Origin of the sequence: Paraburkholderia saeva (assembly GCF_907164555.1) — a bacterium.
Lineage (GTDB): Bacteria > Pseudomonadota > Gammaproteobacteria > Burkholderiales > Burkholderiaceae > Paraburkholderia > Paraburkholderia saeva.
In genome coordinates this window covers 566574-679712 of the sequence record NZ_CAJQZC010000002.1, presented here as the reverse complement: position 1 = coordinate 679712, position 113139 = coordinate 566574, and the positions used below count along the sequence as shown (strand labels likewise).

Sequence of the window (113139 nt, the reverse complement as noted above, 5' to 3'; positions counted from 1 at the left end):
GAGGTTCGCGCGCGCAGTCAGCGGCGCCACGGTGGCGCGGCGGCGAGCGTGGGGTGGCAAAAGAAGCGGCGTATCGTGCACGCGGCGCAGCACTATCTGGCAACGCGCACGTCAGGTACTGCAGCGTGCCGTTTCGACGTGGTTGCGTTCGAGGCAGGGCGGCTCGTGTGGCTGCGCGACGCGTTTCGCGCCGACGAAGTGTGAGTGAACGTTCTGTTCGCGCGCCTGAGTACGCTAAACTTGCGAACGCGTGCGGGCCGGCATCGTTTTGCGCGATGTCGTGCGTGTGATTGTTGTGCACATCGTACGTGCTGGACAGGTGGCCGGAAGCGTGTGACATGCGCATCCATGCGTGCCTCGATGCAGGCTAAATTTGCAGTACAAGATAGAGACTCGATGTCAGTCGAACGCATTCAACAACACTTCCGCGACAGCGCGGCGGTCAAGCTCGAAGCACTCGAAACACTGTCGATGCCGATCGCCGCGGCAGTCGACACGATGTTCACCGCGCTTGCCAACGGCAACCGCATTCTTGCGTGTGGCAACGGCGGCTCGGCGGCGGACGCCCAGCACTTCGCGGCGGAACTCATCGGCCGTTTCGAACGCGAGCGGCCGGGCTTGCCGGCAATCGCGCTGAGTACGGATTCGTCGGTGATTACCGCGATCGCCAACGACTATTCGTTCGACCAGATTTTCTCGAAGCAGGTCCGCGCGCTGGGTCAGCCCGGCGACGTGCTGCTCGCGATCACCACGTCGGGCAATTCGGCGAACGTGCTTGCTGCCATCGACGATGCGCACGAGCGCGAAATGATCGTCGTCGCGCTCACCGGGAAAGGCGGCGGGCGCATGAACGAAGCGCTGTCCGATACCGACATTCATATCTGCGTGCCGTCCGACAGAACAGCACGCGTTCAGGAAGTGCATTTGCTGACTATCCATTGTCTGTGCGACGGCATCGATGCCATGTTGCTGGGCGAAGACTAATTTAAGGGGAACGGGTTGATGAGCGCATTCCGCGTCAAGAAAACACTGGTGAGAACTGTCCTCGTGGTCGGTTTCGCGGCGGGGCTTTCCGCGACCCTGCAGGGCTGCTTCCTGGCCGTGGCGGGCGCGGCGGGCGGTGGCGCGCTGGTGGCCACGGATCGCCGTACGCTGGGTGCGCAGACTGAAGATCGCGAAATTCAGGTGAAGGCGCTCTCGCAGATCAATGACAACGTGCCGGACTCGTCGCATGTCAACGTGACCGTGTTCAATCGCCGCGTGCTGATCACCGGTGAAGTGCCGGACGACGCATCGAAGCAGAAGGCCGAAGCTGTCGTGCGCAACATCAACAACGTGAACGCGATCATCAACGAACTCGCGGTTGCACCGGCAAGCTCGTACACATCGCGCACGAACGACACGTATCTGGAAGGCCGTGTGAAGACCGCGCTGATCGCAGAGAAGGACATCTCGGCGAACAACTATAAGGTCGTCTGCGAGCGGGGCAATATCTATCTGATGGGCCTTGTTACCGTGGACGAAGGCAACCATGGCGCGGACGTCGCGAGCCGTGTTTCGGGTGTCACGCAGGTCGTGAAGGTATTCCAGTACATCCAGCCGCAGGAAGCCGCGGCGGCGACTGCCGCAGCGGCGGCTGCAGCGAGCGGTTCGGGCGCGGCGCAGGCGCCGGCCAACGATCCGACTGTCGGTGCGGTGCCGGATTCGTCGGTCAGTTCGCGTCCGCTCGACACGCAGCCCCCGGCGCCCGTGACGAACTCGAACTCCGTGCATCCGGGTAACCCGAAGGCAACCACGCCGTGAAGCGGGTTGATCGTCCGGTGCGCGGCCGGCTTAATGTGATCGCCGCGTGCGCGGGCTTCAGCTTTGCCGGATCGCTTTTCGTGCCGGCATCGGCGTTTGCGGCAGAGACGCTGCGCGGTTTGACTGTCGCGCAGGGGAACGCGTGCATGGGGTGTCACGCTGTCGACCGCAAACTCGTCGGGCCGTCGTTCCAGCAGATCGCGGGCAGGTACAAGGGTGATCCGCTGGCGGCCACGAAACTCGTGAAGAAGGTGAAAGACGGCGGCTCCGGCGTCTGGGGTGCGATTCCGATGCCCTCCCATCCGTCGATGAGCGATGCGGATATCCGCTCAGTCGTTGACTGGGTGCTGGCGGGTGCGCCTTCGCCGAAATGACGGTGGGAAAGGGTCGTTAAGGCGCCGCAAAACGAAAAAACCTTATGCTAGAATCGACGCGTCGTTGGGGCGGTAGCTCAGCTGGGAGAGCGTCGCGTTCGCAATGCGAAGGTCGGGAGTTCGATCCTCCTCCGCTCCACCACACAGAATTCCCTCATCAGCACCGCATTACAAAAAACCCCGACAGCCCATGGCTGTCGGGGTTTTTTCATTCCATCGCCGAATCAAGGTAGCCCCTGCAAGATAGTCCCTGCGACATTCGCACGCACGCCAGAAATTAGAGTAGAGCCTCAAACTGCGTCAGCGCACCACGCATTACATCCGCCCCTAGCCTCTATCCTTAAAAACGCAATGACTTCAATCAGTTAAAGAGAGGAAAACACATCTCTCTGCGAGAGAAATATCATGGAAACCCGCCTGCAATATCAACCGGCCTGTCAGCAACAGGCACCCCGCGCCCGCGCTGTAGCGGCGGGCGCAGTGAATTCATCGTGGCTCGCCGTAACCGCAAGCCCCGGCTTCACGATTTCGCTCATCGCGCCTGCGGCGATAAGCCGCATGGCCGCGGCCGGTCATGAAACCGTCGATACCGCGCCATGCACTTTGCGTAAAGCCGCGTCGTCGCAACGTCTGGTCAACCAGATCCTGCGAAACAGGAGGGATGTGTCATGAACACCGTGAATGACGAACGTCTGGAACTCCTGCAGTCGATCGCATGCGAAACGCTGGGGATCTCTTCGCTGGAAGCAACGGGCAAGCCAACCGCGGATTTCCGCGTGATCAGTATCGAAAATCTCGCGCGCGCGCTTGAAGCCGCCTATGACGCGGGGTTGCTTGTCGGCGCACGGACCATGTGCGAGACGGGCGAAGCGCGCTGCAACTAGCAGCGAACAGGCGGCCTGTAACCGGGGCCGCTTTTTCAGCAAACGCGTTTCGGGCCGTCGGCCCGGCACTTCGAAAAGGGCCGGCCCGTAACAAACCGGAAAAGCGCCCCACGCCAGCCACGCGTTCAACGCACCCGAGCGATAGCCGCACCACCGAAATCAGCCGAAACCCAGGCCCGTCGCGCGTCGCAAAGCTCAGCTCCACCCAACCCCGCTAAACCCCCGAGTTACCGCACAAAACCCCTCTTTTCCGGCGGATCGAAGTCTCGCCGTCGTCGATATCCTTTCAAGTCGCAGCACTGCACGCGTTGCCTCCGGAATTCTCTTCCCGGATGCCGCCGCTTTTTCGTCGGCGTCGTAATCGATGCCCTTTTAACGCGTCCGGCGTTTCGCGCCTGATTAACCACGCCTGATCGAATGCCATGAACATCGTGACGCGCAGGCCGAACGCCGTGATTGCCATCAGTCTCGGGCTCGCGACCGTTATCTTCGCGCTCTCGCTCTGGGTGCTCGTCGAAATGCGCAAGGACGCGCTGCGTCGCGCGCAGGAATCGGCGTTCAACGTGTCGCTGCTGGTGGAGCGCGACACGGCGCGCAATCTCGAGGTCTACGACCTGTCGCTTCGCTCCGTCATCGAAGGGCTGCAGCAACCCGGCATCATGCAACTGCCGCCGGCCATCCGGCGTATGGTGCTGTTCGACGGCTCGGCGAGCGCGAAGGATCTGGGCTCGATGATCGTCATCGACGAGACGGGCAAGGTCATCCTCGATTCGCAGGCGTCGCCACCGCGCGACATGAACCTTGCCGATCGTGACTACTTCCGCGTGCATCGCGATTCACCGGATGTCGGCCTGTACATCAGTCACCCGTACTCCCCCCGCTATTCGCACGATACCCAGAGCATCGCCCTCAGCCGCCGTATCTCGAAGCCTGACGGCAGCTTCGCAGGCGTGGTGGCGGGCACGATGCGCCTCAGCTACTTCCGGCGCCTGTTCGAGGGGATGAATCTGGGCGCAGGTGGCTCAATGGCGCTGATGCTCGCCGATGGCACGATGCTGATGCGCCGTCCGTTCGACGAAAAGATCATCGGCCGCAACCTGCAGGGCACATCGAACTACACGCGCTTCACGCAAGGCGCGAGCGGCGATTTCTTCGGCACGGCTGCAATCGACGGCGTGCCCCGCTGGTACGCGTTCCGTCACATCGCGAGCTATCCGATGATTCTTGACGTCGCGATCGCGACGCACGACATCTATGCCGAATGGCGGCATCGCGCGTGGATCATCGGCTCGCTGATGGCGGCGGTCGATGTCGCGCTGGTTGCACTCGCCGTGCTGTTCTCGCAGCAGCTGCGGCGCCGCATGGCGGTCGAGGAGGAGCTGCGCATGCTCGCGCGCACCGACGGCCTGACGGGGCTGCACAACCGCCGCGCGTTCGAGGAGCTTGTCGATGCGGAATGGCGGCGCGCGCAGCGTAGCGGACGGCCGCTGTCGATGCTGATGCTCGACGTCGACAACTTCAAGGGCTTCAATGATCTGTACGGACACTCGGCCGGCGACGACGCGCTCGTCGCCGTGGCGCGCTGTATCGGCGGCAAGGCGCGGCGCCCGGGCGACAGCGCGGTGCGCTACGGCGGCGAGGAATTCATCGTGCTGCTGCCGAACACCGCGGAAGCGGGCGCCGCGCGCATTGCGGAGAGCATCCGCGCGGCGGTGCAGGCCCTGCAGGTACGGCACATCGCCAGTTCGCATCATGTATTGACGATCAGCATTGGCGTCGCGAGCACGGAAAAGCAGCGTTTCGGCACCTGCCGCGCAATGATCAACGCGGCCGACACCGCGCTCTACGAGGCAAAAGACACGGGCCGCAATCGCGTCAGCGCGTGGCCGGTCGATGCGCGGATGGAAGAGCGCGCCATGGCAGCGGAACCCTCGGCTAGCCAGGAATAAATTTACCCGGATAATATTTATTCGTCTGTTTTAACCCGGGTATAATTCGCCGAATTCATCCATCGAAGGGAGTTCGGCATGACAGGTTCCGCCCAATGCATTGCTTTTGAAGGCGTGCGCTGCATCGCGTCAGGCTCGCTGAAAGACGTGGCGATTGCCGTGAAGTCTGTCGTCGCGCGGGGCGAAAGCGCGCCCGTGCTGGTCTTTGACAGCGTGACGAGTCAGCCCGTCGAGTTCGATCTGCGCGGCTCGGTCGATGAAGTCGTTGCCCGGCTTGCAGACGCCGAAATAGCGCCGCAGCCGGCGGACGAAGAAGCGCCGCGCGGACGCGGACGCCCGAAGCTGGGCGTCGTCGCGCGTGAGGTGACCTTGCTGCCGCGTCATTGGGAGTGGCTGAACGGCCAGCCAGGCGGCGCGTCGGTGGCGCTGCGCAAGCTGGTTGAGGCGGCGCGGGCGGCAGGCGAAGACGATGGCCGCGTGCGTCGGGCGCAGGAATCGGCGTACCGCTTCATGACGGCGCTGGGCGGCAACCTGCCGGGGTACGAAGAAGCAACGCGGGCGCTGTTTGCAAACGACGGCGCGCGTTTCGGCGATCTGACCGCGCAGTGGCCGGCCGACGTTCGCGATCACGTGCGCGGTCTGTCGGCGCTGGCGTTCGGCGCTTCGAGCTGAAACACGCCGCGGGGCGCTGAGCGGCGGAAGGAAACGAAAGGGCAAAAAAAAACCGTTCACGCTGGGGTGCGTGAACGGGAAGTCGGAGAGTTACAACAGTGCTGGCGCTACACATGGAATCACGCAGCCGTTGCAGTGTAGACACGCGTGGATCGCGCAAACATCAGATGAATCCCAATCCAGCAAACGCCTGTTCTGAACGTGGCAGCCTGCTTTCGCGGGCCTTTCATGGTTCATCAGCCGGCCGGAATGTCGGCTATTCGTGCGTCAAGTCGGCTGCGCCTTCGGCCGTAAACGGGGAGTACGAACGTGGTATCCGTGCCGCGTAACAAGGGGCGCGGCAGATTTTCTCCAGATCCGGATCTATAAAAACAGGCGAATGACATGAAGTGGTTTGATCGATTGACCGTGTTGAGGAAATTGCTGCTGGCGTTTGCGCTCGTCACGGGTTTTGGCGTTGTGACCGGCGTTGCGGGCATTACGGCGCTGTCGGCGATGCACGGGCTGACGGAGGCCATCGGCGGCCGTCACATGAATGGCCTCTACTGGATGGAAGAGGCAAACCGTCACAAGGTCGATACGGATCTCGCGGCGGCGAATCTCGGCTACGCATCCGACGACGCGGGCCGTCAGCGTCTGAAGGATGAAATCGTCGGCTCGCTGAAGGAGATGCACTCGGCGTTCGACAGCTACGCGGTGACCATCACGACGCCCACGGGGCAAACGCTGCTGGACGACGTGATGAAAGCAAACACGGTCTGGGAAGGAATCGTGCGCCAGCAGATCGGGCTCGACGCCATCCCGGCAGGTGTCGACAACGCGGAGCTCGTGCGCCGCGCGATCGCCGCGAGCGTCGCGATGCGCGAGCGTATTGCCGTCGTCATCGAGTACCGCCGCCAGCGTGCAACCGAGGCACAGGCGGAAGCCACTTCGCGCTACGAGCGCATGCGTCTGATCATGATTGCGCTCGTGCTCGCTTCGATGATCACCGGCATGGTGCTCGCATGGCTGATCGCGCGGCGTCTGTCGCGGCAACTCGGCGGCGAGCCGGATTACGCGACCGAAATCGCGAACCGCATTGCCGCCGGCGATCTCGCCGTGCGCGTCGATACCCGTGCGGGCGATAACGACAGCCTGCTCTTCGCGCTGGGCCACATGCGCGAGCGGCTGGCTGGCATCGTGGGTGGCATCAGCACGTCGAGCGAATCGATCCTGATTGCGTCAGGTGAGATTGCGCAGGGCAACGCCGATCTGTCGCAGCGCACGGAAGAGCAGGCAGCGTCGCTTGAAGAAACGGCGTCGAGCATGGAGCAGCTCACCGCGACCGTGCGTCAGAACGCCGACAACGCCCAGCAGGCGAGCGGCGTCGCGAACGGCGCGGCGGAAGTGGCGGCGCGCGGCAGCGTGCTCGTCAACGATGTCGTCGATACGATGCGCGATCTCGCCGCCGGCTCGAAGCGGATGACGGACATCATCGCGGTGATCGAAGGCATCGCGTTCCAGACCAACATTCTCGCGCTGAATGCGGCGGTCGAAGCGGCGCGTGCAGGCGAACAGGGCCGTGGTTTTGCGGTGGTTGCGGGCGAAGTGCGTTCGCTGGCGCAGCGCAGCGCGCTCTCGGCGAAGGAAATCAAGGAGCTGATCGAGAACTCGACGACGCGAGTCGACAGCGGCGCGGAACTCGCCGAGCGCGCGGGCCAGACCATGTCGGAGGTGACCCACGCGGTCAAACGTGTGACCGACATCATGGGCGAGATTTCGGCGGCTTCGAGCGAGCAGAGCACCGGCATCGAGCAGGTCAATCGGGCAGTCGCGCAGATGGACCAGGTGACCCAGCAGAATGCGGCGCTCGTCGAACAGGCGGCCGCGGCTGCGGGTTCGATGGCGGATCAGGCGCAGCAGTTGAAGTCGGCGGTTTCGGTGTTCACGGTCAAGCGGCGCGCGTCGTGATTCAGCAATCGCCGCGCGCGAGAGCGACGAAGCCCGAATGCTCCGTCGCTCTCGCTACGTGGCGTTATGCTGCGTATGACGCCGCAGGTCAGGCCGCGGCTTTCTCGCGCGCCTGTTCTTCGAGATACAGCGCCATCTCTTCCGCGAATGCCTTCGCGACCGCAGGGCGCTGCGCCATCCGCCTGAAATAGGCATCCACTGCGGGCCATTCGGCGAGGCTCAACCCCGAGTATTGCGCCCAGTTCAGCACGGTTGCGAGATAAGCGTCGGCAACCGTAAACCGGTCGACCAGAAACGCATTCGCAGCGAAATGCGTGTCCAGCACCCCGAGACGCAACGGCACGCGCCTGCGCGAGTAATTCAGCACCTCTTCGGAAGCCGCCGGATCGAGCAGCGGCACGAACACGGCCTTGTGCAATTCAGTGCTGATAAAGCCGAGCCACTGCTGCACTTTCGCGCGTTCCACCGTACCCGCGGGCGCGATCAGGTGCGCGTGCGGAAACTGGTCCGCGACATACGGCAGGATCGCGGTGTTTTCGGTGAGCAGCCAGCCATCGTTCGTACGCAGCACCGGCACCTGCCCGAGCGGGCTGACCTGATAGAAATCCGTGCCGTCGGCCACGCGCTTCTTCTTCGTATTGACCTGAATGAAGCCCGCGTCCGCGTTCGCTTCGTAGAGCGTGATGCGGGTCGCGAGCGAACAGGCCATGGGCGAAAAATACAGATCCATTCCGGTGCCTCCAGTCGTTGGGTTAAGTTTTGTACTATAGTGAACAAAATTCGACGGCGCCAGATATTTTTATGCACAATGGTACAAAAACAGAGAAACGTCCGCGTGGGCGACCACGCGCCTATGACGCAGGTGAGGCAGTGGCCAATGCCACGGAGGCGTTCTGGCAAGGCGGCTACTCGGGCACGTCGCTGGACGATCTGAGCGTCGCGACGGGCATGAACCGGCCCAGTCTCTACGGGGCGTTCGGCGACAAGCACGCGCTCTATCTGGACACGCTCGATGGATACATCGACGCCGGGTTCAAGGGCATGGAAGCGGCGCTCGGCGGCGACCTGCCGCTCGCGCAGGGGTTGATGCGCGTCTACGATGCGGCGCTCGCGATCTATCTGCCGGCTGGCAGCGAGCCGCGCGGATGCTTTCTGATCGGCACCGCCGTGGTCGAAGCAAAGCGCGACGCGGACGTTCGCGCGAAGCTCGCCACTGGTCTCAAGACTTTCGATCGCGCTTTCGAGCAGCGTTTGCTGCGTGCGCAGTCGCAAGGTGAACTCGATCCCGCCGCCGATGCTGCGGTGCTCGCCAGAGTCGCATCCGCGATCCTGCACAGTCTTGCGTTGCGTTCGCGCGCGGGCGACACGCGCGCCACGCTGCGCGCGACCGCGGCGGCGGGCGTTGCGCTGATCTGCGCTGCGAGCGCAGCACCTTCGGCCGAACCGGCAAAACCGCGCCGCAAGGCAAAATGAGCGACGCCGCACCGCATGCCCTGGTGCAGGTGCAGCAAAAGGCAAAACGCTGACAGCTTGTCATCGGCAGGTCCGCTCCGTACACTCGCGCGTAATTCCAGAACAGTGCCGCTTCTGCGTCCGCTTTAGCGTCCGCATTGGCGTCACTTCCCGCTGACTACACGCCGATTAGAGGAGACATCCCGCCATGGCCGATTCCTACTTCCCCCGCTGGCGCGTCCAGTCGCAAGCTATCGAGGGCCGCGTCGTCGGACCCGACGAGCGGCTCGCGTGGCCTCAGATGTTCGCGATGGGCATCCAGCACGTCGTCGCGATGTTCGGCTCGACCGTGCTCGCCCCGCTGCTGATGGGCTTCGATCCGAATCTCTGCATCTTCATGTCGGGCGTCGGCACGCTGCTGTTCTTCGTGCTCGTGGGCGGCCGCGTGCCGAGCTATCTCGGCTCGAGCTTCGCGTTCATCGGCCTCGTGATCGCGGTGACGGGTTACAGCGGACACGGTCCGAACCTGAACATTCCGGTCGCGCTTGGCGGGATCATCGCGTGCGGCGTCGTGTACGCGATCATCGGTTTCATCGTGTCGGCGATCGGTACGAAATGGATCGAGACGCTGATGCCGCCCGTCGTGACGGGCGCGATCGTCGCGGTCATCGGGTTGAACCTCGCGCCGATTGCGGTAAAAGGCGTGAGCGCGAACGCGTTCGATGCGTGGATGGCGCTCGTGACGGTGCTGTGCGTCGGCGCGGTCGCGGTATTTGCGCGCGGCATGCTGCAGCGTCTGCTGATTCTCGTTGGCCTGCTGATTGCGTATGTGATTTACGCGATCGTCACTAACGGTCTGGGCATGGGCAAGCCGATCGACTTCGCCGTCGTCGCCAATGCGGCGTGGTTCGGCATGCCGCACTTCACGGCGCCCGTTTTCAGCCTGCAGGCGATGACGCTCCTCGCACCAGTTGCCGTGATTCTCGTCGCGGAAAACCTCGGCCACATCAAGGCGGTGAGCGCGATGACCGGCCAGAACCTCGACGGTTATGTCGGACGCGCGTTTGTCGGCGACGGCCTCGCCACCATCGTGTCGGGTTTCGCGGGCGGCACGGGTGTCACGACATACGCCGAAAACATCGGTGTGATGGCGGTCACGAAAATCTATTCGACGCTCGTGTTCGTCATCGCTGCGTTGATCGCGCTCGTGCTGGGTTTCTCGCCGAAGTTCGGCGCAGTCATCCAGACGATTCCGGGGCCGGTGCTGGGCGGTGTGTCGATCGTCGTGTTCGGTCTGATCGCGGTGACGGGCGCGCGCATCTGGGTCGTCAACAAGGTCGACTTTTCCGACAACCGCAATCTGATCGTCGCAGCCGTCACGCTCGTGCTGGGTGCCGGCGATTTCACGCTGAAGCTTGGCGGATTCGGGCTGGGCGGTATCGGCACGGCGACGTTCGGCGCGATCATCCTGTACGCGCTGCTGCGTCGCAAGCCGGCACAGCAGCCGGTCGTCTAGGCGAACGCAACGAGCGCCGCGCGCGTCACGTCATTCAGCCGTCGACGCGCGCGGCTTTCTGCTGTTCCGGCGTTGCGTTATCCGCGTGCGCGTCCGCGCGTCGTCAGCGCGGTTTCCGACAGATCGACCTCGCGCATCAGCCGCGTCAGGGTCTCGTCGTTGATCTTCTGGTCGTGGCGCAATGCAACCAGCGTCGCGCGTTCCGCATGAATCGCGGCGATCCGCATCTTCAATTCCAGCGCTTCCGCCTGCCGCGCCATTTCGCGCGGCGTGTCTTCCTCGCCGAGCGTCGCGAGTCTTCGCCGGTAAATGTCCATCACGCGGGCCGTCACGTCCGCAGCCCAGGCCGACTCCGACTCGTCGAGGCCGGCGCTCACGGTGTCGTGCATGTCGTCGACGGCGCGGATCGCCGCCTGCGCTGCCTGTACCCGCGCGTGCTTCTCTTCGGCTTCGTGCGGATCGCGCCGGACGCCGTGCGTGATGAACGGCAGCACGATCACCGCCACCAGCAACGACGCGAGTATCACGCCCGATGCGATGAAAATCGCCAGCTCGCGGCCCGCCAGCGAGACCGGCAGCGACAGCACGCCTGCTAGCGTGACGGCGCCGCGCACACCCGCGATCGTCGTAACCGCGACCATCCGGACGCCCGGCACGGCGTTCGCGACGCCCTTGCGTTTGGCGCTGCGGCTGGCGACGAGACGCAGCACCCACACCCAGACGTAGCGCAGCGCATACAGCACGAGCAGGACGGCGGCGACATAGCCGATGAGCCGCAACGCCTGCGCGTCGCTCGTGTGATGCGCGTCGAGCAGCGCGTCGCCGAGGATGTGCGGGAACTGCAGTCCGAGCAGAATGAACACCATGCCATTGAAGATGAACTCGATCATCGTCCACGTGCTTGCCGCACGCATGCGCGACGAGACGGGCCCGACGTGCGTGATGCTCGTGTAGTTCATCATCATCCCGGCCGCGACGGCCGCGAGAATGCCCGAGCATTCGAAGTGCTCGGCGAAGAGGTATGAAGCGAACGGAATCAGCAGCGTCATCACGACGCCCGGCGCCGGATCGCCTTCTTCGGTCATGTTCAGAAAGCGCGACGAGACAAAGCTGAAGAGCCATCCGACCGCCGCGCCGGTCGCGAGGCCGCCGGCCGCGATGATCACGAAACTGACCGACGCCGCGCGCAGCGAAAACACGCCCGTGAGCGCCGCCGCGATCGCGAACTTCAGTGCAACGAGGCCCGACGCATCGTTCATCAGCGCCTCGCCTTCCAGGATATGCATCAACTGCGGCGCGATCCTTCCCTTGCCGACGATGCCGGTCAGCGCGACGGCGTCGGTTGGCGACAGCACCGCGGCGAGCGCGAATGCGACGGGCAGCGGGATCGCCGGCACGAGCGCATGCACGAAGTAGCCGACCGCGACCACCGTCATGAACACGAGCCCGAGCGCGAGCATCAGGATCGAGCGGCGTTGCATGAAAAACTCGCGCTTCGGTATCCGCCAGCCGTCCGCGAAGAGCAGCGGCGGAATGAAGAGCACCATGAAGATGTCGGGATCGAACGTAACGTGCAGGCCGAACGTCGGCCACGCGAGCAGTGCGCCGATCGCGATCTGGATCAGCGGCAGTGGCAGCCTGACCGGCAGCATACGGATCACGAGACCCGAAACAGCCACGGCGAGGAGCAGAATCAGAACGGTAAAAACGATTTCCATCAGACCCGGAGAGCGAAGACAAGAAGGTTTTTTTCAACGCGCGCGAGCAACTTTGCCCGGCGCGCGAACATTAGCCCGGAGTGTAGCTGGTCAATCGTGAACCTGTCGTCTGGCGCATGTTTCACCTGCGTCCGACCGACGCTGATGCACCGCCGCGGTGCGAGGCGCGCCCCTGCCCGACGCACGTCGCCTGGGATCGCTGCAAGCTGGCGCGCGAATTGGCGCCATACGTGCGCCAGCGTGCGCACGGAGCTTGCTTATGAGGTCGTCATGACGCACATTTTGAGTATGGGGCTCGCCCGGTCGTTCCTCGACAGGATCGTTCCACTCGCGCGTGAGAGGATTGCATGAGCATTGCGCAGCAGGACACAACAGCGGTTGCGCCGCACGGTTTCGAGGTGAGTTTTACTTCGGGGCTTCAGCGGTATTCGACGCGCCATGGGGACCTGGAACTGACGAGCGTCTTCCAGCCCGTTTTCAGTCTGTCGCACATGCGCGCGGTCGGCTATGAGGGACTGCTGCGCGCGCACGACTCGCTCGACCGGCCCGTGTCGCCACTCGACGTCTTCGGCCAGGCCGCCCGTATCGGCGACGTGCTGCAGGTCGACCGGCTTGCGCAGTCGCTGCATCTGGAGAATTTCAAGGCGCTCGGCGCCGAGCGCGAATGGCTGTTTCTGAACGTGCATCCCGGCGCGCTGACCGATCCATACCTCGCCGCCGCGCTGCTCGCGAACCTGCGGCGTCTCGGTCTGCCGCCGCGTCGTATCGTGCTCGAAGTGCTCGAGCAGCGCGCCGACGATCTCGAACGTCTCGCGGATGCCGTGCGCCACTTCCGCGAGCGCGGTTTCCTGATCGCGCTCGACGATTTTGGCGCGGGTCATTCGAACGTCGAACGCGTCTGGCAACTGAATCCCGATATCGTCAAGCTCGACCGCTCGTTGCTGGCGCCGGGCGCGATCCGGCCGCAAGGGTCGTCGATACTGCCAGGTCTCGTGTCGCTGCTGCACGAAGCGGGCAAGCTCGTGCTGATCGAAGGCATCGAAACCGAAAGCGAAGCGTTGCTGGCGCTCGCCTGCGACGCCGACTTCGTTCAGGGCTTTTACTTCGGCAGACCGAGCGCGCTCGTCACCGATGCGGGCGCGAGTACCGCGGTGATCGCTGGATTGACGGAGCGCAACCGCGCGCTCACCGAAATGCGGGAGAAGCGCGACGCATCGCGACTCGCGCCGTATGTGCGCGCGTTCGAGCGTGCCGCCGAACGCCTTGCCGCGGGCGAACCGCTCGATGAAGTCTGCTGGAATTTCCTGTCGCTCGACGATGCGGCGCGCTGCTTCCTGCTCGACGACAACGGACGCCAGTCGGAGCGTAACGTCGTGCTGCGCGCGGACCGCGCGGTGCAGATGTCGCGATTTTTGCCGCTCTCGGATGCGAAGGGTGCGAGCTGGTTGCGCAGGCCGTATTTCCGCGCTGCGATTCGTGAACCGCAGCGCGTGCAGGTGACGCGGCCGTATCTGTCGATCAATGAAGCAACGCTGTGCGTCACGCTTTCGATTGCCACGCGTATCGGCGAACGCATCGCGGTGTTGTGCGGCGATATCGACTGGCATCACGAAAGCGAAGAGTCAACCTCTCCGCACGCGATGATCTAGAACCGGTACGCCGCATCGCCACGCGGCGTACCGCACTTCACCTACTTTGCCACCACCACCGGTATGCCGCTCAGCGCGCTGCCGCCGCGCACGCTGGCAAGCGCTTCCTGTACGACGGCGGAGGTCGCCGGCTCGATGTTCAGCGCCCGTGCCAGCGAACGCTCACGCGCCTTCGCGCCGACGAGGCTGTTCAGCTTCACCGGACCGTAGCCGCGCACGCGCTGCATGACCTGCGCGAACTCGATTGCGCTTTCCTTCTTTTCGGCTGTGAGCACATCCAGTAATCGGCCGATTGTCGTTTCGTAGTCGTCGGCGAGGGCGCGTTCCATGCGGCGCTCCAGCGAGCGGCCGAACGGATCGAGCACCGTACCGCGCAACCCGCGGATCTTCGCGAGACCGCTGAGCACAGGCCACATCCACTGACCGAACTTCACCTTCTTTGGACGCGCGCCATGTTCCGCGTGCGTGACGGTCGGCGGCGCCATGTTGAAGCCGATCCGGAAGTCGCGGCCCGCAGTGCCTTCGAATTGCGCTTCGATGGCACGGCGGAAGCTGTCGTCCGCATAGAGACGCGCCACTTCGTATTCGTCCTTCACGGCGAGCAGCTTGTAGAACGTCGTCGCGACCACGCGCGTGAGCGGCTCGCCTGCTCCGCCTGTGCGTGTGCGCTGCCGTTCGGCCTCGCGAACCCGGTCGACCAGCGTGCGAAAACGCTTCACGTAAGCCGCACCACCGTATGCTGCGAGACGTGTTTCGCGATCGGCGATCACGGCATCGACGTCGAACGCGGCATCGTTGGCGACCGCGAACGGCAGCGCGGCTGCATCGGCACGCGTTTGCAGCAGCGTATCGAGTGCGGCCGGATCTTCGGCGGCGACGCGGCCGATCGCGAACGCCAGCTTGTTCGCTTCGATCGCGACGTTGTTCAGCTCGATCGCGCGCATCAGCGCCGCGAATGAGACCGGCACGAGACCGAGCTGCCACGCGAAGCCGAGCATCAGGATATTCGCGCCAATCGTGTCGCCAAGGAAACGCGCCGCCAGCGACTGCGCATCGCACATCGACAGGCATCCATCTTCGCCCACCGCGTGACGCATCTTGTCGATGAGCGCATCGGCGTGCAGGTTCGCGTCCGGGTTCTGCACGAACGTGGCGTTCGGAATCGCGTGCGTGTTCACGACGATGCGCGTGCGGCCGTGACGCACCGTCTGCAACGCATCGCTGCTTGCGCCGACGACCATGTCGCACGCGAGCAGCATATCGGCCTGCTGCGTATCGATACGCACCTGGTTCAGGAGCGCGTCGGTCGCGGCGAAGCGCACGAACGACAGCACCGAGCCGCCCTTCTGCGCGAAGCCCATGAAGTCGAGCACGGAGGCGCTCTTGCCTTCCAGATGCGCGGCCATGCTGATGAGCGCGCCAACCGTCACGACGCCCGTGCCGCCGACGCCCGTCACGAGGATGTCGTACGGCGCGGCATCGAGGTGCGTCGCGGGGACCGATAGCGCGTCGACGCGTTTGGCGAGCGCGACCGGATCGAACGCGTTGCCCGCGGCTTTTTTCAGCTTGCCGCCAACAACGGTGACAAAGCTCGGGCAGAAGCCGTTCACGCACGAATAGTCCTTGTTGCACGACGACTGGTCGATGCGGCGCTTGCGGCCGAGTGTGGTTTCGAGCGGCTCGACCGAAAGACAGTTCGACTGCACGCCGCAATCGCCGCAACCTTCGCAGACGGCTTCGTTGATGAAAAGACGCTTGTCCGGATCGGGAAACTCACCTTTTTTCCGGCGACGACGTTTCTCGGCGGCACACGTCTGGTCGTAGATCAGCACGGTCACGCCGTCGATGTCGCGCAACATGCGCTGCACGGTGTCGAGTTCGCTGCGGTGATGGAACGTCGTGCCGACCGGAAAGAGGTTGTGCTGGCCGTCGTATTTCTCCGGCTCGTCGCTGACCACGACGAAGCGCGACACGCCTTCCGCTTCCACCTGACGCGCGATCTGCGGCACGGAGATGCTGCCGTCCACCGGCTGGCCGCCCGTCATCGCGACGGCGTCGTTGTAGAGGATCTTGTACGTGATGTTGGTCTTCGCCGCGACGGCCTGGCGGATCGCGAGAATGCCCGAGTGAAAGTACGTGCCGTCGCCGAGGTTCTGGAACACGTGGCGCGTTTTCGTGAACATCGAATGCGACGCCCAGTCCACGCCTTCGCCACCCATCTGGATCAGACCGGTCGTGTCGCGCTCCATCCACGAAGCCATGAAGTGGCAACCGATGCCCGCCTGCGCGATCGAGCCTTCGGGTACTTTCGTCGACGTGTTGTGCGGGCAGCCCGAGCAGAAATACGGCGTGCGCTTCACGGCGTCGGCGGCGTTCGACAGAATCTGCGGCGCAACCAGATCGACGACGCGTTCGCGCCGGTCGAGCGCCGGCTTGTGGCGCGCGAGCCAGTTCGCGAACACCGGCAGAATGCGCGACGGACGCAGTTCGCCCAGCGCCGACAGCAGCATCGAGCCATCTTCGGCGTATTTGCCAAGGATCGCCGGACGCGCGCCTTCGCGGCGGTTGTAGAGATAGTCCTTGATCTGCTGCTCGATGACGGGACCTTTCTCCTCGATCACAAGCACGTCCGACAGCCCTTCGACGAACGTATCGATGCGGCCCATTTCCAGCGGAAACGACAGGCCGACCTTGTAGATCCGCACGCCAGCCGCTTCGAGATCGGCGACCGTGAGATCGAGCCGGCGCAGCGCCTCCATCAGGTCCAGATGCGCCTTTCCGCACGTGATGATGCCGACGTTCGCATGCGCGCTCGGCGCGATCCATTTGTCGATGCTGTTCGTGCGCGCGAAGTGGCGCACGGCGTCGAGCTTCGCTTCGAGCCGCGCCTCGATCGACAGGCTCGGCAGATCGGGCCAGCGGTTGTGCAGGCCGTCGGCGGGCGCGACGAAATCCGTCGGCGCGGTCCATGCGGTTTGCAGCGCGTCGAGATCGACCGTCGAGCCGGATTCGACCGTCTCCGAAATGGCCTTGTAGCCGACCCACGCGCCGGAAAACCGCGACAGTGCCCAGCCGTACAGGCCGAACTCCAGCATGTCCGCGATGTTCGACGGGTTCACGACCGGCATGTGCCACGACATCATCGCGAAGTCGCTCTGATGCGGCATCGACGACGACACGCAACCGTGGTCGTCGCCCGCCACGACGAGTACGCCGCCATGCTGCGACGAACCGTATGCGTTGCCGTGCTTGAGCGCGTCGCCCGCGCGGTCGACCCCCGGACCCTTGCCGTACCAGATCGCGAATACGCCTTCGACCGTGCGCTCCGGGTCTGCTTCCACGCGCTGCGTGCCGAGCACGGCGGTGCCGCCGAGTTCCTCGTTGATCGCGGGCAGGAAGCGGATATCGCTCGCGGTGAGCAGTTTCTTCGCCTTCCACAACTGCTGGTCGACCATGCCGAGGGGCGAACCGCGATAGCCGCTGATAAAGCCAGCCGTGTTCAAGCCGTTCGCCTTGTCGAGCGCGCGCTGCATCAACGGCAGGCGCACGATCGCCTGCGTGCCGGTCAGGAAGATGCGGCCGCGCGTGGCAGTCAGATTGTCGGAAAGGCGGTAATCGGCGAGAGCGGGCGTGCCGTCGACTGGCAGTCGTGCGGTCATGGGGGAAGTCTCCTTGTTATGGCTTCGCCGGAACGGAAAAGGCAGCACAACACCGTTGCAGCGAAAGAGACTCTATTTTTTATCGCCGATTGGAGGGTTTTTTTACTAACTGGGGCCGATGTGCGCATATTCGCGCGAGCCCTTGGGCGATTTTTAGCCCTTTTGAGTGAGTTCTACCGGCGTCCGCCCGGCGCGCCGCTCAGTGCGGCTGCGTATGCGTTTTTGGGGCGGGCGCGTCGGCGGCTGCCGGCGCCTGTTCGTTCGCCGGTTCTTCGACCGGAATAACGGAGTCGTAGAACGAGTAATCGATGTGCGTTTCGCCGTCCTGCTCGAAGAGCACGTCTGCGTAGCGATGCTGCCAGCGGATGTCCTGGTGCGCCCACGAATGGCGCGCCTGCATGGTCTGCGCGGTCGTTTCGTCGGAGCCTTCGAGGGTGAGGATCAGCGCCGCATCGCACGCCGCGAGGCTTGCCGGTGTCTCGCCGAAGAGCGGGCTGTCTTCGTCGATGACATGCATCATGTTCCAGCCGAGCAGGAACATCGGATGCTGGTCGCGCACGAGCTTCATGTCGTGAATCTTGATCAATGCGAGGCCTTCGAATGTGGTTTCGCGGCGCATCAGCCGCAGGCGCGCGCGTGCCTCGGCGATCACGTTCTGACGCGCGTTGGCGGCGCGCACCATCAATGTCTGCTGGCCGTCGATCGGATGGACGACCACGTAGCGCGAGAACATGATGTTCGCGCGAGGCCGCGAAAAGCGCGCGAAGATCAGCCCGGTCGCGAGTGCGATGCCCGACATCCCGACGAAGATTTCCAGCGTGGCGACGCCGTGCGCATAGACCGTTTGCGGATGCATGTCGCCATAGCCGACGGTCGCGAGCGTCTCGACGCTGAAGAAGAACGCGCCGGCGAAACCCGCCGGCGCCTGATTGGCGATCGACGCATGCCCGAGCATGTAGAGCGATGCGAACGTGGTATTGAGCAGCAGGAACAGCACAGCGAGCGACGCGAAGAATATCGGCCACGTGACGAGCAGCGCGCGGTGGTAGAGATCTTTCCAGATGGGTAGCGGCAGGCCGTGTGCAATCACGGTGCGCGGGCCGCTGCGTATCCTCCGGCCCGGGCGGCCGCGCAGGTCGCGCACGGGCGGCACAGCACCGCCTTGAGTAGCGGAAGAAGTGGCGCGGTCTGACGGGTCGTGAGGCATCGCGTTGCGGCGGCGGTGGAGACGCGCAAAGCGTAGCACGCAAGCACAGCGGGCCGCGCGATGGCGGCGCGCGCGTCAGCCGCGGCGGCGTACGCAGGGAAATTGCAGGAACGGCCACGTAGCCGGCAGCAACGAACGGACTGCCGGTCACGTACGTGCGACGCGGGAAAGGCGCTTACGGGAACGAACGTGGCTTCGGAATACCTGCGCCGTGCTCGATGTCGGCAACCGCCTGACGATGCGCTGAATCGACCGCTTCGCCGGGTTCGCCGAAGCCCGCGTCACCGCCCACGGTGGTCCACGCCTGGACCGCCTTGTCGCGATGACGGATTTCGTATTCCGCGTCCCAGCGCGCGCCCTGCAGTTCGAGCGGGCGCACGTGGATCTCGTACACACCGTAGAGGAAGAGCTGTTCAGCCATCTTCGCCTCCAGCCGGTTCATCCGGAAATGGCGTCGCCGGCGGGTTGCCGCGGCGCCTGCTCTACATAGACCGTGTGACCTTGCCCCACGCCGGGAGTTCGCGGGTCTAAAGCGCGCGGGTCTACAACTCGATTTCGCCGAGGATGCGGTGGGCGAGCGCCTTGGCCTCCTCAAGCGCCTCTTCGGGCGTCGACGACGTGCTGTCGACTTCGTAGACGGTGTTCTCCTGCTCGTCGCCGTCGTCGCGCGCGAGGGAGACGACGCCCTGATACTGGTCGCCTTCTACCTCGCGAACGGTTGCGATCGCCGTGTAGATACCTTTGGTGTAGGTGAGCTCGGCCATGATGCAACTCCGGCAAGGGGGAGATTCCATCGTAGCACGCAGATCGTGACAGCACGGGTACGTCACGAGGCGCATACCGGACGCACAGGGAGGCGTCGCACGCAGGCCGGTGGCGCGCGTGCGACAGGTCACCGTTGCAGCGCTGCTTACTCTTCCAGCAGCGCGACGACTTCGTCGAGCGTCGGCGAATGCGCGCCGGAATGCCGGCATGCCGCCGCACCCGCCGCCAGCGAAAACGCCAGATGTTCGGGCCACGTCCGCTTTGGCGCGGTCATCAGGCTGAACAGCAGGCCACCGATCGACGCATCGCCGGCGCCCACTGTGTCGGCCACTTCGACGCGCGGTGGACGGTCTTCGTACACGGCGTCGCCCACAAGGAGCGTCGACGTTTCCGGCCCGCGCGTGACGAGCACCGTCGCCGACGGATTCAGCGCGCGCAGCTGCGCGAGGGCGGCGGCTTCGTCGTCGGTCTTGAAGAGGAGGCGAAGGTCCTCGTCGGAGACCTTGATCAGGTCGGCGAGCGCGGCCATCTTGCGCAGGATCGGCTCGTAGCCGTGTTCCATCAGGTTGCGGTAGTTCGGGTCGTAGCTGATCTTCACCCCGCGTGCGCGCAGCTCGGCGGCGAGCTGAGCAAGCGTGTCGCCAAGCGGCTGCCGCACGAGGCTGATGCAGCCGAAGTGCGCCCACTTCACCTGTTCCATCCAGCCGTGCGGCAGCAGCGACGGATCGAACGCGAGATCGGCGCTGTTGTCGCCCATGAAGAAGTAGGTCGGCGGATGCGTTTCGTGGACGATCGCCAGCAGCGGCGAGCGGTCGACGCGCTGCATGAAGCGCATGTCGAGGTCGGCGGCGACGCTCGCGTTCCAGATCACGTCGGAAAAGCAGTCGTTGCCGACCGCGCCGACCGAGGCCGTGCGCAGACCGAGCCGCGCGACGGCGCGCGCGACGTTCCAGCCGGCGCCGCCTGGCACCGAGAGCCAGCGCGAAGCGTCGGTACGGACCATGTCGGTGAGGATGTCGCCGGCGGAAACGAAGAAGGGAAATTCGGTGCTCGTTGTCATGGTGGTCACCGTGCAGATTCGACAGGCGCGTCGGCGAGTGCGTGTGTCAGCACTTCGTAACAGGCGCCCATCGTGTGATAGTCGGTCTTGCCGGCCGGGCTCTTTTCGTCGCTGTACTTGCGGTTGTCGCACGTGAGGATGCGATACCACGCGCCATAACGATGATCGACGAAATGCGCCCAGCTGTAACGCCAGATCTCGTCGTACCAGTCCCAGAAGCGTTCGTTGCCCGTGCGTTTGCCGAGGAGCGCCGCCGTCGCGAAGGTCTCGGCCTGCACCCAGAAGTACTTGTCATGATCGCAGACCGTGCGGTCCGGGCCAAACCCGTAGTACAGGCCGCCGTGGTCTTCGTCCCATGCGTGCGTCATTGCGGCGTCGAAGAGTTCGATGGCGCGCGGCAGCAGCCACGGCAGCGGACGATGACGTTCGAGAATCAGCAGCAGCTTCGCCCATTCGGTCTGGTGACCCGGCTGGAAACCCCACGGACGGAAGATGTTCGAGCTGTCTTCCTCGTTGTAGTGCCAGTCCACCGACCAGTCCGCGTGGAAATGCTCCCACACGAGACCTTGCGACAGCTTCGCCTGACGCAGCGTGATGTTCGACGCGACGCGCTCGGCACGGTCGAGATAGACGAGGTGCCCGGTCGCTTCGTACGCGGTCAGGAGGGCTTCGGTGGTGTGCATGTTCGCGTTCTGACCGCGATAGCTCGACACGTGCCAGTCGGCGGATGCCTCGTCAGCGTAGAGGCCGGCGGCCGCATCCCAGAAGCGGTGTTCCATCAGATCGAACGTCGCGGCGATCATCGGTTTCGCCTCCTCGATGCCCGCCATCGCCGCGTGCGAATACGCGAGCAGCACGAACGCGAGGCCGTAGCAGTGGCGTGTCGAATCGAGCACGCGCTTGTGGCCGTCGCGCCATTCGAGTTCCCAGTCGTAGCCTTCGTGATGGGCGTCCCAGTGCGCGTCGCGCAGAAAGCGCATGCCGTGGCGCGCGTACTCCAGATGCTGCGGGTCGCCGAACTGGCGGTAAGCCATCGCGTAGTTGAAGACGTAGCGGCAGCTGCTTACCAGATGGCGCGTGGTTTTGTCGTAGATCGAGCCGTCGTCGCGGAAGAAGTGGAAGAAGCCGCCGCTCGGGTCGAACACGTTCGGCGCGTAGAAGCGCAGCGTGTCCTTGATGTGCGAGAGCAGGAATTCCGGATCGCGAAAGCTCGCGACGGACGGTGCCGGCACCGTGGTTTCGGCGTGAGGATTGGCGTGATTCAGGTCGGGTTGCGTCATGGCTTTTTCACCGAAGTGCTGGCACGGGCGATGAGTTGAACAGGCAGGCGGACTTCCGTTTCGGCTGGCGCAGCATCGAGCAGCAACTCGACACCGCGCCGGCCGAGCGCTTCCTTGTCGACGGCGATCGTCGACAGCGGCGGCGTGGCATGCGCTGCAGCGGGAATATCGTCGAAACCGATGATGGCAATGTCTTCCGGCACGCGCAGGCCCCGCGCCTGGCAGACGCGCATCGCGGCGAGCGCGGCGGCGTCGTTGTAGGCGAACACGGCATCGACGCGCGGGCCTCGCGCCTCGAGCAGGCGTTCCATGGCTTGCGCCGCGCCGGTGTCGGGATCGAGGCCGGCGTCCATCGCGACTTCGAGCGACGGGTCGAACAGGAGCCCCGCCTCGAAGAACGCGCGGCGGTAGCCGAGCGCGCGCTGCGCGATGCTGAAGTGCGCGAGCGAGCCGCCGATGAACGCGATGCGCTTGCGGTTCTGCGCGAACAGATGTCGCATCGCGAGTGCCGCGCCTTCGGCGTTGTCGAGATTCACCGAGCGCAGACCGGGCGCCCACAGATCGATCAGCACGAGCGGCCGCTGCATCTTGACGAGCGTGGCGAGCGTTTCTGGTTCGACGAAGCCAGCGATGGCGACTGCATCCGGCGAATGGACGCGCATCTGCTGGATCACGTCTTCGGTCGGTCCGGCCGTCAGTAGCGAGGGCACGATGCCGCGTTCGCGGCACGCATCCTCGACGCCGTGCAGCACGTGCGAAAAGAACGGGCTCACCGTGAAGTTGTTGTGCTGGCGATGGAGCAGGAACGTGAGCCGGCGGATACGCATGCGCAGTTGCGCGGCGTCGTAGCCGAGCTGTCGCGCAGCTTCGACAACACGCAGACGCGTGGCGTCGGAGAGACCGGGCTGGTTCTTCAGCGCGCGTGAGACGGTGCCGATCGACACGCTGGCAGCGCGCGCGATGTCACGAATGGTTGTCCCCATGTACGTATGGCTGGCCGGAGGGCCGCTGGTTTCGAGTCCGGAGATTGTATAGTAAAACCCGGTCGCGAAAACCCTCGCCGTATGGCGTTAACCCGTGCAGAACGCTGTATTCAATAGGTATAGCCGTGGTTTTATGTGTTTAGTAAAATAAACTAAACGAAGTCAAGTCGGGTGCTTTTGATGGCTGCGGATGGGTGCGACTGTTCTCACGATGCCTGCCTGTCGTGTCAGTCTGATGTGATGTGAAGGCGTGCGCCGTCTGCACCGGGCTGGCAACGACGGGGATCAAGCGACGTGCCCGCTACCGGCGTTCAGCCGCCGATGAAACCTGGCGAATCGACGCGCCCGCGTATCAGCGCTTCGCTCTCGTCGCTGTCGATCAGCACGAATCCCGACGGTTCCTGTTTCGCGCGACGCTTCGCCAGCGCCGCCACCGAGGCGATCTCCTCGCTCGTATAAAGCGCTGCGTCGGTGTCCGGTTTCACGCGCACGCCGCCGATCGCCATCGTCACGAAGCCGAAGAACGTCGGGTTGCCGCGCCGGTCTTCGCCGTGGATGCCGCCCGCCAGCCGGTCGGCCGGCGCGTAGAAACGCTGCGCGCCTTCGTTGAACGCCTGGATTGCGCGCAACGCGCGTGCGTGCCAGTCGTCGCTCTGGAACAGGATCAGGAAATCGTCGCCGCCGACATGCCCAAGGAAGTCGCGCGTCGGGTCACACACGTCGGCGAGCACCGCCGCGGCGAATTTCAGCACCTCGTCGCCCTGCCAGTAGCCGTACTCGTCGTTAAACGGCTTGAAGTGGTTCAGATCGACGTAGCACGCGTAGAACGCCGCTTCGTTGCTGACGAGCCGCGCGATATGCGAGCTGATCGGAATGTTGCCCGGCAGGAAGGTCAGCGGATTCGCATAGCGTGCCGCTTCGATCCGCACTTCCGTCACCGCCCGCACGAGCTTTTCGCCCGTGCCGAGTCCGGCGTATTTGCCGTTGTCGGTGATAACGAACCCATCGGCGAGATAGCGCTGGTCGTCGCTCGCGAGGAGTTTGGCCATCTGCTCGACCGTCATCGATTTTTCGATGACGACCGGCGACGCGTTCGCGAACTGCAGACACGGCCGCTTGCCGAACAGCTCGCGGTGATACGGCAGCGCATAGCGGTCCATGAACGCGCGACGGTTGATGAGCGCGACGGGCTCGTCGTTTTCAACGACGGCAACCGCGTGCAGGTCCGGCAGACGGTTGAAGAGGCCGAGCACGTCGTTGTTCGTCGCCTCGCGCGGCAGCGCGGGCGCGTGCACGAGCATTCTGTCGGACGCCATGCCGCCCGAAGGCGACGCGCCGACTGTGCGCGTCGTCTCGGGGAACACGGCGATGTGATGCGCGCGGATCGCCTCGCGGGCGTCGTCGCTGACGACGCGTGACGGTTGCGCATGAGGCCGTCCGAAGAAGTAGCCCTGCCCGCATCCGATCCCCATGTCGCGCACGACGATCAGGTCCGCTTCGTTCTCGATGCCTTCCGCGACAAGCCGCGCGCCGCTCGCGTTCGCGAAATGCTGCATCGCCTTGACCGCCTCGAACTTGAGCGGATCGCTCGCGATGTCGTGAATGAAGAAGCGGTCGATCTTCACGACGTTGGGCTGCAGGCGCACCCACAGGTTCATGCTCGCGTTCGCCGTGCCGTAGTCGTCGAGCGCGAACTGCGCGCCGGACGCGCGCAGCGTCCGGATGATCGGCAGGAAGCTGCCGATGTCGGGAATCGCGCTTTGCTCGGTCAGTTCGATCACGATGCGGTTCGCCGCGACGCCCGACTGACGCAAAAGCGATAGCGTGCTTTCGCTCGCTTCGGCGAGCGCGCGGATGGCGCCGGCGCTGAAGTTCAGGAACAGCTTGCCTTCGCATTCGAGGCGCGCGAACGCCTCGATGCAGGTGCGCGCAGCTTCGCGTTCGAGCGCGATCGCGCAGCCTTCGGCGCCGGCCTGCGCAAAGAGCGCGTGCGGCGCCTCCAGCCGTGAGCCGGACGGACCGCGGATCAGACCTTCATAGCCGAGGATCGTCCCCTCGTCGAAATCGATGATGGGCTGGAACACCGCGGACAGTTCACGACGGGCAATCAGATCTTCGATGCCCGACGAGGGCTGGCCGAGGGGCACGCGAGCAGACATGGGCGGGTTGCCGAAACGATGGGACTGTCGACTTAACGGCCATTTTCCGTAGCAGTTAAGTGAATCTTTGGTGAAGCGGCGCACCGCGATGGTGCGCGGAGCGGCCAGCTGGCCTGATGGCGTTGCAGGCTATGCCATCTGGCCGAGGTGACGGCCGATGCGGCGTCGCGTGAAATAACAAAAAGCCGCACAGGGCGGCTTTCCGGTTTCACGATTCACGACGAGCGGTTCGCCTCGTCGCACTCTCGCTCAGGAGATCTCATGGTTTATCTGTTCGACGCATCCGTCCGCTCAACGCCGTGCAACCGCGGCTGGCGCGGCTTCCTTGCCAGCGGCGCGCTTCTCGGGGTTGATATCGCGGGCGCCCCAGCGCTGCGCGAGCGCGGCACACACCATCAGCTGGATCTGATGGAACAGCATCAACGGCAAGACCACCGCACCGACCGCATGCGAAGCAAAAATCACCTTGGCCATCGGCACGCCGGCGGCCAGGCTTTTCTTCGAACCGCAGAAGATGATCGTGATCTGATCCGCGCGGCTAAAGCCAAGCCGTTTGCTGACGAACATCGTGAGTGCGAGCGCGATGGCGAGCAGCACCCCGCACACCACGAAGAGGCCCGCCAGCGCGGTGAGCGGAATGTTATGCCAGAGGCCTTCGTTCACGGCCTCGCTGAAGGCGGCATACACCACGAGCAGGATCGAGCCCTGGTCGACAAACTTCAGCACGCCGCGGTTGCGCTCGATCCAGCGGCCAATCACCGGGCGCAACAACTGCCCGGCCACGAACGGCACGAGCAGTTGCAGCACGATGCTCCACACCGTGTGCCACGCAGAAGTGCCGCCGGCAGCCTGGTTCGTGATGACCACGCTGACGAGCGCGGGCGTGATGAAGATCCCAAGCAGGCTCGATGCCGACGCGCTGCACACGGCGGCCGGTACGTTGCCCTTCGCAATCGAGGTGAACGCGATGGACGACTGGACCGTCGATGGCAGCGTGCAGAGGAAGAGAATGCCCGCATAGAGCGCCGGCGTGACGAGCGGAGAAAGAAGCGGTTTGAGCGCGAGGCCGAGCAGCGGAAAGAGCGCGAACGTGCTTAGCAGTACCACCAGATGCAGCCGCCAGTGCGTGGCGCCCGCAATGATCGCTTCACGCGACAGTTTCGCGCCGTGCAGGAAAAACAGCAGTCCGACGGCAATATTCGTCAGCCAGTTGAACGCGACGGCCGTCTGGCCGTGAACGGGCAGCAGGCTCGCCAGAATGACAGTGCCGACGAGGCATAGCGTGAAATTGTCGGGAAGTAGTTTAGGGCGGGCCATCTCGGGGAATCTCGAAGCAATGGATGCAGTGTGACGCGAAAAACGCTGGCGCGCGAATATGGCACCGGTCGCGCAAGGCAATCAATGAAAACGCCTATTGTCCAGCGTTTTCGATTGAATATGCAAATTCATTTGAAGAATCGATTAATGCGTATTGTGCATGTTGCGAGCACGCGACGCCTGCAGGTTAGCGGCGCGATTTCGCCTGGCGCAATGCATTCGGTCGTATTTACTGGCGCGTTTTGGGGTGTCGGATCAGGCGCGCCGGACGCCGGTACTTCACTGCCCGGAGAGCCTTGCTGCATGCGCTTTTTCACGAAAAACCCTGCCGTAACATGGTGTTACAACCCTTCAGGTGGCATAACATTTTTTGGCTCGACACGTCGGATGGCCGCCCATAAATTACTGCTCACAGGCCATTGGGAAGTCGTCGGGCCCGGCGTTGCGTCGCCGGCTCGCCCGACTCCCAGATCAGGTTCCGCCCATGCTCGAACGGTGAACCTGGGGCGGGTCGTCGAGCAGGTGAAGGATCGTGAACGCAGGGTATTCGAAGGGGTTGCACTGGCTGCTGGGCGCACTGTTTGCGCTCATGGCTGCGTTCGCCTTCGCAAAACCTTCGCCTGCGCCCCATGGCGATGCCTCTCGCGGTCCTGCTCACGGTGGCGGGTTCTTCCGGCCCGTGCAGCAGAATGCGGCGGGCGGCGGTCATTGGTATGGCCTGCAACCCGGTACACGTGTGAGCCAGGGCGATCGCAATCTCGGCACGGCCCGCCGGCCGGCGCTGGCGTATGACGGCTCGCCGCGCCTCACCGCGCAGGACCGTCCGTTCCGTGCCGATGGCGAACCGGTGCGCTACGCCGGCGCGATTACGCCGGTCAGCACCGAAGGTCGCCCGGTGCCGCGTCCTCCCGCCAACGCGCCCGTCGTGCGCACCGGATCGATCCGTGCGGATGTTGCCCGCTATAACGAAGAGCGCGGCGCCGTGCGCTCCATCCCCCATCCGCCGGATGACGTTCCCCGGCCGCCCACGCCGTCGCCTTATCGCAACTGATCGTTGCCGCCTGTCGTATCCCTCGTGAGTGAGTTTCGGGCGACGCCGGTCGCACGTCGCCTGTCGTCGAGTCTGTGTCTGCGGTGCGCAAAACCGGCGCGACTCAGGCGTGGTCTGCGCGAGTCTCGTTTTTTCCTTACGGCTGCCTGAACAGATTCCGCGGGTTTGATCCTCGATCCCGGGGGATTTCGGTCTCCCGAGCATTGAAGTCAACCCGCATCTGCGCCTCCCGCCCCCTTTTCCAGCACCGCTAATCAGCCTTCGTTTGTCCCGGGCCATCGCGCGCTGCTGGCGAGGTCCCTTCGCGGTCGCCGATATGACGCGTGCGCGCCACACTTTTTTGAAAAACCCAATCTTCAGTGCACGATTCGGCCTTCGGAAAAAAGCCGGTTGCGCAATGCATCATGCGCGCGCCGTTTGCACACGACGTCCGCCCACAAGGCAATGGCGGCCGTGGTTGCGGGGAAGGGGATGGCATGCCGCACTGCATTTGCTTTCGGGTACGACCGTGCTTTAACAGGCCGTTATTCGAAGAAACTAAGCAGGCTCATATACCGGCAATAACCAGACATATTTTTTTTCATAAAAATGGTCCGCAAAGATGGTCTCCGCCCACCGACCCAGATCAGCTCGACGACCTGACGGACAAGAACAACCGTTTGCGCGAGTGAACCCGACGCGCCAGCCACGCTTACTTTTGACAAAGACAGGAGAACCCATGAAAACAAACGTCAGCCGCACGCTGAAGACCACGCTCAAGGCAACAGTGATCGCCGGCTTGCTGGCAGGCGCATCGACCGCGTTCGCGCAGTCGAGCGTTCAGCTCTACGGACAGGTCGACGAGTGGGTCGGCTCGCAGAAATTCCCAGGCAACGAACGCTCGTGGGTGGTGTCGGGCGGCGGGATGTCGACTTCGTACTGGGGCATGAAGGGCGCGGAGGACCTTGGTAACGGCTACAAGGCGATCTTCACCCTGGAAGGCTTCTTCCTTGCGCAGAACGGTCAGTACGGCCGCTTCACCGGCGATACGATGTTCTCGCGTAATGCGTACGTGGGCATCGAAGCGCCGTGGGGTACGTTGACCGCCGGCCGTCTGACGACGCCGCTCTTCGTGTCGACGATCCTGTTCAACCCGTTCATCGACTCGTATGTGTTCTCGCCGATGGTGGCCCATGTCTACCTCGGCCTCGGCACGTTCCCGACGTACAACACCGATCAGGGTGTGACCGGCGATTCGGGCTGGAACAATGCCGTGCAGTATCAGTCGCCGAACTTCAACGGGCTGTCGGCGACCGCGATGTACGCACTGGGCAACACGACCCAGAACGGCGCGAAGAAGTGGAGCGGCCAGGTGCTGTACTTCCACGGCCCGTTCGCGGCGACCGCGGTGTACCAGTACGTCAACTTCAACAACGCCCCGGGCGACCTGTCGAATCCGGGTGCCTCGGGTGTGCTCGACCTGAAGAGCCAGGGTGTGGGCCAGATCGGTTTGTCGTACGACCTGAAGTACGTGAAGTTCTTCGGCCAGTACATGTACACGAAGAACGACCAGGGCGCGTTTGGCAGCTGGCACGTCAATACGGGACAGGGCGGCGTGAGCGTGCCGGCGGGTCCGGGCACGGTCATGGCTTCGTACGCCTATTCGCGTGACGGTGGCGGCCTCAACCAGACGCGTCAGACCGCGGCGCTCGGCTACGACTATCCGCTGTCGAAGCGTACGGACGTCTATGCTGCCTACATGTACGACAAGATCAGCGATCAGTCGTCGGGCGATACGTTCGGCGTCGGCATCCGCGCGAAGTTCTAAATATCACGACGTTTGGCAGAGGATCACCGGCCCCGTTCGCAGCACGACGCGGGCCGGCAGGAAGCGACATCGCGAGAAGACCAGGCGCCTCACGTTCTACCGGACGTGAGGCTTTTTGTTTGCACGGTGCCTTGGTCCTTTCGCGCTTTCCCCACTGATCCTTGATAAAGTCCCTCCGACAGCCCCGATTCATTCCTGTTGTGAGCGATTAGCCATGGACACCCTCGTCAGCATGAAAGTGTTTCGTCACGTCGTCGAAGCGGGCAGCTTCGTTGCCGCGGCGGAGCGGATGGACATTTCGGCGGCGATGGCGAGCAAGCATGTGATGCACCTCGAACAGCAGCTCGGTGCGCGCCTGCTCAACCGCACGACGCGCCGTGTCGCTCCGACCGAGGCTGGGCGCGAATACTACGAGCGGCTCTCGCAGGTGCTGACCGAACTCGATGAAGCCGGGCAGACCGTGGGCGCGGCGAGCGTGGTGCCGCAAGGCAAGCTTCGGGTTTCGTCGCTGACGGCGTTCGGGCTGGGTCATGTGATGAGCGCGCTTACCGACTACGCGGCACAGTTCCCGCAGGTCACGGTCGACATCACGTTGTCGGATCGCGTCGTCGAACTGATCGACGAAGGGTTCGATGTGGCGATCCGGGCATCGCCGACGGGATTGAAATCGTCTTCGCTGATTGCACGGCAGATCGCGATGGCGCACATCGTGTTGTGCGCCTCGCCGGATTATCTGCGCCGCTACGGCACGCCGAAGACGCTGGCCGATCTTGAGAAGCACAACTTCATCCAGTACACCGGCGTGTCGGCGCAGGAACTCGCGCAGGGTGTCGATGCGGCGGGCGCACGGCTGCGGCTCGCCGGTAACATGATCGTGAACCATCTTGAAGCGCAGCGCGTGGTCGTGCTGCAAGGTGCCGGCATCGCGATGCTCGGCACCGAAGTGATCGGCGACGATCTCACCGCCGGCCGGCTCGTACCGCTTCTCGTCGACGAGCTTCCGCCGCGCGAACTGCCGATACACGTCGTGTACGCGAGCCGGCGGCATCTGTCGGCGAAGGTGCGCTCGTTCGTCGACTTTCTCGCCGAACGCTTCGCGAGCGAAGCGCTCTGGCCGACGCTCGACCAGATCAAGGCCGCCGCCGTGCGCTGACCGCGCCCGGCCAGCGCGGGCAGACCGGGCAGACCGGGCGGCGCAGGACGCGCTGCGCCGGAGACTAGATATGCAGCCGCGACTTTGCCGCTTCGTATTCCTGCTTCAGACGCGCGACGAGTTCCCCCACCGAAGGTACGTCGTCCATCAGGCCGACGCCCTGGCCCGCGCCCCAGATGTCTTTCCACGCCTTGGCCTTGTCGCTGCCGAAGTTCATCCTGGTCTTGTCCGATTCCGGCAGTGCGTCGGGATCCAGCCCGGCGTTCACGATGCTTTCGCGGATGTAGTTGCCATGCACGCCCGTGAAGAGGTTCGTGTAGATGATGTCCGATGCGCTGGAATTGACGATCGCATGCTTGTAGCTATCGACCGCGTGCGCTTCCCGCGTCGCGATGAAGCGTGTACCCATGTAGGCGAGATCGGCACCCATCGCCTGGGCGGCGAGAATTGACCCGCCGTTGGCGATTGCGCCCGACAGCACGATCGGACCGTCGAACATCTTTCGCACTTCGCCCGTCAGCGCGAACGGCGACGTCGTACCCGCATGACCACCGGCGCCGGCTGCGACAAGGATCAGACCATCCACGCCCGCTTCAAGTGCTTTCGCCGCATGCCGCAGGTTGATGACGTCGTGCAGCACAATGCCGCCGTAGCTATGCACCGCGTCGACGATTTCCCGCGAAGGTGCGCGCAGGCTGGTGATGAAAATCGGGATCTTGTGTTCGACACACACGCGCACGTCGTGCTCGAGACGCGTATTCGACTGATGCACGATCTGGTTGACCGCGATCGGTCCAATCATCGCGTCCGGATTCGCGGCCTTGTGTTCAGCGAGCGAAGCCTGGATCTGCGTCAGCCACTCGTCGAGCAGTTCGGCGGGGCGTGCGTTCAGCGCGGGAAACGAACCGACGATACCGGCCTTGCATTGCGCAAGCACGAGTTCGGGATAGCTGACGATGAACATCGGCGAGGCGACGAGGGGCAACGCAAGATTCTGCAGGACGGCGGGCAATGCCATGGCGCAAGTCTCCTTGTGAACGGACCGGTGCGCGCGATGCTGGCGCGCCCGATCCTGTGAGTGTAGCGGCTGAACGCAGCGGACGATGCCGGCACGGCGCACGCCGCTCAACATCGGCGCTTCAGCGCGGCAAAAATTAAGAACGATCGTTCGATTATAGAGGAATAGCACGGACGTGCTCATGGAAACGGGTTTGAGGGACTCTTCGGTTTCCATGAATTGGTGGTCTCGGACACCTCACCGGGACATGTCGCGCTTCTACAATGCAGGACACACAAAATGACAAGAGGCCCGCCATGTCCTTCGAGGAATTCACGCCGTTTCGCGTCGCCGCAGGCGATCTGGAGATTTTCGGCGTCAAGGGCGGCTCCGGGCCGCCGCTCCTGCTGCTGCATGGCCACCCGCAGACGCACCTGATCTGGCATCGCTGCGTGGCGCAGCTGGCGGAGCATTTCACCGTGATCGCCACCGACCTGCGCGGCTATGGCGCATCGGGAAAACCAGCGAGCGACGCCTCACACACGCCCTATTCGAAGCGCGCGATGGCGGCCGACCAGGTCGCCGTGATGAAGCATTTCGGCTTCGAACGCTTTCTCGTGTGCGCGCACGATCGCGGCGCGCGCGTCGCGCACCGGATGGCGCTCGATCATCCCGATGCCGTGGAGCGCCTGATGCTGCTCGACATCGCCCCAACGCTCGCGATGTACGAAGCCACGGACCGCACGTTCGCCACGCTCTATTTCCACTGGTTCTTCCTGATCCAGCCTGAGCCGCTCCCGGAGACGCTGATCGGCGCGCATCCCGATGTGTACGTCGATCGCGTGATGGGCAGCCGTCATGCGGGTCTTGCGCCGTTCGCGCCCGAAGCGCTCGCCGCGTATCGCGACGCGCTTCGCCAGCCCGGCGCGGTCCACGCCATGTGCGAGGACTACCGCGCGTCCGCGACAATCGATCTGGATCACGACCGCGCCGATATCGAGCGTGGTCACAAAATTGGTTGCCCGCTGCGTGTGCTGTGGGGCGAGGAGGGCGTCATCGAAAAATGCTTCAAGCCGCTTGAGGAGTGGCGCCACGTTGCGCGTGACGTCAGCGGACGCGCGCTGCGGTGCGGGCATTACATCCCGGAAGAAGCGCCGGACGCGCTCGTCGCCGAGATGCTCGCGTTCTTCGAAGCCATCGAACAATAACGACGCCGCGTCCTTTTTTTGCGTTCGCGAGCCCTGGATGCCGGTTACTGATCGGTGAATGCAAGCGGCGGCAGGCGCCGCTGGATGGGTGTCGATTTCACGATTGCCGTACTCGTCTCGGCGCGCTCCGTCACCTTCGACAGGATCGTGTCGAGCTGGTCGATCGAACGTAGATACAGCCGGCAGATGAAGCAGTCGTCGCCAGTCACCTTGTCGCATTCCACGAACTCCGGAATGCGCCGGATCACGTCTTCCACGAGATGCAGCTGGCCGGGCAACGGCTTCACGCGGACGATTGCCTGTAGCGTGTAGCCGAGCGCGCGCGGGTCGAGCTGCACCGTGAAGCGCTCGATCACGCCCTGTGTGTCGAGCCGGCGCAAGCGGTCAGCGGTGCTCGGCGCCGAGAGTCCGACGCGGCGTGCAAGTTCGCTCACCGCAACGCGCGCGTCCTCGGCGAGTGCGGCAATGAGCGCGCGATCGATGTCGTCAAGCGCGACGGGCGCGACGTCGGAGAAAAGGCGCTTTGTCATGTCAGCCTTCGTTCGAAAGGTGATTTTTGTCTGCAGCTTAAGTTTATCCATGTATTCGATCCGCCGGATTAATTACACTCCTCTTAAGTAAGGAACTGGCAGGAAGGATCGAATCATGGCTTCAAGCGAAATCCGGCGCGGCGCCGCCGAAATGACCGTCGCAATGCTGATGTCGGGCGCGATTGGCTGGCTCGTCGTGTCGTCGCGGCAATCGTCGGAAAACGTCGTGTTCTTCCGCTGCGTCTTCGGATCGGCGACGCTCGCCATTGTCTGCGCCGCACTTGGGCTGTTCCGTCGCGACCTGTTCTCGTGGCGCATGCTCGGGCTCACCGCGCTCGGCAGCGCGGCGATCGTCGCCAACTGGATCCTGTTGTTCGCCGCGTATTCGCGCGCGTCGATCTCGATGGCAACCGCCGTCTACAACACGCAGCCGTTCATGCTGGTGGCGCTCGGCGCGGTTGTGTTCCGCGAGCGCATTACGGCGTCGGTTGTCGCATGGTTGCTCGTCGCGTTCGTCGGGCTCGTGCTGGTCGTCAAGGTCGAACCGGCGGTGCTCGCGGTGCCCGGCGAATACCTCGAAGGCGTGGCGTTCGCGGTGGGTGCAGCGTTTCTGTACGCGGTGTCGTCGATCATCACGAAGCATCTGAAAGGCACGCCGCCGCATCTGATCGCGCTGATCCAGGTCGGACTCGGCGTCGTGATGCTCGCGCCGTTTGTCCATTTCGACGCGCTGCCCGCGAGCGGCTCGCAATGGGTGAAGCTGGCCACCTTGGGCGTCGTCAACACAGGCGTGATGTACGTGCTGCTCTACGGCGCGATCCAGAAGCTGCCGACCGCGATGACCGGCGCGCTTTCGTTCATCTATCCGGTCGTCGCCATCATCGTGGACCGCGTGGCGTTCGGGCAGAAGCTCGCGTGGGTGCAGGTCGTGGGCGCCGTACTGATCCTGCTTGCCGCAGCCGGTGTCAATCTCGGCTGGCGCATCGTGCCGCAGCGTCGGTATTCGGCGCCCTGAACCGCGGTTTGCGCCGGCGGTATCGTTCTGGATTGAACACGGCGAATGTTGCGAACGCTTACGAGTGCGGCCTGCAACGGCAGGTGCCAGCCGGTTTTCATGGACCGTCATGCTTCTGTAGGGAAATCACCGATGCGTTCGAAAGGTTCGCTCGGTATCATCCGTTTCGACGTTGATCACGTCGTCAAAAATTGCGCCGTTCGCCATCGCTGGTGAGCGGCTTTCTTTTTTGTGGCGCCGTTATGCACGTAACCGCGCCCATCACGCGTCTATCGGCTGCCTGACCCCGTGGGCGCGAGAATGCGTTCACCCTCGACGGTTAGCGCGCCACTCTTCGCGAGTCCTTCCACGAGTTCTGCCAGCAGCGCCGGCCATCGTGTTTGTGGCGCGAGCATCGTCGCGGCGGCGCGCATCACATTCGCTTCGTCGAGCATGGCGAGCAGCGCGTCGAACGTCATGGCGCGCACGTCAAGCAGCTTGAAGACGATCAGCACTTTCAGCGCGTTCTTCGCGTTGCGCGCGGGGTCGGCGCGCAGCCACGCCACCCGTGAAAATGCTCTTTCGAGCGCCAGCTCAACATCGATGAACGGTGCGCCGTGGCCGGGAATTACCATGCGCACGTCGAGTTGCGCGATCTGCTCGAGCACCGCCTGTTCTTCCGCGAAGCCACTTTCGCCTTCCAGCTCCGGAAAGATCACGCCAAAGCCGTTTTCCCAGAGCGCGTCCGCGCTGATCAGCACGCGTTCGGCCGGGCAATACAGCATCAGCGAATGCGGATCGTGTCCAGGTGCGCCGATCACCTCCCACTGCAGCGCACCGAGCGTGAGCATCGTGCCGGGACCGATCGTTTCGGTGAACGCGAAGCGCTCGCACGTTTGCCCGGTCGCGCGGAAGGTGAGGCGTGCTTCGTCCCATTCGCGCACGGCGTCCGCTTCTGGCGACGGAATCGCCGTGCGGCAGGGCCACGTCGCCTGTAGCAGCGCATTGCCGCCGCAATGGTCCGAATGCAGATGCGTGTTGATGATCAGATCCAGCGGCCGATCGCCAAGCGCCCGTTCAACGAGCGCGAGCGTCTGCCCGGCGTGCGCCGCGTAGCCGGTGTCGACGAGTGCTGCACACGCTTCGTCGACGAGCAGCACGTTGTTCGACGACAGCCAGCCGCGCTCGAAGACGCTCATCGAAGCGGGCAGCGCGATCATCGTGTGACGCTCTCCGGTTTCGGCATGACGAGGATGGTGGATGTGCCAACCAGCACGGTCTCACCGCGCTGGTTGACGACGTGGCCGTCGAGTTGCGTGAGGTCGCCATTGAGGCTCGGCTTCCACCACGCATCGCGCACGCGCCACGTGATGGTCAGCGTGTCGTTCGCATAGACGGCTTTTTTCAGCTTGATATCGAATTCGAGGCCGAGCGGCTGCGCATACGTCGAGTAATGCGTTGCGAGCAGTGCCATGAAATGCGCCGACGGCTGCGTGCCCGAAGCGATCAGTCCGCCGAAGCGGCTCGCGGCTGCATACGCGTCGTCGTGATGGAGCGGATTCATGTCGTTCGCCAGCGTCGCAAACGATTTGACCGAATCCACCGATAGCGTCAGCGTGCTGCTGAACGTCTCGCCGATTGTCACAACCCGGGGCGGCGCGTTCACGTCGGAACCTTCTTTTCAGCGATGAATTGTGCGTGACGCACGTCGATGATGGCCCAGACCGCGCGCTTCTGCTGATCGTCGAACGACGACCATCCGCGGATTTCATCGATGGTGCGCAGGCACCCTTCGCACCATCCGGTCGTGCGGTTCATGCGACAGACGTCGATACACGGCGACGGCACGGGCGCGATGTCCGCAGTGCCGTTTGCGTTTTCGGTCGTGCTGCCGCTTTCCCCGTTGCGGGTGTTGCTGCCCATGCTCATGCCGTCTCGCGAAGCGCGACGTCGGCAACCGGCGCGCCGGTCATCGCGACGAGTTCCTGCGGCGAAAGGTTGAACACTGCGTGCGGATGGCCCGCTGCCGCCCACAGGCTGTCGAGCGCAAGCAGGTCGGCATCGATCAGCGTGACGGGCGGCGTTGCGTGGCCGATCGGACACACGCCGCCGATCGCGTAGCCGGTTTTCTCACGTACGAACTTCGCATCCGCGCGTCCGATAGCCCCGACCTGGGCCGCCACTTTCTTTTCATCGACACGGTTCACGCCGCTCGCGATTACAAGCACCGGTGCATCGTCGTCGCGCCGGCGAAACAGGATCGACTTCGCGATCTGCGCAACCGAGCAGTCGAGCCCGGCCGCCGCTTCAGCCGATGTCTTGCCGGTTTCCGGGAGCATGACAACCGGCTTCGCGTGACCGTGCTCGCGCAGCAGCAGCGCGACGCGGCGGGCAGAGTCGGGCAGATCGTCGAGGTTGCCGGATCCGTGAGACGTCGTGGAGGTACTGTCCATCATGTTGGCTGTTCCGTTCTGCTTCGTGTTTGCTGTCATTGTGTGGCGTTGGCGTGGCGCTAGACGCACGGCGTCTGCTCACTGCGTGCTTTCGCAAGCAGTGCCTTGCCTGCGCGCGATGCGTTCGCCTTGCCGGTCGCCGTGGAGATGAAGTCGCCAATCGCGACAACTTGCGCGAGGTCGATGCCCGTTTCGATGCCAAGCCCGTTCATCAGATACAGGACATCTTCGGTCGCGACGTTGCCGGTTGCGCCTTTCGCGTACGGGCAGCCACCGAGCCCGGCCACCGAAGCGTGATAGATCTCGATGCCTTCATTGAGAGCGGCATAGATATTGGCGAGCGCCTGACCGTACGTGTCGTGAAAGTGGCCCGACAGGCGTTCGCGCGGAAACACCTTCGTCACAGCCTCGAAGACTTCGCGCGTGCGCTTCGGCGTGCCGACGCCGATCGTATCGGCGATATCGATTTCGTCGCAACCGAGCGCCGCAAAGCGCTCGACGACGTCGACCACCGAGGCGACGGGCACTTCGCCCTGGTATGGACAACCGAGCGAGCACGACACGCTGCCGCGAATGCGCAGCCCGGCCGCTTTCGCCGCCTGTGTAACGGGCTCGAAGCGCGCGATGCTTTCCGCGATGCTGCAATTGATGTTCTTCTGTGAGAACGCCTCGCTGGCTGCGCCGAAGATCACGATTTCGTCGGCCTGCGCGGCGAGTGCGCCCTCGAGGCCGCGCAGGTTCGGCGTGAGCACCGAGTAAATCGTGCCCGGACGACGCGCGATGCCGGCCATCACGTGGGCGCCGTCGGCCATCTGCGGCACCCATTTCGGCGAAACGAACGACGCGGATTCGACGTTCCGAAATCCCGCCGCCGACAGCCGGTCGATCAGGTCGATCTTGATGCGGGTCGGGACGAATTCCTTTTCGTTCTGAAGTCCGTCGCGCGGACCGACTTCAACAATCTTGACTGACTGGGGCAGCGCCATCACCTGTCTCCTGCCGCATCGGGGCGGCGTATTGATTGTGTTCAGTATCCGCGCGCGAGATCGATCACGCCGGTGACCGGCTCGCCGCGCATCATCGCCTGGATCTTGCGTGAGACCTGCACGACGCTGTCTTCGCGCAACGTCACGGCCGAGATGTGCGGCGTGACCGTAATGCGCGGCTCGCGCCAGAATGGATGGTCGGGCGGCAGCGGTTCTTCGCGGAAAACATCGAGCGTTGCACCGGCGAGCTGACCCTGTTCGAGCGCGTCGAGCAGATCCTGTTCGACGAGGTGTCCGCCGCGCGCCACGTTGACAAGGTACGCACCCTTCGCAAGCTTCGAGAAGGTTCGCGCGTTCAGCACATCGCGCGTGTCGGGCGTGTGCGGCAACAGGTTCACCAGCACCTTGACGCCATCGAGGAACCCATCGCGTTGTGCCTCGCCCGCGTATGTTGTCACGCCTTCGATCTGTTTGACGCCGCGGCTGTAGCCGCGCACCGGCAGGCCGAACGACGCGAGCGTTTTCGCGACATGCGCGCCGAGCACGCCGAGGCCCAGCACGCCGACGGTGAACGTCGCGCGCGGATGCGGGTCGAGTTCGTGCCACCGGCGTTCGATCTGCTGGCACCCATATTCGTCGAACCGGCGCATGTAGCGCAGCACGGCATGCGTGACGTATTCCGCCATCTGCGGCGCCATGCCGGAGTCTTCGAGGCGCACGAGCTGCGCCTGACGCGGCAGTGTGCCGGGGTTCGCGTGTTCGAGCGCGAGAATCGCGTCCACGCCAGCGCCCAGATTGAACACGGCGCGCAGGTCAGTGCGGCCTTCGAACAGTTCACGCGGCGGCCGCCATACCACCGCAAAATCGGCCGGCGCACGATCGCCCGGCTGCCACTCGCGCAGGTCGGCATCCGGCAGCGCACGGGCAAAGTCTTGAAGCCACGCGCCTGCGTTCGCATGCGGCATGTAGAAAAGTATTTTCATGGGCTTACGTGTATCGGCCGGCAAGGTCCAGGCATGGAGGGTTTTTCTCATAGGGCCAGGCTTCATTCTACTTTTTCGCGAGCCGATGCGCGCGCCGTCTGTCGGGGCGGTCTGTCCGGACCTCGCCGCGGCGGGGGCGTCGTGCTGATTCATACGATAAACAAAGCACGATAAATTGGTTCGGCAGCGAGAAACCGCGCACGACAATACCTTCCAGGGATTCCGCCCGTGAGGAGCATCATGTCCTGCATCAAATCGACGTGGCCGCCGCGCCTCGTCACCGTGCCTGGCCTGCATGGCAGTGAGGGCGCGCACTGGCAAACCTGGCTCGAACGGCAGTTCGCGCGCTCGCTGCGCGTCGAACAGGCCGACTGGGATGCGCCTGAACTCGCCACGTGGTCGCAATCGGTCCGCGACGTGATCGCGCGGGAGCGCGGTCCGTTCGTCATTGCCGCGCACAGTTTCGGGTGTCTGGCGACTGCGCATGCGCTGCAGCAGGCCGCGCTCGCGAATGATGTCGTCGGCGTGCTGTTCGTCGCACCGGCAAGCCCGGAGAAGTTCGCCTTCGCCGGTGCGTTTGACGCGCGAAGGCTCGGCGTTCCCTCTATCCTGATTGCGAGCGAAACCGACCCGTGGATGCCGCTTGCCGGCGCGCGCGAAATGGCAGCGCGCTTCGGGAGTGCGTTCGTCAATCTGGGCGATGCAGGGCACATCAACACGGCAGCAGGATACGGACCCTGGCCACGCGCGAAGTATTTCGTCGATACGCTCGCGCATTGCGCGGCGCCCTTGCGATTTCGTGAGGAAGCGATTGAATCCGCCATTCAGGTGCCGGGTTTGAGCGAGCGGCTTACGCCAGTTAGAGCCGCCTGAAGCCTTTCGCCGTGATGCTGGCCGCGACCGGGCGTCGCCGCAAGACAACCCTGTTCGCCAGAGCGTACCGGATCCGGATCGTGCGGGGCATCCGGCCTGACGGCAGAGGACACGCGCCATCGCGTATCAGCGGCTTTCCGGTCGATCCGATAAAATCGCGCTTCTGGCTGCGGATCGTTCGCTGGCGGCCCATGCATTCAACATCAATGAGCGGAGACGCAATGGCAGGCAAGGCAGGTAAATCGGGGAAGGCGCGCTGGCTGGCAGCGGGCATGACGGCACTTACGCTGTCGCTGGGCTGCGTCGGTAGCACGTGGGCGGACACGTCGCTGTTGAACGTGTCTTATGACGTGACACGGGAGTTGTACAAGGATATCAACACGAGCTTCGTTGCCGCCTACAAACAGAAGACGGGAGAAACCGTATCCATTCGCCAGTCGCATGGTGCATCAAGCGCGCAGGCGCTCTCGGTGACGCAGGGTCTGCAGGCGGACGTCGTCACGATGAACCAGCCGAACGACATCGACCTGCTCGTCGAGCGCGGCCAGTTTGTACCGGCGAACTGGCGTGCACGCCTGCCGAACGACAGCGCGCCGTACACGACGACCATGGTGTTTCTCGTGCGCAAGGGCAACCCGAAGCACATCAAGGACTGGGACGATCTCGCGAAGCCGGGCGTGCAGGTCGTGATCGCGAATCCGAAGACGTCGGGTAACGGCCGTTACACGTATCTCGCGGCGTGGGGCTTTCGCAAGCAGCATGGTGGCACGGACGCCCAGGCGCTCGATTTCGAGAAAGCCATCTTCAGGAACGTGCCGGTACTCGACACCGGCGGCCGCGGTGCGACGACGACGTTCACGCAGCGCAATATCGGCGACGTACTCGTGACGTTCGAGAACGAGGTTGCGCTGATCGACACCGGTGTCGGTGCGGACAGCTTCGAAGCGGTCTATCCGTCGATCAGCCTGTTGGCCGAGCCGCCGGTGACGCTCGTCGACAAGGTGGTCGACAAGCGCGGCACGCGCAAGGAAGCGCAGGCGTACCTGGAGTATCTGTACTCGCCGGCGGCGCAGGAAATCATTGCGCAGCATCATCTGCGTCCGCGTGATGCGGGTGTCCTCGCAAAGCATGCAAACGAATTCAGGCCGTTGAAGACATTTACTGTCGAGCAGGAATTCGGCAGCTGGCAGAAGGCGCAGCAAACGCACTTCTCGGATGGCGGCACGTTCGACCAGATCATCGTCGACCGGAAGTGATGCGTTAACTGCACGACGCACACGCTGCACCATGCAAAAGGCCGCCTGATCGCTCAGGCGGCCTTTTGCATTCCGGTGGCATGACGGGACGCGATCGAGGCGCCGCGCCACGTCTCACACCGAACGTTCAGTGACGCTCGCAGCCATGTTCGCAGCCGCTTTGCTCGACCGGCATCTGTTGCGCCGCTTCCGCACGGATGCCGAGTCGTTCCAGCAGCTTGCGGTCGGCTTCGGCCTGCGGGTTGCGGGTGGTCAGCAACTGGTCGCCGTAGAAAATCGAGTTTGCGCCCGCGAGAAAGCACATCGCCTGCAGCGCCTCATCCATCTGCTCGCGCCCGGCAGAAAGACGCACCATCGCTTTGGGCATCGTGATGCGCGCGACCGCGATCGTGCGCACGAATTCGAACGGATCGAGCGCTTCGGTGCCGGTGAGCGGCGTGCCTTCCACCTGCACGAGATTGTTGATCGGCACTGACTCCGGATACGGGTCCATGTTCGCCAGCTGCGTGATGAGGCCCGCGCGTTCACGACGCGATTCGCCCAGCCCGACGATGCCGCCGCAGCACACGTTGATGCCCGCATCGCGCACGCGTTCGAGCGTGTCGAGCCGGTCCTGATACGTCCGCGTCGAGATGATCTGTCCGTAGAATTCCGGCGACGTGTCCAGGTTGTGGTTGTAATAGTCGAGGCCGGCTTCGCGCAGCCCATGCGCCTGATGCGGTTCGAGCATGCCGAGCGTTACGCACGTTTCGAGACCCATCGCCTTCACGCCGCGGATCATTTCCTTGATCGATTCCAGGTGACGATCCTTCGGATTACGCCATGCCGCACCCATGCAGAAGCGCGTTGCGCCGTTCTCTTTCGCGACGCGGGCGGCGGCGAGTACTTCGTCGACAGGCATCAGCTTGTCGGCCTTCAGGCCCGTATCGTGATGCACCGACTGCGGACAATACGCGCAGTCTTCCTCGCAGCCGCCTGTCTTGATCGACAGCAGCGTCGAGAGCTGCACGCTGTTCGCGTCGAAATGCTCGCGATGCACCTGTTGCGCGCGAAACAGCAGATCGTTGAACGGCAGTTCATACAGCGCGACGATATCCGCCACGCGCCAGCGCGCGGGTGAAGACGTTGCGTTTGCGATGTTCGCGGCGTCCGCTGCACGCGGTGTGTCCGGTTCGGCGTGTGTGCCTTCGGTGCGGAGGTCGGTCATGGCGTCAATCCTCGTAGACGGTGATTCAATTCGGGTTCAGTGTCGCGCTTCGCGCAGCACATGCAACAGGGCGGCGACGTCCAGGTGATTCGCGGCGTCGTCGGGTGACGTGGGGTTCTGGTGCGGCACGACGCCGAGCAGCGGCGCGTCGTAATGCCGGTCCAGCCAGTCGCGGATCGTGGCGATGTTTTCGTCGGCGAAATTCATTGCCGGGTCGACGCGGTTCGCGACCCAGCCGGCCAGTTGCAGCCCGCGCGCCGCGATCGCTTCGGCGGTGAGCAGCGCGTGGCTGATGCAGCCAAGCCGCATGCCGACGACGAGCACCAACGGCAGGTTCAGCGCAAGCGCGAGGTCGGCCGTGTCGTGTGCGTCGGTGAGCGGCACACGAAAGCCGCCGACGCCTTCGACGACAACCACATCCGCGAGCGTTAGCGCCTTCGCGTGGCAATCGACAATGTGCGCGATATCGAGCGACACGTTTTCCAGCGCAGCCGCGATGTGCGGAGCCGCAGGCTCGCGCAGCAGAAACGGCGTACGTATTGCGGCGGGCAGCAGCACGCTGGCGGCCGCATCGAGTTGATCGGCGTCTTCGTTATGCCACACGCCGTTGCGCTCAAATGCGCCGGCCGCGATCGGCTTCATCGCGGCTGCGCGCAGCCCTTCGCGCGTGAAGCCGCGAAGCAGTGCCGCCGAGACGAGCGTCTTGCCGATCTCGGTGTCGGTGCCGGTGACGAATACGGAGAGCGGCGCGTTCATGCGGCGCGCCTGCTCAGTGCTTTCAGCGCGTTTTCCAGCTGGTCGATATCCGCATGCGAATGCGCGGCCGACAGCGAGATGCGCAGGCGCGACGTTCCGACGGGCACAGTCGGCGGACGGATCGCGGGCACCCACAGGCCTGCGCGATCGAGCCCGGCGGCAACCTCGAGCGTCGTTTCATTCGCGCCGATGATGAGCGGTTGCACGGCAGTGTGCGAATCGACTGGCAGCCAGCAGGTTTCCTTGAGCATTGCGCGCGTGCGTTCGATCAGCGTCTGCAGATGCGTGCGACGCGCGTCGCCTTCTTCGCCGCCGATGATGCGCAGGCTTGCCGATACCGCGTGCGCTACGGCGGGTGCCGACGCGGTCGTGAAAATGTAGGGGCGAGCGCGCTGCACGAGCCACTCGATCACGGTCTCATGCGCGACGACGAACGCGCCAGACACGCCCGCGGCCTTGCCAAGCGTGCCGACCATCACGAGATGCTGTGAACGCAGCGCTTCGTGTGCGAGCGCGCCGCGACCTTGCGGTCCGAGTACGCCGAACCCGTGCGCATCGTCGACGACGAGCCACGCGCCGTGCTTTTCTGCCAGGGCCACGAGTGCGGCGAGCGGCGCGATGTCGCCGTCCATGCTGAAGACCGTGTCGGTGACGATCATCTTCACTGCGGCGTCCGACGCTTCGAGCATGGCGGACAGCGCATCCGCGTCGGCGTGCGGATAGATCTGCACGTCCGCGCGCGAGAGCCGCGCGCCGTCGATCAGCGAGGCATGGTTCAGCGAATCGGAGAAGAGCGTCGTGCCGCGGCCCGCAAGCGCCGTCACAGTGGCGAGGTTCGCCATGTAGCCGGTGCTGAAGTAGAGCGCGCGCGGCGCGTCGATGAAGCCACCTGCGAACGCGGCGAGATCGTCTTCGAGTTGCGCATGCGCGCGCGAATGGCCGCCGAGCAGATGCGAGCCGCCGCTGCCCGCGCCATAGCGCACCGCGCCTTCGGCGACGGCAGCGACGAGCGCCGGATGGGCAGCGAGGCCCAGATAGTCGTTGCTGGCGAAGCCGATGATCGCACGACCGTCGACCGTCATGTGGGCGGCGCACGGTGTTTCGATGGTGCGGCGACGACGACGCAGGCCGCGAGCGTCAATGTCGTCCAGACCTTGTGTGAGGGTGTCCAGCAAATGCATTAGCGAGCTCTCGTGAGTGTGGCGTCGAACGTTTCGCGCGTGCGTGCTGCGAGCAGCGCGAGTTCCTCGTCGTCGAGAATGTACGGCGGCATCAGATACACCGTTGTGCCGATTGGGCGCAGCAACAGTTCGCGTTGCAGTGCGTCTTCGAAGAAGCGGCGCGAGAAGGTCGCGGCTTCCGCGGCGTCGTCGATGACGGCATCGAACGCGAAGATCGTTCCGCACTGGCGCAGATTGCGTACCTGCGGATGGGTTGCGAGCGGGTCGAGCGCCGCGCGCAGTGTCGCGGATTTCTTCACGTTGGCAGCGAGGACATTGTCGGCTTCGAAGAGGTCGAGCGTCGCGAGCGCGGCGCGGCATGCGAGCGGATTGCCGGTGTACGAATGCGAGTGAAGGAAGCCGCGCGTGGTGTCGTCGTCGTAGAACGCCTCGAAGATTTCGTCGCGCGAGAGCACGATCGAAAGCGGCAGATAGCCGCCGCTGATGCCTTTCGACAGACACAGGAAATCGGGCCACACGCCTGCCTGTTCGCACGCGAAGAAGGTCCCGGTGCGGCCGCAGCCGACGGCGATTTCGTCGGCGATCAGGTGGATGCCGTACTGGTCGCAAAGCGCGCGCAGACCGGCGATATACGACGCGTCGTGCATGGCCATGCCGGCTGCGCATTGCACCAGTGGTTCGACGATCAGCGCCGCGATGTGTGAGCCGCGCGAATCGAAAAGCGCGCGCACGGTGTCGAGCGCGCGCTGCGCTACGTCTGCGGCGGTTTCGCCTTCCTTCGCGAGGCGGGCGTCGGGTGATGGGACGACGTGCGCGTTGCGAATCAGCGGATCGTAGGCGTCCTTGAAGAGGGCGACGTCGGTGACGCCGAGCGCGCCGATTGTTTCGCCGTGATAGCTGCTCGCGACGCAGACGAATTCGCGTTTCTCGTCGTGACCGCGATTGCGCCAGGTATGAAAGCTCATCTTGAGTGCGATTTCGACGGCCGACGCACCGTCTGACGCGAAGAATGCGTGGCCGAGCGTGTTTTGCGTGAGTGCGTGCAGCCGTTCGGCGAGTTCGATTGCCGGCTCGTGCGTGCAGCCGGCGAGCATGGCGTGTTCCAGCGTATCGAGTTGCGTCTTGAGCGCGGCGTTGATGCGTGGATTGGCGTGACCGAAGAGGTTGACCCACCAGGAGCTGATGGCGTCGAGATAGCGACGGCCGTCGCGGTCATGGAGCCATGGGCCCGTGCCGCGCGCGACGGCGATAAGCGGCAGCCGCTCGTGATGTTTCATCTGCGTGCAGGGGTGCCAGACGGCGCGCAGGCTGCGGGTGATCCAGTCTTCGGTTGGTGTAGGTGTTGTGCGCATGTTCATGCGGAGGCCTGCGTTTTTCAGGCGGGTTTGTTCGTTGGTTTTTCGTTCAATCGTCGGATCTTTGCGCGGCGATGAGACAAGGATGCGGGGCATCGTGGCCGATGCGGGCCTCAGATTAGCTGTTTATTTTGCTGTTTGCATTAGCTGGAATTTGCTGGTTTTTTCCGTCTGGCGCGGGGTTGACGGGAGTTTTGTGCAGGTCGGGGTTGTTCGTTTGTGAAGGTTGTAGATGCGCGGAGATGACGACGGCAAAGTCATGTGACCCAATCGGTGGTTTTTTGCCGCCTTTGGCGGGGCGGTGGTTCTTTTTTTTCGTGCCGAAGCTGTTTCTCTGCTTTGGCCTTTCCTTGTATTCGTGTCGGTCTATTGGCGTTGCCCCTGTGCGGGGCGGCACTTACTTTTCTTTGTCCCCCAAGGGGACTTCCTTCGGGGCGTCTTCCAAAGAAAAGTAAGCAAAAGAAAGGCGCTTCGAGAACTCACCTTTTCCAGGTGTGTCATCTCTGGGGAATGGCAACCCGTGAGGTGTCGCCCTCGTGCGTGAAGCCGTATGGGTCCGCGCACGATCTGATCCCCCACACAGCATCGCCCGTGACACAGGGCTCATCCATCCCCACTCCGCACTTCGTGCGTCGCGGCGCGGTCGTTCGGCGCGGCATGTGCTGGGCCGCGGATCATTGCGATCGCAGCGAGGGGTCCGGGTACAAAGCAGGTGCGTTGTGGGGGAGTGAGCGCTGCCGGCGGGGTTATGCCGGTCGGCGACGTGCGTAGCGCGGAGTCGGGTGGATGACGGCTTTGTCACCAGGGTGGAACGCGCGCGGGCTGGGATCGCGCGGGGACCTATGTCCCATGAGGTGTGGGGGCGACACTTCATGGATGGCCATTCCCCGAAAGAGGCACACCGGGAAGAGACACGTTTTCGAAGCGCCTTTCTTTTGCTTACTTTTCTTTGGAAGACAAAGAAAAGTAAGTGCCGCCCCGCACAGGGGCAACGCCAATAGACCGACACGAATACAAGGAAAGGCCAAAGCAAAGAAACAGCTTCGGCACGAAGAAACTAAAATGCCGCCCCGCCAAAGGGGCAACACAAATAGACCGACGCGAACGCAAGAAAAGGCCGAAGCCCAAGAAGAAAAACCAGAAAAACCAGAAAAACCAGAAAAACCAGAAAAACCAGAAAAACCAGAAAAACCAGAAAAACCAGAAAAACCAGAAAAACCAGAAAAACCAGAAAAACCAGAAAACCGAAACCCCTCGCGCCTAGCGAGCAGCAATCGCCCCTTTAGCCTCAGCAGCGGAATCAGCAGAGTCAGCGGAATCAGAAGAACCAGCCCTCTCATCAGCCGTCTGCGTACCAGCAGACCCCTTCCACACTACGGCTTCATTCACAGCATAAAGCCGGCAGGCATCCTCACTATGCTTCTGGCAGTTCGCAACCGCCACCGACATCGGATCATCGCCACCCTCCGCCCATGACCACGATCCGGAATCCGAAACAGCAAACGCCCGGCTCGGATACTGATGCAGAAAGTTCCGATACCCATTGCGTCCCGCTTCATCGAGAAACGGCACGGCATCGACAGCTTCAATCGAGGCATACCCCGTCGGCTTCGGGGGCGCCGGATCCGACACGCGATACTGCACGCCCGTGGGCATTCCCACACGTGCCAGAAATTCCTCGACGGCCGGCCACCAGACCCGCACGCCATCGCGATCACCCACCAGCCGATGCGCGTCATTCTTGTACGCGCCAAAATCGACCATCTTCGCGCTCGCGCCATGATCGACATACGCGGCATACATCTTCCCAACCAGCGCAGTCGGCCAGATCGAATCGTTTTCGCCATACAGCCACAACGAAGGCACACGTGTCTTTTCAGCGTAGTCGCCAAACGCCTGCGTCAGGTTGCCCTGCCAGTCATCGCACGAGTCCTGCCGCAATCCGCCCGAAAAATTGATCAGCGCCCGTACGCCCGATGCAGCCTCCGGCCCATATGCAATCGTGGCAAGACCGCCGTGCGACGTACCGGACACAGCGATATGCTTCGCGTCGACGTACGGCATCTTCGACATGAAATTCACGGTCGCCGCCACATCGGCCGCCTGGCCCAGGCCGTTGCGCGCGACGTCGCAACCATCCTGCTCGTACGTGCCGCCTGAACCGGCAAAGCCGCGACGGTTCGGCGCCACGACCACGTAGCCGCGTCGCACGAATTCGCGCGCGAGCGGCAACGGATCACTGCGCTCCTGCGTGCGCGGATCGCCGTGAATCTTGCCGTGGTTGAAAACGATCATCGGAAATGGACCCGCGCCGTCCGGCTTGTAAATCGTCGTTTCGAGCGTAATCGAGCCGGAAGCGTCCGCCGGAATGCGGATGATCTGCTCGTTCAGGCTGGCGGGAACAGTCGGAAGGTAGGCGTCATCCAGGGCGATCGGCGCTACATGCGCCCGTCCAAGCGGGCCAGCAGGGGCGTCGTGAAGCGGATCGGCGCAGACCGGCGACGCGGCAAGCGCCGCACACGCGATAACGATCCATCCGGTAAAAATGTTTCTGAACACCATTCGCTCTGCTTGCCCTGGACGCCATCTGAACTGCCGTTTTCCGGTTCTAACCTGACGAATCGTTTTCAACGCTGTTTCGAGCGCAAAAAACTCTCGTGCATGAGGCGCAAGGCGCTCACATACAGTTGCATTTCGTACGGGATGAACCGAAAGCCGGTCGGCACAAACACCGTTCGCGCCGTTATTTGAGTGCCAGCGAAAAACCGGCACTGCAAGATCCACAGAAGCATCCTGGCACGACAATTTATCTTTGTGCAATGCAGGAGAACCCCTGAATCGAGCCAGAATTCCGGCAAAACGGGGCGGTGAAATGGACAACGTAAGGACGGGCGGGGCCCGCAGACGCTCTGGCCCCCAGGGCAATGTGGTGCAAGGCCAACAGGAAAGTCGCGCCAATTTTGAGGGCCAAAAAGGATTGCGCTATCTGGCCTGCAAAAACCGTAAGCTGACCGAAATCAGCGTTCGCTTACATCGCCGTCGACGTAACGCCATTGACCCTCTTCGCCACGCAAAAACCGGCTGAGTTCCTGCAACCGGTGCGCACGCCCACCCACCTTGTATCGCGCGACGAATTCGACCTCGGCACGAAGGGCGTCGATTGCAGCAAAGCGCTTGATCTGCAGTCCCAGCCAGCGAGGCGCATCGATGGCGTCCGGATCGGCGTCGAGGTCCGCAGGGCAGGTTTGCGGCGCCCACGTTGCGCGCAGATACGCCGTTTCGCCCAGCACGTATGCGCTGTAGCGCGAGCGCATCAGGTGGAGCGCGTCAGGCGCGATCTCGCCGCCATCGATGAAGCGACCGCAGCACGCCGCAAAACGCGGCGGCTTCGCGCCGGTGCGCAGGTTAGGCGCGGCGCCGCCGCACGGGCAATCAGACGGCCTCGGCTTCGTTGGGGCAGAAAGGGTCATCGGAGGTTCAGTTCAGTCCGCGCGCGATCAGGATCTTCTGGATGTCGCTCGTGCCTTCGTAGATCTGGCACACGCGGACGTCACGATAAATGCGCTCGACGGGGAAGTCGCTCAGGTATCCGTAGCCGCCATGAATCTGCAGCGCGTCGGAACAGATGCGCTCGGCCGCTTCCGATGCAAACAGTTTGGCCATCGCGGCTTCGGTCAGACAGGGCGCGCCTGCGTCCTTCAGCGCGGCGGCATGCCAGATCAGTTGTCGCGCGGCTTCGAGCTGCGTTGCCATGTCGGCGAGGCGAAACTGCACGGCCTGATGCGAAAACAGCGGCTGGCCGAAGCTTTCGCGCTCCTTCGAATACGCGAGCGCCGCCTCGAACGCGGCGCGGGCCATGCCGACGCTTTGCGCCGCAATGCCAATGCGCCCACCTTCAAGGCCGGACAGCGCAATCCGGTAGCCTTCGCCTTCCGCGCCGATCCGGTTCGCAGCCGGCACGCGGCAGTTCTCGAAGATCAGCTGTGCGGTATCGGACGAATGTTGCCCGAGCTTTTCCTCGATGCGCGCGACGACATAACCGGGTGTCGATGTCGGCACGATAAACGCGCTGATACCGCGTTTGCCGGCACTTTTGTCCGTGACGGCCATCACAATCGCGACGTCGCCGTTCTTCCCGCTTGTGATGAACTGCTTGACGCCGTTCAGCACGTACGCGTCGCCGTCGCGCGTGGCGGTGGTGCGGAGCGCCGATGCGTCGGAACCTGCCTGCGGTTCGGTGAGGCAGAACGCGCCCAGCATTTCGCCGCGCGCGAGCGGCGTGAGCCAGTCGCGTTTCTGCGCATCGTTGCCGTACGTGAGGAGGATGCTGCACACGGGGCAGTTATTGACTGAGATCGCCGTCGAGGTGCCGCCATCGCCGGCTGCGATTTCTTCGAGAATCACCGCCAGCGCGAGTGCGTCGAGCCCCGCGCCGCCGTATTCCTCCGGCACGAGCACGCCGTACGCGCCGAGTTCCGCGAGCTGCCGATGCACGTCCTTCGGGAATGTCCGCTCGCGATCCCATTGCGCGGCGTGCGGCGTCACGGCTTCGCGCACGAAGGTGCGAACCGCGTCGCGGATCATCTGATGGTCCTGATCAAGCACCATGGCTGCCTCGTCTCCTCACCACTCGAGTGGCGTGCCGTCGTATTGATAGAAGCGGCCGTTGAATGCCTCGCGCGCGCCGGCGGCCTGTGCGAGCACGTCGCGCATGCCGGCGACGCTGCGCTCCGGATCGATGGCCGCCTGCGCGCCGCCCATGTCGGTGCGCACCCAGCCGGGATGCAGCGAAAGACATGTCGCGCGCGTGGTTTCGAGCGAGGCGATCTTGATCGCATCGTTGAGCGCGGCCTTGCTCGCGCGATACAGCCAGCCGGTCGTGCCGCTCGCTTCGCTGATGCTGCCCATCTTGCTCGACAGCACGGCGAGCACACCGCCCGCGTCTTCGACGAGCGGCAACAGAACCGGAATCAGCTGCATCGGCCCGCGTACGTTGGTCGTCATCACGTGATCGAAATCCTCGGCGGTGAAGGTTTCGACCGTTTCCGTTCGAGGACCGTAGACGCCCGCGACAATCACCGCGGCGTTGAGCGGCTCGCCGTCGAGCTTCCAGCCGAGGGCGGCGATCTCTTCGGGCTCGGCGATGTCGAGCGGGAACGTTTCGGCGCCGAGATCGGCCAGCGCATCGAGTGCGGCCTCGTCGCGTGCGGTGGCCAGCACGCGCCAGCCGGCACGCCGGTACTGCCGCGCGAACTCGCGACCGATGCCGCGTGATGCGCCCACGATCAACGCTGTCTTCATGTGCCGACCTCGCCGTGATGTACGGTTTGCATGCCTGCTCTTGCTACGCGTTACTTGCGACCGTTCGCGTGCGGCGCGCATGCCGCACGCGAAACGCCTGCGTCAGACCAGTTCGATGCCCATCGCCGTCGCTTCGCCGCCACCGATGCACAGGCTCGCGACACCGCGTTTCAGCCCGCGCTGTTTCAGCGCGCCGATGAGCGTGACGAGAATGCGTGCGCCCGAAGCGCCGATCGGGTGACCGAGCGCGCATGCACCGCCGTTCACATTGACCTTCCCGTGCGGCAGATTGTGCTCTTTCATCGCGGCCATCGCGACGACCGCGAACGCTTCGTTGATCTCGTACAGGTCGACATCGTCGGCGCGCCAGCCGTTCTTTTCGAACAGTTTGCGGATCGCACCGACCGGCGCGGTCGTGAATTTCGCCGGCTCCTGCGCGAATGTCGTGTGACCGACGACGCGCGCAAGCGGCGTCACGCCGAGTTTCTTCGCGGTCGATTCGCGCATCATCACGAGCGCCGCCGCGCCATCCGAAATCGACGACGAATTAGCCGCCGTCACGGTGCCCGTCTTGCTGAACGCAGGCTTGAGCGTCGGAATCTTGTCGAGGTTCGCCTTGAACGGTTGCTCGTCGTGGTCGACCTTTACTTCGCCCTTGCGGCTTTCGACGGTGACGGGCGCGATTTCCCAGGCGAACGAGCCGTCTTCGTTTGCGCGCTTCGCGCGTTGCAGCGATTCGATCGCGAACGCGTCCTGTGCGGCGCGCGTGAAGTCGAACGACCCGGCGCATTCCTCGGCGAACGTGCCCATCAGACGGCCCTTTTCGTAGGCATCTTCGAGGCCGTCGAGGAACATGTGATCGAGCACCTGTCCGTGTCCCATGCGCATGCCCCCGCGTGCTTTGGGCAGCAGATACGGCGCGTTCGTCATGCTTTCCATGCCGCCCGCGACGATCACATCGACGGAACCGGCCGCGAGCATGTCATGCGCGAACATCGCCGCGCGCATGCCCGAGCCGCACATCTTGTTGACCGTGGTGCTGCCTGTGGCAAGCGGCAGGCCCGCGCCGAGCGCGGCCTGCCGCGCGGGCGCCTGGCCCTGGCCGGCGGGCAGCACGCAGCCCATTACGACTTCTTCGACCTGCTCCGGTTTCAGGCCGGCGCGCTCGACCGCGGCCCTGATCGCCACCGAACCCAGTTGCGGTGCGGTCAATGTGGCGAAATCGCCCTGAAATGCAGCCATCGGCGTACGCGCGGCCGAAACGATCACGACCGGATCGCGTTGTGTCTCACTCATGTTTTAGCTCCTTGATTACACCTTCGACGACGGCCGGCACATCGCCGAGCGTCGCAGCATCGGCGGCGACGACATCGTTGTCGGCTGCGTGCGCGCGGCCAGCCGAAACGGCGGCCACGCAACGTTCATACGTTGCGGCGAGCGTGTCGGGCGCGCTCGTCGTCATGCCGAGATTGCGTACACGGCCGTCATGCACGCCATACGCCCAGCCGTGCACGGTGAGTTCCTGACCGCGCGCCCACGCGTCGTTGACGATCGTCGTGCGGCACACGTTGACGACCTGCTCGATCGTATTCAGCTCGACAAGACGGCGGTGGCGCGCTTCGCCAATCGGCCATTCCTCGAGCAGCGCCGCGTGCTTCGCGCGCACGTCCTGCACGTGATGCAGCCAGTTATCGGCGAGACCGACACGTCGGCCATGCAGCGCGGCGCCCACGCCGGAGCAGCCGTAGTGGCCGACTACCATGATGTGCTTGACCTTCAGCAGATCGACGGCGAACTGGATCACCGACAGGCAGTTTAGATCCGAGTGCACGACAACATTCGCGATATTGCGGTGGACGAACACTTCGCCCGGCGGCAGACCGATGATCTGGTTTGCAGGCACACGCGAATCGGAACAGCCGATCCACAGGTATTCCGGCGTCTGCTGGTGGGCGAGTCGCGAGAAATACTCCGGATCTTCGGCGAGCTTTCGTGCAACCCACGCCTCGTTGTTGTTGAAGAGATGTGCGAGCGGGTTGGCAGCAGGTTGAGCGGTCGTATTCATATGCGTCGGGTCAGGTTCAGGGCCAGTGAGGCGCCCAATGTCTTAACAACAGGATCAGGCGAAGGACGGTCAAGCCATGTTGCGCGCGAAATCACGCGGCACGTTCAACACGTGCGACAGGTTCGCCGTCCGCGTTCGGCGGTTGCACGCCGGAAGCGCCGAAGCGCTCCGGGTAGCAGTTGCAGAACCGGATGCCTGGGTCATACGGAAAGAAGTCGGGTAGTTCACCCGCGAGCAGATGCTCCTTGTGGGTTTGCCATAGCGCCGGCTCGAAGAAATCCGGGTGGTGCTTCATGAAGCTTTTGCGCACCCGCACATCGCCGAGCAGGAACGTGCCGTAAGTTTCGGGGAAGATGTCGTGCGGGCCCACGGAATACCACGGCTCGCCCGCCATTTCGTCTTCCTCGTTGCGCGGCGCCGGCACGGCGCGCACATTGCAGTCCGTCAGATACTCGATTTCATCGTAGTCGTAAAACACGACGCGCCCGTGGCGCGTCACGCCGAAGTTCTTGTACAGCATATCGCCGGGGAAGATGTTCGCCTGCATGAGTTCCTTCACCGCGTTGCCGTACTCCTTGATGCCGTGATCGACGTCGGCATCCGTGCCGTTCTGCAGATACAGGTTGAGCGGCACCATCCTTCGCTCGATGTACAGATGCCGGATCACGACGCTGTCGCCTTCGTATTCGAGGAGCGACGGCACTTCCTTTTCCAGCTCGCGGATCAGTGCGTCATCGAGGCGCGACAGCGGCAACGCGACGCTCGAATATTCGAGCGTGTCGGCCATGCGGCCCAGGCGATCGTGCCGTTTGACGAGCTGATACTTCTGCTGGATCTTTTCGCGCGTGGTGTCCTTCGGCGGTGGAAAGCTGTCCTTGATCAGCTTGAACACGTACGGAAACGAAGGCAGCGTGAACACCAGCATCACGAGCCCCTTGATGCCGGGCGCCACGATGAACCGGTCGCTCGAATGCTTCAGATGATGCAGCAGATCGCGATAGAACAGGTTCTTGCCCTGCTTCTGCAAACCGACCGAGGTATAGATTTCCGCCTTCGGCTTGCCCGGCATGATGGTTTGCAGAAACGCAACGTACGCCGACGGCACTTCCATGTCGACGAGGAAATACGAGTGCGAAAAGCTGAAGATGATCAGCAGCTGCTCGCGCCTGAGCAAAGCCGTATCGAGTGCGAGTACGCCGGGCCGCGTATGGCGTACAGGGATCGCGAACGGCAGCACGGCTTCGCCATTGATGATGCGCCCAACGATATACGCGGCCTTGTTACGGAAAAACAGCGACGACAGCACGTGAATCTGGAAATTGGCCGCCGCCTCGAACGTGCCGAACGCGTCGTAAATGGCCTGCATCACGCAGGCGACGTCGCGTGTCAGGTCCTCGAACGGCGGCTCGAGCTGGAAGTTCGTGACGATACGTTCGAGCGTTGCCGCGAGACCATCCTTTCCGGGGTAGTACGCGCGGTAGGTCGGCTTCGCGGCGGGCTCGTCGTTCTCGATGTATTCGGTCGAGATCGCCGGGCGCACGAAGATGAAATCGTTGTTGAAATACGAGCGATGCAGGATCTTGCAGCATACGGAATTGAAGAACGTCTCCGCGCATTCCGGCTGGCGATGCCGCGTCAGCAGGCCGATGAAATGCAGCTTGATCTGCTGCCACACTTCGTCTTCGATGTTCTCCGCGTCGTATTCGTCTTCGAGCAGCACGACGCATTCCTCGACACGTTCGTCGTATGACGTGATGCGTTCACGTGCGAGCTTTTGCAGCGCGAGCCAGTCGCCGGCCTCGAACAGCGTTTTCGCGTGGATCGCCGCGTCGCGAAAGATCCGGTAGTGACGATCAAATCCCTCGAGCATGGTCTGCGCGACATCGAAGCCGATCTGCGACGAAAGCAGTTTGGGAAATTGACTCATACCGACCATGCGTGCGTTTGATGCCGTGAAATCACCCGTAATTGTATCGTCCGGGCTCGCGCGTGAAGCTAATGCGCGGCCTTCTCGTCTGCCTGCTCATCCGCCCGAAGCGGCTGGCGCGTGCCCCCTTCGAGCAGCGCACGCGCCTGTGTTTCGTACTGGGCAAGATCTTCGAGCGTCGCGTTCAGGTCTTCCAGCTGCCGTTCGAGTACCTCGCGATGGCGGGTCACTGTCGCAAGGAACGCGTTCAGTTGCGGCACGGTGTCGGTTGGCGATTCGTACAGGTCGAGCAGCCCACGGATTTCCGACAGCGTGAAACCGAGCCGCTTGCCGCGCAGCGTAAGCTTCAGGCGCGTGCGGTCGCGACCCGAATAGACGCGTCGCAGCCCGCCCGATCCTTCCCGGCTGGGTGAGAGTAAACCCTGATCCTCGTAAAAGCGGATGGCGCGCGGCGTGACGTCGAATTCGCGCGCGAGCTCGGTGATCGTGTATTGCGTGTTCATCGGGTATCCCGTGAATGGCCAGGTTCGACGGCCCAAAGCGGATTGGACGTGAGATAGACGTTTACGTTATCGTCAACCTTGATAAAGCGCAACATTGCCTCGAAGCAGCCGTGCGCACGCTATCGCAATACGCCGCAAGACCACGCAACAGGCTCGCAACGCCTCTGGACCGACCCCACGATGAATGCTCTTGAACATCAGCTCGACTATCCGTTCCGCGACACGCTGCCCGAACCGGGCCAGGCCTTCGAAGTCGCGCCCGGCGTTCGATGGCTGCGCATGCCGCTGCCGTTTGCGCTCGATCACATCAACCTCTGGCTACTGCGCGACGAAATAGACGGCAAGGCCGGCTGGACGGTCGTCGATTGCGGCGTTGCCAGCGATACGATCAAGACGAACTGGGAAACGGTGTTCGATACGGCGCTCGAAGGCCTGCCGGTGCTGCGGGTGATCGTCACGCACTGCCATCCGGACCACCTGGGTCTTGCCGACTGGATCTGCACCGGCGGCGAGCAGAAGCGCTGGGATGTCCGGCTGTGGATCTCGCTTGGCGAATACATGCTGGGGCGCGTGATGGCGGCGGGCGACGGCTCGAACGCGGGCGGCGAGCGCGCGGCGGCCCACTTCGCGCGACACGGCCTGACCGACGAAGCGTCGATCGACACACTGCGCAACCGGACGAGCTATTACTCGAACCTCGTGCCTTCGATGCCGGCGCAGTACCGTCGCATGCGCGAAGGCGACGGTATTGCGATTGGCGGCCGCACGTGGCGCGTCGTGACGGGCTTCGGTCATTCGCCGGAACATTGCGCGCTGCACTGCGAGGAAACCGGCGTGCTGATTTCCGGCGACATGGTGTTGCCGCGCATTTCGACGAACGTGTCGGTGTTCGACATCGAGCCGGAAGGCAATCCGCTTGCGCTGTATCTGGAGTCGCTCGGCCGTTACGAAACGATGGCGCCCGATACGCTCGTTCTGCCGTCGCACGGCAAGCCGTTCAGGGGCGTGCGTACGCGCATCGGCCAGCTACGCGACCATCACGACGCGCGACTCGCCGAAGTTCGGGCCGCATGCGCAGAAAAACCGTATAGCGCGGCGGACATCGTGCCGCTGATGTTCAAGCGTCAGCTCGACATCCACCAGCTGACGTTCGCGATGGGCGAAGCGCTCGCTCATCTGCATGTGCTCTGGCTCAAAGGCGAACTGAAGCGCCAGTTCGATAGCGACGGTGTAATCCGCTTCACCGCATGACGCTGATGTACTGCGACTGACGGAAAAACAGGCCCGCATGGGCCTGTTTTTTTTGCACACCGTCAGAAAACTGCCGGAAGTGTTATTGCACCGCGACCGCCGCAAAGTTCTGCCGACCGAACGGGCTCACGCTGTAGCCGCTCACGTTCGTTCGCGTAATCGCCGCTGCGGTCGGATAACCCAGCGGAATCCACAGCGCTTCGTCGTGGATGATCTGCTGGGCGGCCTCATAGGCCTTTGCGCGCTTCGCCTGATCCGGCGTCGCCTTGCCTTCGTCGATCAGCTTGTCGAGTTGCGGATCGCAATAGCGCGCGAAGTTGATCCCCGACTTCACCGCGTTGCAGCTAAAGAGCGGCGAGAGGTAATTGTCGGGGTCGCCGTTGTCGCCGGCCCAGCCCATGAAGAGCGTGTCGTGCTGGCCCTGCTTCGCCTGTTTGATCAGCTCGCCCCATTCGATCACCTTGACCTCGGCCTTTACGCCGATCTTCGCGAAGTCGGCCTGCAGCAGTTCCGCGCCTGCCTTCGGATTCGGATTCAGCACGCTGCCGTTCGGGCGCACCCAGATCGTCGTTTCGAAGCCGTTCGCGACGCCTGCATCCGCGAGCAGTCTCTTCGCTTTCGCGACGTCATAGGGATACGGCTGGATCGCCTTGTCGTAGCTCCACGTGTTTGGCGGATAGGGGTTCGTCGCGGGCGACGCAGTGTTGTCGAACACCGTCTTCAGATACGTCGTGCGGTCGAACGCCATGTTCAGCGCCTGGCGCACCTTCGGATTGTCGAGCGGCTTCTTCTGCGTGTTCAGCGCGACGAACGCGGTCATGAAGGCGGGCGTCTGCACGACCTTCAGCGACTTGTCGATCTTCGCATCGGCGACGTCCTGCGGCTTCGGCGACAGCGCGATCTGGCATTCGCCGGCTTTCACCTTCTGCGCGCGTACCGACGAGTCCGGCGTGATCGCATAGATCAGGCGGTCGATCTTCGGCTTCGTGCCCCAGTAGTTCGGGTTCACGTCGTAACGGATGACGGCGTCTTTCGTGTAGCTCTTCAGCACGAACGGGCCTGTGCCGATCGGCTTTGCGTTCAGGTCGACCTGCTTGCCGGCCTTCAGCAACTGGTCGGCATATTCGGCTGAGTAGATCGACGCAAAGCCCATCGAGAGGATCGGCACGAACGTCGCGTTCGGCTCGTTCAGTTCGAACTTCACCGTGCTGTCGTCGACCTTCGTGACGGCCTTGACGAGCTTCACGAGACCCATCGACTGCGCATGCGGAAAGCCGCTCGCGCCCGCCACCTTGTGCCACGGATTGTTCTCGTCGAGCATGCGCCCGAACGTGAACACGACGTCGTCCGCATTCAGCGCATGCGACGGCTTGAAGTAGTCCGTGGTCTGGAACTGCACGTTCGGGCGCAGGTGGAACGTATACGTGAGGCCGTCGGCGCTCACATCCCATTTGTCGGCGAGCGAGGGCACGATTTTCTTCGCCGCTTCGTCATACGACACGAGCGTGTTGAAGATCACATCGGCCGAAGCATTGGTGGTCACGAGCGAGTTGAACTGGACGACGTCGAAGCCGTCCGGGCTCGATTCCGTGCAAACGGTCAGCGGCTTCGCGAGGACGAGCGCGGGCGCTGTCACGAGCAGGGCGGCGGCGAGCAGTTTGAAGCGCATAGGATCTCCGGTAACAAACGTGGCCGCGCAGTGCACCGGTTCGTTGCTTCGGCGCTGCGAGGACATGGATCGCGGCTGATACAGACCGCTTTATTGTGAATCTTTTTCGATGCGGGCGCGCGACCCAACCGGGCGTGCCCGCCTGGGGGAAAGCTTAAACGCTGGGTGGTTGCAACGACAACAACTTAATCGGCATACCGATATGGGCGACGGCACGTGGCTGTTGCTTCGCGTCTGGCGATCAGGTGAGTAGCGTGCGGACGGCGTGCTTCTGCCCGACGCGGGGCGTGTAGCAACCGGCTATCCGGAGGCGCGAGGTTTGCGCGGTGCCTTTTCGAACGCGATGTCGTACAGCCAGCGCGGCAGCACGTGCAGCATGGCACCTGCTACGCGCATCTGCCACGGGAACGTCGCGAAGGCGGTTTTCTTCGCTATCGCATTGGCGACTTTCGTGGCGAAGCGGTCGGCGTCCATGAGGAACGGCATCGGATACGGATTGTGCTCGGTCATCGGCGTGCGGATGTAGCCGGGCGCAATGGTCACAACCGAGACGCCGAGCGGCCGCATCTCGACGCGCAATGCCTCGAGATATTTCTGTGCCGCCGATTTCGACGCGCTGTACGCACCGGATCCCGGCAGCCCGCGTACGCCCGCCACGCTCGCGACGCCCACGAGCGTACCTTTGCGTGCGGCAATCATCGCGCGTGCGAACGGTTCGAACGTCGCGACCATGCCGAAGTAGTTGACGTCCATCACGTCGCGAAACGCGCGCAGATCGCCGTGGCCCGTGACGGCGCCGTGGCTGATGCCCGCATTGGCGATCACGACGTCGGGGCAGCCGTATTGCGCGATGAACTGTTCGGCCGCGCACGCCAGTGCGTCGGCGTCGCGAACATCGACGGAATAGACAGAAATGGGATGGTGCGGATGCGCCTGCTGAAACGCGGCGAGTGCTTCGCCGCGCCGGGCGACGAGGCCGAGAATCGCACCGCGCCGCACGTATTCGGCGGCGAGTGCCTGACCGATACCGCTCGACGCGCCGGTAATGAAAACCTTCAACGGTGAAGTCATACCGGCGGCCGTGCGTTACATCTTCTTGGCGCGGATCTGTGCGACGAGGTAATCCAGCACCTGGATCGTGCCCGGCAGGCTGTCGGTCGCAGCCGGGCCGGTTTCATACTTGCCCTGCACGGCGAGTGTCGGCACGCCTTCGATCTTGTACGCGTCGAGCAGCTTCTTGTCGCGTTGCAGTTCGCTTTGCGTCGAGAACGAGTTGTACGCGTCCATGAACTTCTTCGGATCGACGCCGTTCTTCGCGAGGAATTTCGCCTGGTCTTCCGGCGTCAGCAGGTAGTTCTTGTTGGCGTGGATTTCGTTGAAGATCTTCGGCGTGAGCTGTTGCGCAACACCGAGTGCGTCGAGTGCGTGATAGAGCTTCGAGTGCGGAATGAAGTCGTCGCGGAAAGCGACCGGCACACGCTTGAAGACGACATCCGGACCCTGCTTCTTGATCCACGCTTCGAGGAACGGGTCGAATTCGTTGCAGTGCGGGCAGCCGTACCAGAAAAACTCGGTGACTTCGATCTTGCCGGCCGGTACTTCGACCGGTTGCGGCGACGCGAGCACGGTGTAGTCCTTGCCGGACACGGGCGCTGCGGGCGAAGCCTGCGCAGCGTCAGCGGCCACGAGGCCAAGCGAGAGGAAAAGAATGCCGAGGAGCTTTTTGATCATGTTGTGTTGACCTGTGAAGGCGGAATGACGTTGGCCTGTGGTTACTGTTTGGTGAAGCGGATCACGGCGGTGTCCACGCCAGCGTCAGACAGCCGCTGACGTGTTGTGTTCATATCCTCGAATTTCGAGAAAGGCCCGATGCGTACGCGATAGTACGTGACACCGCCCGCATCGCGCTGGGTGACCTTCGATTCGAAACCCTGGAAACCAAGACGCGCGCGCTGCTGCTCGGCATCGGCGGCCGTCTTGTAGGCGCCGACCTGCAGGAAGTAGCCAGTATTCGCGTCCGCGGCGGAAGGCGCGGCGGTCGCAGGCGCTGAGCCCGGCTTCGCGTTTGCCTCAGGCGCGGGCTTCGGCGCCGACGTCGCAGTGCCTGCGGTGGCGCTCGAAGGCTGCGGCTTCTTGCCTGGCGTCGCGCTGCCGCCGTTGTCGATGGCGGCCTTCGGCGGCACGGCTACGCCGTTCGCATTCGAAGGCGGCACTTCGACGATCTGCGGCTCTTCGAGCATGCCCGACGACTGCGTCTGGTTGGTCGTCTGGCCAGGCGCGGTGTTCGGCGGTGCGGGCTGGGCGGCCTGCGGCACAGGCTGACCTGGCGTCTTGCCTTGAAGCGGACGGTTCGGGTCGTATTGCGGCTGGCTTGCGCCGGTATCCGATGCGGCTGGCGGCGCGACTTTCGAGACAAATGGCGTGGGCGCACGCGTGATATAGAGCGCCACCACCACCGCGATTGCGAGACCTACGATGAGGCCCAGCACGATGCCGAGGAACGTGCCCCCGGACTGTTTTGACTGCTTCGTTGTGCGGCGTGGTTTTGCCATCGTCTGAATCACCTGCCAGATAAATGAGTCTTGAAAAGAGCCCGGAACGACCGTCGATTATAACGACGGCCGTACACGAGTCGCACGACGGGAATTACATCTTGTCGGGAGCCGAAACGCCGATCGTCGCGAGGCCATTGGCCAGCACCTGACGCGTCGCGGCGAGCAGCGCGGCGCGCGCGTTGCGGGCGGCTTCGTCGTCGACCAGCACGCGCTCGGCGCGGTCATTGTAGAACGAGTGAAATTCACCGGCGAGGTCGCGCAGGTAGAACGCGACCGCGTGCGGCGCGAGTTCGTTCGCGGCGTGTTCGAGCATGTCCGGGAATTCGGCGATCTTCTGCAGCAGTGCGAGCGAGCGTTCCGTGACGAGCGGCGAAAGATCGGTCGCCGGCAGAATGGCCTCGTCGGCGTTGTAGCGCGACTTCCATTCGTTCAGCACCGAGCAGATCCGCGCATGCGCGTACTGCACGTAGTACACCGGGTTTTCGTCGCTCTGCTTGAGCGCGAGGTCGACGTCGAACACGAATTCCGTGTCGGCCTTGCGCGAGATCAGGAAGAAGCGCACGGCGTCGCGGCCACGGCGGATCGTCTCTTCGTCGAGCAGGTCGGGCGACACTTCGGTGCCCGGCGTCGCGCCGCCCGACCATTCGATCAGGTCGCGCACCGTCACGTAGCTGCCCGCGCGCTTCGAGATCTTCACCTCGGCGCCATCGCGCATCACGGTGACCATCTTGTGCAGGATGTAGTCCGGATAGCCCTTCGGAATGCCGATGCCGAGCCCCTGCAGACCGGCGCGCACGCGCGCGATCGTGCCGTGGTGGTCCGAGCCCTGCACGTTGATGACCTTCGTGAAGCCGCGTTCCCACTTCGCGACGTGATACGCCACGTCCGGCACGAAGTACGTGTACGTGCCGTCGGTCTTGCGCATGACGCGGTCCTTGTCGTCGCCGTCGTCAGTCGTGCGCAGCCACAGCGCGCCTTCCTGGTCGTACGTCTTGCCCGCGGCGACGAGCGCCTCGACGGTCTTCTCGACGCGGCCTTCCTTGTACAGCGACGATTCCAGATAGTACTGGTCGAACTTCACGCCGAATGCCTGCAGGTCCATGTCCTGCTCGTGGCGCAGATACGCCACGGCAAAGCGGCGGATCGCGTCGATGTTCTCAACGTCGCCTTCGCCCTTGACCGGCTCGCCGTCGCTTGCCGACACGGTTTCGCCCGCGAGGTAGTCGCGTGCGATGTCGGCGATGTACTCGCCGTTGTAGGCCGACTCCGGCCAGCCGGCGTCGCCAGGCTTCAAACCGCGGGCGCGTGCCTGGGTCGAGGCGGCGAGGGTGGCGATCTGCACGCCGGCGTCGTTGTAGTAGAACTCGCGATGCACGGCGTAGCCCTGCGAAGCAAGCACGTTCGACAGCGCATCGCCGAGCGCGGCCTGACGGCCGTGACCCACGTGCAGCGGCCCGGTCGGGTTCGCCGACACGAATTCGACGAGCACCTGCTTGCCGGCTTCGCGCGTCGAGCGGCCAAACGCTTCTTTTTCGGCGAAGACGGCGCCGACCACGGCCTGTTTCGAGGTCGCGGCAAGACGCAGGTTGATGAAACCCGGGCCCGCCACTTCGGCACCTTCGACGAGCCCCGCCGCCTTCGGATGCGCGAGCACGGCTTCGACGATCTGCTGCGCGAGCTGGCGCGGATTCGCGCGCAGCGGCTTGGCGAGCTGCATCGCGACGTTGCACGCGACGTCGCCGTGCGCGGCGACTTTCGGGCGTTCGAGCGTGATCACCGGCTCGACGAAGGTGGCTTCGGTCGCGCCCTGGGTCGCCTGGGCGACCTGCTTCACGGCATCGGCGAAGAGGGTTTCGAGGATTTGTTTATGTGCAGGCAGCATGCTTGTTGCGAGTCCAGTGAGACAGTCCGTGTGTTCGGGCGCGGCGCCGGGGCAGTGTGATGCTTGCGGCCGGTCCGTCGAATGGGGTGGAAAGCGGGCGCCGTGGCGTGATGGCCGGGGCGGCGCCATCGGCATGTCCGCCATCGCGGCGCGTGACCCTGCCAGCAAAGCCCTGTCCGGCGTGCAAGTCGGCGCTTTTCCGTTCAGACGGATTTTAGCAGGTGCTAATATGTCCAATGAGATACCCGGCCACAGCCGGGGCCGCCGGCTCGCGCGAAAGCGCCGGTGGGACTAGCGCGGACGCGTTCGGAGCGGCGCCGCACGCGCGGATCCAACAAAACGAAAAGGGAAATGTCATGTTGATTACTTTCAAATGCCACGCCTGCCCGGACGTAGTGATGCTGGAGAACCTCGCCCAGTATCTGGTCGGTATCGTCGGCAAGCGGCTGGGTGAGCGCGGCGTCATCGCGCACGATGAGCTCGACACCGCCATCACGAAACTCGAAGCCGCGATTCAAACGGACAAGAAAGAACGCGCCGAGCACGAAGGCCACTTCCACGAAGGGGAAGAAGGCCACGATCGCCATGAGATTCCGATCGGCCTCGCGCAACGCGCGTTCCCGTTCCTCGACATGCTGCGCGCGGCGCAGAAGGAAAATACAGACGTCCTCTGGGGCATCTGACGGCACTGGCGGCGCGCCAGTGTGCTGACCTGACCGTACGCGCTGATGGCGCGGGATGCCATCGTGCGCATCGATTTCACCGGACAAAAAAGAGCCCGCTTGCCGCGGGCTCTTTCATTTGCTGCTGACGGATCGCCGGTACGCTTACTGGCTGGCGGCGTCGGCCGGTGCGGCCATCGGTGCCGAGGCGCCCTTCTTGGCCTTCTTCGGCTTCTTCACGTGCTTCTGGGTGGGCGGCGAGTACGAACTGACCGCACTCGCCTGGGCCGGGGCCGCCGGCTGTTGCGCCAGCGCTACCGAAGCGCCGGCAGCGAGTGAAAGTCCAGTCAACATCAGCATCAGCTTCTTCATGCGAGTTTTCTCCGTGACGGTTGCAAGTCATTGAACCGACGCGTTTTTTGGCCGCGTCTGGCAGGGTCAGGCTACCGCAGTCTACAAAGCCGAAAATTAAGCTGCGTGAAATATTCAGCTTATATGCGCAACGATATAGTCCGTCTGGCGCGGGCTGCCCTTACAGCTGGGGCGCGAGCGCCCGGCGGGCGTCGGCGGCCGACAGGCTGGCGCGCCGTGCATAGTCCTCCAGCTGGTCCTGGCCGATCTTGCCGACCGAGAAATACGTGCTGTCCGGATGCGCGAGATAGAAGCCCGACACGCTTGCCGCCGGCAGCATCGCGAGCGATTCGGTCACGCTCATGCCGATGTCGCCGCCCTGCAGATAGTCGAACATGTCGCGTTTGACGAGGTGGTCCGGGCACGCCGGATAGCCTGGCGCCGGGCGGATGCCCTTGTACTTTTCGCCGATCAGATCGTCGTTGGAGAGCGTTTCGTCCGTTGCATAGCCCCACAGGTCGCGCCGCACGCGGGCGTGCATCGCTTCGGCGAACGCTTCCGCGAAGCGGTCGGCCAGCGCCTTCAGCATGATCGCGCTGTAGTCGTCGTGGTCCTTCTCGAACTGCTTTTCCTTCACGTCGACGCCGATTCCGGCCGTCACCGCGAACATGCCGATGTAGTCGGCGACGCCCGAATCCTTCGGCGCGATGAAATCGGCGAGCGACCGGTTCGGCCGCATCACGCCGTCGACGACCGGGCGCACGCTCTGCTGGCGCAGGTTGCGCCAGGTCAGCGCGACCTCCGAGCGGGATTCGTCGGTGTAGATCTCGATGTCGTCGTCGTTCACGGTGTTGGCGGGCAGCAGTGCGATCACGCCGTTGGCCTGCAGCCAGCGGCCCTGGATCAGGCGCGCGAGCATCGACTTGCCGTCGGAAAACACCTTGCGCGCCGATTCGCCGACGATCTCGTCGTTCAGGATCGCCGGGTACGGACCCGCGAGATCCCACGTCTGGAAGAACGGGCCCCAGTCGATATAGGCGGCCAGCTCGTTCAGGTCGAAATTCCTGAACACACGGCGGCCGATGAACTTCGGCTTCACCGGTTGATAGCCGCTCCAGTCGATCTTCGTCTTGTTCGCGCGCGCTTCGGCCAGTGTGACCATCGGCTGCGCCTTCTTGTTCGCGTGCTGGTCGCGGATACGGTCGTAGTCTGTCTTGAGGTCTTCGAGGTACTTTGCCGCGCCCTGGTCGGACAGCAGGCTCGATGCCACCGAAACCGAACGCGATGCGTCCGGCACGTACACCACCGGCCCTTCGTAATGCGGCGCGATTTTCACGGCCGTATGCACGCGCGACGTCGTCGCGCCGCCGATCAGCAGCGGAATCTTCTTCACGCGGAAGTAGTCGTCGCGCTGCATTTCCGACGCGACGTACGCCATCTCTTCGAGACTCGGCGTGATAAGGCCCGACAGACCGATGATGTCCGCGCCTTCGACTTTCGCCTTCGCAAGGATGTCGTTGCACGACACCATCACGCCCATGTTGACCACTTCGAAGTTATTGCACTGAAGCACCACTGAAACGATGTTCTTGCCGATGTCGTGCACGTCGCCCTTGACCGTGGCGATCACGATCTTGCCTTTCGCGCGCACGTCGCCGCCGGCTTCGGCCAGCAGTTTCTTTTCTTCTTCGATGAACGGAATCAGGTGCGCGACGGCCTGCTTCATCACGCGCGCCGACTTCACGACCTGCGGCAGAAACATCTTGCCCTGACCGAACAGATCGCCGACGACGTTCATACCGTCCATCAGCGGACCTTCGATGACATTGATCGGACGGCCGCCGTCGGCCGCGATCTTCGCGCGCGCTTCTTCGGTATCTTCGACGATGAAGTTCGTGATGCCGAGAACGAGTGCGTGTGCGAGGCGCTTCTCGACCGGCTGGTTGCGCCATTCGAGGTTCTCTTCTTTCTTCGCTGCGCCGGTTTTGAATTTATCGGCGATTTCGAGCAGACGGTCGGTGCCATCGGCGCGACGGTTCAGCACGACGTCTTCGACGCGATCGCGCAGTTCCGGATCGAGGTCGGCATACACGCCGAGCTGGCCGGCGTTGACGATGCCCATGTCCATACCCGCCTGGATCGCGTAGTAGAGGAACACGGTGTGGATCGCCTCGCGCACCGGATCGTTGCCGCGAAACGAGAACGAGACGTTCGACACGCCGCCGCTCACCTTCGCGTACGGCAGGTTCTCTTTAATCCAGCGCGTCGCGTTAATGAAGTCGACCGCGTAGTTGTTGTGTTCTTCGATGCCGGTCGCAATCGCGAAGATGTTCGGATCGAAGATGATGTCTTCCGGCGGAAAGCCGACCTCGTTCACGAGGAAGTCGTATGAGCGCTTGCAGATCTGCGTCTTGCGTTCGAACGTATCGGCCTGGCCTTTTTCGTCGAACGCCATGACCACGGCTGCCGCGCCGTAACGGCGAATCAGGCTCGCGTGATGACGGAACGCTTCTTCGCCTTCCTTCAGCGAGATCGAGTTCACGATGGCCTTGCCCTGCACGCACTTCAGGCCGGCTTCGATCACTTCCCACTTTGACGAGTCGATCATGATCGGCACGCGCGCGATGTCCGGCTCGGAGGCGATCAGGTTCATGAAGCGGACCATCGCCGCCTTCGAATCGAGCATCGCCTCGTCCATGTTGACGTCGATGACCTGCGCGCCGTTCTCGACCTGCTGCCGCGCGACCGCGATCGCATCGTCGAACTGATCGTTCAGGATCATTCGCGCGAACGCCTTTGAGCCGGTTACGTTGGTGCGCTCACCAACGTTGATGAAGAGCGTGCCGGACGTGACGTTGAACGGCTCGAGGCCGGAGAGGCGCATGGTGTGATCGGTCATGTCTTGTGCCTGATTCGGTTGCGTGCTGCGGTGTTGGCTTGTTACGTACGCGTTGTCCGGGCTAAGCCCGACAACGCGCCGGACAACGGATGGGCGTGTCAGGCCGCGTCGCGGTACTGCGTTGGCCACTTGCGCGGCTTGATGTCGGCCAGCGCCTTCGCGATGGCGGCGATGTGCTCCGGCGTCGTGCCGCAGCAACCGCCCGCAATGTTCACGAGCCCGGCCTGCGCGAATTCCTTTAGCAGCCCGGACGTATCGGCGGGCAGTTCGTCGAAGCCGGTATCGCTCATCGGATTCGGCAAGCCCGCATTCGGATAGCACGACACATACGTATCGCAGAGCTTCGAAAGCTCGGCGATATACGGACGCATCAGCGCCGCGCCGAGTGCGCAGTTGAGGCCAAACGTGAGCGGCTTCGCGTGACGCAGCGAATTCCAGAAGGCCTCGACCGTCTGGCCGGACAGGATGCGGCCCGATGCATCGGTCACGGTGCCGGAGATCATGATGGGCAGACGCTCGCCCGTGTCCTCGAACAGTTCGTCGAGCGCGAACAGCGCGGCCTTGGCGTTCAGCGTGTCGAAAATGGTTTCGACGAGGAACAGGTCGACGCCGCCATCGAGCAGCGCCTTCGCCTGTTCGTAGTACGCGGTGCGCAGTTCGTCGAACGTGACGTTGCGTGCGCCCGGATCGTTTACGTCTGGAGAAATGCTTGCGGTTTTCGGCGTCGGCCCGATTGCGCCCGCAACGAAGCGCGGCTTGTCGGGCGTCGAGTATGTGTCGCAGGCTGCGCGCGCGAGCTTTGCCGATTCGAGGTTCATTTCGATCGCGAGACTTTCCATGCCGTAGTCGGCCTGCGCAATACGGGTTGCGCCGAAAGTGTTGGTTTCGAGAATGTCGGCGCCCGCAGCGAGGTACTGCTCGTGGATCTCGCTGATGACCTGCGGCTGCGTGATCGAGAGCAGCTCATTGTTGCCCTTGATGTCGCGACCGTAGTCCTTGAAACGCTCGCCGCGATAGCCCGCTTCGTCGAGCTTGTAGCGCTGGATCATCGTGCCCATCGCGCCGTCCAGGATCAGGATGCGCGATTTCAGGAGTTCTGGCAGCGCGGTGCCGCGCGTGTAGGCCGCAGCGGAGCGTTCTGGAGCAACGGGTTGGGCAGGCTGGTTCATGGCTGGCAAGGCTTGCGCCTGAAAGATGCGGTAAACGCGTCATTGTAGCCGGAGCGGCATGCCTTCGCCCTCGAGGGGCATGTGCGATGTCGTCTGGCGCGCGGTTTTCACGCGGCAAAAGAAAAACCCCGTCCGGCATGCCGGACGGGGTTTCGAGGAAGTGTCGCCCGGGCGACGCCTAGTGGAGGATCACCGGTTGATGCATCAGGCTGTCGAACTGGCCAAGGAATTCGTCCACTTCGTCGAGCGACGGTTCTTCTTCAATCAGTTTCTGTACGTGTTCGCGAAAGCGTGCCGCCATTGCACCATCAATGTAGATTTCGCGCTGCATGGTCTTGTCAACAATCTCGTAGCCACCGGAACGCATGGCGAGGTGGCCGTCTTCCGGCGGGAACTCGACAACACAATAGTTGGGGCTGTTGTAGATCATCTGCATGGCGACACTCCTTATTTCCGTTGGCTCCTGGCCATTCCTGCGCCGTAGATGGAGCATATGGTGTGGAATTCAAGGGGTGGACCCGGAGTAACGCGGGTGAAAGGTCCGGATCTACAGTTTAGACCCCAGCGGCAAGAAACGTTTCAAGTAACGCGGCAAAACGGTGCGATTGTTCAACCGGTGCAAGATGGGCGGCTTCCAGCAGCTCGAAACGGCAGCCGGGAATGGCATTTGCAAGAGCCTGCGTGGCGGCCGGCAATGTGCCGGTATCGTAGCGCCCAGCAACGGCCAGCGCGGGTTTGTCGATTCGTTTGACGTCCTCGCTCACGTCGAAATCGCGCAATGCTTCGCACGCGAGTGCGAATCCTTCGGTGTGTGTTCGCAACAACACTTCACCGATCTGTTCAACGGCTTCCGGATGCGCTTTCTGGAAGTCGGGGGTCAGCCAGCGGCTCAATGTCGCAGGAACGAGTGCGGACATACCTTCGCGACGTGCCGTGGCGGCGCGCTGATCCCATATGGCACGGGCTTCTGGCGGCGTGCTGCTCACCGTATCGGCAAGCGTCAGCGAATCAATGCATGATGGATGATCGAGTGCGAACTGCTGCGCGATCATGCCGCCCATCGACATACCGACGAGATGGGTATGTGACGCACCGAGCGCCTCGAGTAGCGCGGCGAGATCGCGGGACAGATCGGCAATGCTAAACGGCTGGTTGGGAACAGCGGTATGACCGTGCCCGCGCACGTCGTAGCGAAGCACGGTGTAGTCGTCGCGGAAATAGCCCGCGAGCTGATCCCAGACCGAGAGATCGCCGCCCAGCTGGTGAATGAAGGTGAGCCATGGGCCACCCCCTTCGTTGCTCAGGACATAGCGGGTTTCGAGGCCGTTGATGTTCAGTTGCATAAAGGCTCCATCGATATACATGCGGTGGGTGGTCTGCTGCGCGCGTGAGGCTGTCTGTCTTTCGCACCTGTTCGGCCGGCACCGACAGGTCGCGACGGGTCTCGAGGTCCGCGCGGGCAAACGTGCGTTGCACAGTATGCGAGTGAACCGTCGGCGAGAAGTTTCTGAAATCCTGGGAAAACTTCGCTGCACTCAGGGTTTTTCGATGGTGCCGCCTGGGCCGTTTGATAGTGCGGATGGGTTGGATGTGTCGTCGTTGCCTGTTTCGTTGTTCTCGCCGGTCGGAGCCGGCGCGATCGTTTCGCCGTTTGAATCGGGCGCGGGAATCCTGCCGCGCCAGCGCAGTTCGATCTGCGTGCCGTTCGGTTCGGTCTGCACGAGCCGCACAGGCAACCAGCCAAGCGATGGCGCAAGCCATACATCGATGCGTCGCCGGTCGCCTTCGCGTCGCGGCAGACGCATGAAGTGACGCGCCTCGACGAAGCCGTCCGGCACGCGCACGCTTTCGTCACCGATCGTTTCGATGGGCCAGATTTCGCCGCTATCGTTGTCCGCGACATAGAACTCGCGCGTGACACCCGGTCGGTACGCGGCGGGGTCACCGCGCACAAGGCTCGCCAGTTGCATGATCATGCTGAAGCGATCCTGCGCGCCGTCGGGTAGGGCAAGCGTGGTCGGTGTGCGCGTGAACGCGATTTTCCTGTCAGCGTGATTGAAGATCGTCACGTCTTCGGCGCGACGGCCGCGTTTTTCGATGTACTGGTCAGGTGCGATGCCGAACGCGTCGACGTGGCCGTGACTCGCGTAGCTGAAGGTGCCGACGAACGGCAGCGGTACCGAAACGATCATCTCGTAGGTGTGGCCGTCGCTCATCCAGTGGATGGTGCCCGGCTGGTTACGCACGCCGTTGTAGAAGGTGTCGTACTGGAGATCGCCCGAGGGCGGCACGGAGAACTTCACGCCCTGCGATGCCTGCGCGCTCCCTGTTTCCGATGCGGCACTCGCAGCGGCCGCGACGCCGGTTGACGAGGCGGGCGATGCAGCCGGTACCGTTTCAGATGAAGCGGCATCGGGCGTGCTGTCGGCGGCCGGTGGCGCTGTTACGGCATGCCTGGTTGCGGGGCGTGTGATGGTCAGCACATGCGCGCTCCGCGCGCGTGTGCGGGCAGCGCGAGCGGGCGCAGCCGATGGCAGCCTGGTGTTCGCGGGCGCCTGTTCGACGCGCTCGGCCTTGAGCAGTGCGACCTGCACGGGCGCATGGTCCGGTTCGAGTGGCTGTGCAGCACTGCGATGACGCTCGACCCATTCCGCGGCGATCCAGTGCAGCACCAGCACGAGAAGCAGCACGCCAATCCAGCGCAAGGCGCGCGGTGTGCGTTCAGGACGGGAAGCGGCAGATTGCGACAACATCGATACGTGTGGACCGGTGAGTGTGGGTGCGTGGATCAGCGGGGCTGCGCGCTGTAACCCAGTTCATACGACAGCTTCGCCGCGCATTCGCGCATTGCCGTGTCGACTGTCCCATTCCAGCGGATATCAAACGCGCCTTCATGTCCAAGCGCGATCAGACCCAGCGCGAGATCGCCGGTCGAATCGAATACCGGCATACAGAACGCATGAATATTGGGCAGCAGCATACCCTCGACGCGTGCCGCGCCGTGTTCACGCACGTCGGCCAGCGCGGCCTCGACATCTTCGTGCGTGCGCAGCGCGTGCGCCCAGGTTGAGCGTCGCGAATCGGCAAGCTCGCGCTCGATCATCGCACCTGTCTTGCTGCGGGGCAGCCAGGCGGCGAACAGCAGACCCGTTGCGGAGCCGAGCAGCGGCATCACATCGCCTAACTTGAGCGACGCTTTCGCTGGATGACTCGATTCCATCCAGTGCACGACAGTCGGCCCCTGATTGCCCCACACGGCGATGCCGACCGTGAAATCGAACTGGTCGCGCATTTCGGCCAGCGCGATGCGCGCGAGCTTCACGCCGTCGACGCGCGCCAGTCTCGCGAGACCCAACTGCAATGCAAAGCCGCCGAGCTCATAGCGCCCGGACAGCGGATCCTGGGCGACCACGCCAAGTCGCAGGAAGCTCACCAGATAGCGATGCGCTTTCGCCGGACTCATGCCCGCGCGCTGGGCGAGGTCGCGCAGCATCATTGCGCGCGGCTCTTCGGTGAGCACCTCCAGCAGGCGAAACCCGACTTCGATCGACTGGATGCCCGAACGCAGTTTTTCTTCACCGCTCTCGTGCGTGTCGGTTGCGTCGTCGTCGGTGGGATCGATGTCGGTTGAATGCATTGCTCTTGCAGTGAAATCGGACGGAATCGCGCCCGGCGTGTACACGGTAGCGTGTGGAAACAGACAGCGAACGTTAGCAGACTTGCGCCGCCGTCCGCGGTACCGCAGCCCGGCGCGTGAATGCTCACAAATTCCCCGCGTTTGGGCTGCGACGATTCACCATCGTAGAATAGATTCCTTCTATCGTCATCCACACTGCTGAAATCGCCTATGAAACTTGCCACGCTGAAGGACGGCACGCGCGACGGTCAACTGATCGTCGTGTCCCGCGACCTGCACACCGCGGCGATCGCGGACGCGATTGCGCCGACGCTCCAGCGCGTCCTCGACGACTGGACCTTCTATGCGCCGCAACTGATCGATCTGTATGACGCGCTGAATCAGGGCCGCGCCCGCAACACGTTCCAGTTCGATGCGAAAGCCTGTATGGCGCCGCTGCCGCGGGCGTTCCAGTGGGCCGACGGCTCATCGTATGTGAATCACGTCGAACTGGTGCGCCGCGCGCGCGGCGCCGAAATGCCGCCGGAATTCTGGACCGACCCGCTGATGTACCAGGGCGGCAGCGACGACTTCATCGGCCCGAAAGAGGACATCGTGTGCGCTTCGGAAGAATTCGGCATCGACTTCGAAGCCGAAGTGGCCGTCATCACCGGCGACGTGAAGATGGGCGTCACAGCCGAACAGGCGCTCAAGGCCGTGCGCCTCGTGACGCTCGTGAACGACGTTTCGCTGCGCAACCTGATTCCCGCCGAACTCGCCAAGGGGTTCGGCTTCTTTCAGAGCAAGCCGGCGACGTCATTTGCCCCGGTGGCCGTCACGCCCGACGAGCTTGGCGAGCACTGGCGCGAAGGGCGCGTGCATCGTCCAATGATCGTGCACTGGAACGGCAGGAAAGTCGGGCAGCCGGACGCCGGCACCGACATGGTGTTTCATTTCGGCCAGCTGGTCGCGCACGCGGCAAAGACGCGCAACCTGCGGGCGGGCGCGATCGTCGGTTCCGGGACCGTGTCGAACAAGGACGCAAAGCGCGGCTATTGCTGCATCGCCGAGAAACGTTGCCTCGAAACGATCGAACACGGCGCGCCGCAGACCGAATTCATGAAATACGGCGATACCGTGAAGATCGAGATGTTCGACGAAGCCGGCAAGTCGATTTTTGGCTCGATCGACCAGTCGGTCGCGCCGGTCGAAGGGGCGCATTGATCCGTGCTGAGGGAATCCCCGGGTTGGGCGTGATTGACACCGAGGCGACCTTTCAGGAGGGTTTCGCCCGATTACGTCGCATGCAGGCATCGCTACACTGACACACGCGCTGACACGCGCGCGCCTGCACGGCGGCCTGTGCCGCGCGCGCGACGCACGGAAATCTCCGTCGAAACAGGGAATGGCAGTACAAAAACACATTGCCACGGTGAGGAGACTTGCATGCGAATCCGGTCGTTCATTTCCAGATCCGGGCGTCCCCGGACAGCGGTTCACACCGGCGGCCGCGCTGTCCCGGCTCGCGCGCTTCAACGGCTCGCGCTGGGGCTTGCTATCTCGGTGAGCGTTGCGCTTCCTGTCTCCGCGGTAGCCCAGGTGAAGATTGGCGTCGTGCTGTCGCTGACGGGGCCGGCCGCCTCGCTGGGCATTCCGGCGCGCGATACCGTGGCGCTGTTTCCGAAAGAACTGGCCGGCCAGAAAGTCGAATATCTCGTGTTCGACGACGCATCGGACACCACCCAGGCCGTTCAGAACACGAAGAAGCTGATCTCCGAAGAACACGTCGACGCCATCATCGGCTCGTCGATCACGCCGAATACGCTCGCCATGATCGACGTGATCGCCGAAGGGCAGACGCCGACGATCTCGCTTGCTTCGTCGGCGAAGATCATCGAGCCGGTGGACGCAAAGCGTCACTGGATGTTCAAGACGCCGCAAACCGACGCGATGATGGCTTCGGCGATCGCGGAGCACGCCAGCGAACATGGCGTGAAGACGATTGCATACATTGGCCAGGCGGATGCGCTCGGCGAAACCTTTTACGCGGAAGTTGCGAAGTTCGCGCAGCTCCACAAGATCACGGTTGTCGCGAACGAGCGCTTCAATCGCACCGATCCGAGTGTGACGGGCCAGATTCTCAAGATCATGGCGGCGAATCCCGATGCAGTGGTCGTCGGCGCTGCCGGCACGCCCGCGGCACTGCCGCCCAAGACGCTGAAGTCGCGCGGCTACAAGGGCTTGATCTATCACAACCACGGCGTGGGCAATAACGACTTCCTGCGCGTGTGCGGTGCCGACTGCAACGGCACATTCCTGCCGGCGAGCCCGGTGCTGGTCGCAGCGCAACTGCCGGTCGACCATCCGGCAAAGCGGCTCGCGCTCGACTACATCGCCCGCTTCGAGGCCCAGCATGGCGTGGGCAGCGTATCGGCGTTCGGTTCGTACGCGTGGGATGCCGGGCTGCTGCTGGGTAACGCGGTGCCGATCGCGCTGAAGACAGCCGCCCCTGGCACATCCGAATTCCGTCAGGCGCTGCGCGACGCGCTCGAAGCGACGCGCGGCCTCGCGGACACCAATGGTATTGTCAACATGAGCATGACTGATCACCTTGGCCTCGACCAGCGCGCCCGCGTCATGGTGGAGATTCGCGATGGCAAGTGGGTGTATCAGGCGCGCTGAAGCGCGAATGTGCGCCCGTCACGGGACTTGCTCGGGTCCCCTGCAGGATGGTTGCTCTCGCCGCCTTCCGAAACGCATTGTTCTACTGGATCGACTGCCATGTCTCACGATTCGCAAGCCCACGGCACACCCAATCCGGATTTCTACGCCGGTTATCACGCGCTGCGCCTGCGGCGTCATTCGCACGGCATTCTCGAGGTCGTGATGAGTGGCGAAGGCGCGAACAAAAGCGGCCTCGCGACCGCCGATGCGCACATGCATCGCGAACTCGCGGATATCTGGCGTGATATTGACCGCGATCCGGAAGTGCGCGTCGCGGTGATCCGCGGTGAGGGAAAGGGCTTTTCGGCGGGCGGCGATCTCGGGCTCGTCGAGCAGATGGCCACCGATTTCGACGTGCGCACGCGCGTGTGGCGTGAGGCGCGTGACCTCGTCTATAGCGTGATCAACTGCAGCAAGCCGGTGGTTTCCGCAATGCACGGACCGGCGGTCGGCGCGGGGCTTGTCGTGGGATTGCTTGCCGATATCTCGATCGCGGCGAAGAGCGCGCGCATTATCGATGGTCATACGCGCCTTGGCGTCGCGGCGGGCGATCACGCGGCGATCGTGTGGCCGCTCCTGTGCGGCATGGCGAAGGCGAAGTACTACCTGATGCTGTGCGAGCCGGTGAGCGGAGAAGAGGCAGAGCGGATCGGTCTCGTTTCGCTGGCGGTCGACGAAAACGATCTGCTGCCGAAAGCCTTCGAGGTCGCGCAGAAACTCGCGAGCGGTTCGCAGACGGCAATCCGCTGGACGAAGTACGCGCTGAACAACTGGCTGCGCTCGGCGGGACCGACCTTCGATGCTTCGCTTGCGCTTGAATTCATGGGCTTTGCCGGCCCCGACGTGCGCGAAGGGGTAAGCTCGTTGCGCGAGCGCCGCGCGCCCGACTTCAGACGCGGCGATCCGTTCTGATGCCGCTGGCAGCATGGCGTGACGTCCGCGCGATGCGTCCACGTCCTGGCGCGCGGGCCTTTGCGTGAGCACGGTGCCGGGTTTTCTGGCGCGCGGAGACGCGCGGTATGATCGGACGAATCGGGGGCGGCGTTGCCGCGTTCCGCCATTTTCAGGTGCGAGGAGAAAACCAATGACCGATACAACCGGCTCCACGCCGCCCTTTCCCGGCTTCCCGGGTTTTCCGCCCGCTGAAATGCTCGACCGGATGTGGGACATGATGCGGCTAACGCCGTTCGGCTCCGCTTTTCCGGGCGCGCAGGCGGGCGCCGCGCAAGGTCTGGGGCCGTCGCTTTCGATGATGTCCGACATGATGGCGCCGCTCACGAACGTCGAGGAACTCGACAAGCGCATCACCGACATGCGCGCCGTCGAGCAATGGCTGAAGCTGAACCTGAACATGCTCCAATCGGCGATTCAGGCGCTCGAAGTACAGCGCGCGACGCTTGCCACATTGCGGGCGTTCGGCGCGTTCGCGCAGTCGTCGATGAAGCCGGCGGCGACTGCGCCGGGAGCGGCGTCCTCGCCTTCGCCGATGCCATCGTGGATGTCGCAGCCAGTGGCGTCATCGGCTGGACAAACCGATGCCGCCGCAACGAAGTCCACCGAATCCGGAGGAGCGGAGGAAGCGGGTGAAGCCGCGCAAACCCCGCCGTTCGACACCTCGGCGTGGTGGAACCTGCTGCAGTCGCAGTTCAACCAGCTGGCGCAGTTCGCGATGGCGCAGCCGGCGGCAGCGCCGGGCGCAACCGCCACGGCGGAAGATATGGCCGAAGCGGCGCACGATGCCGACGCGCCCGATGCCGCCGGCGCCGCGGCGCCAGCCGGCGAGGCCGCGCCGAAGCCGTCTGGCGCGGTGAAGCGCCCGGCCGCGAAACGCGCGCCGTCGTCGAAAAGTGCTGGCGAAGGCCGCGCCCCGAAGAAAACGCCCGCTTCAGGGGCCTGAGCACAACTGAACGTGCAGTTTTTGCGCTCGCGCAATGCGCGGGCGCAAGTTGCGGCATTGGCGCCACAATCCGGGGCGGCGCCGGCCGTGCCTTCCGCTGAACTGTCACAGGGCCCGTGCTATCATCCTGTAAGCTTTTTTGGGCCCGTTTGCGCGCACTGAAAACAACGACTCGAGCAGCTCGAACCTCCGCCGGCTGGGCCGGCAGCGGGTTCGACGGTGCAGTCCGGCGCGGGCCGGTCCGACCCAGGCATGGTTTTTCCTCACCCACGGTCGACCGATTCAAGAAACTCCGGTTTTCGAAAGTGCACATTTAGCCGCAGGCTTCTTTGCCTGACGGTGCATCTGGACGCCCGATTACCGCGTAAAATTGAATGCTTCCCAGGTCGCGAAAGCGGGCTTAAGGCTCGCTCGCAGCAAACAGATACAAACAGACGTCGTATGCGCAGAACAGGGGTGGGACTATGAACACCATGCTTTATCCGGAACTTTACAAATCGCTCGAATCCGTTCGATGGGACATGGAGAAGGACATTCCGTGGTCCACATTCGATGCGTCGCTGCTCACCGATGAGCAGGCAGCCACCATCAAGATGAACGCGATCACCGAGTGGTCGGCGTTGCCCGCCACGGAAATGTTCCTGCGCGACAACCATCACGACAGCGATTTTTCGGCATTCATGAGCGTCTGGTTTTTCGAAGAGCAGAAGCATTCGCTGGTGCTGATGGAATATCTGCGCCGCTTCAAACCGGAAATGTGCCCGACGGAAGAGGAACTGCACGCCGTGCGTTTCGAATTCGATCCGGCGCCGCCGCTTGAAACGCTCATGCTGCACTTCTGCGGCGAAATCCGCCTGAACCACTGGTATCGCCGCGCGGCTGAATGGCATACCGAGCCGGTTATCAAGCACATCTACGAAACCATTTCGCGCGACGAAGCGCGTCATGGCGGCGCGTATCTGCGCTACATGAAGAAGGCGATGGCACAAACGGGCGATATCGCGCGTGCTGCATTCGCGAAGATCGGCGTGCTGATGGCTTCGGCGCGTCGCACGGAAAAGCCGCTGCATCCCACGAACCTGCACGTGAACCAGGCGCTGTTCCCGCGCGACACGATCCAGTCGCGTCTGCCGGATCCGGAATGGCTCGAACGCTGGCTGGACGAGCAGATCCGCTTCGACGACGGCTGGGAAAAGAAGGTGGTCGAGCGCATTCTGCACAACCTGTCGATCCTGTTCGAGCGCACGTTCACGACGGCGCAGGAACTGAACCGCTACCGCAAGGAAGTGGTGACGCGTCTTCAGGCAGAGCAGGGTGCCGGCGCACCGCAGCAACAACCGGCCTGACGCATCGCGCTGGCCCGATCCGTTCGTTTCGTGACGATCGCATTGGGCACGGCCAGGAATCGAAACGGCCCGGCAAGCGCAAGCTTTCCGGGCCGTTGTTCCTGCTGGCGTCCAGGTGCTGCGATCAATCCGGAACCGGGACGCGCAATCCTGTTTTTCAACGAACCGGCGTCGGCGTGCATTGCAGTCACGCCGCGTTCATCTTTCTGATTTCCTCGCCATGCCAGCCATTTTCGAACGCAAGATCATGACCCGCGACGCGCTCGCACCGTTGCGTCCTTCACTGACGGGGCCGGTGGTGTTCACGAACGGCGTGTTCGACATCCTGCATCGCGGGCACGTCACCTATCTCGCGGACGCGAAGGCGCTAGGGGCAACGCTGATTGTCGGCGTGAACAGCGATGCGTCGGTGCGCATGCTCGGCAAGGGCGACGATCGCCCGATCAACAATGAATCCGACCGCATGGCGCTTCTCGCCGCGCTCGAAAGTGTCGACTGGGTGGTGCGTTTCGAAGAGCAGACGCCGGTTGCGCTGATCGAAGCGCTACGTCCGGACGTACTGGTGAAGGGCGGCGACTACGACATGGACGTGTTGCCCGAATCCGCTCTTGTGCGCGGCTGGGGCGGCCGTGCGCTCGCGATTCCGTTCGAGCACGACCGCTCGACCACCGCGCTGCTCAAGAAGGTGCGAACGCCCGGTTGATGTGGCGAGCGGCGCTGCCCGCGCCGCCTGCTGCTTACTGCGTCAAGGCCGACGCCGCGATCGGCGCAGCGGGCGCCGGTTCGCCGACTACCGCCTGATCGGCCGCGTCGGCGGCTGTCATCGGTCGAACCTGTAACGATTCCGCGTGAATCTGGCGGCTCACGTGATTCGGCTCGCGCAGCCCGGCGGACGGCAGCGGTCCGAACACGCCGCGCAGGGCGACAAACGCCAGCATGTTGGCAAGAAACAGGATGGCGATCAGCCAGCGCAGCATCGTCGGGTTCTCCGTCGGCAAGTAGTTTGGGTCAGATCAGCTTTGGCCGGCGCCGCTGCCTTCGGCAGCAATCAGCGCGAGGCCGGCCAGTACAAGCGAATCGTGGCGAGTATGCGGCACCTTGAGCGCCGCTGTCACCTCGTCTGCGGCGCCGCCGCCGGTCACGAGCCGCACCGGCACCTTCCAGGCATCGCTCAGGTCGTTCCACATGCGCTCGATCAGACCCGCCTGCGCGAGCGCGCAACCGGCCGACAGCGAACGCGGCGTATCGGTTGCAAACGACGGCCCGCGACGCGTGCCTTCGCCCTGGTCCAGCAAGTCACGGGCGGCGAGCGCATCGAGCGTTGGCAGCTGCGCCGTATGTTCGCCAAGCGAGCGCATCATCAACGACCAGCCAGGCGCGATCACCCCGCCGACAAACGTGCCATCGGCGCTCAGTGCTTCGAGCGTCGTCGCGGTGCCGAACGTCGCGATGAGAAGCGGCTCGCCGGGAAACGCGGCGTGTGCCCCGATCAGGCCGGCCCACCGGTCGCTGCCAAGCGACGACGGCGTCGTATAGCCATTGGTCACGCCGCACTGCCGCGCGACGGCGCGAATCGTCGTGCGCGGGAGCGCCGGCCAGTGCGCTTCAATCAGCCGGTCAATCCGCTGCGCGACAACTTCACCTGCGACGTTCGAAATCCAGGCGCTTCCCGGCACAGGCAACGCGGACCAGTCCGGATCATCCGCAGCCGTACCCGTGTGTGCCGCGCCGTGTGCAAAGGCGCCGCTCTTCAGCGCCGTGCCGTCGCGGTGTACCAGCGCCCACTTGATCCGGCTGTTTCCGGCGTCGACCAGCAAAAAAGGCTTGCCGCTCATGCGACGCCGTCTGCAAGGCGCAGCGACACGTCGCCCGTCGAGATAGCCTCGCGGCCCGTCGCGGTGTCGAGCAGCAGTAGCCCGTTGTCGTCGACGCCCGCGGCCACGCCGCGCATCACTTCCACGCCCTGCTCGATCAGCACGACTTCGCGCCCCGCGTACCCGTGGCAGGCGTTCCAGCGCGCGCGGAACGGCGCAAAGCCTTCCGCCGCGAAGCGCTGCAGCGCCGGTTCGAGCGCGTTCAGCTCGGCAGCGAGCGTATCGGTGAGATTCGCGTTCGGCAGCGCGCGGGAGAGGGCGGTCGGGGTCGCACCGCGCGTTTGCGCCGGTGCGCCGGCGTTGAGCGCGCCCACTTTTGCCGCCAGTTCTTCCGCGCCTTTCACGTTCGTGCCGATGCCGATGACGACCGCGCTTGCATCGGCAGTGCTCCACGCCGTCTCGATCAGGATGCCGGCGAGCTTGTCGCCTTCGAAGAGCACGTCGTTCGGCCATTTCAGCGAGATCTGGCCCGGCGCCGCGAGCGGCAGCGAGCGCAGGCCGTCGACGAGCGCGACGCCGACCGCCAGACTCAATCCCGCCAGCCCTTCGAGCGGACGCGGCAGCACGCACGCTACGGAGAACAGGAGCGCGTTGCCGGGCTCGGCGTACCAGGGACGGCCACGGCGGCCTCGCCCGGCAGTCTGCAGATAGGCGACGCGGACCATCGGACGCGGCAGCGCATCCCGTTCGCGTGGCAGCGACTTCAGATGGGCCATCAGGTCGGCGTTGGTCGAGCCGGTTTCTTCGACGATGTCGATAGGCCAGTCGTGCGCGGCCGGTCCAAACAGCGTGACGGCGCGCGCGCGGTCGATGCGCCAGTCGCCGGCTGGCGTGGCGTCGGAGGAAGGTGTGCGGGGATTCATGAGCCGTATTGTAGTTGCCCATTGTCGCAAGTGGGCGCGAGCGAACGTAACCAGGGCGCAAGTGAGCGCTCCCAGACCGCTCAAATGCAGCACGTTCGTTACAATGGCCGCTGACTCCATCAAGCGAACCAGCGATCCTTGAACTACGACACTCCGCCCGGCCTCGAAGTCGCGGCTGGCAGCCAGGGAAAGATCGTCCGGCTATCCGGCCAGTGGACGGCGCTTGCGCTCGCCCGCGACCGCAATCGCAGCGGGGCGGTGTTGAGGCTGCGCGCGCTCGCGACCGAGAAGATCGGCCAATGGGACCTGTCGCGGGTCGATCGCATGGATCACGTCGGCGGCCAGGCGCTCTGGCGCGTGTGGGGCCACCGGATGCCCACTGATCTCGTCGAGCTGAATGACACGCAGCGCGAGATCTTCCACCGTATCGCACTGCTCGACTCGGCGCGCGAGAACCCCGACGCGGTTCCGCGCTTCGATCCGTTCACGCGGCTGGGCCTGGCGATCTTTTCGTTCTTCGAGCACCTGTACGGCGGTATCGCGATGTTTGGACGCGTCGTGCTCGACCTGCTCTCCATCGTGCGCAATCCGAAGCTGATTCCGTGGACCGAGATTTCAGCGAACGTCTATAACGCCGGCACGAGAGCGCTGGCGATTACCGCGCTCGTCGCGTTCCTGATCGGGATCGTGCTGAGTTATCTATCGGCGCAGCAATTGCGACTTTTCGGCGCCAATCAGTTCATCGTCAATATTCTCGGGCTCGGGGTGATCCGCGAACTCGGGCCAGTGCTCTCGGCAATTCTGGTGGCGGGTCGCTCGGGTTCGGCCATCACCGCGCAGATCGGCGTGATGCGCGTCACCGAAGAACTCGACGCGATGCGCGTGATGGGTATTCCGCATGGGTTGCGGCTGATCCTGCCGCGCGTGCTCGCGCTTGCCATCGCCATGCCGCTCCTCGTGATGTGGACGAACATCGTCGCGCTGACGGGCGGCGCGCTCGCCGCGAAGATCGTGCTCGGTATTGATATGAGCTACTTCGCGCGGGCGCTGCCGGGCGTCGTGCCGGTCGCGAACCTGTGGATAGGTCTTGGCAAGGGCGTGGCGTTCGGCATGCTGATCGCGATCGTCGGCTGTCATTTCGGGTTTCGCGTCAAGGCGAATTCGCAGAGTCTGGGCGAAGGCACGACCACGTCGGTGGTGACGTCGATCACGGTCGTGATTCTCGCGGACGCTGTGTTCGCGATCCTCTTTCAGAACGTGGGGCTTGGATGACCGCACCACTCGCGACCGCTGTCCGTGACCAGCCGATGCCGGAGATCGCCGAACCGGTCATCGAGGTCCGCAATCTCAGCAAGCGCTACGGGCGCAACATCGTCCACCAGCATCTCGACTTCGAGGTGCGGCGCGGCGAGATCGTGTCGATTGTCGGCGGTTCGGGATCGGGCAAGACGACGCTCGTGCGGCAGATTCTCGGCCTCGAACGGCCGTCGTCGGGAACGATCAAGGTATTCGGCGAAGACACCTCGAAGATCGAGCCGGAAGAGGTGCGTCTCATGCGCAGCCGCTACGGCATGCTGTTCCAGCAGGGCGCGCTGTTCTCGTCGCTGTCGGTGTTCGACAACATCGCGCAGCCGCTGCGTGAGCTGGGCAAGATTCCCGAAGATCTGCTGCGCGACATCGTGATGCTGAAGCTCGAGATGGTCGGTCTGCCCTGCAAGAACGCGTCGAAAATGCCGGCGGCGCTCTCGGGTGGCATGATCAAGCGGGTCGGCATCGCGCGGGCGATCGCGCTCGAACCGGAACTGCTTTTTCTCGACGAACCGACGGCCGGCCTTGATCCGCAGGCGTCGGAAGAGTTCGTCGAGCTGATCAGTACGCTGCATCGCGCGCTCGGGCTCACCGTCGTGATGGTCACGCACGATCTCGACACGATGGTCGCGCTGTCGACGCGCGTCGCCGTGCTGGCGGACCGCAAGGTGCTGGTCGCCGCGCCTGTCGAAGAGGCCGCGGGCGTCGATCATCCATTTATCCGCGAGTATTTCCTTGGACTGCGCGGCCGGCGCGCGTTGCAGGCGCTGCCGCCGGAGCGGCGCGCGAAGCTGCCGGCGGCAGCGCTCGAACCGGCATCGGCCGAAGTCCAGTTGTGAACCCGGGAACCTGACCATGGAAAACAAATCGCACGCCTTCTGGGCCGGGCTCTTCACCGTCGTGCTGGTGGTCGCGATCGGGATCGCGGCGTTCCTTTTTAACGTCGACCGCTCCGTGCGCGAACCGTACGACCTGATTGCGCGCACGAACGTGACGGGCCTTTTTACCGATGCCGCCGTGCGATATCGAGGACTCGACGTCGGCAAGGTGCAGTCGATCAAGTTCGACCGCACCCATCCGGGGCAGATCCTGATCCGCATCATGGTCGACAGGAACGCGCCGATCACGCATTCCACGTACGGCAGCCTCGGCTTCCAGGGTGTGACCGGCATCGCGTTCATCCAGCTCGACGACACCGGCAAGGATCCGTCGCCGCTCCCGTCGACGCCGAAACAGATCGCGCAGATTCCGATGCGCCCCGGCCTGCTCGACCAGTTGCAGCAGCGCGGCGATATCCTGCTGCGCAAGCTTGAACGGGTCGCGAACGACGTTGATGAACTGCTGTCGCCCGAAATGCGCGCGCAGCTGACGGCGACCGCCGCAAGCCTGCAGCACGCCGCGGATGGCGTCGCGACCTTAAGCCAGCAGATGGCGCCCGCAGCCGCTAAACTGCCGTCGACGTTAAACCAGCTGGATCGCACGCTGGCATCGACGAACCAGCTGGTCACCGGCCTGAACCGGCCCGATGGCCCGCTCGAAAGCAATCTGAACAAGGTCGGCACCGCGGCGCAGCAGGCCGGCATCGCGCTGACGTCGATCAACGAGACCGTACAGGAGCTGTCGGCGCGCGTCGGTTACGACACGCTGCCGCACGTAAGCACACTGGCCGACGACGTGCGCAGCGCAGCGCGCTCGGTCGACCGTGCCGCCGATACGTTCAGCAACAACCCGCGCAGCGTCCTGTTTGGCGCTGCGCCGGCCGCGCCGGGCCCCGGCGAGCCAGGCTTTGCCTGGCCCGTGGCCCACGCCACGAAATGACTGACAAGGAACATTGCGATGCCACGCTCGCTCAGGCCCTTTAAGCACACACACCGCTCTTTACCGTCCGGCGCCGCGATTGCGCTCGTTCTCGCGCTCGCCGTGCTGTCGGGATGCGCCGGCAATCCGGCGGCGCTCTCCGATATCCGCTACGACCTCGGGCCGCCTTCGACGGACGGCTCGGTGGGCACCATGCCCGCCATCAAGGTGCTCGACGTCGAAGCGCCCGAAACCCTCGGCTCCGTCAAACTCAATTACCGGTTGAGCTACAGCGACGCGCAGCAGCTCTCCGCGTACGCAAACAGCCACTGGACGATGCCACCCGCGCAACTGCTGACGCAGCGTCTGCGCTCGGCGCTCACTTCGCGCGGCGCCGTGCTGACGGGCGCCGACAGCGTGCGCGCGCCGGTGCTGAAAGTGGAGTTGCAGGAGTTCGAGCAGGTGTTCGACGGCCAGTCGGAAAGCCACGGCGCCGTGACGGCCCGCGCCACGCTGTTCCAGAACGGCAAGGTCATCGGCCAGCGCACGTTTTTTTCGCGCGTGCCGGCGAGTTCGCCGGATGCGGCGGGCGGCGCGCGCGCGCTTGCCGCCGCCAGCGACGAAATCGTCTCGCAGATCAGCGCGTGGCTCGGCGCACAGCCGCTCGTCGCCGCGCAATGACCATGGCGCGGCGCACGTTCCGGAGCGCTGGATGTCGGTGAAGTCCTGGCAGCGCCGCCCGTCGGCGTTCGCAAGACAGGCGCTCGCGCTGTATGGGGCCCTGATCGTGTACGGCTCGCTGTATCCGTTCACCGGCTGGCGCTCGCTGGGGCTCGGGCCGCTTGATTTCCTGTTCGATCCGCTTCCGCAATACCTCACGGCCTTCGATGTCGTCACGAATGTGCTCGGCTATATGCCGTTCGGCGCGCTCGTCGTGCTCGCGGTGTATCCGCGCTGTCGCGGATCGCTCGCCGTCGGCGTCGCATTCGTGCTGGGCGCGTTGCTCTCCGGCACGATGGAAGCCATTCAGACGTATCTGCCGACGCGCGTCGCATCGAATCTCGATCTGGCCGCGAACGCGCTCGGCGCGCTGCTCGGCGCGGCGCTGATGGCGCCGGCGACGGGCCCGCTCCTCGATCGCGGCGTCCTGCGGCGCATGCGTTTCCTGTGGTTCCATCGCGATGCGGCCGCGCTGCTCGGACTCGCGCTGCTATGGCCGTTCGCGACGATGTATCCGGCGCCGCGCCTCTTCGGCGTCGGCGACTGGCCGCGTGAACTATGGTTGCGCTTCGATTCGACGATGCAGGACGCGCTTCTCGCGTGGACGCCCGAGCGCTGGCAGGTGTCCGCGTGGCCCGAACGCGTTGCCGCCTGGCTGCCGGACGACGCCTGGGAAGCCCTGATCACCGCGCTCAGCCTGTTCGCCGCGTGTGCGCTGGCGTCGCTGCCGGTGCGCGATCGCGCGCCACGCGTGCGGCTGCTGCTGACGTTTGTCGCCGTGACGCTCTTCGTGAAAGTCGGCGCCACGTTCCTGCAGTCGCAGACAGGCCTCGCGTTCGACTGGGCGACGCCCGGCGCGCTGACCGGCCTGCTGTGCGGCGTGCTCGCCGGCCTGCTTGCGCTCAGCCTGCCGCCGGCGGGGCGCGCGACGCTCGCCGCGGTCGCGCTCGTGCTGATGCTGGTGTTTGGCAACCTGCTGCCGGTGAATCCGTACTTCGATATCGTGCTCGCCGACTGGCGTCAGGGCCGCTATCTGCATTTCAACGGCCTTGCACGCTGGCTCGCGTGGATGTGGCCGTACGCGGCGCTCGTGTGGCTCGCGTTTTCGGCCGAGCGCGCGTGGTTCTCGCGGGGCCGCGCCAGCGGCTGACGGACGCGCTCGTTATAATCGTCCGGACCCAGCGCCCCTATGGCGGACCCGCATACACGTCCGCGTCACGTATCCAGACACTTTCTGCCCACTCCCCGGCCACCATGGACTCTTTCTACAAGTACCACGTGTTTTTCTGCCTCAACCAGCGTGAGCCCGGCGCGACGCGGCCCAGCTGCGCGAACTGCAACGCACAGGCGATGCAGGAATACGCGAAGAAACGCGTGAAGCAGCTCGGTCTCGCGGGCCCCGGCCAGGTGCGTATCAACAAGGCAGGTTGCCTTGAACGCTGCGAAGAAGGCCCGACAATCGTCGTCTATCCCGAAGGCACCTGGTACACATACGTCGACGAAGCCGATATCGATGAAATCGTCGATTCGCATCTGGCGAACGGCAAGGTCGTCGAACGCCTGAAAATCTGATCCGCCCATGAACGTTCACACGAAAAAATTCCTGATCGACGGCCCGGTCGGCAAGATCGAAGTGGCCGTCGACACACCTGATGAAGCACGCGACAAAGGCGCGGTACCGCGCGGCATCGCGCTCGTCGCGCATCCGCATCCGCTCTTCGGCGGCACGATGGACAACAAGGTCGCGCAGACGCTCGCACGCACGCTCGTGCAGCTGAACTACGTGACGTATCGCTCGAATTTTCGCGGCGTCGGGCAGACCGAAGGAGAGCACGACAAGGGCGTCGGCGAACGCGACGATCTGCGCGCCGTGCTCGATTTCATGCGCGCGCAGGAAGGGCAGGCGGATCTGCCGCTCGTGCTCGCGGGCTTTTCGTTCGGCACCTTCGTGCTCTCGCACGTGGCCGCGCGGCTGAAGGAAGAAGGTCACGCGATCGAGCGCATCGTGTTCGTCGGCACGGCGGCAAGCAACTGGGAAGTTGCGCCGGTGCCAGAAAACACGCTCCTGATTCACGGCGAAACCGATGAAACGGTGCCGATCCAGTCAGTTTATGACTGGGCCGCGCCGCAGGAACTGCCGGTCGTCGTGATTCCCGGCGCCGAGCATTTCCTGCATCGCAAGTTGCACATCCTGAAACGGATCATCGTCGACGCCTGGCGGTAAAGCGGTGCCGGTTGAAGCCGGCGCGTATCTGAGACGCCGCAGTAACCGTCGCGCGCGCGATTCCGGGGTACAGGTATGCACAGAATGTGAATTTATCGGCCGTACCGTCGGCGGATTGTCGGATTGCGACGCGTATAATGAGCGCTCTTTTTTGGGCGCAGCGTCGTCTCTCTGTCCGGCTGGATGCCCGCTCGCATCGCCGGATGGCCGATAACGCTGCGCGAACCGATCGCGTGGCCGGAAGTCCAGCGGGCGCCCTACCGCCGAACTGCAGAAGCAGGCGGCGAGCGCCCGCCGACCGGCTCTTCCCATCTGCGTGCCCCCGCGCGCAAAGCACATTTCTGCCCGAATCGATCCTATGCGTTTTTCCTCCTCCGGCACTTCGTCCCCGATGTCACTGACGTCTTTCGCATCTTCTTCGGTCCGCCGCGCGGTTGCGCTCGGCGTCCTGTTGCCCGCAACGCTGGTGGCGAGCACGGCGTTCGCGCAGGTGGCGCCTCCGGGCGTGAACGCGCGCTCGTGGGTGCTCGTCGATGCCACCAGCAATCAGGTGCTTGCCTCGGGCAATCCTGACGAGCGTGTCGAACCGGCTTCGCTCACGAAGCTGATGACCGCGTATCTGGTGTTCGACGCGCTGCAAAAGAAGAAGATCACGATGGACCAGACGATCATGCCGAGCGAAGCCGTGCGCCGCGTGCGTACGGACGAGTCGCGCATGTTCATCGAAGCGAACAAACCGGTTACGGTGCACGATCTCGTGTACGGCATGATCGTGCAGTCGGGTAACGATGCGGCGATCGCGCTGGCCGAACTGGTCGGTGGCAGCGAAGCGCAGTTCGTGCCGCTGATGAACGCCGAAGCGCAGCGCCTCGGCATGAAGAACACGCACTACGCTGACGTGAACGGCATGCCCGATCCGCAGCACTACACGACGGCCGGCGACCTCGCGATTCTCTCGACGCGCCTGATCCGCGATTTCCCGGACTACTACAACATCTTCTCGGTCCGCGAATTCACGTACAACAAGATCAAGCAGCCGAACCGCAACCGTCTGCTGTGGCTCGATCCGACCGTCGACGGTCTGAAGACCGGTCACACGCAGGCCGCCGGCTATTGCCTGATCGCCACGGCAAAGCGCCCGCTGCCGGGTTCGCCCGACGCGACGCGCCGCCTCGTCACGGTGATGATGGGCGAGCCGAAGGAACACGATCGCGTGCAGGACAGCCTGAAGATGCTGAGCTACGGCTACACCGCGTATGACACGGTGCGCCTGTACAAGGCCGGTCAGGTGATCGAAACGCCGCACATCTACAAGGGCGCGGCTGACACCATCAAGATTGGTGTGAAGACCGACCAGTACATCACCGTGCCGAAGGGCGTGGGCGACAAGGCGAAGCCGCTCGTCGAGCGCACGGATCCCCTGATCGCCCCGATCACCGACGGCCAGCAGGTGGGCACCGCGAAGATCGTCGCGGACGGCAAGACGCTCGCGGAATTCCCGGTTGTCGCGCTGCAGACGGTGCCGCAGGCAGGCATCGTCGGACGCCTGTGGGATTCGATGATGCTGATGTTCAACAAGAAGAAGTAAGCTTGAGAAGGTCGATGCGGCGCGTGCCGGCGGTGGTTGCCGCGGCGCACGCGCCGCATCCAAGGCAGATGCAGGCGCCGTATCGTTGATTTAAAGCATGCGGCGCTGGAAGGAGTAAGTGATGGATTCAGCAAACGACTCGCTGTTCGAGTTTCCCTGTGATTTCCCGATCAAGGTGATGGGCAAGTCGCATCCGGATTTCCACGCGACGATCGTGACCGTGATCCGCCAGTTCGACGGCGAATTCGACGCGACGCGCGTCGAAACACGCCCGTCGAGCAGCGGCAACTACACTGGCCTGACGGTCACCGTCCGCGCGCAGAGTCGCGCGCATCTCGACGATATTTATCGCGCGCTCACCGGTCATCCGATGGTGAAAGTGGTGCTTTGATGCGCTGTCGCCGCGCCGGCCTGAGGCGGCGACCCCTATGACTCGACGTGCAACGCGTCCGGAGTCTTCCCCGCGCCCGATCTGCCGGCGCACGCGCGATCGAAAAGTTGTTTGAAGCGCGCCACCTCTGCGAACACCCACTCCCTGAACGCCGCGACCCGCGGCACGTGAAGCATGTGCGGCGGGCAGATGAAGTAGTACTGCCACGGACTCGGGCCGTCGACATCGAAGAGGCGCACAAGCCGACCGCTGGCGATCTCGTGCATCGCCAGCGAACGCCGCACAAGCGCAATACCCTGACGGTCGATGGCCGCTTGCAGCAGGTTCGACGAATCCTGATAGAGCACGCCACGCTTTGGCTCCGGCAGACTGGTGAGACCGGCGGCGTCGAACCACGGGCGCCAGAGCTCGTCGTCGGAGCGCAGCAGCGGCGCGTTCGCCAGTTCGGCGGGTGTTTTCGGCAGATTGCCGCCGTTGAAGTCCGGTGAGCAGGCCGGGAAGAAAATCTCCTCGAGCAGCAGTTCCGCATGCAGGCCCGGATATTTGCCAAAGCCGAACCGGATCGCCGCATCGACGTCGTCGCGGGCAAAATCGGCGAGCGCATTCGTGGACAGCAGTTCGAGGTCCCACTGCGGATTCGCCTCGATGAAGCTGCCAATGCGCGGCGTCACCCAGCGCGCCGCGAACGACGACAGCATCGTCACGACCAGCCGCCGCTCGCGGTCGCCGGCGCGGATCTGGCGCGTCGCATCGGCGAGCGCCGTGAGCGCGGCCCGAACCTGCGTTGCATAGCGGCCGCCCACTTCGGTGAGCCGCACGCGCTTGCCCTCGCGGGCGAACAGCGCCACGCCGAGTTCGGCTTCGAGCGCGCGGATCTGATGGCTCACGGCGCCATGGGTGACGAAGAGTTCGTCGGCGGCGCGCGAAAAGCTCTCGTGCCGGGCGGCGGCTTCGAACGCCTTGACGGCGTTCAGGGCTGGGAGGTGTCGGAGATCCATCGCAATTTTTCTCACATATCCGTGAAAATTGGTCGTTTTGCTCAAGCCCTTGATACGTCTAGGATTGTAGTCACGGGAAAGACTTTTTGGAGCGAATCATGCGAGAAATTTCCTCTAGCATAACCTTTGAAATCCAGGCAGGTGAAACGGTGCCGCTGATGGTGATGCGCAGCACGCGTCTGAAGGTGAGCGGCGCCGCCGTGTGGGTCACGCGCAGCGACGATATCGAGGATTACTGGCTGGAGGCGGGCCACACACTGCGACTGCGGCGTGGCGAGCGGCTGTGGCTGAGCGTCGAGGGTGGCCCGACCGCGCGGCTCGCGTTCGTGGTGCCGACCCGCCCCAACGAACGCGCGATGAACTGGTTCGCGCGGATGGCTGACCGGCTCGGATGCTGGCTGCGCCAAGGCTGGCGGACGGTTTGAGCGGGCGTTGCCGCGCGGCTGGGCGTCCGGGGAACCGGACGCTCGCCGGCGGGGCGCGCCATATTTCGGTAAACTGGCGAAATTATGTGCGCCACGCCGGTTTCCCCGTCTACGTTGTCCCCCGGTTCAACCCCGTCCAGTCTGACTGCTCCCGCCGCCGGTAGCGATTCTCCCGCGGCTCCCGCGCGGCCGGTGACAGTGCGCTGGCGCGGCGTCGAGGCCTACGAATCCAGCTTCGACGCCATGCGCGCGTTCACCGACGCCCGGTCTGCCGACACCGTCGACGAAATCTGGCTCGTCGAACATCCTCCCGTCTTCACGCTCGGCCAGGCCGGCGATCCGGCGCATCTGCTGGCCGCCGACAGTGGCATTCCGCTCGTCAAGGTCGATCGCGGCGGCCAGATCACATATCACGGTCCCGGACAGGTCGTCGCGTACCTGCTGTTCGACTTGCGTCGACGCAAGCTGATGGTGCGTGAGCTGGTTACGCGGATCGAGCAGGCCGTGATCGAAACGCTCGCGGCGTATAATCTCGCCGGAGAACGCAAGGCGGGCGCGCCGGGTATCTACGTGGCGCCCGGTCCGGATGCCGGTCTGCATGCCGGTGCCAAGATCGCCGCGCTCGGCCTGAAAATCCGCAACGGATGCAGCTATCACGGCGTCAGTCTGAACGTGAAAATGGACCTGCAGCCGTTTCTGGCAATCAATCCGTGCGGCTACGCAGGACTCGAAACGGTCGATATGGCGACGCTCGGCGTCGTCGCCGGCTGGGACGACGTGGCCCGGACCTTCGCAGCACGCCTCACCGCAAACATCGACGGCACACCCGCGGCCGTCGCCCAACCGCAGGCCGGCGCCGTCGCCGCCTGACTGGATCGAACGAATGACTGACGTTACCGCGAACCTCGCCGGCACTCCCGCCACCGACACCGTAGCCGCCCCCGCGGCCTACGACGCCACCGCGAAGCAGAAAGCGCAGGCCAAGACCGCGCGCATTCCGATCAAGATCATTCCGATCGAAAAGCTGAAAAAGCCGGACTGGATCCGCGTGAAGGCCGCCACCGGCAATTCGCGCTTCTACGAGATCAAGCAGATCCTGCGCGAGCACAACCTGCACACGGTCTGCGAAGAAGCGAGCTGCCCGAACATCGGCGAATGCTTCGGCAAGGGCACGGCGACGTTCATGATCATGGGCGACAAGTGCACGCGCCGCTGCCCGTTCTGCGACGTGGGCCACGGCCGTCCCGATCCGCTCGACACCGAGGAACCGGGCAATCTGGCTCGCACGATCGCCGCGCTGAAGCTGAAATACGTGGTGATTACGAGTGTTGATCGCGACGATCTGCGCGACGGGGGTGCCGCGCACTTCGTCGAATGTATTCGTCAGACGCGTGAGCTTTCGCCGGAAACACGCATTGAAATCCTGACACCTGACTTCCGCGGCCGTCTGGATCGCGCGATCGGCATCCTGAACGCCGCGCCGCCCGACGTGATGAACCACAACCTCGAAACGGTGCCGCGCCTGTACAAGGAAGCGCGTCCGGGTTCGGACTACGCGCACTCGCTGAAGCTGCTGAAGGACTTCAAGGCGCTGCATCCGAACGTTGCGACGAAATCTGGCCTGATGGTGGGTCTTGGCGAAACCGAAGAGGAAATTCTTCAGGTGATGCGCGATCTGCGTGCTCACGACGTCGACATGCTGACGATCGGCCAGTATCTGCAACCGTCGGAGCACCACCTGCCGGTGCGCTCGTACGTGCATCCCGACACGTTCAAGATGTACGAGGAAGAAGCCTGCAAGATGGGCTTCACGCACGCTGCAGTGGGGGCGATGGTGCGCTCCAGCTATCACGCGGACCTGCAGGCGCATGGGGCTGGCGTGGTTTGAGTTCGGACGTTCGTTTCTGCTGACAGGAAAGCCCGCACTGCGGGCTTTTTTTACGTCGCTCGTCCGTGGCAGTGCAGCAACCCGGACTTCGTCTCAATCCGGGCGGTTGTCCGTCCGGATTCTCCGACGAACGGATTCCGGATTTCCGGAATCCCGGACGCCCGGTATCGCGCTTCCTCAAAAAGCGTATATAAATCAATGGCGAGTATGCGGTTTCGGGCTGGCACTGACCTTGCGAAATAGAAGCTGTGGCCACAGCGGCCCGACAAACTAGAGCGAGGAGACACCGTCGTGAAAAAACCCATCCATAAAGTCCTGTACGTCCAGGTGATCGTGGCGATCCTGATCGGGATCGTGCTCGGCCACTACTGGCCCACGCTCGCGGTCGACATGAAACCGCTCGGCGACGCCTTCATCAAGCTCATCAAGATGGTGATCGGCCCGATCATCTTCTGCACGGTCGTGACCGGCATCGCGGGCATGGAAGACATGAAGAAGGTCGGTCGCGTCGGCGGCAAGGCGCTCCTGTACTTCGAAATCGTCTCGACGTTCGCGCTGGTGCTCGGTCTCATCGCCACGCACGTGCTGAAGCCGGGTGCCGGGTTCAACATCGACCCGAAAACGCTCGATGGCTCGTCGGTCGCGTCGTACGCCGCGAAGGCGCACGGCCAGAGCTCGGTCGACTTCCTGATGCACATCATTCCGGACACGATCTCGTCGGCATTCGCGCAAGGTGAAATCCTGCAGATCCTGCTCGTCGCGCTGCTGTTCGGCGCGGTGCTCGCCACGGCCGGCGAGAAGGGCAAGGTCGTGACGGGCCTGATCGACGGTTTTTCGCACGTGCTGTTCGGCATGGTGCGCATCATCACGAAGCTGGCGCCGATCGGCGCGTTCGGCGCAATGGCGTTCACCATCGGCAAGTACGGCATCGGTTCGCTGATCCCGATGCTCAAGCTGATCGGCACGTTCTATCTGACGTCGATCGTTTTCGTGATCGTGGTGCTGGGCACCATCGCGCGTCTCGTGGGTTTCAACATCTTCCGCTTCGTCGCCTACATCAAGGAAGAACTGCTGATCGTGCTCGGCACGAGCTCGTCGGAAGCGGCACTGCCGCAACTGATGCTGAAGCTCGAAAAGCTCGGCTGCTCGCGCTCGGTGGTGGGTCTCGTCGTCCCGACGGGTTACTCGTTCAACCTGGACGGCACCAACATCTACATGACGATGGCCGTGCTGTTCATCGCGCAGGCGACCAACACCGACCTGACGTGGGGCCAGCAGCTCACGCTGCTCGCCGTCACGATGCTCACGTCGAAGGGTGCAAGCGGTGTGACGGGTGCGGGCTTCATCACGCTGGCCGCCACGCTCGCCGTCGTGCCGACCATTCCGTTGTCGGGCATGGTGCTGATTCTCGGCATCGACCGTTTCATGAGCGAATGCCGTGCGCTGACGAACATCGTGGGCAACGGCGTGGCAACGGTTGTCGTGGCCGCGTGGGAAAAGGAACTGGACCGCGCGAAGCTGCATTCGGTGATTCGCGGCGAGACGTCCGTCACCGATCGCGAAGTGGCCGGAGCCTGATGTCATGAAGACGGCGGCGCGCTCTGCGCTGCCGTCCGCCCAACCGGCGGGCGAAGCGTCACGGTATGCCACAATAGCCGATCCCAATCCTCCGCACGCCGGACTGGAAATCGCTACCGTGACGCGCCGTCTGCTGATCCTCGTTGCGCTCGCCGCCGGGCTCATCGCGACGTGCAGTCTCACGTGGACGATCACCTGGCAACACGGCATCGACACGCTGCGGCGCAACGCAGCAGTGCGTGTCGATCGCACGACGAATACGTTGAAGAGCACGCTCGATCGTTACGAGTCGCTGCCTTATCTGCTGGCCGGCCATCCGTTCGTCCAGGAAGTGCTCGACGCGCCGACCCCGGTTCTGGTCGAGCGCGCGAATCGTTATCTCGAAGATCTCAATCAACGCGCGCGGGCAACTGCGACGTACATCATCCGCGCGGACGGCATCTGCGTCGCGGCGAGTAACTGGCGCGGCGGCGCCGACAGTTTCGTCGGCGCGGAATATCTGTTCAGGCCGTATTTCGTCGATGCGATGAAGGGCGGCGTCGGGCGTTTTTTCGGCATCGGCACGACCTCGCATGATCCGGGGTACTACATTTCGCAGCCGGTGCTCCGCGGCGGACGCATTGTCGGCGTCGCGGTCGTCAAGCTGAGTCTCGAATGGCTGCAGGGCGCCGACTCCTCCGAGCCGCTCGTCGTGACCGACGATCACGGCGTGATCTTTCTGTCGTCGGTGCCGGCGTGGAAATACCACACGGTGCGGCCGTTGTCGGGCGCGGTTGCCGACGTGATCTGGCAGACGCGCCAGTACGCGCAGCAGCCGATCGCGGCGCTGCCCGTCACGATCGAGCGCACGCTGGAAGGCGGCGCGCAGATTGTGCGCGTCGGCGGCGGCCGCGGTGCGCCACGCTTTCTGGCGACGCGTCGCGGGATCGGCGAGCCGGACTGGCATCTGATCACGATGGCGCCCATCGATCCGGTCAATGCCGACGCGCGCAACGCATCGATCGTGACGGGTCTCTGTTATGTGTCGCTGTGTCTTTTTGCGTTTTACTGGCGCATGCGCCGCGCCCGCGTTCGCGAAGTGATGCGCAGCCGCGCGCTGCTGCAAAAGGCGTATGCGGAACTGAACCAGCGCGTCGCGGAACGCACAGCGGATCTTTCGCAAGCCAACGAGCAGCTTCAGAAGGAAGTCGCCGAGCGCACGCGCGCCGAGCAGGAACTGCGCGCGGCGCACGAAGAGCTGATCCAGACGAGCAAGCTCGCCGCGCTGGGCCAGATGGCCGCCGGCATCACGCACGAACTCAACCAGCCGCTTGCCGCGCTGCGCAGCTTTTCGGACAACACGCGTGTGCTGCTCGAACGCGGCGACCAGGTATCCGCGCGCGAAAATCTCGAAGCGATCGCTTCGCTGACCGAACGCATGGGCAAGATCACCAACCAGCTGAAGCTCTTCGTCGGCAGGGCGCGGCCGCGCAGTGCGCGTGCGCCGGTCGCGCGCGCGTTGCGCAACGTGCTGGTGCTGCTACAAAAGCGCCTGCAGGATGTGACGGTGGCGGTGTCGCTCACCGACGCCGGTACGGCTCGCACGGTGCGCTTTGACGTTGCCGACGAACATCCGACGCTGGTTGCGAACTGCGAGGATTTGAGGCTCGAGCAGGTGCTGATCAACCTGCTCGCGAATGCGCTCGATGTGGTCGCCGGCCTGCCGTCTCCGCGCATCGAGATCGACATCGAGGTGAGTGAGACGGCGGTGCTGATCGTCGTACACGACAACGGCCCCGGTATTCCGGACGACGTGCTGCCGCGTCTCTTCGAGCCGTTTTTCACGACGAAGGAAATGGGCCAGGGTCTGGGGCTGGGCCTCGCGATTTCGTCCTCGATTGCGCGCGACTGCGGCGGCTCACTCGTCGCGCGTAACGCGCCGGATGGCGGCGCGATGTTCGTGCTGACGCTGCGACGCGCACAGGTGCATTCGGCGCCCGCCGTGGCATCCGGTTCATGAATTCAGGTGGCAATGCTATGAGCAACAGTGGTTTGCAGGTGGTCTACATCGAAGACGACGAACTCGTGCGACGCGCGAGCGTGCAGAGTCTGCAACTGGCGGGCTTCGACGTCGCGGGACACGCGTCGGTCGAATCGGCTGCGCGGGCGATTCGCGCGGATTTTCCCGGCGTGATCGTGAGCGATATCCGTCTGCCGGGCGCGAGCGGGCTCGACCTGCTCGCGCAATGCCAGGAGCGCGCGCCCGACGTGCCCGTCATCCTCGTCACCGGCCACGGCGATATCTCGATGGCCGTGCAGGCGATGCGCGATGGCGCGTACGACTTCATCGAAAAGCCGTTCGCTTCCGAACGCCTGATCGAAACCGTGCGGCGCGCGCTCGAGCGGCGCAAGCTGGTTCTGGAGAACCTCGCGTTGCGGCGCGAACTCGCGGGTCAGGACACGCTGGCGCCGGGCATCATCGGGCGCAGCCCCGCCATCGAGCAGGTCAGAAAGCTGATTGCGAACGTCGCGCCGACCGACGCCTCGGTGCTCATCAATGGCGACACTGGCGCCGGCAAGGAGTTGATCGCGCGCAGCCTGCACGACCTGTCGCCGAGGCGCGACAAGCCGTTTATCGCAGTGAATTGCGGCGCGTTGCCGGAGCCGATGTTCGAGTCGGAGATGTTCGGCTACGAGCCCGGCGCGTTTACCGGCGCGGCCAAGCGCCGGATCGGCAAGCTCGAACACGCGTCAGGCGGCACGCTCTTTCTCGACGAGGTGGAAAGCATGCCGCTTGCGCTGCAGGTCAAGCTCCTGCGCGTGCTGCAGGACGGCGTGCTCGAGCGGCTCGGCTCGAACCAGCCTGTGCGGGTGAACTGCCGCGTCGTCGCGGCGGCGAAGGGCGACATGACCGACCATGTCGCGGCGGGCACCTTCCGGCGCGATCTGCTGTACCGGTTGAACGTGGTGACGATTGCGCTGCCGCCGCTGTCGGAGCGTCGCGAAGACATTCTGCCGCTCTTCGAACATTTCCTGCTTGGCGCCGCCGTGCGGTATCAGCGGCCGGCGCCCATTCTCACCGACCGGCAGCGCACGAGCCTCATGCAGCGCGAGTGGCCAGGCAACGTGCGCGAGCTGCGCAATGCCGCGGACCGCTTCGTGCTCGGCGTGGCTGACGAGACGGTCGCGTCTTCCGCCGATGATGCCGCGACGCAATCGCTCAAGGAGCGCGTCGAGCAGTTCGAGCGGACGGTAATAGCGGAGGCTTTGGAGCAGACGGGCGGTGCGGTCGCGGTGACGGCCGATCGTCTTCAGCTCGGCAAGGCGACGCTCTACGAAAAGATCAAGCGATACGGCCTGACGGCGCGGGGTGAAACCGAGCGATGAGGCTTGACGCGGTGGGCCGTGAATGGACCTCGCGCCGGGCGAAGTACGTGCGCGGAAAGCGCGGTGGGGCTTGGGGGGAAGCGGAGGAAGTTGCAGCGCGACGACGCGCAGGTCTTGATGTCGTCGCACGTACCGGGAGGTCAGGTGAGTGCGGGATCCGGTGGCCGGATCAGGTTGCCAGCGCCTTGTCGAGCAGCTGGTCGAGTTCGCCGAACTCAGGCTCGCCGACATAGCGCTTCAGGATCTTGCCATTGCGATCGATGAGGAACGTCGTCGGGGTCAGCTGAACGTTGCCGAACTGCTTTGCGGCCGAGCCGTCGTCCATTGCGACCTTGAACGGCAGCTGACGCGTCTGCGAGTAGTTCGCCACATACATCGGTGCATCGTAGTTCATCGCTACCGCGACGAATTCGAGGCCCTTGCCCTTGTAGCGGTTGTACGTGTTGATCATCTGCGGCATTTCTTTCATGCAGGTGTCGCAGCTCGTCGCCCAGAAATTGACCAGATAGACCTTGCCTTTCAGATCGGCGGTCGACACCTTCTGGCCAGACAGCAGTGTGAACGTTGCATCCGGCACACGTTGCTGGCTGCCGAATGCGAAGTAACCGGCGATCGCGATTGCGCCGGCGACGACCGCGATCGCAATATAGCGAACCGGGCTGACCCGGCGGGAATCTGGAGTGGCGCTCATAAATGGACCTCGGGGGCGCGCAGGCGCGCGGAAATGCGAAATGACGCGAGCCGCATGCGATCGGCGGCGTGTTTATCCTGGTATTGTAGCGTCAAACCCGGGCGGCAGCAGGACGCTGCCCGACAGCGGATAATGACAGCCTGTTTCCGCCGTTTGCCCCGCTTTCCGCACTCATAAACCGTCACATGCATCGATCAGCCTTCCGTTTGTCCCTGCATTTTCGCCGTTCTGCTCTCCATTTCGCGTCCCGTTTCACCCCGCGCGCATTGCCGGTTGTGCGGCGCGCGCTGCGTGCCGCTGCAGGCGCGACAATGGCCGGTGTGGTCCTGATGGCGTGCTCGCCGACTTTCGACTGGCGCACGATCATGAACAACGACAAGGGTTACACCGTCGATCTGCCGGCCAAACCCGGCACCGACGAGCGCACGATCGACATCGCCGGCACGCAGATGAAGATGAGCATGCAAACCGCCGAGGCCGGCCACGCCGTGTTCGCGGTCGGCACGGTCATGCTGCCGGGCGACGACCCGCAGGTGCAGCGCGCCGCGCTCGACTTCCTGCGCACCGGTCTCGCGCGCAACCTCGGTGCGACGCCTGAGTCGCACCCAACGCAGATTCCGCTGGCGGCGGGCGGGCAGGTGCCCGGCATCGAGATGGCGTTCAGCGGCAAGGCCGGCCCGCAGCAGGAAATGCGAACCCTGCACGCACGGCTCGTCGTGCATGGGCGGCATGTGTACCAGGCGGCCGTCATCGCCGATCGCGAGTTGCCGGCGGAGCAGCTCGACCAGTTTTTTCAGTCCTTCAAACTTTATTGAAGTGGAAGGAATTGCCTCTTCGGGTTCAGACGCGCGCCGGGATGCAGTGAAAGTTGCTTCGTAAAAGACGGCGCTAATCACCGGATTTCATGGAGCTTTTTTTGTTACCCACAGGACCTGTGGATAACATTGTTGAAAACTCTGCTGGTTGTCGCGCACAGGCCCGTCCTGCGGGCTTGCTGTTAGTTTGCCCGCGATCTCGGCAAATGAAAAAACGTAATTGAATCAATGCACTCCGCGTTGTCCCTTCGATACACCTTTCAGATGTATCAAAAGATGTCCGGGATGGGAGCGTGTGCATAAGTCAAGTCTTGACAGCCGTTTTTTTCCTTTATGCCGATGCAAACGCGCGGCGGTACTGGATGGCTTCCGCGATCTGGCCCGCATCCGGCGTTTCAGCGCCGGCGAGGTCGGCGATTGTGCGCGCCACTTTCAGAACGCGGTAGTAGGCGCGCGCCGACCAGCCAAAACGTTCGCCAGCCTCACGCAATAGCGCCTCCCCCGCCGCGCCCGGCCGGCAGACCTGATCCGCTTCACGCCCACTCAGTTCACGGTTGGTCTTGCCCTGCCGGCGCAACTGGCGGTCGCGCGCCGCGCTCACCCGCTGCGCGATCGTTGCGCTCGTTTCACCGGGTTCAGCGGCGCGCGCGGACAACTCGGCGGGCGTCAGCGCCGGTATTTCGATCTGGATGTCGATCCGGTCGAGCAGTGGCCCCGACAGCTTGCGCAAATAGCGCCCGGCGATTTCGGGCGTGCAGCGGCACCGGCCGTTCGGATCGCCGCGCCAGCCGCAGGGGCAGGGATTCATCGCGGCAATCAGCTGACAGGCTGCCGGGAAATCCGCCTGCAACGCAGCGCGGGAAATCGTGATGCGCCCGGCTTCGAGCGGCTCACGCAGTGTCTCCAGCACGTGCCGATCGAATTCGGGGATTTCATCGAGGAACAGCACGCCGAGGTGCGATAGCGTGATCTCGCCCGGTTGTGGCGGATTGCGCCCGCCCACGAGCGCTGCTGCGCTCGACGAGTGATGTGGCGCGCGGAACGGCCGCCTGCGCCAGTGAGCCGGCGAAAATCCGGAGGCGCTTGCTGAAAGCAGCGCGGCGGAGGCGAGCGCCTCGTCGTCGGTCATGGGCGGCAGCAGGCTCGGCATGCGCGCCGCCAGCATCGATTTGCCCGCGCCAGGCGGGCCCACCATCAGCACATGATGACCGCCCGCCGCCGCGACTTCGAGCGCGCGCCGGGCGCCGCGCTGGCCGATCACTTCTGCCATGTCCGGATACCCGGGGACCTCGCCGGGTAGAACTGCGGGCGCAGACACCGGCGCCAGCCGTTGATCTGCCTCGCCGGCCAGATGCGCACAGAGCGACGGCAGGTCGTGCGCGCCATAGACATCGACGCCCGGCACGAGCGCCGCCTCGCTCGCGCTGCCCGCCGGCAGATACAGCTCGGGCGTGCGCTCCGACTGCGCGCCCGCGCGCGCTGTGCCGCATGCCATGGCGAACGCGCCGCGCATCGGCCGTAATGCGCCGGTCAGCGATAGCTCGCCCGCGAATTCACGCTGGTTTAGAGAGTCGACGGGAATCTGTCCGCTTGCCGCCAGAATGCCCAAGGCAATCGGCAGATCAAAGCGGCCGGACTCCTTGGGAAGATCGGCGGGTGCCAGATTGACTGTGATGCGCCGGACGGGAAAATCGAAGTTGCAGTTCTGCAGTGCGGCGCGCACGCGTTCGCGGCTTTCGCGGACTTCGAGGTCCGGCAGGCCGACGATCGAAAAAGAGGGTAATCCGTTGGCGAGGTGGACCTCAACCGTTACTTCGGGCGCGCGGCCAGAGGCCGGCGCGCGACTGCGCACCACGGCAAGCGACATGTTTTCTCCCCGTCAGGCGGCGCGCCTTGCGCACATCCGCCTTCTGAAACGCTAAAACGCTAATGCTGGTGAGACGACGCGGCCCGCTTGCCGGTGATGCTCAATCCAGTTCAGTTCAATTCATGTTCACGGTGTCTGGGTAACCGGCAGCTTCTGTTCGAGTTCGGCGACGCGCCGCTCCAGTTCTTCCAGACGGGCGCGCGTGCGCACCAGCACCTGGGTCTGCGTATCGAATTCTTCGCGCGTGACGAGATCGAGCTTCGAAAAGCCTTGCGACAGCATTGCCTTCACGTTCCTTTCAACGTCCTTCGCCGGCGAGTTCTTCAGCAGGTCGCTCATTCGCGCCTGGAAATCGTTGAAGACGTCGTTCGGTTGTTTCATAGGTGTTCCCCTTGGTTGCACAAAAAATGTGCATGAGTCGTTACGTCTGTGCCCCGCGATGACTGATGGTCGAATGTGGTGCATGCACAGCCTCGCCTCCTGAGCGGATGTGCACCTTTGGTGCGACCCCGTCCGTAGAGCCTGCGGACACTCTAGCAACGATCTAACCGTCGCGCCACCGTGGTCCCCGAACGTTAGCTGTCCGGCCAGCAAAACGGCGCGCAAACGTTCTGCGCGCTGCCCCGCACTTCGTCGCATCTCAACATGGCATGCGAGTTGCTCTTACTGCCCCGCGCGCTCTGCCGGGGAGATTTGCCGGTGGCGCATCGACGCGGTTTCGGGAGTACCCGCAAGTCGACGCAGAGGCACACGAACACAAGGTTTAGCAACCACAGCGAGGATTTCATGAAACTCATTACCGCAATCATCAAGCCGTTCAAGCTCGATGAGGCGCGCGAAGCCTTGTCGGCCATCGGCGTCTCAGGCATCACGGTGACAGAAGTGAAAGGCTTTGGGCGTCAGAAAGGACACACCGAGCTGTACCGCGGCGCTGAGTACGTCGTCGATTTTCTGCCGAAGGTGAAGATCGAGGCAGCCGTCTCGGACGACATCGTCGATCAGGCGATCGAGGCTCTCGAACGCGCCGCGCGCACCGGCAAGATTGGCGACGGCAAGATTTTTGTCACACCGATCGAACAAGTGATCCGGATTCGTACCGGGGAGACCGGCGCGGACGCCCTGTAACAAGAAAACAGCGACAAGAGGAAATAGAGATGCGCAAATTATTGATGTCCTTGATGGTGGCCGGCTCGCTGATGGCGGGTGGCATCGGGGCCGCCCTTGCGGACGACGCGTCCGCGCCCGTAGCAGCTTCCGCTGCTGCTTCGGATACGACGGCCGCAGCACCGGCGCCGGATGCTTCCGCAGCGCCGGCCGCCGATGCTTCCGCCGCACCGGCTGCAGCCGCAGCCTCCGCACCGGCCGCCGATGCATCGGCGCCTGCCGCTGCTTCCGACGCTGCTCCGGCAGCCCCGACCGCGCCGTTCTCGGTCGATTCGTCGAAGATCAACTCCGGCGACACTGCCTGGATGCTGACTTCCACCGCGCTCGTGCTGTTCATGACGATCCCGGGTCTCGCACTGTTCTACGGCGGCATGGTCCGCAAGAAGAGCGTGCTCGCAATCCTGATGCAAAGCTTTGCGATCACCTGCCTTGTGTCGATCGTCTGGGTCGTGGTGGGCTACAGCCTCGCGTTCACGCCGGGCGGTTCGTTCATTGGCGGCTTCTCGCGCTTCTTCATGGCGGGCATGAACTACATCAAGGGCGACAAGGCCACGACGCTGACCGTCAGCCACCTCGCACCGACGATCCCGGAAACGGTCTACGTCGTCTATCAGATGACGTTCGCGATCATCACTCCGGCGCTGATTACGGGCGCATTTGCCGATCGCATGAAGTTCTCGGCGATGCTGGTGTTCATGACGCTGTGGTCGATCATCGTCTACTCGCCGATCGCGCACATGGTGTGGGAACCGACCGGCTGGCTGGCTAGCGCGGGCATCCTCGACTTCGCGGGCGGCACGGTGGTGCACATCAACGCCGGTATCGCGGCGCTGGTCTGCGCGCTGGTGCTGGGCAAGCGTGTCGGCTACGGCAAGGAAGCGATGGCGCCGCACAACCTGACGCTCACGCTGATCGGTGGCGCCATGCTGTGGGTGGGCTGGTTCGGCTTCAACGCAGGTTCGGCCGTGGCGGCTGACGGCCGTGCCGGCTTCGCAATGTTCGCAACGCAGGTGGCAACCGCGGCAGCCGCACTCGCATGGATGTTCGCCGAATGGGCAACCAAGGGTAAGCCGTCGGTGCTCGGTATCGTGTCGGGTGCCGTGGCAGGTCTGGTGGCGATTACGCCGGCTTCGGGCTTCGTCGGTTTGACGGGTTCGCTCGTGATCGGGATCGCGGCAGGCGTGATCTGCTTCTGGTCGGCAACGTGGCTCAAGCACAAGCTCGGCTACGACGACTCGCTCGACGCGTTCGGCGTGCACTGCATCGGCGGTATCGTGGGTGCGCTCCTGACCGGTGTGTTCGCAGTCAAGGACATCGGCGGCTCGGACGGCAGCATCGTCCTGCAGGCGAAGGGCGTTCTGACGACGCTGATCTACAGCGGCGTGGTGAGCTTCATCCTGCTGAAGATCATCGACATGGTGATGGGTCTGCGCGTGACGGAAGAAGAAGAACGCGAAGGCCTCGACGTGGTGCTGCACGGCGAGCACGTGGAATAACGCGAGAGGTTATTCCGCACGTCCAGTCTTGTAAGGTACGAGCAACAGCGACTTTTGGCCCGCCTCACGGCGGGCCTTTTTCTTTATGAGGTCATTTCCGTTCTATCCTGAAAACAGCACAGACTGCTGACTATCGACCCGATAGCCGGAATGCATCCGCTGCAGAACTTGCGATTGGAGAAACGATCCCCAAATGGGCTGGGCATTTGCTCTACAATCTTTTTTCTCCAGTCTGCGAGTGATCAATGGTTCCGCACCTAGTTACGGCGTTAAACGGCCCGCTGCTCGACCTCGAGCGGAAGATCCTCGACGCAACGCCCGCCATCGAGCGCTGGTTCCGCCTCGAATGGCAGGAACATACGCCGCCGTTCTATTGCTCGGTCGATCTGCGTAACGCGGGTTTCAAGCTCGCGCCGGTCGATACCAACCTGTTTCCCGGCGCGTTCAACAATCTGCCGCAGGAAACGCTTCCGCTCGCCGTGCAGGCTGCGATGGCATCGATCGAAAAGATCTGCCCGGATGCGAAGAACCTGCTCGTGATTCCCGAGCGTCATACACGCAACGCGTTTTATCTGGAAAATGTCGCGCGGCTCGCGACGATCATGCGTCAGGCGGGCCTGAACGTGCGCTTCGGCACGCTTGATGAAAACGTTGCCGGGCCGGTGACGATCGCGCTTTCCGACGGACAGAAGCTCGTGCTCGAACCGCTCGAACGCTCGCAGCGTCGCCTTGGCCTGAAGAATTTCGATCCGTGTTCGATTCTGCTGAACAATGACATGTCGGGCGGCATTCCGCCTGTGCTCGAAAATCTTCACGAGCAGTACCTGCTGCCGCCGTTGCACGCCGCGTGGGCCGTACGCCGCAAATCGACGCACTTCTCGTGTTATGACGACGTCGCGAAGAAGTTTGCGAAGCTGGTCGAGATCGATCCGTGGATGATCAATCCGTACTTCGCGCACGTCGAAGGCGTGGATTTCCAGCAGCGCACCGGCGAAGAGGCACTCGCCGATGCGATCGACGGCGTGCTGAAGAAAATCGCGAAGAAGTATCGCGAGTACGGCATCACCGAACGGCCGTATGTGGTCATCAAGTCTGACGCGGGCACGTATGGCATGGGCGTGATGACCGTGCACGACGCATCGGAAGTGGCCGCGCTCACCAAGCGGGAACGCGCGAAGATGGCCGCCACCAAAGACGGCCTCGAAGTGCACGACGTCATCGTGCAGGAAGGCGTGTACACGTTCGAGCGCATCGGCGAGGAAGTCGCGGAGCCTGTCGTCTACATGATCGACCGGTACGTGGTCGGTGGTTTCTATCGTGTGCACGGCAGCCGTGAACGCGACCAGAACCTGAACGCGCCGGGCATGCACTTCGTGCCGCTCGGCTTCGAACACACGGCGCTCCCCGACGCGCACGCGAAGCCGGGCGCGGCACCGCCGAACCGCTTCTACATGTATGGCGTGGTCGCGCGGCTTGGGCTGCTGGCCGCTTCGGTGGAACTGGAAAAGACGGATCCGGAAGCGATCCAGGTCTAGGCTTCCCACATGCAGGCGCGCGGGAAGGCATGGCCGTCCGCGCACTTTGAACGATCAACTTGATCGACCTGATCAACACCACGCCCAAACGGGCGCACCAGGACCTTCATGGATATTCTCTTTATCGCCGACCCGCTCGACCGCTTCAGGATCTACAAGGATTCGACCTACGCGATGATGGCCGAAGCCGCGCGGCGCGGACACACGCTGTATGCGTGCGAGCCGCAGCATCTGGCGTGGACGGGTGGCGATGTCGAGGCGAATGCGCGGCGCTTTGCGATTGTCGGCGACGGCGCGGATCTGAAGCGCGACACGTGGTACGCCGCCGATCCGGCCGCGGCACGTTCACTCAAGAGCTTCGGCGCGGTGATCATGCGCAAGGACCCGCCGTTCGACATGGAATACGTCACGTCGACATGGCTGCTGGAACTGGCCGAACGCGGTGGCGCCCGGATCTTCAACAAGCCGCAGTCGATTCGCGACCATTCGGAAAAACTCGCGATCGGCGAATTTCCGCAGTTCGTGGCGCCGACGCTGGTGACGCGCGATCCGGCGCGTCTGCGCGCGTTTCACGAAGAACACGGCGACGTGATCCTGAAGCCGCTCGACGGCATGGGCGGCATGGGCGTGTTCCGCGTGAAGGCGGACGGCATGAACCTGGGTTCGATCATCGAAATGCTGAGCCACGATGGCGCGCGTTCGGTGATGGCGCAGAAGTTCATCCCCGAGATCAAGGCCGGCGACAAGCGCATTCTGCTGATCGGCGGCCAGCCGGTGCCGTATTCGCTCGCGCGGATTCCACAGGGCAATGAAGTACGCGGCAATCTGGCGGCCGGCGGCCTTGGCGTCGCGCAGCCGCTGACCGCGCGCGATCGCGAAATCGCCGATGCGCTCGGTCCGGTGCTCGCCGCACGCGGGTTGCTGCTGGTCGGGCTCGACGCGATCGGCGACTGGCTGACGGAAGTAAACGTCACGAGCCCGACGTGCTTTCGGGAGATCATGGAACAGACAGGCTTCGATGTCGCCGGCATGTTCATCGATGCACTGGAGCGCGCCGCCGGCTGAACGGCGTGCGGGACGGACAGGGCAAATCCGGCGAACCCGGCGGGTGGACGGCGGCAACGTCGCCGCGCTGCCTGCACGGTCGGGCCGAAAGCCGGAAAATGGTGCTGTTACAATGCCCGGTCCTCCCGTTCTCCAGCCGTTTTTTGCTGTAACACTGACATGGCAGGCATTCTGATTGTTGCGCATGCCCCGCTCGCTACCGCGTTGCGGGAATGTATTGCCCATATTTACGGCGGGTTGCCCGCCCGCATCGGCGTGATCGACGTCATGCCCGACTGTGATCCTCCCGAAGTTATCGCGTTCGCATACGCCGAGATCGAGCGGCTCCGGGAAGATAACGGTGCGCTCGTCCTGACCGACGTGTTCGGCGCGACGCCGGCGAACATCGCTACGCGTCTTGCCACGTTGCCTGACGTGCGCGTGCTGGCCGGCGTGAACCTGCCGATGCTGGTGCGGGCCGTCTGCTATCGCGCCACGCCGCTCGATACGCTGGTCGACAAGGCGCTCGCCGGCGCGACCAAGGGTATTCATACGATTGCTCCGGGTACGCCCGTTCCGGTCGCGGCGAAGGTCGATCCCGTCGAATGTCTGCCCGTGCAGCCGCCAGGCGCAGCGCCCGTGTAACCACTTCATTCAATCACTTTCAACCCGCGCTCCGGAAGACCAGATGCTGCAAAAAGAAACGACAATCGTGAACAAGCTTGGCCTGCACGCACGTGCGTCGGCCAAACTGACGCAACTTGCGGGTAACTATCAGGCAGAGATCTGGATGAGCCGTAACGGTCGCCGGATCAACGCGAAGAGCATCATGGGCGTGATGATGCTCGCAGCGGGCATCGGCAGCACGGTGACGATCGAAACCGAAGGTGCAGACGAAACCGAAGCGATGGACGCATTGCTGAAACTGATTGCGGACAAGTTCGGCGAAGGTCAGTGACCTGCGCGCTTCCTGCGCGTTCAGCGAACCGCAACGAGAACGCCGCGTTTAGACGCGGCTTTTTTTTGCTGCCGCCACAATCGGCGATTGCCGCGTGACATCATGTATTCCACCGATGTGTGGCACGATCGGTCTGCCTCGCCGGCTTTCAGAATGACGTGCATCAGATCGTTTACGAAGATTCAGTATTGCTGCACTGCACGCAGTCACCTGAGGGCGCGGAATTTATAATGAACATCGGGGTCTGAGAGCATTGCAGCGGTTTGCCGCGGCATCACACAACTAGAGGAGGTGCGCGTGTCGTTCACGCTGCATGGAATTCCCGTGTCACGCGGTATCGCCATCGGGCGGGCCTATCTGATCGCCCCGGCTGCACTCGACGTCGACCACTATCTGATCGAACCCGCCCAGATCGAGGGCGAGATCGAGCGCTTTCGCACGGCCCAGACACTCGTCCATACCGAACTCGACGCGTTGCGCGCCGACCTTGCCGCTGACGCGCCCAGCGAAATGGGCGCATTCATCGACGTCCACACGATGATCCTGAACGATGCGATGCTCGTACAGGAAACCTTCGATCTCGTCCGCACCCGCCGCTACAACATCGAATGGGCGCTCACCGAACAGCTCGAACGCCTGTCTCGCCATTTCGACGACATCGAAGACGAATATCTGCGCGAGCGTAAAGCCGACATCGAACAGGTGGTGGAGCGCGTGCTGAAGGCGCTCGCGGGTGCGTCGACCTCGACGCTCGGCGAGCCCGTGCACGGCGCGTGCAGCGAGATGATCGTCGTCGCGCATGACATCGCGCCTGCCGACATGCTGCAGTTCAAGACACAGACGTTTCAGGGTTTCGTCACCGATCTCGGCGGCCGCACGTCGCACACGGCGATCGTCGCGCGCAGTCTTGGCATTCCGGCCACTGTCGGCGTGCAGCAGGCGAGCGCGCTGATCCGGCAGGACGATCTGATCATCGTCGACGGCGATCACGGCATCGTGATCGTCGATCCGGCGCCGATCGTGCTCGAAGAGTATTCGTACCGTCAAAGCGAAAAGGCGCTTGAGCAGCGCAAGCTGCAGCGCCTGAAGTTTTCGCCGACGCAAACGCTGTGCGGCACGAAAATCGAACTCTGCGCGAACATCGAATTGCCCGACGATGCGCACGCCGCGCTCGAAGCGGGTGCGACGGGCGTTGGCCTGTTCCGCACCGAGTTCCTGTTCATGAACCACAAGGAACAGCTGCCGCAGGAAGAAGAACAGTTCGAAGCGTATCGTCGCGCGGTAGAAGGCATGAACGGCCTGCCGGTAACGATCCGCACGATCGACGTAGGCGCCGACAAGCCGCTCGATTCGATGGGCGGTGGAGACGGCTACGAGACGGCCGCGAACCCCGCCCTCGGGCTGCGCGCGATCCGCTGGAGCCTTTCCGAGCCGCAGATGTTCCTCACGCAGTTGCGCGCGATCCTGCGGGCGTCGGCGTTTGGTCAGGTAAAGATCCTGATTCCGATGCTCGCGCACGCGCAGGAAATCGACCAGACGCTCGACCTGATCCGCGAAGCCAAACGTCAGCTCGACGACGCGGGTCTCATCTATGATCCGAACGTCCGGGTCGGCGCGATGATCGAGATTCCGGCTGCGGCGATTGCGTTGCCGCTGTTCCTGAAGCGGCTCGACTTCCTGTCGATCGGCACGAACGATCTGATCCAGTACACACTTGCCATCGATCGGGCGGACAACTCGGTGGCGCACCTGTACGATCCGCTGCATCCGGCGGTGCTGCATCTGATCGCGCTCACGCTGCGCGAGGCGAAACGCGCGGGCGTGCCGGTGTCGGTCTGCGGTGAAATGGCGGGGGATCCGACCTTGACGCGTCTTCTGCTCGGGATGGGGCTCACCGAATTTTCGATGCATCCGAGCCAGCTGCTGGTCGTCAAGCAGGAAGTGTTGCGCTCCAGCCTGAAGACGCTCGAAAAGCCCGTCGCGGACGTGCTGGCTTCATACGAGCCGGAGGAAGTGCAGGCGGCGCTCAAGCGCGTCGCCGCGGCCTGAGCGGCCGCGCGAATTCGTCGCGTCGGCCGTTTTATTTGCGATGCGTATCGCCGCAGACGGGGCAATCCGGCTGACGCGCGATGCGCATCGTATTCCATTCCATACGCATTGAGTCGAGCATCATCAGACGCCCGACCAGCGGCGTGCCGATGCCCGCGATCACGCGCAATGCTTCGGCAGCCTGCATCGCGCCGATGATGCCCACCGTCGGCGAAAAAACGCCCATTGTCGAACACGCGACTTCCTCGAACGGTTGATCTTCGGGGAAGACACACGCGTAGCAGGGTGACGCTTCATCGCGAAAATCGAACGTGCTGATCTGGCCGTCAAAGCGCAGCGCCGCGCCCGACACGAGCGGCACGCGATGCTGCACGCACGCCCGGTTGATTGCGTGGCGCGTCGCGAAGTTGTCGGTGCAGTCGAGCACGACCGTCGCGTGCGGCACGTGCGCGTCGAGCCAGGCATCGTCGGCGCGCATCGCGACCGCGTTCACCTTCACATCGGGATTCAGTTGCGCGATGGCGTCGCGACCCGATTCGACCTTCGTGCGACCCACCGAAGCCGTGACGTGCAGGATCTGCCGCTGCAGGTTCGTGAGATCGACCGTGTCGGCATCGACGAGTGTCAGTGTGCCGACACCGGCCGCGGCCAGATACATCGCGGCGGGCGAGCCGAGGCCGCCCGCGCCGATGACGATCGCATGCGCATCGAGAAAGCGCTGCTGCGCCTCGATACCGAGTTCATCGACAAGAATATGGCGGGAATAGCGAAGGAGCTGGTCGTCGTTCATGGCGGGTCGCGTCGTAGTTGTCGTTATTTTAATCGCGCGAGCGCACTGACGAGAGAGACGGCCTTCGCAGCGTCTGCTGCGAAGGCCGGGAAACATGAAACGTTAGTTGCTCTGCGAAGCAGGCGCCGGTGCGGAAGCCGGTGCCGGGCCCGATGCGCCTGGCGTAACGACCTGAGCCGGCTTTACGACGACGGGCGCCGAAGCCGATGCAGCCGGCTTGTTCTGCGCGAGGCGACGTTCCGTGATCGACTTCGACTCCTGAACCGGCTTGCCTTCCAGCTTGTTCAGGCCTTGCTGGAGCATGAAGTCGTCGGCGGACCCAAACTCGACCGGCTTGCGATCACGATCCTTCTGACGCTGTTCCGGCGTCTTCTTGTCGTTCTGCTCTTCGAGCAGACGCAGTTGGTCCATGCGCTCGTTTTCGCGCTGTTCCTGTTCCTTCTTCTCGTTCGGATCCTGCGTGTTCGCGAGGTGGTTCGAGTAATCCACTTCACGCGTCACGAGTGCGTCGTCCGGATCGCCTTCGGCGTATTGATCGACGGCGACGTCCGGGCGGATGCCCTTGTTCTGTATCGAACGACCGCTCGGCGTGTAGTAGTACGCCGTCGTGAGGCGCAGCGCGGTGTCGGCGGTCATCGGACGCACCGTCTGCACCGAACCCTTGCCGAACGTCGTCTTGCCGACGATCAGCGCGCGATGCTGATCCTGCAACGCACCCGCGACGATTTCCGACGCCGACGCCGAATACGCGTTTGTCAGCACGATCATCGGCACCGTCTTGAAGATCGGCGGCAGGCTCTTCAGCGGATCGCCGTCGAACGAAGGCAGGCGGTAGTTATCGTAGCTGTCGCGATAGACCTGCTTCGAATCCGGAATCTGGCCATTGGTAGACACGACGACCGAATCCGGCGGCAGGAACGCGCCGGCAACGCCGACCGCGCTTTGCAGCAGACCGCCGCCGTTGTTACGCAGATCGAGCACGAGGCCCTTCAGGTTCGGCTGCTGACGCGCGATGTCCTGCAGCTTCGCGGCGAGATCAGGCGTGGTGCGTTCCTGGAAGCTCGTAATGCGAATGTATGCATAGCCCGGCGCGAGAATCTTCATCTTCACGCTCTGCACGCGAATCACGGCGCGCGTGACGGTGAGCGGGAACGTGCGGTCGTCGGTTTTGCGGAAGATCGTGAGCGTGACCTTCGTGCCCGGCTCGCCGCGCATCTGCTTGACGGCGTTATCGAGCGTCATGCCGCGCACCGGCTTGTCGTTGATGCGGGTGATCAGGTCGCCCGGACGGATGCCGGCACGGAACGCGGGCGTATCTTCGATCGGCGAGATCACCTTGATCAGGCCGTCTTCCGACGAGATTTCGATACCCAGACCTGCGAAGCGGCCCTTGGTCTGCTCCTGCAGTTCTTCGTAATCGGTCTTGTCGAGATACGACGAGTGCGGGTCGAGGCTCGACACCATGCCCTTGATGGCGGCGGTGAGCAGTTTCTTGTCGTCGACCGGTTCGACGTACTCATGCTTGATCTGCCCGAAGACTTCGGCGAAGAGCCGGAGCTGGTCAAGTGGCAGTGGCGTGGTCGCGGTTTGCTGGGCCGAAGCGGAAAGCTGCAGGGTGGCAAAAACGCCAGTAGCAAGGCCCGCGGCGATCAGGCCGATATTTTTCAGGTTCTTTCGCATAGAGTCTGGTGCGGTCGGATGCGCGTGGCAGCGTCAAAGAGAAGGGACGGACAAGTATAACTGCACACCCGTACAGCAAGTGCGCAAGTGTATGGGGCAGATAATCGGCTTTCCGGATTTCGACAGCGGCAGGTGCAGCAGGTTCGTCCCGGCGGCGGCCGGACGACGAAGTAATGTGCGGTAACACGCAACCCCAGCCTGGATAGCGGGACGGCGCACGCCGGTAGTTCTTGCCGGTGCGTGCGCCGTCTGTCAGCCGTTCAGTCCCGCAGGACGGGGCGGTCTTCAGCCCGCCTTGCCCTGCTTCGCAACGGCGGCCTGTGCTGCCGCGATTGCATCGGCGTCGCCGAGATAATAGTGCTTGATGGGCTTCAGGTTTTCGTCGAGCTCATAGACGAGCGGCACGCCGTTCGGAATGTTCAGCCCGACGATGTCGGCATCGGAGATGCCGTCGAGGTACTTCACGAGCGCACGGATCGAGTTGCCGTGCGCGGCGATCAGCACCTTGCGGCCCGACTTGATGGCGGGCGCAATCGACTCGTTCCACACCGGCAGCACGCGGGCGACTGTGTCTTTCAGGCACTCGGTGAGCGGCAACTGCTCGCGCGGCACCTTCGCGTAACGTGGGTCGTTGTAGGCCGTGCGGTCGTCGGACGGATCGAGCGCGGGCGGCGGCGTGTCGTAGCTGCGGCGCCAGATCAGCACCTGTTCATCACCGTATTTCGCGGCCGTTTCAGCCTTGTTGAGGCCCGACAGCGCGCCGTAGTGACGCTCGTTCAGACGCCACGAATGGACGACCGGCAGATACATCAGGTCCATCTGGTCCTGCACGTGCCACAGCGTGCGCACGGCGCGCTTGAGCACCGACGTGTACGCGATGTCGAACGTGTAGCCGGATTCCTTCAGGAGCACGCCCGCCTGCTGCGCTTCGCGGTTACCCTGTTCGGTGAGGTCGACGTCGACCCAGCCGGTGAATCGGTTTTCCTTGTTCCACGTCGATTCGCCGTGGCGGATGAGAACGAGTTTGTACATGGTGCCGGTCGGTAGTGAGGAAGCGGTAAAGCACGCTGGCGGGCGATCCGCAGGGGGCCGGATGGGCCGCCGCCATCGCGTCGGACGGTTATTTTATAATGGGAAGATTGCCCTTTCCGATTTCTCTCTTTTTCGGCGGATTTTCCGTGAAGTTTTTCACCGATTACACAAACCTTGTACTCATCGCGATTGCCCTCATCTCCGGGGCGTTGCTCCTGTGGCCGGCGATCCTCCGGCGTGGCCGCGGCGGTCTTTCCGCTGCCGAAGCCACGCAGCTGATCAACCGGCGCAACGCCGTGGTCATCGACCTTCGTTCTTCCGAGGACTTCAATAAAGGTCATCTGCCGTCGGCACGTCACATCGAGTTCGCAGAGTTGCAGGCGAAAGTCGGCCAGCTCGTGAAGAACAAGAGCAACCCGGTGCTGCTGGTGTGCCAGACCGGCCAGCAGTCGAACAAGGCAGCACGCGTCGTGCAGGATGCGGGCTACGCCGAAGTCCACGTGTTGCAGGGCGGTCTCAACGCCTGGCAACAGGCCGGCATGCCGGTCGTGAAACAAGGAGTTGCGAAGTGAACAAAGTGATCATGTACAGCACGCAGGTGTGTCCGTATTGCCAGATGGCCGAACGTCTTTTAAAGTCGCGCGGCGTCGAGCACGTCGAAAAAGTGCTCATCGACAAAGATCCGGCCCGCCGTCAGGAAATGATGACGCGCACAGGCCGGCGGACGGTACCGCAGGTGTACATCGGCGAGACGCATGTCGGCGGTTACGACGACCTTTCCGCGCTCGATCGCGCGGGCGGTCTGATGCCGCTGCTCGAAGCGGCCGCGTAACGTAGCGGATCGCCTCGGCTTGACCGGCGGGTCGCGCACGTTTTGATGCGGCTTGCCAAAAAGAATCCGGCGGACCATCGGTGATGGCCCGCCGTTATGAATTTATCCAGGAACCATTCAATCATGTCTGACGAGAATAACCAGCCGTTCTTCAACATCCAGCGCATCTACCTGAAGGACATGTCGCTCGAGCAGCCGAACTCGCCGGCCATTTTCCTGGAACAGGACATGCCGTCGGTCGAAGTCGAAGTCGACGTGAAGGCTGAACGCCTCGCCGACACCGTGTTTGAAATCCTCGTGACGGGCACCGTCACCGCCAAGGTCAAGGATAAGGTCGCTTTCCTGATCGAAGCCAAGCAGGCTGGTATTTTCGACATCCGCAACATCCCGGCAGAACAGATCGATCCGCTCGTTGGCATCGCCTGCCCGACGATCCTGTTCCCGTACCTGCGCTCGAATATCGCCGACGCGATCACGCGCGCGGGCTTCCCGCCGATCCACCTCGCCGAAATCAACTTCCAGGCGCTCTACGAGCAGCGCCTCGCGCAGCTCGGCGGCCAGGACGGCGTGCCCAACGGCAACGCGACCCACTAAGGGACGCGTCCGGTGCCCGGTATGAAGGTCGCTGTTCTTGGCGCAGGCGCATGGGGCACCGCGCTCGCGGGCCATCTGGCCACGCGGCACGATACGGTGCTCTGGGCGCGCGACAGCGCGCTGGTGGCTGATCTGTCCACGACGCAGCAAAACGCCCGCTATCTGGCGGGCGTTTCCTTGCCGGCTGCGCTTCGCTACGAAGCGAATCTCCCTCTGGCGCTCGCGCATTGCGCGGCAGACGACGCGTTGTGCGTTGTCGCTACCCCGGTTGCAGGATTACGCGGGCTCTTTCGCGCGATGCGCGACGCGGGCAGCGTGCCCGCACACGTTGTGTGGCTGTGCAAGGGTTTCGAAGCGGATACGCAGTTGTTGCCGCATCAGGTCGTTGCCGCGGAACTGGTGGGACACACGAGCAACGGCGTGTTGTCCGGGCCGAGTTTCGCGCGTGAAGTCGGGCAGGGTCTGCCGGTTGCGTTGACGGTGGCAAGCGGCGCGGCAGCGTGCCGCGAGCGCACGGTCGCGGCGTTTCATCACGGCGCGATGCGCATCTATACCGGCGACGACCTCG

Annotated in this window: 108 protein-coding genes and 1 tRNA gene (2 of these 109 running past the window's edge); 56 read left to right on the top strand and 53 right to left on the bottom strand. The window is 63.7% G+C overall.

The annotated features are described in order from the left end of the window. The 10 genes from LPA36_RS07335 to LPA36_RS07290 all read left to right on the top strand — a co-directional run. Nucleotides 1-204, top strand: partial view of a YraN family protein gene (locus LPA36_RS07335; RefSeq protein WP_407674237.1) — the final stretch only. It extends 237 nt beyond the left edge of the window; the window shows 204 of its 441 coding nt (coding positions 238-441); the start codon falls outside the window, past its left edge; the stop codon is at nucleotides 202-204. 192 nt (nucleotides 205-396) lie between these two features. Beyond that, nucleotides 397-984 (top strand): phosphoheptose isomerase, encoded by a 588-nt coding sequence (locus LPA36_RS07330; protein ID WP_228875463.1) that lies wholly within the window; start codon nucleotides 397-399, stop codon nucleotides 982-984. A gap of 18 nt (nucleotides 985-1002) precedes the next feature. Next, nucleotides 1003-1803, top strand: coding sequence for a BON domain-containing protein (locus LPA36_RS07325; protein WP_228875462.1), 801 nt, complete (start codon nucleotides 1003-1005; stop codon nucleotides 1801-1803). A gap of 80 nt (nucleotides 1804-1883) precedes the next feature. Then, nucleotides 1884-2177 (top strand): c-type cytochrome, encoded by a 294-nt coding sequence (locus LPA36_RS07320; RefSeq protein ID WP_228875643.1) that lies wholly within the window; start codon nucleotides 1884-1886, stop codon nucleotides 2175-2177. 66 nt (nucleotides 2178-2243) lie between these two features. After that, nucleotides 2244-2319: transfer RNA gene (locus tag LPA36_RS07315), tRNA-Ala, on the top strand. 263 nt (nucleotides 2320-2582) lie between these two features. Next, nucleotides 2583-2849 (top strand): hypothetical protein, encoded by a 267-nt coding sequence (locus tag LPA36_RS07310; RefSeq protein WP_228875461.1) that lies wholly within the window; start codon nucleotides 2583-2585, stop codon nucleotides 2847-2849. Continuing rightward, nucleotides 2846-3061: a DUF6900 domain-containing protein gene (locus tag LPA36_RS07305; protein WP_228875460.1), complete on the top strand. Its 216-nt coding sequence runs from the start codon at nucleotides 2846-2848 to the stop codon at nucleotides 3059-3061. The genes LPA36_RS07310 and LPA36_RS07305 overlap by 4 nt, the downstream gene beginning before the upstream one ends. A 422-nt stretch (nucleotides 3062-3483) precedes the next feature. Continuing rightward, complete coding sequence (locus LPA36_RS07300) at nucleotides 3484-5010, top strand: sensor domain-containing diguanylate cyclase (protein WP_228875459.1); 1527 nt, start codon at nucleotides 3484-3486, stop codon at nucleotides 5008-5010. 78 nt (nucleotides 5011-5088) lie between these two features. Beyond that, a complete protein-coding gene (locus LPA36_RS07295) occupies nucleotides 5089-5682 on the top strand; it encodes a DUF2239 family protein (RefSeq protein ID WP_228875458.1) in 594 nt (197 codons plus the stop codon). Nucleotides 5683-6066: 384 nt separating this feature from the next. Then, nucleotides 6067-7632, top strand: a complete 1566-nt coding sequence (locus tag LPA36_RS07290; RefSeq protein WP_228875457.1) for a methyl-accepting chemotaxis protein — start codon at nucleotides 6067-6069, stop codon at nucleotides 7630-7632. 88 nt (nucleotides 7633-7720) lie between these two features. On the opposite strand, the gene LPA36_RS07285 is transcribed toward LPA36_RS07290, so the two are convergent. Further along, entirely contained in the window at nucleotides 7721-8362 is a 642-nt protein-coding gene (locus tag LPA36_RS07285; RefSeq protein WP_228875456.1) for a glutathione binding-like protein, read from the bottom strand. Between the two features lie 140 nt (nucleotides 8363-8502). On the opposite strand from LPA36_RS07285, the gene LPA36_RS07280 reads away from it, so the two are divergent. Next, entirely contained in the window at nucleotides 8503-9105 is a 603-nt protein-coding gene (locus LPA36_RS07280) for a TetR/AcrR family transcriptional regulator (protein ID WP_228875455.1), read from the top strand. A gap of 187 nt (nucleotides 9106-9292) precedes the next feature. After that, nucleotides 9293-10600 carry a solute carrier family 23 protein gene (locus LPA36_RS07275; protein ID WP_228875454.1) on the top strand — a complete coding sequence of 436 codons (1308 nt, stop codon included), beginning with the start codon at nucleotides 9293-9295 and terminating at the stop codon, nucleotides 10598-10600. 77 nt (nucleotides 10601-10677) lie between these two features. Here LPA36_RS07275 and LPA36_RS07270 read toward each other — a convergent pair whose 3' ends face one another. Next, nucleotides 10678-12318 carry a Na+/H+ antiporter gene (locus LPA36_RS07270; protein WP_228875453.1) on the bottom strand — a complete coding sequence of 547 codons (1641 nt, stop codon included), beginning with the start codon at nucleotides 12316-12318 and terminating at the stop codon, nucleotides 10678-10680. A 347-nt stretch (nucleotides 12319-12665) separates the two neighbouring features. On the opposite strand from LPA36_RS07270, the gene LPA36_RS07265 reads away from it, so the two are divergent. After that, nucleotides 12666-13967: an EAL domain-containing protein gene (locus tag LPA36_RS07265; RefSeq protein ID WP_228875452.1), complete on the top strand. Its 1302-nt coding sequence runs from the start codon at nucleotides 12666-12668 to the stop codon at nucleotides 13965-13967. Between the two features lie 41 nt (nucleotides 13968-14008). On the opposite strand, the gene LPA36_RS07260 is transcribed toward LPA36_RS07265, so the two are convergent. The 9 genes from LPA36_RS07260 to LPA36_RS07220 all read right to left on the bottom strand — a co-directional run bounded on the left by LPA36_RS07260 (nucleotide 14009) and on the right by LPA36_RS07220 (nucleotide 26397). After that, the gene (locus LPA36_RS07260; RefSeq protein WP_228875451.1) at nucleotides 14009-17626 is read right to left on the bottom strand and encodes an indolepyruvate ferredoxin oxidoreductase family protein; all 3618 of its coding nucleotides are present in this window, start codon (nucleotides 17624-17626) and stop codon (nucleotides 14009-14011) included. Nucleotides 17627-17825: 199 nt separating this feature from the next. Then, nucleotides 17826-18833: an ion channel gene (locus LPA36_RS07255; RefSeq protein WP_228875450.1), complete on the bottom strand. Its 1008-nt coding sequence runs from the start codon at nucleotides 18831-18833 to the stop codon at nucleotides 17826-17828. A gap of 175 nt (nucleotides 18834-19008) precedes the next feature. Then, nucleotides 19009-19254 (bottom strand): hypothetical protein, encoded by a 246-nt coding sequence (locus LPA36_RS07250; RefSeq protein WP_228875449.1) that lies wholly within the window; start codon nucleotides 19252-19254, stop codon nucleotides 19009-19011. 121 nt (nucleotides 19255-19375) lie between these two features. Further along, a complete protein-coding gene (locus tag LPA36_RS07245; protein WP_228875448.1) occupies nucleotides 19376-19597 on the bottom strand; it encodes a hypothetical protein in 222 nt (73 codons plus the stop codon). Nucleotides 19598-19743: 146 nt separating this feature from the next. Further along, the gene (locus tag LPA36_RS07240) at nucleotides 19744-20658 is read right to left on the bottom strand and encodes a carbohydrate kinase family protein (RefSeq protein WP_228875447.1); all 915 of its coding nucleotides are present in this window, start codon (nucleotides 20656-20658) and stop codon (nucleotides 19744-19746) included. A gap of 5 nt (nucleotides 20659-20663) precedes the next feature. Further along, nucleotides 20664-21938 (bottom strand): AGE family epimerase/isomerase, encoded by a 1275-nt coding sequence (locus tag LPA36_RS07235; RefSeq protein ID WP_228875446.1) that lies wholly within the window; start codon nucleotides 21936-21938, stop codon nucleotides 20664-20666. Next, on the bottom strand, nucleotides 21935-22921 hold the full coding sequence (locus LPA36_RS07230) for a LacI family DNA-binding transcriptional regulator (protein ID WP_228875445.1): 987 nt from the start codon (nucleotides 22919-22921) through the stop codon (nucleotides 21935-21937). Before LPA36_RS07230 ends, LPA36_RS07235 begins: the two co-directional genes overlap by 4 nt. Before the next feature lie 311 nt (nucleotides 22922-23232). Next, a complete protein-coding gene (locus LPA36_RS07225; RefSeq protein WP_228875444.1) occupies nucleotides 23233-25080 on the bottom strand; it encodes an EAL domain-containing protein in 1848 nt (615 codons plus the stop codon). A 291-nt stretch (nucleotides 25081-25371) separates the two neighbouring features. Then, complete coding sequence (locus tag LPA36_RS07220) at nucleotides 25372-26397, bottom strand: bile acid:sodium symporter family protein (protein WP_228875443.1); 1026 nt, start codon at nucleotides 26395-26397, stop codon at nucleotides 25372-25374. Nucleotides 26398-26929: 532 nt separating this feature from the next. Here LPA36_RS07220 and LPA36_RS07215 point away from each other — a divergent pair. The 3 genes from LPA36_RS07215 to LPA36_RS07205 all read left to right on the top strand — a co-directional run bounded on the left by LPA36_RS07215 (nucleotide 26930) and on the right by LPA36_RS07205 (nucleotide 30408). Beyond that, a complete protein-coding gene (locus tag LPA36_RS07215) occupies nucleotides 26930-27448 on the top strand; it encodes a hypothetical protein (protein WP_228875442.1) in 519 nt (172 codons plus the stop codon). Between the two features lie 718 nt (nucleotides 27449-28166). After that, nucleotides 28167-29255, top strand: a complete 1089-nt coding sequence (locus tag LPA36_RS07210) for a porin (RefSeq protein ID WP_228875441.1) — start codon at nucleotides 28167-28169, stop codon at nucleotides 29253-29255. Between the two features lie 214 nt (nucleotides 29256-29469). After that, a complete protein-coding gene (locus LPA36_RS07205; protein ID WP_228875440.1) occupies nucleotides 29470-30408 on the top strand; it encodes a LysR family transcriptional regulator in 939 nt (312 codons plus the stop codon). A 64-nt stretch (nucleotides 30409-30472) separates the two neighbouring features. On the opposite strand, the gene LPA36_RS07200 is transcribed toward LPA36_RS07205, so the two are convergent. Beyond that, a complete protein-coding gene (locus LPA36_RS07200; protein WP_228875439.1) occupies nucleotides 30473-31426 on the bottom strand; it encodes an NAD(P)H-dependent flavin oxidoreductase in 954 nt (317 codons plus the stop codon). A gap of 296 nt (nucleotides 31427-31722) precedes the next feature. Here LPA36_RS07200 and LPA36_RS07195 point away from each other — a divergent pair, with 296 nt between their 5' ends. Then, on the top strand, nucleotides 31723-32613 hold the full coding sequence (locus tag LPA36_RS07195) for an alpha/beta fold hydrolase (protein WP_228875438.1): 891 nt from the start codon (nucleotides 31723-31725) through the stop codon (nucleotides 32611-32613). A 44-nt stretch (nucleotides 32614-32657) separates the two neighbouring features. Here LPA36_RS07195 and LPA36_RS07190 read toward each other — a convergent pair whose 3' ends face one another. Continuing rightward, nucleotides 32658-33143, bottom strand: a complete 486-nt coding sequence (locus tag LPA36_RS07190; protein ID WP_228875437.1) for an Lrp/AsnC family transcriptional regulator — start codon at nucleotides 33141-33143, stop codon at nucleotides 32658-32660. A gap of 115 nt (nucleotides 33144-33258) precedes the next feature. Between LPA36_RS07190 and LPA36_RS07185 the strand changes: the two genes are divergently transcribed. Continuing rightward, nucleotides 33259-34158: a DMT family transporter gene (locus LPA36_RS07185; protein WP_228875436.1), complete on the top strand. Its 900-nt coding sequence runs from the start codon at nucleotides 33259-33261 to the stop codon at nucleotides 34156-34158. A 269-nt stretch (nucleotides 34159-34427) separates the two neighbouring features. Here LPA36_RS07185 and LPA36_RS07180 read toward each other — a convergent pair whose 3' ends face one another. The 6 genes from LPA36_RS07180 to LPA36_RS07155 are packed head-to-tail and all read right to left on the bottom strand — an operon-like array spanning nucleotide 34428 to nucleotide 38559. Next, the gene (locus LPA36_RS07180; RefSeq protein ID WP_228875435.1) at nucleotides 34428-35357 is read right to left on the bottom strand and encodes an MBL fold metallo-hydrolase; all 930 of its coding nucleotides are present in this window, start codon (nucleotides 35355-35357) and stop codon (nucleotides 34428-34430) included. After that, nucleotides 35354-35803, bottom strand: a complete 450-nt coding sequence (locus LPA36_RS07175) for a MaoC family dehydratase (protein ID WP_228875434.1) — start codon at nucleotides 35801-35803, stop codon at nucleotides 35354-35356. The genes LPA36_RS07180 and LPA36_RS07175 overlap by 4 nt, the downstream gene beginning before the upstream one ends. Then, complete coding sequence (locus tag LPA36_RS07170) at nucleotides 35800-36066, bottom strand: DUF1289 domain-containing protein (RefSeq protein ID WP_407674223.1); 267 nt, start codon at nucleotides 36064-36066, stop codon at nucleotides 35800-35802. Before LPA36_RS07170 ends, LPA36_RS07175 begins: the two co-directional genes overlap by 4 nt. Beyond that, nucleotides 36063-36590, bottom strand: coding sequence for a YbaK/EbsC family protein (locus LPA36_RS07165; RefSeq protein ID WP_228875641.1), 528 nt, complete (start codon nucleotides 36588-36590; stop codon nucleotides 36063-36065). Before LPA36_RS07165 ends, LPA36_RS07170 begins: the two co-directional genes overlap by 4 nt. A 59-nt stretch (nucleotides 36591-36649) precedes the next feature. Beyond that, the gene (locus LPA36_RS07160) at nucleotides 36650-37576 is read right to left on the bottom strand and encodes a hydroxymethylglutaryl-CoA lyase (RefSeq protein WP_228875433.1); all 927 of its coding nucleotides are present in this window, start codon (nucleotides 37574-37576) and stop codon (nucleotides 36650-36652) included. Between the two features lie 41 nt (nucleotides 37577-37617). Then, on the bottom strand, nucleotides 37618-38559 hold the full coding sequence (locus tag LPA36_RS07155) for a 2-hydroxyacid dehydrogenase (protein ID WP_228875432.1): 942 nt from the start codon (nucleotides 38557-38559) through the stop codon (nucleotides 37618-37620). Nucleotides 38560-38796: 237 nt separating this feature from the next. On the opposite strand from LPA36_RS07155, the gene LPA36_RS07150 reads away from it, so the two are divergent. Together LPA36_RS07150 and LPA36_RS07145 are read left to right on the top strand one after the other, a co-directional pair. Beyond that, nucleotides 38797-39432 (top strand): RBBP9/YdeN family alpha/beta hydrolase, encoded by a 636-nt coding sequence (locus tag LPA36_RS07150; RefSeq protein WP_228875640.1) that lies wholly within the window; start codon nucleotides 38797-38799, stop codon nucleotides 39430-39432. Nucleotides 39433-39653: 221 nt separating this feature from the next. Beyond that, nucleotides 39654-40688 (top strand): sulfate ABC transporter substrate-binding protein, encoded by a 1035-nt coding sequence (locus LPA36_RS07145; protein WP_407674222.1) that lies wholly within the window; start codon nucleotides 39654-39656, stop codon nucleotides 40686-40688. Nucleotides 40689-40815: 127 nt separating this feature from the next. Here LPA36_RS07145 and bioB read toward each other — a convergent pair whose 3' ends face one another. The 4 genes from bioB to bioA are packed head-to-tail and all read right to left on the bottom strand — an operon-like array spanning nucleotide 40816 to nucleotide 45190. Further along, entirely contained in the window at nucleotides 40816-41895 is a 1080-nt protein-coding gene (gene bioB / locus LPA36_RS07140; protein ID WP_228875431.1) for a biotin synthase BioB, read from the bottom strand. A gap of 36 nt (nucleotides 41896-41931) precedes the next feature. Further along, nucleotides 41932-42651: a dethiobiotin synthase gene (gene bioD, locus LPA36_RS07135; RefSeq protein WP_228875430.1), complete on the bottom strand. Its 720-nt coding sequence runs from the start codon at nucleotides 42649-42651 to the stop codon at nucleotides 41932-41934. Beyond that, nucleotides 42648-43832, bottom strand: coding sequence for an 8-amino-7-oxononanoate synthase (gene bioF / locus LPA36_RS07130; RefSeq protein ID WP_228875429.1), 1185 nt, complete (start codon nucleotides 43830-43832; stop codon nucleotides 42648-42650). Before bioF ends, bioD begins: the two co-directional genes overlap by 4 nt. Next, nucleotides 43832-45190, bottom strand: a complete 1359-nt coding sequence (gene bioA, locus LPA36_RS07125) for an adenosylmethionine--8-amino-7-oxononanoate transaminase (protein WP_407674221.1) — start codon at nucleotides 45188-45190, stop codon at nucleotides 43832-43834. The genes bioF and bioA overlap by 1 nt, the downstream gene beginning before the upstream one ends. Nucleotides 45191-46157: 967 nt before the next feature. Here bioA and LPA36_RS07120 point away from each other — a divergent pair. Further along, the gene (locus LPA36_RS07120) at nucleotides 46158-46451 is read left to right on the top strand and encodes a hypothetical protein (RefSeq protein ID WP_228875428.1); all 294 of its coding nucleotides are present in this window, start codon (nucleotides 46158-46160) and stop codon (nucleotides 46449-46451) included. Here LPA36_RS07120 and LPA36_RS07115 read toward each other — a convergent pair. From LPA36_RS07115 to LPA36_RS07080, 8 genes are all read right to left on the bottom strand, one after another. Further along, nucleotides 46448-47749, bottom strand: a complete 1302-nt coding sequence (locus LPA36_RS07115; RefSeq protein ID WP_228875427.1) for a dienelactone hydrolase family protein — start codon at nucleotides 47747-47749, stop codon at nucleotides 46448-46450. The genes LPA36_RS07120 and LPA36_RS07115 overlap by 4 nt on opposite strands. Before the next feature lie 455 nt (nucleotides 47750-48204). After that, a complete protein-coding gene (locus tag LPA36_RS07110) occupies nucleotides 48205-48657 on the bottom strand; it encodes a YchJ family protein (RefSeq protein ID WP_228875426.1) in 453 nt (150 codons plus the stop codon). 7 nt (nucleotides 48658-48664) lie between these two features. Then, nucleotides 48665-49795: an acyl-CoA dehydrogenase family protein gene (locus LPA36_RS07105; protein WP_228875425.1), complete on the bottom strand. Its 1131-nt coding sequence runs from the start codon at nucleotides 49793-49795 to the stop codon at nucleotides 48665-48667. 15 nt (nucleotides 49796-49810) lie between these two features. Further along, on the bottom strand, nucleotides 49811-50488 hold the full coding sequence (locus tag LPA36_RS07100; protein WP_228875424.1) for an SDR family oxidoreductase: 678 nt from the start codon (nucleotides 50486-50488) through the stop codon (nucleotides 49811-49813). A 102-nt stretch (nucleotides 50489-50590) separates the two neighbouring features. Next, a complete protein-coding gene (locus LPA36_RS07095) occupies nucleotides 50591-51784 on the bottom strand; it encodes an acetyl-CoA C-acetyltransferase (RefSeq protein WP_228875423.1) in 1194 nt (397 codons plus the stop codon). Then, nucleotides 51777-52553 (bottom strand): carbonate dehydratase, encoded by a 777-nt coding sequence (gene can / locus LPA36_RS07090; protein WP_228875422.1) that lies wholly within the window; start codon nucleotides 52551-52553, stop codon nucleotides 51777-51779. Before can ends, LPA36_RS07095 begins: the two co-directional genes overlap by 8 nt. 91 nt (nucleotides 52554-52644) lie before the next feature. Continuing rightward, a complete protein-coding gene (aceK, locus tag LPA36_RS07085; protein WP_228875421.1) occupies nucleotides 52645-54480 on the bottom strand; it encodes a bifunctional isocitrate dehydrogenase kinase/phosphatase in 1836 nt (611 codons plus the stop codon). A 68-nt stretch (nucleotides 54481-54548) separates the two neighbouring features. Continuing rightward, the gene (locus LPA36_RS07080) at nucleotides 54549-54983 is read right to left on the bottom strand and encodes a MerR family transcriptional regulator (protein ID WP_228875420.1); all 435 of its coding nucleotides are present in this window, start codon (nucleotides 54981-54983) and stop codon (nucleotides 54549-54551) included. Between the two features lie 180 nt (nucleotides 54984-55163). Between LPA36_RS07080 and LPA36_RS07075 the strand changes: the two genes are divergently transcribed. Beyond that, complete coding sequence (locus LPA36_RS07075; protein WP_228875419.1) at nucleotides 55164-56234, top strand: MBL fold metallo-hydrolase; 1071 nt, start codon at nucleotides 55164-55166, stop codon at nucleotides 56232-56234. 82 nt (nucleotides 56235-56316) lie between these two features. Here the strand turns inward: LPA36_RS07075 and LPA36_RS07070 are convergent, their stop codons facing one another. The 5 genes from LPA36_RS07070 to argS all read right to left on the bottom strand — a co-directional run bounded on the left by LPA36_RS07070 (nucleotide 56317) and on the right by argS (nucleotide 62340). Next, nucleotides 56317-57903 carry an ABC transporter substrate-binding protein gene (locus LPA36_RS07070; protein WP_228875418.1) on the bottom strand — a complete coding sequence of 529 codons (1587 nt, stop codon included), beginning with the start codon at nucleotides 57901-57903 and terminating at the stop codon, nucleotides 56317-56319. A gap of 300 nt (nucleotides 57904-58203) precedes the next feature. Continuing rightward, a complete protein-coding gene (locus LPA36_RS07065) occupies nucleotides 58204-58974 on the bottom strand; it encodes an SDR family oxidoreductase (RefSeq protein WP_228875417.1) in 771 nt (256 codons plus the stop codon). A gap of 15 nt (nucleotides 58975-58989) precedes the next feature. Continuing rightward, entirely contained in the window at nucleotides 58990-59631 is a 642-nt protein-coding gene (locus tag LPA36_RS07060; RefSeq protein ID WP_228875637.1) for a thiol:disulfide interchange protein DsbA/DsbL, read from the bottom strand. A gap of 44 nt (nucleotides 59632-59675) precedes the next feature. Next, nucleotides 59676-60455 carry an SPOR domain-containing protein gene (locus tag LPA36_RS07055; RefSeq protein WP_228875416.1) on the bottom strand — a complete coding sequence of 260 codons (780 nt, stop codon included), beginning with the start codon at nucleotides 60453-60455 and terminating at the stop codon, nucleotides 59676-59678. A 94-nt stretch (nucleotides 60456-60549) separates the two neighbouring features. Next, entirely contained in the window at nucleotides 60550-62340 is a 1791-nt protein-coding gene (gene argS, locus LPA36_RS07050) for an arginine--tRNA ligase (RefSeq protein WP_228875415.1), read from the bottom strand. Between the two features lie 356 nt (nucleotides 62341-62696). Between argS and LPA36_RS07045 the strand changes: the two genes are divergently transcribed. Beyond that, complete coding sequence (locus tag LPA36_RS07045) at nucleotides 62697-63023, top strand: DUF1840 domain-containing protein (protein ID WP_228875414.1); 327 nt, start codon at nucleotides 62697-62699, stop codon at nucleotides 63021-63023. A 144-nt stretch (nucleotides 63024-63167) separates the two neighbouring features. Here the strand turns inward: LPA36_RS07045 and LPA36_RS07040 are convergent, their stop codons facing one another. The 7 genes from LPA36_RS07040 to LPA36_RS07010 all read right to left on the bottom strand — a co-directional run bounded on the left by LPA36_RS07040 (nucleotide 63168) and on the right by LPA36_RS07010 (nucleotide 71058). Then, entirely contained in the window at nucleotides 63168-63374 is a 207-nt protein-coding gene (locus tag LPA36_RS07040; RefSeq protein ID WP_228875413.1) for an acid-shock protein, read from the bottom strand. 160 nt (nucleotides 63375-63534) lie between these two features. Further along, entirely contained in the window at nucleotides 63535-66381 is a 2847-nt protein-coding gene (gene metH / locus LPA36_RS07035; RefSeq protein ID WP_228875412.1) for a methionine synthase, read from the bottom strand. Then, nucleotides 66351-67421, bottom strand: coding sequence for a homocysteine S-methyltransferase family protein (locus LPA36_RS07030; protein WP_228875411.1), 1071 nt, complete (start codon nucleotides 67419-67421; stop codon nucleotides 66351-66353). The genes metH and LPA36_RS07030 overlap by 31 nt, the downstream gene beginning before the upstream one ends. 178 nt (nucleotides 67422-67599) lie before the next feature. Continuing rightward, nucleotides 67600-67857 carry a BTH_I0359 family protein gene (locus tag LPA36_RS07025; RefSeq protein ID WP_228875410.1) on the bottom strand — a complete coding sequence of 86 codons (258 nt, stop codon included), beginning with the start codon at nucleotides 67855-67857 and terminating at the stop codon, nucleotides 67600-67602. A gap of 118 nt (nucleotides 67858-67975) precedes the next feature. Further along, nucleotides 67976-68764, bottom strand: coding sequence for an alpha/beta fold hydrolase (locus LPA36_RS07020; protein WP_228875409.1), 789 nt, complete (start codon nucleotides 68762-68764; stop codon nucleotides 67976-67978). Between the two features lie 192 nt (nucleotides 68765-68956). Next, nucleotides 68957-70174 (bottom strand): DUF3108 domain-containing protein, encoded by a 1218-nt coding sequence (locus tag LPA36_RS07015; RefSeq protein ID WP_228875408.1) that lies wholly within the window; start codon nucleotides 70172-70174, stop codon nucleotides 68957-68959. A 35-nt stretch (nucleotides 70175-70209) separates the two neighbouring features. Further along, complete coding sequence (locus LPA36_RS07010; protein ID WP_228875407.1) at nucleotides 70210-71058, bottom strand: IclR family transcriptional regulator; 849 nt, start codon at nucleotides 71056-71058, stop codon at nucleotides 70210-70212. A 210-nt stretch (nucleotides 71059-71268) separates the two neighbouring features. Here LPA36_RS07010 and LPA36_RS07005 point away from each other — a divergent pair, with 210 nt between their 5' ends. The 6 genes from LPA36_RS07005 to rfaE2 all read left to right on the top strand — a co-directional run bounded on the left by LPA36_RS07005 (nucleotide 71269) and on the right by rfaE2 (nucleotide 77707). Then, on the top strand, nucleotides 71269-72261 hold the full coding sequence (locus tag LPA36_RS07005) for a fumarylacetoacetate hydrolase family protein (protein WP_228875406.1): 993 nt from the start codon (nucleotides 71269-71271) through the stop codon (nucleotides 72259-72261). Nucleotides 72262-72483: 222 nt separating this feature from the next. Continuing rightward, a complete protein-coding gene (locus LPA36_RS07000) occupies nucleotides 72484-73719 on the top strand; it encodes an ABC transporter substrate-binding protein (protein ID WP_228875405.1) in 1236 nt (411 codons plus the stop codon). 99 nt (nucleotides 73720-73818) lie between these two features. After that, nucleotides 73819-74673, top strand: a complete 855-nt coding sequence (locus LPA36_RS06995) for an enoyl-CoA hydratase/isomerase family protein (RefSeq protein WP_228875404.1) — start codon at nucleotides 73819-73821, stop codon at nucleotides 74671-74673. Between the two features lie 172 nt (nucleotides 74674-74845). Beyond that, nucleotides 74846-75658 carry a PhaM family polyhydroxyalkanoate granule multifunctional regulatory protein gene (locus LPA36_RS06990; protein ID WP_228875403.1) on the top strand — a complete coding sequence of 271 codons (813 nt, stop codon included), beginning with the start codon at nucleotides 74846-74848 and terminating at the stop codon, nucleotides 75656-75658. A gap of 464 nt (nucleotides 75659-76122) precedes the next feature. Continuing rightward, nucleotides 76123-77004: a ferritin family protein gene (locus tag LPA36_RS06985; protein ID WP_228875402.1), complete on the top strand. Its 882-nt coding sequence runs from the start codon at nucleotides 76123-76125 to the stop codon at nucleotides 77002-77004. A 220-nt stretch (nucleotides 77005-77224) separates the two neighbouring features. Further along, on the top strand, nucleotides 77225-77707 hold the full coding sequence (gene rfaE2, locus LPA36_RS06980; RefSeq protein WP_228875401.1) for a D-glycero-beta-D-manno-heptose 1-phosphate adenylyltransferase: 483 nt from the start codon (nucleotides 77225-77227) through the stop codon (nucleotides 77705-77707). Nucleotides 77708-77741: 34 nt separating this feature from the next. On the opposite strand, the gene LPA36_RS06975 is transcribed toward rfaE2, so the two are convergent. The 3 genes from LPA36_RS06975 to LPA36_RS06965 are packed head-to-tail and all read right to left on the bottom strand — an operon-like array spanning nucleotide 77742 to nucleotide 79741. Next, nucleotides 77742-77981: a hypothetical protein gene (locus LPA36_RS06975; RefSeq protein WP_228875400.1), complete on the bottom strand. Its 240-nt coding sequence runs from the start codon at nucleotides 77979-77981 to the stop codon at nucleotides 77742-77744. 36 nt (nucleotides 77982-78017) lie between these two features. Beyond that, nucleotides 78018-78839: a type III pantothenate kinase gene (locus tag LPA36_RS06970; protein WP_228875399.1), complete on the bottom strand. Its 822-nt coding sequence runs from the start codon at nucleotides 78837-78839 to the stop codon at nucleotides 78018-78020. After that, nucleotides 78836-79741 carry a biotin--[acetyl-CoA-carboxylase] ligase gene (locus LPA36_RS06965; protein WP_228875398.1) on the bottom strand — a complete coding sequence of 302 codons (906 nt, stop codon included), beginning with the start codon at nucleotides 79739-79741 and terminating at the stop codon, nucleotides 78836-78838. The genes LPA36_RS06970 and LPA36_RS06965 overlap by 4 nt, the downstream gene beginning before the upstream one ends. A gap of 138 nt (nucleotides 79742-79879) precedes the next feature. Here LPA36_RS06965 and LPA36_RS06960 point away from each other — a divergent pair, with 138 nt between their 5' ends. The 9 genes from LPA36_RS06960 (at nucleotide 79880) to LPA36_RS06920 (ending at nucleotide 87769) form a co-directional block, all read left to right on the top strand. Continuing rightward, complete coding sequence (locus LPA36_RS06960; RefSeq protein WP_228875397.1) at nucleotides 79880-81013, top strand: MlaE family ABC transporter permease; 1134 nt, start codon at nucleotides 79880-79882, stop codon at nucleotides 81011-81013. Beyond that, nucleotides 81010-81888: an ABC transporter ATP-binding protein gene (locus LPA36_RS06955; RefSeq protein ID WP_228875396.1), complete on the top strand. Its 879-nt coding sequence runs from the start codon at nucleotides 81010-81012 to the stop codon at nucleotides 81886-81888. The genes LPA36_RS06960 and LPA36_RS06955 overlap by 4 nt, the downstream gene beginning before the upstream one ends. Nucleotides 81889-81904: 16 nt before the next feature. Beyond that, the gene (locus LPA36_RS06950; RefSeq protein ID WP_228875395.1) at nucleotides 81905-82867 is read left to right on the top strand and encodes an MlaD family protein; all 963 of its coding nucleotides are present in this window, start codon (nucleotides 81905-81907) and stop codon (nucleotides 82865-82867) included. Nucleotides 82868-82885: 18 nt separating this feature from the next. Next, on the top strand, nucleotides 82886-83527 hold the full coding sequence (locus tag LPA36_RS06945) for an ABC-type transport auxiliary lipoprotein family protein (RefSeq protein ID WP_228875394.1): 642 nt from the start codon (nucleotides 82886-82888) through the stop codon (nucleotides 83525-83527). A gap of 31 nt (nucleotides 83528-83558) precedes the next feature. Next, nucleotides 83559-84716 (top strand): VanZ family protein, encoded by a 1158-nt coding sequence (locus tag LPA36_RS06940; RefSeq protein ID WP_228875393.1) that lies wholly within the window; start codon nucleotides 83559-83561, stop codon nucleotides 84714-84716. A gap of 104 nt (nucleotides 84717-84820) precedes the next feature. After that, nucleotides 84821-85138, top strand: a complete 318-nt coding sequence (locus tag LPA36_RS06935; RefSeq protein WP_228875392.1) for a (2Fe-2S) ferredoxin domain-containing protein — start codon at nucleotides 84821-84823, stop codon at nucleotides 85136-85138. A gap of 7 nt (nucleotides 85139-85145) precedes the next feature. After that, a complete protein-coding gene (locus tag LPA36_RS06930; protein WP_228875391.1) occupies nucleotides 85146-85790 on the top strand; it encodes an alpha/beta hydrolase in 645 nt (214 codons plus the stop codon). Between the two features lie 358 nt (nucleotides 85791-86148). Then, the gene (locus LPA36_RS06925) at nucleotides 86149-87378 is read left to right on the top strand and encodes a D-alanyl-D-alanine carboxypeptidase family protein (RefSeq protein ID WP_228875390.1); all 1230 of its coding nucleotides are present in this window, start codon (nucleotides 86149-86151) and stop codon (nucleotides 87376-87378) included. 121 nt (nucleotides 87379-87499) lie between these two features. Continuing rightward, nucleotides 87500-87769 carry a DUF493 family protein gene (locus LPA36_RS06920; protein ID WP_228875389.1) on the top strand — a complete coding sequence of 90 codons (270 nt, stop codon included), beginning with the start codon at nucleotides 87500-87502 and terminating at the stop codon, nucleotides 87767-87769. Between the two features lie 35 nt (nucleotides 87770-87804). Here LPA36_RS06920 and LPA36_RS06915 read toward each other — a convergent pair whose 3' ends face one another. Continuing rightward, on the bottom strand, nucleotides 87805-88767 hold the full coding sequence (locus LPA36_RS06915; protein WP_228875388.1) for a transcriptional regulator GcvA: 963 nt from the start codon (nucleotides 88765-88767) through the stop codon (nucleotides 87805-87807). Nucleotides 88768-88865: 98 nt separating this feature from the next. On the opposite strand from LPA36_RS06915, the gene LPA36_RS06910 reads away from it, so the two are divergent. The 6 genes from LPA36_RS06910 (at nucleotide 88866) to LPA36_RS06885 (ending at nucleotide 96024) form a co-directional block, all read left to right on the top strand. Continuing rightward, nucleotides 88866-89192 carry a DUF2917 domain-containing protein gene (locus LPA36_RS06910; protein ID WP_228875387.1) on the top strand — a complete coding sequence of 109 codons (327 nt, stop codon included), beginning with the start codon at nucleotides 88866-88868 and terminating at the stop codon, nucleotides 89190-89192. 84 nt (nucleotides 89193-89276) lie between these two features. After that, nucleotides 89277-90062, top strand: coding sequence for a lipoyl(octanoyl) transferase LipB (gene lipB / locus LPA36_RS06905; RefSeq protein WP_228875386.1), 786 nt, complete (start codon nucleotides 89277-89279; stop codon nucleotides 90060-90062). Between the two features lie 13 nt (nucleotides 90063-90075). Then, nucleotides 90076-91080 carry a lipoyl synthase gene (gene lipA, locus LPA36_RS06900; protein WP_228875385.1) on the top strand — a complete coding sequence of 335 codons (1005 nt, stop codon included), beginning with the start codon at nucleotides 90076-90078 and terminating at the stop codon, nucleotides 91078-91080. A 291-nt stretch (nucleotides 91081-91371) separates the two neighbouring features. Next, nucleotides 91372-92658 (top strand): dicarboxylate/amino acid:cation symporter, encoded by a 1287-nt coding sequence (locus tag LPA36_RS06895; protein ID WP_228875384.1) that lies wholly within the window; start codon nucleotides 91372-91374, stop codon nucleotides 92656-92658. A 4-nt stretch (nucleotides 92659-92662) separates the two neighbouring features. Continuing rightward, a complete protein-coding gene (locus LPA36_RS06890) occupies nucleotides 92663-94657 on the top strand; it encodes a sensor histidine kinase (RefSeq protein WP_228875383.1) in 1995 nt (664 codons plus the stop codon). A 17-nt stretch (nucleotides 94658-94674) separates the two neighbouring features. Then, nucleotides 94675-96024 (top strand): sigma-54-dependent transcriptional regulator, encoded by a 1350-nt coding sequence (locus LPA36_RS06885; RefSeq protein WP_228875382.1) that lies wholly within the window; start codon nucleotides 94675-94677, stop codon nucleotides 96022-96024. A 169-nt stretch (nucleotides 96025-96193) separates the two neighbouring features. Here LPA36_RS06885 and LPA36_RS06880 read toward each other — a convergent pair whose 3' ends face one another. Then, entirely contained in the window at nucleotides 96194-96715 is a 522-nt protein-coding gene (locus tag LPA36_RS06880) for a TlpA disulfide reductase family protein (protein WP_228875381.1), read from the bottom strand. A gap of 311 nt (nucleotides 96716-97026) precedes the next feature. Here LPA36_RS06880 and LPA36_RS06875 point away from each other — a divergent pair, with 311 nt between their 5' ends. Further along, nucleotides 97027-97530 carry a hypothetical protein gene (locus tag LPA36_RS06875; protein WP_228875380.1) on the top strand — a complete coding sequence of 168 codons (504 nt, stop codon included), beginning with the start codon at nucleotides 97027-97029 and terminating at the stop codon, nucleotides 97528-97530. A 331-nt stretch (nucleotides 97531-97861) separates the two neighbouring features. Here LPA36_RS06875 and LPA36_RS06870 read toward each other — a convergent pair whose 3' ends face one another. Further along, nucleotides 97862-99397: a YifB family Mg chelatase-like AAA ATPase gene (locus LPA36_RS06870; protein ID WP_228875379.1), complete on the bottom strand. Its 1536-nt coding sequence runs from the start codon at nucleotides 99395-99397 to the stop codon at nucleotides 97862-97864. A gap of 126 nt (nucleotides 99398-99523) precedes the next feature. Next, nucleotides 99524-99778 (bottom strand): accessory factor UbiK family protein, encoded by a 255-nt coding sequence (locus LPA36_RS06865; protein WP_064267170.1) that lies wholly within the window; start codon nucleotides 99776-99778, stop codon nucleotides 99524-99526. A 405-nt stretch (nucleotides 99779-100183) separates the two neighbouring features. Here LPA36_RS06865 and LPA36_RS06860 point away from each other — a divergent pair, with 405 nt between their 5' ends. From LPA36_RS06860 to ptsP, 7 genes are all read left to right on the top strand, one after another. After that, a complete protein-coding gene (locus LPA36_RS06860; protein WP_006048089.1) occupies nucleotides 100184-100522 on the top strand; it encodes a P-II family nitrogen regulator in 339 nt (112 codons plus the stop codon). A gap of 29 nt (nucleotides 100523-100551) precedes the next feature. Then, nucleotides 100552-102057 carry an ammonium transporter gene (locus LPA36_RS06855; RefSeq protein WP_228875378.1) on the top strand — a complete coding sequence of 502 codons (1506 nt, stop codon included), beginning with the start codon at nucleotides 100552-100554 and terminating at the stop codon, nucleotides 102055-102057. Nucleotides 102058-102302: 245 nt separating this feature from the next. Then, on the top strand, nucleotides 102303-103592 hold the full coding sequence (gene gshA, locus LPA36_RS06850; RefSeq protein WP_228875377.1) for a glutamate--cysteine ligase: 1290 nt from the start codon (nucleotides 102303-102305) through the stop codon (nucleotides 103590-103592). A 108-nt stretch (nucleotides 103593-103700) separates the two neighbouring features. Further along, entirely contained in the window at nucleotides 103701-104657 is a 957-nt protein-coding gene (gene gshB, locus LPA36_RS06845; RefSeq protein WP_228875376.1) for a glutathione synthase, read from the top strand. A gap of 159 nt (nucleotides 104658-104816) precedes the next feature. Further along, nucleotides 104817-105281, top strand: a complete 465-nt coding sequence (locus LPA36_RS06840; RefSeq protein ID WP_228875375.1) for a PTS sugar transporter subunit IIA — start codon at nucleotides 104817-104819, stop codon at nucleotides 105279-105281. 43 nt (nucleotides 105282-105324) lie between these two features. After that, nucleotides 105325-105594, top strand: coding sequence for an HPr family phosphocarrier protein (locus LPA36_RS06835; RefSeq protein WP_228875374.1), 270 nt, complete (start codon nucleotides 105325-105327; stop codon nucleotides 105592-105594). A gap of 297 nt (nucleotides 105595-105891) precedes the next feature. Then, complete coding sequence (gene ptsP / locus LPA36_RS06830) at nucleotides 105892-107643, top strand: phosphoenolpyruvate--protein phosphotransferase (RefSeq protein ID WP_228875373.1); 1752 nt, start codon at nucleotides 105892-105894, stop codon at nucleotides 107641-107643. A gap of 31 nt (nucleotides 107644-107674) precedes the next feature. Here ptsP and LPA36_RS06825 read toward each other — a convergent pair whose 3' ends face one another. The 3 genes from LPA36_RS06825 to gpmA form a co-directional block, all read right to left on the bottom strand. Beyond that, nucleotides 107675-108433, bottom strand: a complete 759-nt coding sequence (locus LPA36_RS06825) for a HesA/MoeB/ThiF family protein (RefSeq protein WP_228875372.1) — start codon at nucleotides 108431-108433, stop codon at nucleotides 107675-107677. 102 nt (nucleotides 108434-108535) lie between these two features. After that, entirely contained in the window at nucleotides 108536-110113 is a 1578-nt protein-coding gene (locus LPA36_RS06820) for a S41 family peptidase (protein ID WP_228875371.1), read from the bottom strand. A 285-nt stretch (nucleotides 110114-110398) separates the two neighbouring features. Continuing rightward, nucleotides 110399-111145, bottom strand: a complete 747-nt coding sequence (gene gpmA, locus LPA36_RS06815) for a 2,3-diphosphoglycerate-dependent phosphoglycerate mutase (protein ID WP_228875370.1) — start codon at nucleotides 111143-111145, stop codon at nucleotides 110399-110401. A 146-nt stretch (nucleotides 111146-111291) separates the two neighbouring features. Here gpmA and LPA36_RS06810 point away from each other — a divergent pair, with 146 nt between their 5' ends. From LPA36_RS06810 to LPA36_RS06795, 4 genes are all read left to right on the top strand, one after another. Further along, nucleotides 111292-111717, top strand: a complete 426-nt coding sequence (locus tag LPA36_RS06810; protein ID WP_228875369.1) for a rhodanese-like domain-containing protein — start codon at nucleotides 111292-111294, stop codon at nucleotides 111715-111717. After that, nucleotides 111714-111977 (top strand): glutaredoxin 3, encoded by a 264-nt coding sequence (grxC, locus tag LPA36_RS06805; RefSeq protein WP_228875368.1) that lies wholly within the window; start codon nucleotides 111714-111716, stop codon nucleotides 111975-111977. The genes LPA36_RS06810 and grxC overlap by 4 nt, the downstream gene beginning before the upstream one ends. 123 nt (nucleotides 111978-112100) lie before the next feature. After that, the gene (gene secB / locus LPA36_RS06800; protein ID WP_228875367.1) at nucleotides 112101-112571 is read left to right on the top strand and encodes a protein-export chaperone SecB; all 471 of its coding nucleotides are present in this window, start codon (nucleotides 112101-112103) and stop codon (nucleotides 112569-112571) included. A 21-nt stretch (nucleotides 112572-112592) separates the two neighbouring features. Beyond that, nucleotides 112593-113139, top strand: partial view of an NAD(P)H-dependent glycerol-3-phosphate dehydrogenase gene (locus LPA36_RS06795; RefSeq protein WP_228875366.1) — the 5' portion only. 452 nt of this gene lie beyond the right edge of the window; 547 of the gene's 999 nt are visible here — the first part of the coding sequence; the start codon lies at nucleotides 112593-112595; the stop codon falls past the right edge of the window.

Excerpts from the sequence above, each read along its gene's own strand:
- can (WP_228875422.1), bottom strand. The coding sequence starts at position 52,553 with ATGAATACGACCGCTCAACCTGCTGCCAACCCGCTCGCACATCTCTTC.
- LPA36_RS07115 (WP_228875427.1), bottom strand. The coding sequence starts at position 47,749 with ATGGTGTTCAGAAACATTTTTACCGGATGGATCGTTATCGCGTGTGCG.
- LPA36_RS06860 (WP_006048089.1), top strand. The coding sequence starts at position 100,184 with ATGAAACTCATTACCGCAATCATCAAGCCGTTCAAGCTCGATGAGGCG.
- LPA36_RS07080 (WP_228875420.1), bottom strand. The coding sequence starts at position 54,983 with ATGAACACGCAATACACGATCACCGAGCTCGCGCGCGAATTCGACGTC.
- LPA36_RS06885 (WP_228875382.1), top strand. The coding sequence starts at position 94,675 with ATGAGCAACAGTGGTTTGCAGGTGGTCTACATCGAAGACGACGAACTC.
- LPA36_RS06920 (WP_228875389.1), top strand. The coding sequence starts at position 87,500 with ATGGATTCAGCAAACGACTCGCTGTTCGAGTTTCCCTGTGATTTCCCG.
- LPA36_RS07165 (WP_228875641.1), bottom strand. The coding sequence starts at position 36,590 with ATGGACAGTACCTCCACGACGTCTCACGGATCCGGCAACCTCGACGAT.
- LPA36_RS06880 (WP_228875381.1), bottom strand. The coding sequence starts at position 96,715 with ATGAGCGCCACTCCAGATTCCCGCCGGGTCAGCCCGGTTCGCTATATT.
- LPA36_RS07145 (WP_407674222.1), top strand. The coding sequence starts at position 39,654 with ATGGCAGGCAAGGCAGGTAAATCGGGGAAGGCGCGCTGGCTGGCAGCG.
- secB (WP_228875367.1), top strand. The coding sequence starts at position 112,101 with ATGTCTGACGAGAATAACCAGCCGTTCTTCAACATCCAGCGCATCTAC.
- bioA (WP_407674221.1), bottom strand. The coding sequence starts at position 45,190 with ATGAACATGCGCACAACACCTACACCAACCGAAGACTGGATCACCCGC.
- LPA36_RS06915 (WP_228875388.1), bottom strand. The coding sequence starts at position 88,767 with ATGGATCTCCGACACCTCCCAGCCCTGAACGCCGTCAAGGCGTTCGAA.
- LPA36_RS07055 (WP_228875416.1), bottom strand. The coding sequence starts at position 60,455 with ATGGCAAAACCACGCCGCACAACGAAGCAGTCAAAACAGTCCGGGGGC.
- LPA36_RS07070 (WP_228875418.1), bottom strand. The coding sequence starts at position 57,903 with ATGCGCTTCAAACTGCTCGCCGCCGCCCTGCTCGTGACAGCGCCCGCG.
- lipA (WP_228875385.1), top strand. The coding sequence starts at position 90,076 with ATGACTGACGTTACCGCGAACCTCGCCGGCACTCCCGCCACCGACACC.
- LPA36_RS07100 (WP_228875424.1), bottom strand. The coding sequence starts at position 50,488 with ATGAAGACAGCGTTGATCGTGGGCGCATCACGCGGCATCGGTCGCGAG.
- LPA36_RS07015 (WP_228875408.1), bottom strand. The coding sequence starts at position 70,174 with ATGTTGTCGCAATCTGCCGCTTCCCGTCCTGAACGCACACCGCGCGCC.
- LPA36_RS07205 (WP_228875440.1), top strand. The coding sequence starts at position 29,470 with ATGGACACCCTCGTCAGCATGAAAGTGTTTCGTCACGTCGTCGAAGCG.
- LPA36_RS07200 (WP_228875439.1), bottom strand. The coding sequence starts at position 31,426 with ATGGCATTGCCCGCCGTCCTGCAGAATCTTGCGTTGCCCCTCGTCGCC.
- LPA36_RS07240 (WP_228875447.1), bottom strand. The coding sequence starts at position 20,658 with ATGACAACGAGCACCGAATTTCCCTTCTTCGTTTCCGCCGGCGACATC.
- gshA (WP_228875377.1), top strand. The coding sequence starts at position 102,303 with ATGGTTCCGCACCTAGTTACGGCGTTAAACGGCCCGCTGCTCGACCTC.
- LPA36_RS07275 (WP_228875454.1), top strand. The coding sequence starts at position 9,293 with ATGGCCGATTCCTACTTCCCCCGCTGGCGCGTCCAGTCGCAAGCTATC.
- LPA36_RS06870 (WP_228875379.1), bottom strand. The coding sequence starts at position 99,397 with ATGTCGCTTGCCGTGGTGCGCAGTCGCGCGCCGGCCTCTGGCCGCGCG.
- LPA36_RS07095 (WP_228875423.1), bottom strand. The coding sequence starts at position 51,784 with ATGAGTGAGACACAACGCGATCCGGTCGTGATCGTTTCGGCCGCGCGT.
- LPA36_RS06910 (WP_228875387.1), top strand. The coding sequence starts at position 88,866 with ATGCGAGAAATTTCCTCTAGCATAACCTTTGAAATCCAGGCAGGTGAA.
- LPA36_RS06945 (WP_228875394.1), top strand. The coding sequence starts at position 82,886 with ATGCCACGCTCGCTCAGGCCCTTTAAGCACACACACCGCTCTTTACCG.
- LPA36_RS07305 (WP_228875460.1), top strand. The coding sequence starts at position 2,846 with ATGAACACCGTGAATGACGAACGTCTGGAACTCCTGCAGTCGATCGCA.
- LPA36_RS07040 (WP_228875413.1), bottom strand. The coding sequence starts at position 63,374 with ATGAAGAAGCTGATGCTGATGTTGACTGGACTTTCACTCGCTGCCGGC.
- LPA36_RS07210 (WP_228875441.1), top strand. The coding sequence starts at position 28,167 with ATGAAAACAAACGTCAGCCGCACGCTGAAGACCACGCTCAAGGCAACA.
- LPA36_RS06970 (WP_228875399.1), bottom strand. The coding sequence starts at position 78,839 with ATGAGCGGCAAGCCTTTTTTGCTGGTCGACGCCGGAAACAGCCGGATC.
- argS (WP_228875415.1), bottom strand. The coding sequence starts at position 62,340 with ATGCTGCCTGCACATAAACAAATCCTCGAAACCCTCTTCGCCGATGCC.
- LPA36_RS07285 (WP_228875456.1), bottom strand. The coding sequence starts at position 8,362 with ATGGATCTGTATTTTTCGCCCATGGCCTGTTCGCTCGCGACCCGCATC.
- bioB (WP_228875431.1), bottom strand. The coding sequence starts at position 41,895 with ATGACCGACCTCCGCACCGAAGGCACACACGCCGAACCGGACACACCG.
- LPA36_RS07265 (WP_228875452.1), top strand. The coding sequence starts at position 12,666 with ATGAGCATTGCGCAGCAGGACACAACAGCGGTTGCGCCGCACGGTTTC.
- LPA36_RS07030 (WP_228875411.1), bottom strand. The coding sequence starts at position 67,421 with ATGAACCAGCCTGCCCAACCCGTTGCTCCAGAACGCTCCGCTGCGGCC.
- LPA36_RS06950 (WP_228875395.1), top strand. The coding sequence starts at position 81,905 with ATGGAAAACAAATCGCACGCCTTCTGGGCCGGGCTCTTCACCGTCGTG.
- LPA36_RS06835 (WP_228875374.1), top strand. The coding sequence starts at position 105,325 with ATGCTGCAAAAAGAAACGACAATCGTGAACAAGCTTGGCCTGCACGCA.
- LPA36_RS07190 (WP_228875437.1), bottom strand. The coding sequence starts at position 33,143 with ATGACAAAGCGCCTTTTCTCCGACGTCGCGCCCGTCGCGCTTGACGAC.
- LPA36_RS06865 (WP_064267170.1), bottom strand. The coding sequence starts at position 99,778 with ATGAAACAACCGAACGACGTCTTCAACGATTTCCAGGCGCGAATGAGC.
- LPA36_RS07105 (WP_228875425.1), bottom strand. The coding sequence starts at position 49,795 with ATGGTGCTTGATCAGGACCATCAGATGATCCGCGACGCGGTTCGCACC.
- rfaE2 (WP_228875401.1), top strand. The coding sequence starts at position 77,225 with ATGCCAGCCATTTTCGAACGCAAGATCATGACCCGCGACGCGCTCGCA.
- LPA36_RS07160 (WP_228875433.1), bottom strand. The coding sequence starts at position 37,576 with ATGGCGCTGCCCCAGTCAGTCAAGATTGTTGAAGTCGGTCCGCGCGAC.
- LPA36_RS07020 (WP_228875409.1), bottom strand. The coding sequence starts at position 68,764 with ATGCAACTGAACATCAACGGCCTCGAAACCCGCTATGTCCTGAGCAAC.
- bioD (WP_228875430.1), bottom strand. The coding sequence starts at position 42,651 with ATGAACGCGCCGCTCTCCGTATTCGTCACCGGCACCGACACCGAGATC.
- LPA36_RS07220 (WP_228875443.1), bottom strand. The coding sequence starts at position 26,397 with ATGGCCCGCCCTAAACTACTTCCCGACAATTTCACGCTATGCCTCGTC.
- LPA36_RS06940 (WP_228875393.1), top strand. The coding sequence starts at position 83,559 with ATGTCGGTGAAGTCCTGGCAGCGCCGCCCGTCGGCGTTCGCAAGACAG.
- LPA36_RS07270 (WP_228875453.1), bottom strand. The coding sequence starts at position 12,318 with ATGGAAATCGTTTTTACCGTTCTGATTCTGCTCCTCGCCGTGGCTGTT.
- LPA36_RS06875 (WP_228875380.1), top strand. The coding sequence starts at position 97,027 with ATGGCCGGTGTGGTCCTGATGGCGTGCTCGCCGACTTTCGACTGGCGC.
- LPA36_RS07075 (WP_228875419.1), top strand. The coding sequence starts at position 55,164 with ATGAATGCTCTTGAACATCAGCTCGACTATCCGTTCCGCGACACGCTG.
- LPA36_RS07110 (WP_228875426.1), bottom strand. The coding sequence starts at position 48,657 with ATGACCCTTTCTGCCCCAACGAAGCCGAGGCCGTCTGATTGCCCGTGC.
- LPA36_RS07255 (WP_228875450.1), bottom strand. The coding sequence starts at position 18,833 with ATGCCTCACGACCCGTCAGACCGCGCCACTTCTTCCGCTACTCAAGGC.
- LPA36_RS06995 (WP_228875404.1), top strand. The coding sequence starts at position 73,819 with ATGTCTCACGATTCGCAAGCCCACGGCACACCCAATCCGGATTTCTAC.
- LPA36_RS07025 (WP_228875410.1), bottom strand. The coding sequence starts at position 67,857 with ATGCAGATGATCTACAACAGCCCCAACTATTGTGTTGTCGAGTTCCCG.
- LPA36_RS07290 (WP_228875457.1), top strand. The coding sequence starts at position 6,067 with ATGAAGTGGTTTGATCGATTGACCGTGTTGAGGAAATTGCTGCTGGCG.
- LPA36_RS07155 (WP_228875432.1), bottom strand. The coding sequence starts at position 38,559 with ATGAAAATACTTTTCTACATGCCGCATGCGAACGCAGGCGCGTGGCTT.
- LPA36_RS06890 (WP_228875383.1), top strand. The coding sequence starts at position 92,663 with ATGAAGACGGCGGCGCGCTCTGCGCTGCCGTCCGCCCAACCGGCGGGC.
- LPA36_RS07225 (WP_228875444.1), bottom strand. The coding sequence starts at position 25,080 with ATGTCTGCTCGCGTGCCCCTCGGCCAGCCCTCGTCGGGCATCGAAGAT.
- LPA36_RS07045 (WP_228875414.1), top strand. The coding sequence starts at position 62,697 with ATGTTGATTACTTTCAAATGCCACGCCTGCCCGGACGTAGTGATGCTG.
- LPA36_RS06855 (WP_228875378.1), top strand. The coding sequence starts at position 100,552 with ATGCGCAAATTATTGATGTCCTTGATGGTGGCCGGCTCGCTGATGGCG.
- LPA36_RS06965 (WP_228875398.1), bottom strand. The coding sequence starts at position 79,741 with ATGAATCCCCGCACACCTTCCTCCGACGCCACGCCAGCCGGCGACTGG.
- LPA36_RS06955 (WP_228875396.1), top strand. The coding sequence starts at position 81,010 with ATGACCGCACCACTCGCGACCGCTGTCCGTGACCAGCCGATGCCGGAG.
- gpmA (WP_228875370.1), bottom strand. The coding sequence starts at position 111,145 with ATGTACAAACTCGTTCTCATCCGCCACGGCGAATCGACGTGGAACAAG.
- LPA36_RS06820 (WP_228875371.1), bottom strand. The coding sequence starts at position 110,113 with ATGCGAAAGAACCTGAAAAATATCGGCCTGATCGCCGCGGGCCTTGCT.
- LPA36_RS07250 (WP_228875449.1), bottom strand. The coding sequence starts at position 19,254 with ATGGCTGAACAGCTCTTCCTCTACGGTGTGTACGAGATCCACGTGCGC.
- gshB (WP_228875376.1), top strand. The coding sequence starts at position 103,701 with ATGGATATTCTCTTTATCGCCGACCCGCTCGACCGCTTCAGGATCTAC.
- aceK (WP_228875421.1), bottom strand. The coding sequence starts at position 54,480 with ATGAGTCAATTTCCCAAACTGCTTTCGTCGCAGATCGGCTTCGATGTC.
- LPA36_RS06990 (WP_228875403.1), top strand. The coding sequence starts at position 74,846 with ATGACCGATACAACCGGCTCCACGCCGCCCTTTCCCGGCTTCCCGGGT.
- LPA36_RS07300 (WP_228875459.1), top strand. The coding sequence starts at position 3,484 with ATGAACATCGTGACGCGCAGGCCGAACGCCGTGATTGCCATCAGTCTC.
- LPA36_RS07010 (WP_228875407.1), bottom strand. The coding sequence starts at position 71,058 with ATGCATTCAACCGACATCGATCCCACCGACGACGACGCAACCGACACG.
- LPA36_RS06985 (WP_228875402.1), top strand. The coding sequence starts at position 76,123 with ATGAACACCATGCTTTATCCGGAACTTTACAAATCGCTCGAATCCGTT.
- LPA36_RS07235 (WP_228875446.1), bottom strand. The coding sequence starts at position 21,938 with ATGACGCAACCCGACCTGAATCACGCCAATCCTCACGCCGAAACCACG.
- LPA36_RS07310 (WP_228875461.1), top strand. The coding sequence starts at position 2,583 with ATGGAAACCCGCCTGCAATATCAACCGGCCTGTCAGCAACAGGCACCC.
- LPA36_RS07195 (WP_228875438.1), top strand. The coding sequence starts at position 31,723 with ATGTCCTTCGAGGAATTCACGCCGTTTCGCGTCGCCGCAGGCGATCTG.
- LPA36_RS06930 (WP_228875391.1), top strand. The coding sequence starts at position 85,146 with ATGAACGTTCACACGAAAAAATTCCTGATCGACGGCCCGGTCGGCAAG.
- LPA36_RS06925 (WP_228875390.1), top strand. The coding sequence starts at position 86,149 with ATGCGTTTTTCCTCCTCCGGCACTTCGTCCCCGATGTCACTGACGTCT.
- lipB (WP_228875386.1), top strand. The coding sequence starts at position 89,277 with ATGTGCGCCACGCCGGTTTCCCCGTCTACGTTGTCCCCCGGTTCAACC.
- LPA36_RS07185 (WP_228875436.1), top strand. The coding sequence starts at position 33,259 with ATGGCTTCAAGCGAAATCCGGCGCGGCGCCGCCGAAATGACCGTCGCA.
- LPA36_RS07000 (WP_228875405.1), top strand. The coding sequence starts at position 72,484 with ATGCGAATCCGGTCGTTCATTTCCAGATCCGGGCGTCCCCGGACAGCG.
- LPA36_RS07260 (WP_228875451.1), bottom strand. The coding sequence starts at position 17,626 with ATGACCGCACGACTGCCAGTCGACGGCACGCCCGCTCTCGCCGATTAC.
- LPA36_RS07295 (WP_228875458.1), top strand. The coding sequence starts at position 5,089 with ATGACAGGTTCCGCCCAATGCATTGCTTTTGAAGGCGTGCGCTGCATC.
- LPA36_RS07330 (WP_228875463.1), top strand. The coding sequence starts at position 397 with ATGTCAGTCGAACGCATTCAACAACACTTCCGCGACAGCGCGGCGGTC.
- LPA36_RS07170 (WP_407674223.1), bottom strand. The coding sequence starts at position 36,066 with ATGAGCATGGGCAGCAACACCCGCAACGGGGAAAGCGGCAGCACGACC.
- LPA36_RS06935 (WP_228875392.1), top strand. The coding sequence starts at position 84,821 with ATGGACTCTTTCTACAAGTACCACGTGTTTTTCTGCCTCAACCAGCGT.
- LPA36_RS07065 (WP_228875417.1), bottom strand. The coding sequence starts at position 58,974 with ATGACTTCACCGTTGAAGGTTTTCATTACCGGCGCGTCGAGCGGTATC.
- bioF (WP_228875429.1), bottom strand. The coding sequence starts at position 43,832 with ATGCATTTGCTGGACACCCTCACACAAGGTCTGGACGACATTGACGCT.
- LPA36_RS07180 (WP_228875435.1), bottom strand. The coding sequence starts at position 35,357 with ATGATCGCGCTGCCCGCTTCGATGAGCGTCTTCGAGCGCGGCTGGCTG.
- LPA36_RS07245 (WP_228875448.1), bottom strand. The coding sequence starts at position 19,597 with ATGGCCGAGCTCACCTACACCAAAGGTATCTACACGGCGATCGCAACC.
- LPA36_RS07230 (WP_228875445.1), bottom strand. The coding sequence starts at position 22,921 with ATGGGGACAACCATTCGTGACATCGCGCGCGCTGCCAGCGTGTCGATC.
- LPA36_RS06975 (WP_228875400.1), bottom strand. The coding sequence starts at position 77,981 with ATGCTGCGCTGGCTGATCGCCATCCTGTTTCTTGCCAACATGCTGGCG.
- LPA36_RS06825 (WP_228875372.1), bottom strand. The coding sequence starts at position 108,433 with ATGAACGACGACCAGCTCCTTCGCTATTCCCGCCATATTCTTGTCGAT.
- LPA36_RS07005 (WP_228875406.1), top strand. The coding sequence starts at position 71,269 with ATGAAACTTGCCACGCTGAAGGACGGCACGCGCGACGGTCAACTGATC.
- LPA36_RS06840 (WP_228875375.1), top strand. The coding sequence starts at position 104,817 with ATGGCAGGCATTCTGATTGTTGCGCATGCCCCGCTCGCTACCGCGTTG.
- LPA36_RS07325 (WP_228875462.1), top strand. The coding sequence starts at position 1,003 with ATGAGCGCATTCCGCGTCAAGAAAACACTGGTGAGAACTGTCCTCGTG.